This is a genomic window from Actinomadura coerulea (assembly GCF_014208105.1).
GTDB classification, from domain to species: Bacteria; Actinomycetota; Actinomycetes; order Streptosporangiales; family Streptosporangiaceae; genus Spirillospora; species Spirillospora coerulea.
The window spans coordinates 5044353-5157216 of sequence record NZ_JACHMQ010000001.1 but is presented as its reverse complement, the minus strand read 5'-3'; the positions used below and the strand labels follow the sequence as shown (position 1 = coordinate 5157216).

Sequence of the window (112864 nt, the reverse complement as noted above, 5' to 3'; positions counted from 1 at the left end):
GGGAGCGGGTCGCGCGCCGGGCCGAGACCGTCCTGGCGGAACTCGACCGGCTGGTCGAGGAGGTCCAGGCCGTTCGCGGGATGCTCGTGGGGCCGCTCAGGGTGGGCGTCATCCCGACCGTCGCGCCGTATCTGCTGCCGGTCGTCCTCCCGAGGCTCGCCAAGGAGTTCCCCGACCTGGAACTGTCCGTCCACGAGGAGCAGACCGGCCACATCGTCGCGGAGCTGCTCGCCGGACGCCTGGACGTGGTGCTGCTGGCGCTTCCCGTGCCGGCGTCGGGCGTGACGGAGCTGCCGCTGTACGACGAGGACTTCGTGCTCGTCGCGCCGGCCGGGTTCGACCTGGGGGCCACCGAGGTCGCGCGGGAGGCGCTCAACGACCTCGACGTCCTCCTGCTGAACGAGGGCCACTGCCTGCGCGACCAGGCGCTGGACGTCTGCCGGGAGGTGGGGGCGCGCGCCGCCGCCGCCACGTACGCCACGAGCCTGGCGACGCTGGTCCAGCTCGTGTCGGGCGGCCTCGGGGTGACGCTCGTCCCCGAGACGGCGCTGCCCGTGGAGACCCGCCGGGCGCCGAACCTCGGCCTGCACCGGTTCGCCGCCCCGGCGCCGTTCCGCCGCATCGGCCTCGCCTTCCGGTCGACGTCGCCGCGCGCGGACGAGTTCGAGGCGCTCGCGGCGAGCATCCGCGCCGCCTGGGCGGAGTCGGGCATGGCGGAGTCGGGCGCCGCAGCGTCGGGCGTCGCCGGGCCGGGCGCGGCGCCCGGCATCCGCCCCGCCTGATCGTCCGGGTTAACGCCGGGGTCAAGCCGCGGCCAGGTGAGGTCAAGTCTGCGTCAGGGGACGGCCTCGCAATCGCGATGCGCGTTCGTGGGGAGGCGTGACGTCACCATGCTCGGGGGCGAGGAGGAGGCCCCATGTCCCCGAAGCTCAGCGTGGTCGTCCCGTTCCACAACACCGAGGAGTACCTCCAGGAATGCCTGGAATCGCTGGCGGGCCAGACGCTGGGCGACCTTGAAGTGATCATGGTGGACGACGGGTCCACCGACAACGGCGCCGTGATCGCCAAGGACATGTGCGGCCGGGACCCGCGGTTCCGGCTGCTCACGCGGGAGAACGAGGGCCCGGGGCCCGCCCGCAACGCGGGCGTGCGGCAGGCGAGGGGCGAGTACCTGGCGTTCGCCGACGCCGACGACGTCGTGGAGCGCGAGGCGTACGCGCGGCTGGTCGCGTCCCTGGAGCGGACCGGGTCGGACCTGGCGTCCGGGAACGTCCAGCGGATGGACGACGACCGGATCTGGCAGTCCCACCTGCACGACGGCGTGTTCACACAGTCCCGTTCGAAGACGCATGTGTCGTCCATGCCGATGCTCATGCGCGACCGGACGCCGTGGAACAAGGTGTACCGGCGTGCGTTCTGGACTCGGACCGGTCTGGAGTTCCCCCCGGGCTACTACGAGGACCCGCCTGTCACGGCGCGCGCGCACGCCCTGGCCCGTTCCGTGGACGTCCTGAGCGAGACGGTCTACTTCTGGCGCAGGCGTCCGGGGTCCATCACAGAGGACCGCTACGACTGGGACAACTTCAGCCAGCGCATGCGCTCCGCGCGGGTCGTGCGGGACGGTCTGGCCGACTACGCGCCGCAGCTCCTGAACGCCTACGACGAGCACGTCCTGATCCCCATCGAGCTTCGCGTCCTGTTCGAGGCCCTCCCCAGGACGCAGGACGAGAACCGCGGGGAACTCGTCGCCATGGGGGCGGCCCTGGCCCGGCAGGTGAGCGCGCGTGTCCTGAAGCGGCAGCCCGCGCTGACCCGCCTGCAGCTGCACCTGCTGTGCCGGCGGATGCTGCCGGAACTTCTGGAGGTGCTGCGCTTCGTCCAGCTGCGCCAGGCGGCGGACGCGCCGCGCGTGCGGCGCGGCCTGCGGCACCGCTGGTACGCCGAGTACCCGTTCTTCGAGGACGAGGACAGGGGCGTCCCGGCGCACGTGTACGACGTCACCGACGAGCTCAAACCGGTCGCGGCGATCGACCGGGCCACCTGGGCGGACGGCCGGCTGCGTCTGGAGGGCCACGCCTACGTCCGGCATCTGGACGCCTCCAGCGAGGACGGGTCCCGGATCCGGGTCTGGCTGGTCGCGGCCAACAAGCGGGGCCTCATGCGCGTCCCCGTCCGGAGGGTCCGCAGGCCGGACGTGACCGCGGGGTCGCGGCAGTCGAACGTCTCCTACGACTGGTCCGGCTTCGTCGCGGAGATCGACCCGTCGGCGCTGCGGATGTTCGGGCGCTGGCGGGACGTCGACTGGGTGCCGTGCGTCGAGATCGTCAACCGGGGGCTGCGGCGCCGGTCGACCTTCGCCGGCCCGCGGCTCACCGGGCGGCAGTGGCCGCGGGACCGGGAGTGCGCGCCGGGCGTGCTCGTCCAGGGCGTCACGGGCAGGAACCGGTTCGTGATCCAGGTGCGCCGCACGCCGGCGGCCGTCGTCGGCTGCCACCTGGAGGGCGGCGAGCTGTGGCTGGACGGCTGGACCCGCGTCCCGCTCGGGGACGAGCCGCGCGTCACCGCCACCCCGAGGGCGGGCCGGGCCACGGTGCTCGGGCCGGTCGAGCCGGTCGGCGCCGACGGGTTCCGGGCGCGGCTGCCGGTCGCCGGGCTGGCCCGGCGGCAGGGCGACTGGGAGATCGCCCTCACGGAGGGAATCCGCCCGTACCTGGACGAGGACCCCGCGGGGGCCGCCTTCCCCGTCCCCGGCGGCGAACTGGAGATCGCCAGGACGCGGCGCGGCACCCTGCGCATCGTGTCCCGCGGCCGCGTCCTCGCCGTCGAGGAGGTGTCGTGGTCGCCCGAGGGCGCCCTGCGCCTGGCGGGCACGTGCTCGGACCGGATCGGGCAGCCCGACTCGCTGATCCTCCGGCGGCGGCGGTCGAGCGAGGAGCACGCCGTCAGGCTGCACTGGGAGGACGACCGGTTCACCGCGGTGTTCTCGCCCGCGCGCATGCCGGTGCTCGGGCTGTCGCGCCCGCTGGTCTCCGGACGCTGGGACGCCCTCGCCGCCGTCGGGGGGCAGGAGCGCCCGGTGGTCGTCCGCCGCCACAGCCTCCGCGACCTGCCCGAGCCGTTCGAGGCCGGCCTGCACCGGATCACTGTCCGGGCCCAGAAGACCGACCAGTTGCAGTTGCGCGTCGAGACGGCCTTGGACGACGACGAGCGCGGAGCCTACGCGCAGAGCCGCATACGGTCCGGGCACTACCGGCGCCATCTCAACCTGCCCGTCCGTGAACTCGCCGTGTTCGACGCCTACAAGGGACGCCAGTACTCGTGCAACCCGCGCGGCATCTACGACGAGCTGCGGCGGCGCGAAACGGACCTGGAATGCGTGTGGGTCACTGAGAACGGCCAGTTCGGCAAGCCTTCCGGTGCCCGCACAGTCCTGGCCGGGACGCGGGAGCACTACGAGGCGCTCGCCCGCGCGCGCTACATCTTCGGCAACTGGTCGCAGCAGGACTGGTTCATCAAGCGCGAGGACCAGACCTACGTGCAGTGCTGGCACGGGACGCCGCTCAAGAAGCTCGGGTACGACGTCAAGCAGATGCCCTTCAAGCGCACCGAAGGCGTCGACTGGATGGAGTACGACGTCCCTCAGTGGGACCTCCTGCTCGCCCAGAACGCGTTCTCCGTGCCGCTGTTCCGGCGCGCGTTCGGCTACACCGGGGACGTCCTCGAAAGCGGCTACCCCCGCAACGACGTGCTGAGCAGCCCGCACCGCGACGAGATCGCCGCGGCGGTGCGGCGGCGGCTCGGCATCCCGGAGGGCAAGCGGGTCGTCCTGTACGCCCCGACCTGGCGGGACGACTTCCACCACGCGATCGGCAAGCGCGCGTTCCGCCTCGAATTCGAGATCGACAGGTTCCGGGCCGCGCTGGGCCGCGACCACGTCCTGCTCCTGCGGACCCACTACCTCGTCACCGACCGCCCGAGGCTGCGGCCGGGCGACTGCGTCATGGACGTCTCGGTCTACCCCGACATCTCGGAGCTGTTCCTCATCAGCGACGTGCTCGTCACCGACTACTCGTCGTCCATGTTCGACTTCGCCGTCACCGGCCGCCCGATGGTGTTCTTCACCTACGACCTGGAGCGCTACCGCGACCACGTGCGCGGCTTCTACTTCGACTTCGACGCCGAGGCGCCGGGCCCGCTGCTCGCCACCACCCAGGACGTCGTCGAGGCGCTGCGCGACCCCGCCGCGCTGGAGGCCGGGTTCCGGGACGCGCGCGCCGCGTTCGCCGCCCGGTACTGCCCGCAGGACGACGGCCACGCCGGCGCCCGCGTGCTCGACCGGGTCCTCCGCTGAGCCCCGTCCGGACCGGCGGCCCTTCCCGAGCCCGATGAAGCCCCGCAAGCCCACGAATCCCCGAAAGCCAGTACGGAGCCGCTCGTGTCCCCGCAGATCAGCATCGTCGTCCCCATCCGCAACACCGGCGGCCGCCTGGCGGAGTGCCTGGAGTCGATCGCCGGGCAGACGCTGCGCGACATCCAGGTGCTCATGGTGGAGGACACCCCCGACACCGGCGGAGCAGCCAAGGACTCCGCCACCGGTAGGGACTCCGCTGACGACACGGCCGTCGCCAAGGAGTTCGCGAGCCGCGACGACCGTTTCGTTCTGCTGCAACCCGCCCCCGGCACGTCGGCGGCCGACGCGGGCGTCGCACAGGCGAAAGGCCGCTACCTCGCCTTCGCCGACGGTGAGGACGCGGTGCCGCCCTACGCCTACGAACTGCTGGTCGGGACGCTGGACAACACCGGTTCGGACCTCGCGGGCGGAAACGTCATGTGCTTGGACGAGGAACAGGCGTGGCAGTCGCCGCTCCACAGCGACCCCTACGCGGAAACCGTGTTGTCCACGCACGTGACCCGCCATCCCGCCCTCCTGCAAGACAGGACGGTGTGGAACAAGGTCTACCGACGCTCGTTCTGGGACGCGTACGGCTTCGTGTTCGGAACCAGTGGAGACCTCCTCATCGCCATGCAGAGCCACCTGCTGGCCTCCGCCGTGGACGTGTTGGACGCGACCGTCTACTTCTGGCGGGACCGACCTGGAACGGCCTTGCGTACGCGCCCCGACCCCGCGGACATCACCGAACGCATGGCGACCCTCGCGAGGACGCGGGAATTCGTCCGTACGCATGCGCCGGACCTTCTGGCCGTCCACGACATGTACGCACTCGACCTGGACGTGCGCGAACTGATACTCGCTCTGCCCACGGCCACCTGGGAGGAGCGCGAACACCTGGTCGAGCTTGGCGCGGAGGTCGTCGCGGGCGCCGGGCGTCGCGCCACCGCCGGGCTGGAGGCGATAAGGCGGCTGGAGACCTACCTGCTCGGCGAGTGCATGGTGCCCGAACTGCTGGAGGTGCTGCGCTTCGAGGAGGACGGCCTGCGTGACGTGCCGCTGGTGTCGCGCGGCCGTCTCCGGCAGCGCTGGTACGCCCGCTACCCCTTCTTCGACGACGCCGACCGGGGCGTCCCGGAGGACGTGTACGACGTCACCGACGAGCTGGCGCTGTGGGCGGACGTGGACCGCGTGGAGTGGGACGTCGACACCCTCATCGTGGAGGGGCACGCCTACTTCGACCGGTTCGCCGTGGCGTCGGTGTCCGACTCCCGGATCCGCGTGTGGATGCGCGACGTGCGGACCGGCAAGGAGATCCGGCTGCCGGTGGAGCGCCGCTACGTCCCGGAGGTCACGGCGCGGTCCGGGCAGGCGAACGTCTCCCTGGACTGGTCGGGCTTCACGGTGCGGGTGGAGCCCGAGTACCTGCTGGACAACGACGAGTGGCGGACGGCCACCTACGAGCTGTTCGCGGAGGTGACGACGGCCGGGCGCAGGGCGGTGCAGCGGCTGACCGCGATGGCGCCGGCCGTCAGGTGGACGTCGCCGCGACAGGTGGACGAGCACGTGGCCGTCCAGCCGGCGGCAGGCGACGACGACGTGTTCGTCGTTCACGTCAAGCGCGCCAAGGCCGTCCTCACCAGGCTCAGCCTCGACGGAGACGTGCTGGTGCTGTCCGGCTGGACGCGGCGCGCGCTCGGTGCCGGAGCCGCGATGGTCGCGGTCCGCCGGCACGGGGGAGACGAGGTCCGCGGAGAGGTGACGCTGCGGCAGGCGGCCGCCCTGCGGATGGCGGAGGGCACCGGATTCGACTTCACGGCGAGACTGCCCCTGAAGTTCCTCGCCTCCGTGCCGAACACCACGCCGAACAGCACGCGGGGCACTTCGCCGTACGGCACGCACCTGCGCGACGTCATCGACTGGGACATCCGGCTGACGGGTGAAGGCGGCCCTCTGCGGCTCACCGTCGCGAGCAACGTCAAGCCCGCGCGTTTCGCGCTGCCGGAGACCGTGGGGCGCGGCCGGGAGTTCGCCGTCAGCCGCACCGCCTTCGGGAACCTGCGCGGGGTCGAGCGGAGCTTCCGTCCGGTCGTCACGGGCGCCGAATGGGACGCCAACGGACTGCTCACGCTGCGAGGCGACTTCGCCGACCCGGAGCACCGACCCGACCACTTCGTCCTGCGGCGGCGCCGTTCCGGCGACGAGCACCGCGTCCCCGTCACCTGGGAAGGCAGTGCCGCGGGGGAAGGCAGCGCCACATCGGAGGCAAGGCGGTTCACCGCCTCGTTCACCCCCGCGACGGTGTCGGTGTTCGGAACGGACCTGCCGCTGAGCAGCGGCACCTGGGACCTGGTGGCGCCCACGCGTTCTCGTGAAGTGGCCGTCGTCGTCGAACGTGAGGCCATCCCCAACCTGCCCGACCGGCACCGTGCGGGCACGCACGAATTCGAGCTTGGAGTCCACCAGATCGACGCGCTGATGCTGCACAGCAATGTCTCCCTGGAGGACGACGAGCGCGGCGGACACGCGCAGACCCTTCTCCAGCAGAGGGACTACTCCGTCTACCTACGGAACCCTCTGGCCGACATGGTGGTGTTCAGCAGCTACAACGGCTCCCAGTACAGCTGCAGCCCGAGGGCCGTCTATGAGGAACTCGTCCGCCGCGACGCCGATCTGGAATGTGTGTGGGTCTCCCAGGACGGCCAGTTCGCGGTGGATGGAAAGGCAACGACCGTCCTGGCGGGCAGCCGCGAGCACTACAGCGTCCTCGCGCGCGCTCGGTACGTCGTCGCCAACCACGCTATGCCGCCCTGGTTCTTCAAGCGGACAGGGCAGGTCTACCTCCAGACGTGGCACGGCACCCCGTTGAAGCGCCTCGCCTACGACCTGCAAGACATGCCGTACCAGCGCACCGAGCGGCTGGACTGGATGGAGGAGGATGTGCCGCGATGGGATCTCCTGCTGTCCTCCAGCCCGTACGCCACCCAGGTCATGCGGCGGGCCTTCCGGTACGAGGGCGAGGTCCTGGAGACGGGGTTCCCGCGCAACGACATCCTCAGCACGCCCGAGTGGGAACGCATCGGAACCCGGGTCCGAAAGCGCCTCGGGATACCGCAGGGCAAGAAAGTCGTCCTCTACGCGCCGACATGGCGGGACGACAGGCATCACGCAGAAGGCAAGCATGGTTTCTCGCTGGAGCTGGACGTGGAGACCATGCGACAAGCCCTGGGGGACGACCACGTCCTGCTCCTGCGGACCCACCACCTCATCACCGACCGGGACCGGGTCGCTGCTGTTCAGCACGCAGGGGGCGACGCAGGCCCCTTCGTCATCGACGTGTCCCGGTACCCCGACATCGCTGAGCTGTACATGGCCGCCGACGTCCTCGTCACGGATTATTCGTCCGCCATGTTCGACTACGCGATTCTGGGGCGTCCCATCGTCCTCTACACCTACGACCTGGACTGGTACCGCGACCACGTGCGCGGCTTCTACTTCGACCTGGAGGCAGAAGCGCCCGGTCCGGTCGTGCGGACGTCGGCGGATGCCGCCGAGGCGGTCAGGGCGGCGTCCGGGAGCGAACAGCGCTACGCGGACGCCTACGACCACTTCTTCGTGAAGTACTGCCCGCACGACGACGGCCAGGCAGCGTCCAGGGTGGTCGACCGCCTCTTCGGCAAGTCCTGACGCAGGGGAGCCCGCCGTTCAGCCCGGACGGCGGGCCCTCGCGAACAGCCAGACGCCAGGCCACGAGGCGACCGGCAAGCACCGCTCCAGCGAGGCGGACAGGCGCAGCGCCTCGTTGGCGAGCGGATGCAGCGGAGCCAGATCCTCGCGCCGCACCGTCCGGTTCCTGAGCAGACGCAGGAGCGGACGGTGCAGGACGCCCCTGCTCCACACGCGCTCCAGCACCAGCCCCGCGCCCTCCAGAAGTTCGGCCAGCGTGCGGCGAGAGTAGCGGCGGACACGCCCGAGAGCCACGTCCTGCGCCGACCACAGAGCCATGTCGCAGGGCACGGACACCAGCGCCGTCCCACCCGGCCGCAGCACCCGCGCGACCTCCGCGGCCGCCAGCTCGTCGTCCTCCACATGCTCGAACACGTCGAGAGCCAGCGCCAGGTCGTACTCGCACGCCGGCAGCGGCAGGTAGCGCGCGTCGCCCTCGTAGGCCTCGACACCGTAGGCGCGGGCCAGCGCGACGGCGTCCGGACTCAGGTCGATCGCGGTGGCGCTCCACCCGTGGTCGGCCAGTACACGGCAGGACGCGCCGGACGCGGCGCCGATGTCGACGGCCGTCCCGGGCACGCTGAACCGCAGCAGTTCCGCGGAAAGGATCTCGCGGCGCTCGCGGTACCACCAGTTGTCGTTCTCGATCCGCGCGATCCGCTGGAGCTCGGTGGTGTCCACCGGACAAGCCGACCGCACCCGCGGCGGCGCGTTCCACCGACGCCGCCGCGCGGGCACGGATCGTTGACGCCGGCTTGACCCCGTCCCGGCGCTGCGCGCCGGTCAGCGCTTCTTGCGGCGGCGTACGAGGAAGCGGACGGCCAGCAGGACGGCGACCAGGCCGCCGACCGCGGGGACGGCCCGCTTGGCGATCGACGGGCCCGCGAACTCCAGCAGGTCGATCGCGTCGTCCTTCTCCGGCGTCGCGGCGGCCACGCCCGTCTCCGCCTCCAGCTCCGGCTCGGCGGCCTTCTCAGGGCTCTCCGGGGTGACGGCGGGCGCGTCCGTGGGCGCCACGGCAGCGGTCGCAGGTGTGTCGGCGGTGGCCTCGGCGGGCCTCTCGGCGGGCTTCGCGGCGGGTTCTGCGGCGGGTTCCGCGGCGGGTTCCGCGGGGGCCGCCGGGGCCTCGGCGGCGGTCTGCCCGGGGCCCTCCAGCTCGGCGGCCAGCTGCTTCGCGAACCGCGAAATGATCTTTGAGCCGACCTCGGACAGGATGTTGCGGCCGAACTGCGCCGGGCGGCCCGTCACGTTCAGCTTGGTGTGGACGGTCACGCGGGTGGTGCCGTCCTCCCCGTGCAGCCTCGCCTGGACGGTCGCCGCCGCCGTCCCGGACCCGCGGGCCTCCTTGGCGGACGCCTCCATCGTGACGACGCGGGACGACTCGTCCGCAGAGACGATCCGCGCGGTGCCGCGGTAGGTGATGGTCATCGCGCCGACCTTCACCTTCATCCGGCCCGAGTACTCCTCGCCGTCGACCGAGTCGAGCGTCGCGCCCGGCATGCAGGCCGCGACGCGCTCCACGTCGAGCAGCACCGACCAGGCCTGATCCACCGGCACGGGGACGGTGAAATCGTGGTCGAGCTCCATGATCAGTGTCCTTATCGTCCGGAGACCTCGCCCCGACCCTACGGCGGCCGCCCGTCGCGTCGCCAGTGGGGCCCCGGGCACCTCGGGTACGCCTCAGGCTCCCGGTACCCCGCCCCGCAGTGATCATGCGGCACCGCGGAGCACGCGGCGGCGGGGCGCACGCGGCCGGGTGCCGGGGCGACGGTGCCCGGCCGCGTGTTCCCCCCCCCGAGCGGGCCGTCAGCCCGCGGCGGCCGCCAGCGCGCGCGCCGTCAGCACCGTCGCCAGGTGGGCCCGGTACTCCGACGATCCGTGCAGGTCCGTGGGCGGCTCCGTGCCGGCCGCGGCCTGCGCGGCGGCCGTCCGGAAGGCGTCCTGCGACGCCGGCCCCCCTCTGACGGCGGTCTCCACCGCGCTCGCCCTGACAGGTGCCGGGCCCATGTTCGTCAGCGCGACCCGGGCCTCCTCGATGCCGTCACCGTTGCGGTGCACGGCGCACGCGACCGCGACGATCGCCCATGCCTGCGCGGTCCGGTGGAACTTCTCGTAGTGGACGCCCCAGCCCGCACCCAGCTTCGGCACGCGCACGCCCACGAGCAGTTCGTCCGGCTCCATCGCCGACGTCATCCAGTCGACGAAGAACTCCGACGCGGGGATCTCCCTCTCGCCGCGCGAGGACCGGACGAGGAGAACCGCGTCCAGCGCGAGCGCGACGGCGGGCAGGTCGCCCGCCGGGTCCGCGTGGGCGAGCGACCCGCCGAAGGTGCCGCGGTGCCGGACCGCCGGGTCGGCGACGGTCTCCGTCGCCTGCACGATCAGCGGGACGTGCTCGCGCACCAGCGGATCGCGGATCACCTGGTGGTGCGTCGCCATGGCGCCGATGAACAGCGAGTCGCCCTCGTCGCGGATCTCCCGGAGCGCGCCGAGCCGGTCCAGGTCGATCAGCGCGTCGGGGTAGGCGAGCCGCAGCCGCAGCAGCGGCATCAGGCTCTGCCCTCCCGCCAGCACCTTGGCGTCCTCGCCCCCGTCGGCCAGCGCCTGGACGGCGTCGTCCACCGAGGCGGGACGGACGTAGTCGAACGTCGCGGGGATCACTGGTCACCTCCGGCCGAGCCGAGTCCGCCGCCCGCGCCCGGTTCCGCGGCCGCCGGCTTCTCCTCCGCGCGCATCGCGCGCCACACGCGTTCGGGTGTGCACGGCATCCGCACGTCGTGCACCCCGTAGGGGCGCAGCGCGTCCACGATCGCGTTGACGACCGCCGGGGTCGAGGCGATCGTCCCCGCCTCGCCGACGCCCTTCACGCCCATCGGGTTGGACGTCGCGGGCGTCTCGGTGCGGTCGGTCGTGAACGTCGGCAGGTCCGCGGCCGACGGAACCAGGTAGTCGGCCATCGTGGTCGTCGTCAGGTTGCCGTCCGCGTCGTACACGGCCTCTTCGTAGAGGGCCTGGGCGATGCCCTGCGCCAGCCCGCCGTGGACCTGCCCCTCCACGATGAGCGGATTCACGACCTTTCCTACGTCGTCCACCGCCACGTACTTGCGGAGCTTCACCATCCCGGTCTCGGTGTCGACCTCGGCTGCGCACAGGTGCGTGCCGTGCGGGAAGGAGAAGTTCTCCGGGTCGAACGTGGCGTCGGAGTCCAGCGAGGGTTCGATGCCGTCCGGCAGGTCGTGCGCGGCGAACGCGGCCAGCGCGACCTCCTGGATCGTCTTGCCCTCCTCCTGGACGCCGCGGACGCTGAACCGCCCACCGGAGAACTCCAGGTCCTGCTCGGACGCCTCCAGCAGATGCGCGGCGACCTTGCGGGCCTTGTCCACCACCTTCTCGCAGGCGGAGAACAGCGCGACACCTCCCACGGTCAGGGAACGGGACCCGTAGGTGTCCATCCCCTTGGGCGAGATGGCGGTGTCGCCGTGCAGGACCTTCACGTCCTCGAAAGGCACGCCGAGCCGGTCGGCGGTGATCTGCGCCCACGCCGTCGCGTGGCCCTGCCCATGCGGGGACGAACCTGTGACCACCTCGACCTTGCCGGACGGCAGAACCCGCACCGACGCGTGCTCCCAGCCACCGGCGCCATACGACAGCGACCCGAGGACCCGGGACGGGGCGAGACCGCACATCTCCGTGAATGTGGACACCCCGATGCCCAGCTGCACAGGATCGCGCCGTTCCCGCCTGTCCGCCTGTTCCGCACGGAGCTTGTCGTACTCGAACAGCTCCAGCGCCTTGTCGGTCGCCGCCTCGTAGTTGCCGGTGTCGTACGTGAGGCCCGCGATCGTCTCGTACGGGAACTCCTCATGCGCGATCCAGTTGCGGCGCCGTACCTCGATGGGGTCGATGCCCAGTTCGTGGGCCAGTTCGTCCATCATCCGCTCGATGGCGAAGGTGGCCTCTGGGCGGCCCGCACCCCGGTAGGCGTCCGTGGGCGTCTTGGTGGTGAAGACCCCCGTGCAGGTGAACGACAGTGCGTCCATCTTGTAGATGCCGTTGAACATGAAGGCGCCCAGCAGCGGGATGCCGGGGGTGACCAGCATCAGGTACGCGCCCATGTCGGCCAGCAGCTCGACCTTCAGACCGCGGATCCGGCCGTCGCGCTCGGCGGCGAGCGTGAGCCGCTGGATCTGGTCGCGGCCGTGGTGGACGGTCATGTTGCCCTCGCTGCGGGTCTCCGTCCACTTGACCGGACGGCCCAGCCTGCGGGCGAGCAGCAGCGCGAGGACCTCCTCCCCGTACACCTGGAGCTTGGAGCCGAAGCCGCCGCCGACGTCCGGCGCGACGACCCGGATCCGGTGCTCGGGGATCTCTGTGACCGTGGCCAGCATCAACCGCAGGATGTGCGGGATCTGGGTGGCCGAGTACAGCGTGAACTCGTCGCCCTCGGGGACGCACAGCACCGACCGCGGCTCCATGGCCGTCGGGATGAGCCTCTGCTGGACGAAGCGGCGCTCCAGCACGACCGGCGCGTCCCGCATCGCGGCGTCGAGATCCCCGTTCTCGAACACCCACGTGTAGGACTTGTTCGTGCCGAGGTCCTCGTGCACCAGATCGGCGCCGTCGGCTATGGCCGCCTCCATGTCCACGACGGCGGACAGCGGCTCGTAGTCGACGTCTATCTCCTCCAGGGCGTCGATGGCCGCGGCCTTGTCACGGGCTACGACGCATGCGACGGGCTCACCGACGTAGCGGACCTCGTCCACCGCCATGGGCGGATGGGCCGGATGCTTCATGTCCTCGGTCACGACCCACGCGCAGGGCAGCGAACCCTGTTCCGCTGCGAAGTCCTGGCCGCTGAACACGGCGACGACTCCGGGACGTTCCTTCGCAGGCGCCGTGGCGACCCCGGTGATCCGGGCGTGGGCGAACGGGCTGCGCAGGAACGCCACGTGCAGCGTCCCCGCCGGGGTCATGTTGTCGGTCCACCGCGTCCGGCCCGTGATGAGCCGCGCGTCCTCCGACCGCTTGCGCGGGGTGCCGACCTCCTGCACGGTCACGGCGTCACCTCCTGCCGGCCGGGCTCGCGCATATCGCTCGCCGCCCGCCGCACGGCCTTGACGATGTTCTGGTAACCGGTGCACCTGCACAGGTTCCCTTCGAGCCCCTCCCGCACCTCGTCCTCGGACGGGTCGGGGTTGTCCCTCAGCAGGTCGAGCGACGCCATGATCATGCCGGGCGTGCAGTAACCGCACTGCAGCGCGTGCTCCTCGTGGAAGGCGCGCTGCATCGGGTGCGTCCCGCCGTCGACGCCGAGCCCCTCGACTGTCGTCACGTCATGGCCGTCCGCCTGGACGGCGAGCACGGAGCAGCTCTTCACGCTCATCCCGTCCATCAGGACGGTGCAGGCTCCGCAGTTGCTGGTGTCGCACCCGACCGGGGTCCCGACCTTTCCCAGCCGTTCGCGCAGATATTGGACGAGAAGGAGGCGCGGCTCGACGTCGTCTTCGTACGTCGCTCCGTCGACCTCCACACGGATACGTGGCATGCGGGTTCTCCCAGGGACGTCTCGGGGTGGACAGCAAGAGAGACGCCCCTGGGAGGAGCGCGCTGATCCGGCCACGTCATCGGGGCCACCTCCGTGGAAGGCGACCCTACGAACCTATGCCGGGGTTGAATGCCGTACTAGTCCCCGGCGTCGCTTATTTACCGACGTCTGGGGGACTGATGGCCGCTAGTGCACGCGGAGCAGAACCGGCCAGGTCTTCGGCCCGACGATCCCGTCGTCGTCGACGCCGCCCCACCGCTGCACGGCCTTCACGGCCTTCTCGGTCGCGTCGTCGAACTTGCCGGTCATGCCCACCTCGGGGTGACTGCGCGCCAGCAGCAGCCCCTGAAGGGTCTCCACGTGTTCCCCGGAGTCGCCCTTGTTCAGCTCCGGCAGCTTCTTCACCATGTCCTCCGTCCAGTTGCCCCCGCCGTAGGCGGGCCGTCCGTAACCAGCGATGACACTGGAGTCCCTTACGCGGCGCCTCACCGAGTCGCTCGTGTTGCCCTCGATCGTCTGCAACCGCCCGCCGCCGAGGACCTTCTCGACGACGCCGACATGGTCGATCGCGCCGACGCTATTGGTCGCGCCCCAGTCGAAGAACACGATGTCGCCGGGCTTGGCCTGGTTGACACTCGCGGCCGTCCCGCTGTGCCAGCGCCCGGCCTTCTGGAAGTCCTGCGCGTGCCACACGGTGTAGGCGCGGTCCCCGCCGGGCAGGACGGCGCTCGCGTTGTCGCTGTGGCGCGCCCAGTAGGTGACGGCCATGTCGCACCAGGACGCCTTGAGGAACTCGCTTCCGTGCCTGGAGGCGTACTCCCGGGTGATGGTGTTCGGGCGGCCCGCCATGCCGAGCGACCTGCGAGCCTCGGCGATCATTCCCGCGGCGCTCATGCCGGGCCCTCCGGTCCGGTCTCCGCCTGCTCGGCCCCGTCCTGAAGGGTTCGGTCCTGCCCGCGGAAGATCCCGTCGGCGTCGGGTTCGCCGTACAGCTCCCGGAGGATCTGCTCCTCGTCGGGTTCGGTGGCCCGGTGGACGTCCGGATTAACGTCCACCTCGTCCATGTGGGTCGCTTCGGCGGTGTCTGTTTCTTTCTGGGGGGTCACGTTGTTCTCCGCAGCGTCGGAGTGTCCGATCGGTCGGAGCCTCCTCCGTTCCGTGAGCGGCTCCGGGCCGACCGTAATGGGAACAACCCAACTTTCTCCGGATTTTGGGCGAAAACACGCGTTCGCTGGATTTCCGCCGTTCACCAGCGAAGACGGCCGATCAGCCGGAGCGCGCCTTCCGCGACCGGTCCCCTCCGGAAGAGCCGGCGACGACCGGGAGCGCTCCACCCCGGAAGGGCGAAGGCGCGGACCGGCGCAGGCGGTCGATCCGCAGCGCTGCCCTCGCGCCGCCGATCACGCCGAGCGGACGCGGCGCACGACGGGCGATGGCGTTCTGAGCAGGAGATATTCGCCGTTTCCGGGGTACGGGCCGCCTATGTTCTTCTTTTTCTCTTCCCGCCTGGGTTGTCTGGGGTCGTTCCTCGTGACCCTGGTGCTCACGTGGGTCGTCTACATCTTCCTCAGCCGCTGAGCCCGCACCGCGGGACGAGGCCCGCCGAGTCTGCCGAGAGGCGGGGTTCGCCGAGGGCCGCGGGGACCTCCGCCGAGCGGATTCCGGTCGACTCTGGGTGATCAGCTTGACAAGGTTCGGTTACCGAGTGTCTCCTTGTGTGCGTGACGAAGCGCGCGCAGACTGACAGCCCCGTGGCCCTGAGCCTCGTGGCCAGCGCGCTGTGTCCTTCGTGTTGTCGCTGATCTCCGTTCCGGGTGATCGTCGCTCCCGCTGACGGTCCCCTTTTCCAGCCGGCACATCTGCACGAAGGACTTCCCATGGACCTTTCCGTGGTTCCCGATCTCACCATGCGCGGCCAGGACGATCCGCACGGCCGCGACACCGCCGTCCGTCCCGCGACCGTCGGGCAGCTCGCCGCCCGCGTCCGCGACCTCGCCGGATGCCCCGGCGAGTGGTGGCGGCTCCTCGGGTTCGACCCCGCGGGGCCGGTGCACGTCCCGCTGGACGGCCAGACCTGGCTGACCACCTGGCCGCCCGGCCCCGGCGGGACGATCCACGCCCAGGTCAGCACCCTGATCGCGGGCGAGCTGGCGGAGGTGACGATCACCGCGCGCGGCGTCACCGAGCGTCCACTCCGGGCCAACCGGGTCCGCGTGCACGGCGGGGCGCACGCGCTGACTAATCCGGGCCCGGCGTTCGCGGTCAGCCTGCACGCCGGCGCAGGACGTCCTTGGGGCCTCCCGTCCACGTGACCACGAGCTTGCCGGAGCGCAGGGCGGCCCGTCCGTCGAGCCGGTCGCGGGAGCCGTTCGCACAGCTCAGCTTGATCCGCCCCTTCGCGTCCACGGTGCCGGTGCAGAAGCCCGGCGAGTTGAGCGCGGCGGCGCCCCGGTAGAGGAAGAGCGCCACGCGCCGCGAACCGGACCCCGCCGTCCAGGTGCCGTCCAGCTGCGACTTCTTCTCCGCACCGGGCCGTACCCCGTTCAGGACCGGCGGGGTCGGACGCGCCGTCGGCGCGGACGGCGAGGGCCGCGCGGACTCGGGCTCGCCCGAACCGCCGCAGCCGGCCAGCGAGGCGGCGAGCAGCGCGGTGAGGGGCATGCACAGCGTGGCCACGGCCGGCCGCATGGGTCCTCCAGGGAATGAGAGCGCGCGGCGGGCCCCGGGGGATTAGGCCCGCCGCGCGTGCACGGGTCCGCGCGGGGCGGCCCGGACCGCCCGGACGCCCCACGCAAGATCACACCAATAGAAACCCGTGCGTTTTTCACGTCAAGGGAGTCGGGGACCTCCGGCCGCATCCGGTCAGCGGGCGGGCCGGGAGGGGCATGGCCGGCTCCGGGGCGCCGGGCTCCCGTACCGTGCAGGTAATGCCAGGTCAGCCGGGGTCGTCGGCCAGGTAAGGGGAGGCGGCCTCGCGGCCGACGAGGGGGAGCAGCGCGAAATAGGTCAGGGAGGGCAGCAGCGACGGCAGCTCCTCCGCCTCGCCCGTCTCCATCTGGACGTGGATCGCGCTGTAGATGCCGCCCACGAGCGCGTCCACCACCGGGACCGGAACGGGCGCCAGGGACGGGTCGGTGAAGAAGGCGCGGAACCGGGCGAGGTTGTCGATGCGCGCCTGCCTGACCTGCGGGCCCGCCGCGTTCACCTCCACCAGCGACGCCCGCGCGAACCGCGGCTCCCGGGCGAGGGCGGCGAGGAGCGCGCGCAGCCCCGCGTGGATGCCGTCCGGCCAGGACGGCGCGGCCTCGTAGGCCTCCGTCATGCGGCGGAGCAGGATGTCCATGCCGCGCTGGTAGGCGGCGAGGAAGCAGTCGTCCAGGTCGGAGAAGTGCGCGTAGAACGTCTTCTTCGTGACGCCCGCGCCCTCGGTGACCCCGCTGATCGTCGTGTGCGCGAAGCCCCGCTCCGAGACGACGTGGACGAACGCGTCGATCAGCCGCTCCCGCTGGATCCCGGCGACGGTCTCGGGGGAGAGCCCGTGGCGGCCCGGCTTGATGGCGCGGCCCGGGTCCAGCGCGGACCGGGAGCCGGGCAGCGCGTCGGCGCACCCCGTCTCCGGTGTCCCGGCCTTCCCCGCCATCGGCCCTCGATCCGTCACCTGCCGTCGAGGTCACATTACTTGGCGTTCCCCGCGCGGGGGGAAGCCCCGGGCCGTGCGGCGCGGGTCACAGCCGTCCGGCGGCGTCCAGCGCGTCAGCGCAGGTGGCGGCGCCGCGAGCGGGTCAGCACCCGGACGGTCCCGACGAGCCCCAGCCCGATCAGCACGATCGGGACCATCGCCGCCACGGGCAGGACGTCCCCGTCCGTCAGGCCGTCCGCGAGGAACACCCCGGCCAGGGCGAGGAAGAACAGCCCCGTCACGGGCCCCGCCGGATCGAACCGGAACCGCTTCCCGCCCGCCGCCTTCTTACCGGCCATCTCCCTGCCCGCCCTCATTCGCTGTGGTCCGTCTCGCTGGAACCCGTTCCACGGGCCTGCCCGCGCTCAGACACGGTGCACGTCCACGTCTCCGAGCTTGCCGCGGATCCGCAGGACGATCACCGGCGGGTTCGCGGCGTGCCCGACCTCCGGTTCCAGGGTCCGCACGACCTTGGCGGCGGGCCCGCTCGTCGTCCGGTGGTCGATCCGCACGTCGCCGAGACCGATCCGCGCGTCGACCAGCACCCGGGCGGTGGGCGGCACCGCGACCTCCAGGCCCCCGAGCCCGACCTCCGCGTTGATCGTGACCCGCTGGCCGGCCGCGACCGGCAGCGCGGTGAGGTCGAGGTCGCCCTGCCCGACGCCGACCTTGTACACCCGGCCGATCTGCGAGGTGTCCGTGGGACGCCAGTCGATCTCCCCGTACTCGGCGTTGCGCGGGACGTCGCCCGCGACCGAGGTGGTGAGCATGGCGAGGGTCAGGACGGTCCCGGCCGTCGCGAGGCCGCCCGTCCGGAACCAGCCGCCGACGACGAGGCCGAGCCCGAGGACGGCGAGCGCGGGCGCCATGACGATCAGCCAGGAGTCCGGGGCGGGGTAGGCCCTGGACACCGGGATCAGCGCGGCGCCGGCGGCCATGGCCGCGAGCAGCGTGATCGCCGCCACCGGCGACGTCCTGCCGCCGCAGCCGTGCTCGGCCGGCGCCGCGGGCGCCGTGGTCGCGGTGGCGGAGGGTGCCGCGGCGCCGGGCGCGTCCGTCCACGCGGTCGAGTAGGCGGCGAGATCGATCATGCCGTCGGGAAGCCCGCCGCGCCGGGACGAGCCGGCCCCGTCGACAGGCCCGTGCCCGCTCGCGGAGACGTCCTTGCCGAGCGACACGCCGCCGGTGGACGCGGTCTCCGCCCGAGTCCACTCAGCGGAGGGCTCCGGCGCGTGCCCGGTGATCCGTTCGGGGACGGTCCGCGCCACGGACACGAGGTCCACGCCACGCGAGTGCGCGACCAGCAGCACCAGCCCGACCACCACCAGAGGCGCGATGGCGTCCGTGGGGACCCCGCCGAAGAGGCTGAACGCGACGCCCACGCACAGCAGCGCGCCGAGGATCGTCAGGACGGCCTGCCCGTCGAACCACCGCTTGAGCCACTGCTCGGCGAGCGACGACTCACCCGGGCTCGCCGGCATCAGCAACGCCGCCACGATGTAAAGGAAGATCCCCTGCCCGTGCGCGAGCGCGAGGATCGCGAACCCGACGCGGAACACGACCGGGTCGATGCCGGTATAGCGGGCGAGCCCCGTGCACACGCCGGCGAGCACCTTCCGCTCGGCGTCCCGCGAGAGCCGCCGGTAACCGCCCGCCGCCTCCGCCCCGGCGCCCCGCTCGCCCGTGCGGGGCCCGCCCTCGCCGTGGTCTCCGGTGGCGGGACCGTCTTCGGTGAGTCCGCGCAGGTCCTCGTTCTGGCCCTCTTTCTCGCCCATGCCAGTCATGGTCGCCTGCCGCGCGTGATGCGCGGTATCGGGGACGTCCCTGATTCCGACCCTGAGACAGGCCCGGGGTGGGGCCCTGATGCGGAAGGCGTCCGCGCGTGTGACGATCGGTGACGTGGGAGAACCTGGGGAAGGACGGCGGTGAGCCAGGAGACGGCGGAACGGCCGGCGGCGCCGGGACCGGCGGGCGCGACGCCCCTCGGGCCGGTCCGGCTGGAACGGGCGGGCGAAGGGCGCCTCGTCGCCGGGGTGTGCCGGGGCCTGGCCGTACACCTCGGCGTGGACGTGTTCCTCGTCCGAGGCGCGTTCGTCCTGCTCACGATGGCGAGCGGGCTCGGCGTGGCCGCCTACGCCGCGTTCTGGATCCTCCTCCCCGTCCAGGAGAGGACCTCGGCGGAGGCGGCGGGGCGGCGGCGCGGCCGGGACTGGGGCCAGCTGCTCGCCTACGCGGCCGTGGCCTTCGGGCTGGCGGCGCTGCCGTGGGGCGCGGCCGGGGTCGTCCGGTGGGCGCTGTGGCCGTTCATCGTCGGCGGCGTCGGCGCCGCGATCCTGTGGCAGCAGGCCGACCGCGACCAGCGGCAGCGCTGGACGCTGCCGCTGCGCCAGAGGTGGCTGCGCAGCCTGCTCGGCCTGCTCCTCGTCGTCGGCGGCATCGGCGGTTTCGTGGCGCAGAAGGTGGAGGCCGACCAGGCGCGGTCCGTCCTCATCGCCATGCTGATCATCCTCACCGGGGTCGCGGTGATCGTGACGCCGTGGGTCGTGCGGCTCTGGCAGGACCTCGACGCCGAACGGCACGAGCGCATCCGGTCCCAGGAGCGCGCGGAGCTGGCCGCGCACATCCACGACTCGGTGCTGCACACGCTGACCCTCATCCAGCGGAACGCGCACGACACCCGCGAGGTGCAGCGGCTCGCCCGCTCCCAGGAGCGGACGCTGCGGACCTGGCTCTACCAGCCGCGCGCCGACCCCGACCAGACGTTCGCCGCCGCGATCAGGGAGGCGGCCGGAGAGGTCGAGGACGACCACAACGTCCCCATCGAGGTCGTCTGCGTGGGCGACACGGCGCTGGACGAGCCGCTCGGCGCCGCGCTGCAGGCCGCGCGGGAGGCGATGGTGAACGCCGCCAAGTACGCCGAGGCGCCCTCGGTGTCGGTGTACGCGGAGGTGGAGGGCGACGAGATCGCCGTCTTCGTCCGCGACCGGGGCAAGGGATTCGTTCTGGACCAGGTCCCGGAGGACCGGATGGGCGTCCGAGGGTCCATCATCGGACGTATGGAGCGCAACGGCGGCAAGGCCACCGTCCGCACCGCGCCGGGCGAGGGCACCGAAGTGCGCCTGGAGATCAAGAAGTCGTGAGCGCGGCCGCCGGGAGCGTTCCCCGGGGAGCATGGCATGGTGAGGCGCCGTCAGGGACGGGGCGTGGACACGAGCGGGACGTGGGCATGAGCGAGTCGTTGAAGAGGGTCGTGCTGGTCGACGACCACCAGATGTTCCGGACCGGAGTGAAGGCGGAGCTGGGCGGCGGCGTCGAGATCGTCGGGGAGGCCGGCGACGTCGACGAGGCGGTCGCGGTGATCCGCGGGACGCGGCCGGACGTGGTGCTGCTGGACGTCCACCTGCCCGGCGGCGGGGGGATCGAGGTGCTGCGGCGGCTGCACGGCTCCGTCCCGTCCAAGTTCCTCGCGCTGTCGGTGTCGGACGCGGCGGAGGACGTCATCGGCGTCGTCCGCGGCGGGGCCCGGGGCTACGTCACCAAGACGATCTCCGGGCCCGAGCTGACGGACGCGATCGGCCGGGTCGCCGACGGGGACGCGGTGTTCTCGCCCCGGCTCGCCGGGTTCGTCCTGGACGCGTTCGCCGCCACGGACGCCCCGTCCGTCGACCCGGAGCTGGACCAGATCACCCAGCGGGAGCGCGACGTGCTGCGGCTGATCGCGCGCGGCTACGCCTACAAGGAGATCGCCAAGGAGCTGTTCATCTCGGTGAAGACGGTGGAGACGCACGTCAGCAGCGTTCTGCGGAAGCTCCAGCTGTCGAACCGGCACGAGCTGTCGCGCTGGGCCGCGGCCCGCCGCCTCGTGTAGCGGGGGAATGCTCTGCCCGGGCGCGCTCGGAAGTAAACGTTTTCACCGCAGTTGTGAGCAAATCGTAATCACGGGTAGCCGTCCATCATGATCACGGCCACCCTGCGGTGTGGAACAGTCGCTCCCCATGACCTATCCCCCACCCGGGCCCGCGCAGCCGGGCCCCCAGGCCCCCTATCCGCCCCCGCCGATGCCTTCGCCGCCGATGCCGGGCGAGCACGGACCCGGCTCCCCGCACGGGTCCAATGCCGACAAGACCAACGGGCTGGCGATCGCCGCGTTCGTGACCGGCCTCCTCGGATGCTTCGGCGTCGTCGGCCTCGTCCTCGGAGCCGTCTCGCTCAGCCAGATGGCGAAGAAGGGCGGCAAGGGCCGCGGCCTCGCGATCGCCGGGATCGTCCTGTCCTGCCTGTGGATCGTGGGCGGCATCGCCGTCTTCGCGCTGAGCGGGGACGGTTCGTCCGACGGCGCCGGGGCCGCGCCCAAGGTGACCCAGACCAAGCCCAAAGAGGTGGACGCCAAGAAGATGAAGGTCGGCGACTGCATCAACGACAACTCGGGCGCCACCAGCTCCGCGACCGAGGCGCCGGTCGAGGTGGAGAGCGTCAAGATCGTGCCCTGCGCGGGTCCGCACGACGGCGAGGTGATGGCCGTCTTCCGGCTGAAAGGGTTCGTCATTCCGCCCGAGGCGCGTCTCCAGCAGCTCGCCCTGAACGGGTGCAAGCTCCGCACGCAGGCGCGGATCAACCGCGACCCGGCCGCGCGGGGCATCGCGAACTCCTACTACTACCCGACGGCCGACTCGTGGAAGTCCGGCGACCGCACCGTGACCTGCGTCGCCGTGGCCGCCGCGGACGGCAAGAAGCTCACCCGGCCGCTGCACCGCTGACGTTCCCGGCTCACGCTGGGCGGCCGGCCCGCCGCCCGGTCCCGGAACCGAAGCTCCCCGGTTCTCCCGGTTCTCTGCGCCGCCTCCGTCCGTATCGGCTTCTCCGAGACCGAGGCCTTCCCGGCGCCTTCCCGCCACCCGGACCCGCTCACGCGCGCGACGCGCGCAGGCCGTCGACCACCATGCCGGCGACGTGTTCGACCGTGGACACTCCCGTCTCCATCGTCGGGCTGCCGCTGCTGCACACCGCGATGAGGAAGTCGTGGTCGTTCCCGCTGACGCGGCCGATGCTGTCGATCGTCCAGCCGTGGCCCTGGAAGCGGAGCGGCACCCAGCCGTTCTTCAGCGCCACCCTCTCTCCCGGGCGCGCCGTCGCGCTGATGCCCCACGCCTGCTCGTCCAGTACCGATCCCATCAGGCCGAGGACGTACCGGCGGCCGCGCGCCTTCAACGGGCTCTCGTCCGAAGCCAGGCTCGTCAACAGGCGCACCTGATCGGAAGGGCTCGTCCAGGACGAACCCCAGGAGGTGGGGAACGGCTTCGTGTGCTCCAGCCCGAAAGCCCTGTTCGTCCTCGCGACGCCCGCGCCGTAACCGGCCTCGGCGTACAGGGCGTCCGCCGCCGCGTTGTCGCTCTCCCTGATCATCGTCCCGGCCAGCGCACGCTCAGTGCCGTCCAGCCCACGGCCCTCGGCCTGCCGCCGCAGCAGGAGGCTCGCCAGGATGTCGACCTTCATGACGCTGGCGGCGACGAACCGCCCGTCCTGGTTCTCGCCGAACGACATCCCCGTCCTGAGGTCCGTCACCATCACCCCCGCGCGGCCTGGACGTTTCCGTATATAGGCGCGCACGTCGCGGCGCAGTGTCCCGGAGTCGAACGGGCGGAGCGCCAGCCGGACCGCGGACACGTCCCGCCCCGCCGCCTGTCCGGCGTTCGTGACGACACCGCCCCCGCGCGGCGCCCCGTCCGCCATGAACCAGTAGGCGGCCGAACCCGCCCCGCTGCCCGCCACGAGGGCGAGCACGATCAGCTGACGCCGCATCAATTCCCCCGAATGTCATGCGACCCGAACGAACGTCCAACCCGAACCGGCAAGCACCCGAGACGAGCGCACGCGCCCCGGGCGGCCGTGCGTAGGCGCCCGGCCGTGCGTAGACCCGCGGCCGTGCAGCCATTGATGGGCGTGCGTCACCCGCCAGGTGCGCCTGGCCCTGGTCGTGCCCGCTGGTTCCCGGTGCCCGGGCCACGCGCCCGGGTGGCGTGCGGGCCTGGGGCAGGTGCGCCTAGAGGGCGCCTGGCAGGCGGGCCGGGCAGCCTGGTTCGCAGCGCTCGGAATGCCGCGCCACCCGGTGCGCGTAGGCGTCTAGGCGGCGGCGGAGGACGGCGCTGGTGAGCGGTCCGGTGCCCGGGAAGCCGTCCACCTCGCCGCGCCAGCGGATCAGCGTGCCCGCGAAGTGCGGCTCCAGCGTGATGTCCGCGCGAAGGCGCCGCTCCGGATGGCCGGCCAGCGCGATGTAGCCGTAGTGCCGTGGTGGATCCCAGGCCACGACCTCCTCGCGCCACGACCGGACGTACCGGACGGCCCCGAGTCCGTTCGGGTGCTCCTGGCCGGCGGACTCCCGCCGCACCCGGGTCCAGAAACCGCCCCACTCGTCCCATGCCTCCGGCACGCACAGGTGCTTGAAGATCACCTCAGGCGCGGCGGCGGATGTGGCGGTGGCCTCGATCTCACGCGGCATGACGACCCCCCGAGTTCTGTCACATGGGGTACATGCCCGCTCGGAAGCCGATTACGGCTTGTAAGGGACTGTATTTGCTAAGTGACCGAGACTTGAGCGGCCTGACCGCTTCGGTGAGCCTTTGCGAGGGCGGCGCATTACCTGCGGGTCCGGTGTCGGGACGCTCAGGCGGTGTCGATGACCTGGAAGGACTCGGCGAGACGTCCCTCGGGCAGCCCCGCGGCGGCGGCGTTGGCCCCGAGCCAGCCGCGCAGCATCTCCGGCAGGCCGTCCCCCATGTGCGCGGTCTGGCTGGCGTGCGCCCGCAGCGCGTTCACCTTCCGGTCGAACTGGCCGGTGATGTCGACGTAGTGGTTGACGACCGGGCCGCCGGACAGCCACACCTCGCGCGCCGTCCACGCCTCCAGGCCCTCGTCGGCGAGCAGCTCCGGGTAGGCGTAGGGGTTGCGGGCGTCGGGGTAGACGGCGTCGAGCGCGGCCGCGCCGACCGCCCGGTGGTCGGGGTGGCTCGGGTAGATCCGCTCGTAGTTGCGCTCGGGGCTCGGCATCAGCACCCGGTCCGGGCGCACCTGCCGGATCACGCGGGCGATGTCGCGGCGCAGGCCGAAGCCCGTCTCGACCCGCCCGTCCGGGTAGCCGAGGAACCGGACGTCGCCGACCCCCACGCACTTGGCCGCGGCGCGCTGCTCCTCGCGGCGCAGAACGGCCATCTCCTCGCGGGTGACGCCGTCGTCGAAGCCTCCCGCGTCGCCGTCGGTGACCATGAGGTAGACGACCTCGATGCCGCGGTCCGTCCAGCCCGCGACCGTGCCGGCCGCGCCGAAGTCGACGTCGTCGGGGTGCGCCATCACGACGAGGATCCGCTGCAGCTCGCTGTCGTCCAGAACGTTGGTCACATCTTCAACCATAAGGTCGGCGAACCGTTCCGGCATCCCCGGAGATCGTTCTTTCGGCGAACGCCCCGGTGCGCCGGACGGCCGCGCGCCCGCGCCGGGGGGATCGGGCCCGCGCGGCGGGGCGGGAGGCGACCCCGGCTCAGAAGGTGAGGAGGGCCGACAGCAGGCGCTCCTGGAACCGCGCCACGTCGCTGCCCACGGCCACCTTCACGGGACGGCGGGTGTCCTCGGCGGGCAGCGAGCGGGCGTCCCACACGGTCGTCCCGCGCGTCAGCTCGCCCCGCAGCTCCACCCGGACCGGACGCTGGACGTACTCGCCGAGGTCCGGGTCGACGATCAGCATCGCGGCGAGGGCGTCGTGGATGACGGCGCCCCGGCGCTTGAGGGTGGGGGTGTAGGCGTCCGCGTAGAACTCCAGGATGTTCGCGGCGAACCGGGCGACGGGGGTGTCGTGCGCGGCCAGCCCGTCCAGCCAGTCGTCGTGGACGGCGGTCGGGTGCGTGGCGTCCAGCGGCACCAGGACGATCGGCCAGTCCGCCGCGAACACCAGGTCGGCGGCCTCGGGGTCGTGCCAGATGTTCGCCTCGGCGTGCGTGGTGATGTTGCCCGGGTGGTCGAACGCGCCGCCCATCACCACGACCTCGCGGATCAGCGACGGCAGCTCGCCGTCCAGCAGCAGGGCCGAGCCGAGGTTGGTCAGCGGGCCCGTCGCGAGCAGGGTCAGCTCGCCGGGCATCGCGCGGGCCAGCCGGACGATCTGCGCGGCGGCGGGCTCGGCGACCGGGCGCCCCGCGGGCTCGGGAAGGCGCGTGTCGCCGAGGCCGTCGGTGCCGTGCCAGTCCAGCGCGTAGTGGACGTCCTGCGCCATCGGCCGGGCGGCGCCGACCGCGACCGGCACCACCGGCCCGCCCGGCCCGGGCTCGCCCGCGGGAACGCCGGCGGCCTCCAGGACGCGCAGCGTGTTCAGCGCGCCGGTCATCGGGTCGATGTTCCCGTGCACCGTGCCGACCGCCGTCAGCTCCGCCTGCCCCGCCTGGACCAGCGAGGCCAGGTAGAGCAGCGTCATCGCGTCGTCGATGCCGGTGTCGCAGTCGTAAAGGATCTTCGGTGCCTTCGTCACGGGTGCAACCTATGCGGCGCGGACCGTCCGGTCACCCCCCGAATCGCATGATCGGCGATTGGGTCTGGGACGGGGCGCTTCGCCGGGGTAGAGCTGAGACATGCGCAAACTCATCAACGCCCCGGCGGACGTGGTGTCCGACGCCCTGCGCGGACTGGCCGCCGCGCACCCGTCGCTGAAGGTCGACCCCGGGACCGGGACCGTCATAAGAGGGGACGCCCCGCGCACCGGGAAGGTGGCCCTTGTCTCGGGCGGCGGATCCGGTCACGAACCGCTGCACGCCGGATTCGTCGGTCACGGAATGCTGGACGCGGCCTGCTGCGGCGAGGTCTTCACCTCTCCCGTCCCCGACCAGATCATCGCCGCGACGATGGCGGTGGACGGCGGCGCGGGCGTGCTGCACCTGGTGAAGAACTACACGGGCGACGTCATGAACTTCCAGATGGCCGCCGAACTCGCCGAGGACGAGGACATCGAGGTCGTGTCGGTCATCGTCGACGACGACGTCGCGGTGGAGGACAGCACGTTCACCGCGGGGCGGCGCGGCACCGGCGCCACGCTGTTCATCGAGAAGATCGCCGGGGCGCTCGCCGAGGAGGGCGCCCCGCTCGCCGAGGTGGCGGCCGTGGCGCGGGAGGTGAACGAGCGCAGCAGGTCGTTCGGCGTGGCGCTGTCGTCCTGCACGGTTCCGGCGGCCGGGACGCCGACGTTCGAGCTGGGCGAGGACGAGATGGAGCTCGGCATCGGCATCCACGGCGAGCCGGGCCGCGAACGCGTCAGGATCGGCACCGCCGCGCAGATCGTGGACGCCGCGCTCAGCGCGATCGACGCGGACATGCCGCTGTCGGGCTCCGAGGTGCTCGTGCTGGTCAACGGGATGGGCGGCACCCCGCTGATCGAGCAGTACGTCGCCTACGCGGCGGCGGCGCAATGGCTGGAGGGGCACGGCGCGACCGTCGTCCGCCGCCTGGTCGGGCCGTACGTGACCAGCCTGGAGATGGCGGGCTGCATGATCAGCGTGTGCCGGGTGACGCCCGAGCTGGTCCGCCTGTGGGACGCGCCCGTCGAGACGCCGGGGCTGCGGTGGGGCCGATGAGCACGGGCTCGATGGACGCGGGGGACTTCGCGGCGTGGATCGGGCGGACGGCCGAGCGGGTGTCCGCCGACGCCGAGCGGCTGACGCGGCTGGACGCGGCGATCGGCGACGGCGACCACGGCCTCAACCTCGACCGCGGCTTCCGCGCCGCGGTGGAGGCGCTGCCCGGGGACGTCCCGCCGGGCAAGGTGCTGATCGCGGCCGGCCGGGCCATCGTGTCGAAGACCGGCGGCGCGTCCGGGCCCCTCTACGGGACGGCGCTGCGCCGCGCGGGCAAGGTGTTCGGCGACGCCGCCGACGTGGACGCCGCCGCGCTCGGCGCCGCGCTCCGGGCCGCCCTTGAGGGCGTCCAGGATCTCGGCAAGGCCGCCGAGGGCGACAAGACGATGGTCGACGCGCTGGCTCCGGCCGTCGCGGCGTACGAGGCGGCCCTGGCGGACGGCTCCGACCTCGCCGGATGCGCGCGGGCCGCCGCCGACGCCGCCGCGAAGGGCGCGGACGACACCGTCCCGATGCGGGCGCGCAAGGGCCGGGCGAGCTACCTGGGCGAGCGCAGCGAGGGGCACATGGACCCCGGCGCCTCGTCCACCGCCCTGGTCCTCGAAGCCCTCGCCGACATCGCGGAATCGCCCGATGCCGGGGGATCAGACGCCGCGGGGGAGGGGTGAGATGGTCGGCATCGTCATCATCTCCCACAGCCGGACGCTCGCCGAAGGCGTCGCCGAGGTCGCCCGCGCCATGGGCGTCGGCAAGGCCGTCGTCGAACCCGCCGGCGGGGACGCCGAGGGGCGCCTCGGGACGAGCATCGACCTCGTCGAGCAGGCGGTCGCCGCGGCGGACGACGGCGACGGCGTCGTGCTGCTCGCCGACCTCGGCAGTTCCGTGCTGACCGCCAAGATGCTCATCGAGGACGCCGAAGGCGACGCCGTGCTGCTCGCCGACGCCCCGCTGGTCGAGGGCGCCGTCGCCGCCGCGTCCATGGCCGCGACCGGCGCGGACCTCACCACCGTCCACACCGCGGCCGAATCCGCCCGCGACCACCGCAAGACGAACTGACCCCGCGGCCGACCCGGCCCGCGGCGCCCCGGCCGCACAGCCGGCTCAGGACACGCTGTGCGGCCGGGGGCGGGTGCGGTGGGGTCAGGGAGTGGCGTCGGGGCCTTCGAGGAGCGTGCCCAGGACGGAGGCGGCCCCGGCCGTCGGGTCGCCCCGTACCTCGTAGACGCGCGGCTCCCCGTCCGCCCCGAGCTCCTCGGCGCCGTCCCCGGAGACCGTGATCCGGTAGGCGGGGAGGTCGGCGCCGATCTCGCCGGGCTCGCCCCGGGCGTGCGCGGCCGCCAGCGCGTCCACGGCCCGGCGGACGCGGCCGGCCTGTCCGGCGGGGAGGGTCGCGGTGTCGTACTGCGCGACGACGGTGCTGCGGCCGGTGAAACCGCCGGTGCTCTCGATCGTCACGCGCATGCCGCGCACCTCCCCGTCGACTCGTCCGCTCCCTGCTCGTTACCCGCTCGCGGCGGGTCGCTACCTCCCGAACGGTCTCATCAAACGATCGCCTCCTGGACGGTGCCGCTGCTAGCTGAACGTGCTGCGCAGCTCGTCCAGCTGGCTCCGGAGGATGTCGTCGTCCTCCAGCGAGCCGCCCCGGGCCAGCTTCTCCTCCGGGATGACCTGGTACTCGGGCATCTGCATCGTCCCGCAGCAGCGCGACCTGTCCTGGGAGGCCAGCAGGCTCGCGGAGTTCTCGTCGTGCGGCTCGACCTCGGTGACGTCCTGGCCGTCGCCGGTGTACGCGGCCTCGGTCATCGCCATCTGCCCGCTCATCAGGTCGCGCAGCGGCGTCGCCGCCGTCGTGATCTCCCGGACGGCGAACCGGTTGCGGATGAACGTCCGGTAGACGGCCGGGTCGCCGCGGTTCGCCGACGCCTGCAGCATCTTGTTCGCCACGTCCACGTACCGGGCGCCGGTCGCGGGGGACGCGACGATCGCGTCGAACACGAGCTTGCACAGGGCGGACGCCGTCTCGATCAGCACGACGGCCGCGTCCTTCGTGCGCTGCTGCCGGCTCAGCTCGAAGGTGTAGAGGTCGGCGAGGATGTCGTAGACCGCCCCCGTGAACACCTGCGAGATCGCGTGCACCTCGTTGCCGACCTCGCTGAGCTTGAGGTCGTTGTCGGCGTTGCGGAGCCCGGACGGCATGCCGAGCGCCTTGCCGAACTGCTCGGCCAGCTCCGCCAGGAACGACCTGTCGTGCAGGTTCGCCTTGGTGAGCGAGACGAGCGCGTCCGCCTGGTCCGGCTGCGCCAGCGCCAGGAAGATCGCCGTGATGTCGCCGAACGACTCGTGCAGGCCGCCGGTCTGCGGCGGCGCGTCCGCCGACAGCCAGCCGGGCTTGAGCCCGTCCAGGATCGCGTGGCCCGTCTCGTGCGCGACGATGTCGAGGGACTGGCACGTGAAGAGCACGTTCGACGGAGGCTGTCCCTTCGGGGTGAAGAAGAGGAACTTCAACGCCTTGGCCGTCCGCGTGTAGAACGCGTTCGCGCCCTCGGCGGCGTGCGGGAAGACGGTGATGCGCTCGGTGTTGCCGCCGACGTTCCACGCGAACGGGATCGGGACCCCGCCGTTGTGGCGCTCGTACATGGCGATCGTCTCCCGGACGACCGCGAACGTGTGCGCGCAGTCGAACTGCGGGGTTCCAGGAGTGAACACGAAGTCGCCGCTGATGTTGCGGGCGACAGGGGTGACGCCCTGCAGCTCGGTCTGGACGCGCACGTCCATGGGGCCGTTCAGCACCACGGTCGGGATGTAGGTCAGCCGCGCGCCGAGCTCGGTGACCGACGGGTCCTGCTTGTAGATCAGGAACCTGTGGCCGGGCTGTACCGGCACCGGAACCGGTACCGGCCGCGGAACGGAACGCGGAAGCGGGGGCGGCGCCGCCTGGGACGCGCGTCCCGGCCATTGCGCGGGTACCAGGATCTCGGCGTCGAGTTGGGTCTGGAGTTCCTGCTGGTGGGTCATAGAAGCCACCTCCCCTGTGACAGTGCGCGAGTCCTGCTGACTCTGCGCCGCTGTGCGCGGACATGCGGGGATGCAATAAGGGGCCTTGCACTCCGAATCCGGGCCGGGGGCCCGATCGGTGTCCGCTTCACCTCCAACGTGTGCCGGAACGTGAGATCGAGTCAACCCACCGTGTCCAAAAGGCACGCCATCTGTCCACATGCTGCCGCCGGGCCCCTGATCAAGGCCGGAAGGAGTACCGGCCGGACGCGGAGGCGGGGGGTGCGGGCCGCCCCGGCTCGGCGGACGCGCCGAAAACGTCCGCGCGGCGCCGTAGACTCGCACGTGATGTCGAAGACCGAAGCTCACCCCTTGCTTGACGGCCTCAACCCGCAGCAGCGCGCCGCCGTCGTGCACTCCGGCAGCCCCCTGCTGATCGTCGCCGGCGCCGGCTCGGGCAAGACCCGGGTGCTCACCCACCGCATCGCCCACCTGCTCGGCGAGCGGGAGGTGCATCCCGGCCAGATCCTCGCGATCACCTTCACCAACAAGGCCGCGGCCGAGATGAAGGAGCGGGTGGACGCCCTCGTCGGGCCGCGCTCGCGGGCCATGTGGGTGATGACGTTCCACTCCGCGTGCGTCCGGATCCTGCGCCGCGAGGCCAAGCGCCTCGGCTTCCCCACGAGCTTCTCGATCTACGACCAGGCCGACGCGAACCGGCTGATGGCGCTCGTCTGCCGCGAGCTCGACCTCGATCCCAAGCGCTACCCGCCGAAGTCGTTCAGCGCCCAGGTCTCCAACCTGAAGAACGAGCTGATCGACTACGAGACGTTCAAGGCGCGGGCGTCCACGCACATGGAGCAGACGCTCGCCGAGGCCTACGAGATGTACCAGGCGCGGCTGCAGCAGGCCGGCGCCATGGACTTCGACGACCTGATCATGATGACGGTCAACCTGCTCCAGGTGTTCCCGGAGGCCGCCGAGCACTACCGGCGCCGCTTCCGGCACGTCCTGGTCGACGAGTACCAGGACACCAACCACGCGCAGTACGAGCTCGTCCGCGAGCTGACCGCGCCCGTGGAGGGCGTCGGGCCCGCCGAGCTGTGCGTCGTCGGCGACGCCGACCAGTCGATCTACGCGTTCCGCGGGGCGACCATCCGCAACATCCTCGAGTTCGAGCGCGACTACACCGACGCGACCACGATCCTGCTGGAGCAGAACTACCGCTCCACGCAGACGATCCTGTCCGCCGCCAACGCCGTCATCGAGCGCAACGCCGACCGCAAGCCCAAGAAGCTCTGGTCCGACCAGGGCGAGGGCCACAAGATCATCGGCTATGTGGCCGACAACGAGCACGACGAGGCCGCGTTCGTCGCCCGCGAGGTCGACCGGCTCACCGACGACGGCGAGGCCCGCCCCGGCGACGTCGCGATCTTCTACCGCACCAACGCGCAGTCGCGCGTCTTCGAAGAGGTCTTCATCCGGGTCGGGCTGCCGTACAAGGTCGTCGGCGGCGTCCGGTTCTACGAGCGCAAGGAGATCCGCGACGCGCTCGCCTACCTGCGCTGCCTCGCCAACCCCGAGGACACCGTCTCCCTGCGCCGCATCCTGAACGTCCCCAAGCGGGGCATCGGCGACCGCGCCGAGGCCTGCGTCGAGGCGTACGCGTCCCGCGAGCGCATCTCGTTCTGGCAGGCCCTCCGGAGGCCCGAGGACGTCCCCGGCATGGCGACCCGCTCGCTCAACGCCGTCCGCGACTTCGTCACCCTGCTGGACGAGCTGCGCGCCGCCGCCGAGACGCTCGCCCCCGCCGATCTGATCGCCGAGGTGCTGAAGGCCAGCGGCTACCTGGCCGAGCTCCAGGCCTCCAAGGACCCGCAGGACGAGACCCGCATCGAGAACCTCCAGGAACTCGAAGCCGTCGCCCGCGAATTCGAGGAGCGCCTCGACGGGGAGCCGGCCGAGGGCCGCCTCCCCGAGTTCCTGGAGCAGGTCGCCCTCGTCGCCGACGCCGACTCCATCCCTGGGGGCGCGAAGGGCGGGCCCGTGCCGCCGGGAGAGCAGCCCGACGAAAGCGAGCACGGCGTCGTCACCCTGATGACGCTGCACACCGCGAAGGGCCTCGAATTCCCGGTCGTCTTCCTCACCGGCATGGAGGACGGCGTCTTCCCGCACCTGCGCGCCATGAGCAACCCCAAGGAACTCGAAGAGGAACGCCGCCTCGCCTACGTCGGCATCACGCGCGCCCGGCAACGCCTCTACGTCTCCCGGGCCACGATGCGCAGCTCGTGGGGGGCACCGCAGGTCAACCCGCCGTCCCGCTTCCTCGGCGAGGTCCCGAAATCCCTCGTCGAATGGGAACGCGAGGCGTCCTCCACGTCCGGCTCCGCCATGTCGCGGATGGCGGAGCGCCCGGGAACCCGCTCACCGGGAAACCGTCCGGTCCCGTCCCTGTCGCCAGGCGACAAGGTCACCCACGACGCCTTCGGCCTCGGCACCGTCGTCTCCGTCTACGACAAGGGCGAGAAGGCCAGCGTGGACTTCGGCGGCGACTACGGCGTCCGCACCCTGGTCCTTCGCTTCGCCACCATCGAAAAGCTCTGACTCCTCCACCGGCATCGGAACCGATGAGTTTCGGTCGTGGCGGTGGTCGAACCTGGGTGAGCACCGTGTTCGGCCGGCTGTTGAAGGAGTAGCAGGATGCGAAAGATCACCGCAGGGTTGTTCATCTCGCTCGACGGCGTCGTCGAAGACCCGCAGGACTGGCACTTCCCGTACTTCAACGAGGAGATGGGCCAGGCCGTCGACGCCCAGATGGGGTCGGCCGACACCCTCCTGCTCGGCCGCAGGACCTATGACAGCTTCGCGGGGGCGTGGCCCGAGCGTGAGGAGGCCGGCGGCGAGGACGCCGGCTTCGCCAAGAAGCTCGGAGACGCCCGCAAGATAGTGGTGTCCGGGCAGGACCTCGACTTCACGTGGCGCAATTCCGAGCGGCTCCAGGGCGACCTCGTCGAGGCCGTGACCGCGCTGAAGAAGGAACCGTCCACGTCCGACATCGCGATGAGCGGTTCGGTCTCGGTCGTCCGCCGGCTTCTGGAGGCAGGTCTTCTCGACGAGCTGCACCTGCTCGTCCACCCGATCGCCGTGCGCAAGGGGATGCGGCTCTTCGAGGAGGCTGACGCGCCACTGCCGTTGAAACTCGTCTCCTCCAAGACGTTCGCGACCGGTGTCGTCCACCTCGTCTACCGCCTGGATGACGAGGCTCCGGCCGGCGACTACGAGAAGGCCAAGGAGAGCCTTCCCCAAACCGGCGACTAGCGTTCTGCGGGGTCCATCTGGGGCTCCTGCGCCTACACACGTGGCTTTTCACTGGGGCTTTGCGCGGAAGGTGCGGCGATAGGCGCCAGGTGTAGTGCCCAGGGTGTTGAGGAATCGCCTGCGCAGATTGGTGGCCGAGGAGAGGCCGACGCGACGGGCGATGGCGTCCAAGGGCAGGTCGGTGGACTCCAGCAGGTCCTGGGCCGCGGTGATCCGTTGGGTGAGCAGCCACTGTCCCGGGCTGGTGCCGAGTTGCTCGGCGAACCGTCGGGCGAGGGTGCGCGTGGAGACGCCCGCCTGTGCGGCCATGGTCTCGATGGTCACGGGTTCCCTGAGCCGCTCGGCGATCCAGTCCGTCAACGGTGCCAGCGTGCCGTCGATCTGGGCGGGACGCGGCGGCGCCGAGTACTGGAGCTGGCCGCCCTCGCGGTGGGGCGGCATGACCATGGTCCTCGCGACGTGGGCGGCGTACCGGGCGCCCTGGTCGGCGCGGATCAGGTGCATGCACAGGTCGATGCCGGCCCCGGCTCCGGCGCTGGTGGCCACGTCACCGTGGTCCACGTACAGCACGTCCGGGTCGACCTGGACGTGCGGGAAGCGGGTGGCGAACTCGTCGGCCAGGGCCCAGTGGGTGGTCGCCCTCCGCCCGTCCAGGAGACCGGCGTGCGCCAAGGCGAAGGCGCCTGAGCAGATGCTGACCACTCGGGCGCCGCGGGAGTGAGCGCGGCGCAGGGCCTGGACGACCGCGGGGGACGGTGGTGTGCCGGCGGGCAGCCAACCCGGGACGACCACGGTGTCGGCCCCGTCGAGTGCGTCCAGCCCGTCGGTCACGAGCATGTCGAACCCGGCCAGCGTCGCGACGGGGCCGGGGCGCTCCGCGCACACGCCGAAGGCGTACCGGACCGGGAGCCCGGCCCGCTCGATCCCGAACACCTGGGCCGCGCAGCCGAGCTCGAAGGTCGACTGCGGTGGACGCACGAGTGCCGCGACGCGATGCATGGCGTAAAAGTACCGCGACATGTCTTTTCTGACACTCGGCGGGATGGGGCGCCGGTCGCCAGGCTGGTCCCATGACGACAGAACAGGGCACGCCCGGCTACGCGTGGTCCAGCGTTCAGGACGCTCCGGTCCGCGAGATCTTCCCTGGCATCCGCCTGCGGCCGCTGTGGGCGGGGGACGACGGCGCGAAGGCCTTCGTCCTCCAGATGGACCCGAACACGTGCTGGGAGGGGGTCGACGTCCACGAACCGGGGCCTGAGGAGGTGTTCGTGGTCTCCGGGACCTTCAACGACGGCGACCGGGATTACCCGGCCGGCTCGTTCATCCACGCTCCCGCAGGCTCTTCCCACGTCCCGCAGACGTCGACCGGGTGCACCCTGTTCCTCTTCTATCCGGAAGGCTGATTCCGTGTTGGGCGCCTTCCGCGCGTCTTCCGACGGGGCTACGACCCGGGGGTCAAGGACGGATGGCGCTCACCAGCCACACGCTGCCGCGGATGTGGACGCCGTCCGAGGTCTCATAGGCCGCGATGGTGGCTTGGAGTTCCCGGCGGACGCGGGTGACGGTGGCGTGGTCCACGTCCTGGAGGTTGTAGCGGACCGGGCCCTGGCTGAGGACGAAGTCCGCGGCCTCGGTGGCATCGCGGCCGTAGTCCATCGGTGCCTGGACCGGATCCGTGTTCACCTCCGTCAGGCCTGCTTGGCTTAGGACCTGGCGAATACGGTCGGGGTCGGACAGCGATCCCATGCCGCGGGCCGCGGGTGAGGGGCGGCGCATCAGTGGCGCGAGAGCGGCGGTCGCCTTGGCGTAGTCGCTCTCGGGGGAACCCGCCTGCGGGACGATGAACACCAGCCGGCCGCCGGGCCGGAGCGCGCGGGCGATGTTGGCGAACGCGGCCGCGGGATCGGAGAAGAACATGACGCCGCCGCGACTGACGACGACGTCGAATCCGTTCTCCTCGAAGGGGTGGACCTCCGCGTCGGCCTGCTCGAACCGCGCGTTGGCGATGCCCTGCTCGGCCGCGTCGGCGCGTGCGCGGGCGAGCATGGGTTCGCTGATGTCGACGCCGACCGCGTGCGCCCGTGCTGCTCGCCGTGCGGCCAGCAGGGTGAGTTGTCCGGTGCCGCATCCGATGTCGAGAACGGTCCCGGTCTCGCTGATCGCGGCACCGTCCAGGAGCGGCTGGTTGAAACCGCCCATCATCGCGTCGTAACGCGGGGCGTTGTCGGCCCAGGCCGATCCCTCCCAACCGTTCCACGCTTCGGCCTGCTGGATGTTGACGACGGTGTGCATCTCATCTCCTTGTCTGGGGTGTGGTGCGCTGTACGAGCGCCGGCAGATTTTTAGATGCGAACTCTAGTGATGGACTCTAGAGATATACTCCCGCCATGGACACCGTCAAGCGACCGGACAAGCGGGCCGAGCGTTCGCGCCGCACCCGTGCGAAGGTCATCGAGGCGGCGCGGGAGCTGTTCGTCGCGCGGGGCTACGGGGCGACGAGCCTTCAGGAGGTCGCCGACCGGGCGGGGGTGGCCGTCCAGACCGTGTACTTCGTCTTCGGCAACAAGCGCACGCTGTTCAAGGACGTGGTGGACGCGTCCATCGCCGGTGACGACGAGCCGGTCGCCACCATGGACCGGGAGTGGTTCCGCGCCGCGTGCGCCGCGCCCACGGCGGCCGAGCAGTTGCGCGCGTACGTGCGCGGCACCGGCGAGGTCCTCGGGCGGGTCGCCCCGATCATGCCGATGATCTCGGCGGCCGGTGCCGCCGATCCGCAGATCGCCGCGCAGTGGCCTGACGGCCCCGATCCCCGCTACACCGTGCACCGCGCCGCGGCCGAAGCGCTGGCCGGCAAGCCGGACGCGCGCCCCGGCGTCTCCGCCGCGACGGCCGCGGACCTGCTGTTCGCTCTGCTCAGCCCGCAGCTGTACCTGCTCTTCGTGCAGGACCGCGGCTGGGCGCCGGACGCATGGGAGGAGTGGGTCTGCACCACCCTGGCCGCCCAGCTCTGCGTCTGAACGACCGACCGAAGCGAGGCAAAGACACTTCGACTGGTCATTGGGCGTTTCGGGCGGTAGCGGGGGTATCGGTGCGGCTGGTTGCTGGACGGCCGTTCTGTCGCCGGAGACGCGGTCGTCCGGGGCCGTCGTGTCCACACGTGCGCTACGGGGGTTCGAGCATGGGATTCGTCACCACTCGCGACGGCAACGAGATCTTCTACAAGGACTGGGGCAGCGGGCAGCCCGTGCTGTTCATCCACGGCTGGCCGCTCAACGCCGACGCGTGGGAGGACCAGATGAAGATGGTGGCCGACCACGGCTACCGCGGCATCGCCCACGACCGCCGGGGGCACGGGCGCTCCAGCCAGCCGTTCGACGGCTACGACTTCGACACCTTCGCCGACGACCTCAACGACCTGATCAACCACCTCGACCTGCGGGACGTCACGCTGGTCGCGCACTCGATGGGCGGCGGCGAACTGGCCCGCTACATCGGGCGCCACGGCACCGGGCGGGTCGGCAAGGCCGTCCTGCTGTCGGCGATCACACCGGCCATGCTGCAGACCGGCGACAACCCCGAGGGCGTGCCCGAGCAGGCCTTCGAAGAGATCAAGAACGGCATCCTGCGCGAACGCTCGCAGTACTGGAAGGACGCCTCCGAGGCGTTCTTCTCCGCCAACCGGCCGGGCAACAAGGTCACGCAGGGCAACCGGGACGCGTTCTGGTACATGGGCATGCGCGAGAGCATCCAGGCCGGCGTGAAGTGCGTGGACGCCTTCGCCTTCACCGAGTTCCACGAGGATCTGCGCAAGTTCGACGTCCCGACGCTGATCGTGCACGGCGACGACGACCAGATCGTCCCGATCGACGCGACCGCCCGCAAGGCCGCCGAGATCATTCCGAACGCCGTCCTGAAGGTGTACGAGGGGTCCTCGCACGGGATCGCGCTGGTGCCCGGCGACAAGGAGAGGTTCAACACCGACCTGCTGGACTTCCTGAAGAGCTGACCCCCGAAGGGCGGCCCTTCTCGCTCAGGCGGGGTGGTGGGCGCCCGGTGTGTGGCCGAAGGCCCGGCGGAAGACGTCGATGAAGCTGCTGGCGGACGACCAGCCGCACTGGTGGGCCACGGTCGTCACCGGCGTGTCCTCGGCCAGGAGTATCAGGGCGTGGTAGAGGCGCAGTTGGGTGCGCCACTGCGGGAACGTCATCCCGAGGTCGCTCCTGAAGAGCCGGGAAAGGGTGCGGTCGCTCGCGCCGACCTCCCTGCCCAGTTCGGCGAGCGTGCGGTCGTCGGCGGGGTCGGCGTGCAGGATGCCGCACAGCGCCCTGAGGTGCGGGACGGTCGGGGCGGGCAGATGCAGCGGCTGCTGGGACGAGACGCGCAACTGGTCCAGCAGGACGGCGCGGAGCCGGGCCCGGGCGGGGGTGTCATCGGCCGGGTCGCGGGTGTAGGCGAGGATCAGTTCGCGCAGCAGGGGACTGACGCCGAGCACCGCCGGCTCGTCCAGCCCTAGCGGGTTTTCGGCCGCGGGCAGGCCGACCAGGTGCAGTTCGAGTTCGCCGTGGGCCTGGTGGGCGTGGACTGCGCCGGCCGGGATCCAGATGGCGCGGTCGGCGGGCGCCACCCAGGAGCCCGCGCCGGTGGTGACGGCGACCACGCCCCGCCCGGCATAGGCGATCTGGTGGTCGTCGTGGCGGTGGGCGTCGATGGCGGCGCCCGGCGCCAGCGAGCGCGCTCGGGTCGGTGCGATCGGTTGATGGCGGGTTTCCTGCATTGGTTGGCAGATTATCGGAAGTCCGACACTGTTCTCCGGCGCGAGCATGAGGGACGTGTCGACGAGTTCACGAGAAGCGTCCCGTCCCCTGGAAGCGGCCCGTCCACGAGAGGGACGGTCGGTCTTCCTGCTGTCCGCCGGGCATGCGTGCGTGGACGTCTACCAGGGGTCCGTGACGGCGCTCGTCCCGTTCTTCGTGGCCGAGCGCGCCTACACCTATGCCGCCGCCTCGGGCATCGTGCTCGCGGCGTCGCTGCTGTCCTCGGTGGCGCAGCCTCTGTTCGGGGCGCTCACCGACCGGTGGGCGATGCCCTGGCTGCTTCCGCTGAGCACGCTCCTTGGGGGAGTGGGGATCGCCCTGAGCGGCCTCAGCGGCGACTACGCCCTCACCCTGGCCTTCGTGGCGATCTCCGGGATCGGGGTCGCGGCCTACCACCCCGAGTCCGCCCGGGTCGCGCGGCTGGCGAGCAAGGGGAGCCACACGGCGATGAGCTGGTTCTCCGTCGGCGGCAACATCGGATTCGCGTTCGCGCCGCTCCTGGTCGCGGCGGTCGTCGCGACCGGCGGCCTGCGCTGCACCCCGTTCCTCGTGGTGCCGGCGCTCGCGGGCAGCGTCGTGTGCCTGCCCGTGCTGCGCGCCCTTCAGGGGACCTCCTCCGGCGGGCGGGCGCGCACGAGGGCCGGGGTGGACGACGTGCGCTCGTTCGTCACGCTGTCGCTCGCCGTGGTCTGCCGGTCGATCGTGTTCGTGGGGCTGAGCACGTTCATCTCCTTCTACGCGCGGCAGCGCACGGGAGGTGGAGTGGCGGCGGGCACGGCGGCGCTGTTCGTCCTGTACCTCGGGGGCGCGGTCGGGACCGTGGCGGGCGGCTCCCTGGCCGCCCGCTGGGACCGGGTCACCGTCGTGCGCCGGTCGTACCTGCTGACGGTGGTCGCCGTCGCGGGCGTCGTGCTGGTGCCCGGCCCGGCGCTCTACCTGTTCGTCGCGCTGACCTCCGCCGGCCTCTACGTCCCGTTCTCGCTGCAGGTCACCCTCGGGCAGGACTACCTGCCCACGCGCGTCGGCACCGCCGGCGGCGTCACCCTCGGCCTGGCGGTCAGCGTCGGCGGGCTCGCGAGCCCCGCCCTCGGCGCCGTCGCCGACGCCGCGTCGCTGCGCGTCGCCCTCGCCCCGCTGATCGCGCTGCCCGCGGTGGCCTGGCTGCTGTTCCGGACGCTGCCCGAGCCCGCCGTCCCGGCGCCCGCCGCCGCGCCGCCGCCGGAGCCCGCGCCGTGATCAGGCCGCGCCGTGATCAGGCCGTGCGGCGGCGCAGGAGGTTCACCGGCAGGGTGTGCAGGACGACCTCGTCGTCCTGGTTGAGAAGCTCGGCGCGGGTACCGACGATGCCGCGGTCCGGCTTGGAACGCGACGGCCGGACCTCCAGGACGGCGACGCGCAGGCGCAGGGTGTCGCCGGGACGGACGGGTGCGGGCCAGCGCAGCTCGTCGACGCCGGGGGAGGCGAGGCTGGCGACCCGCGACAGGAAGTGGTCGGCGAACAGCCGCATCATGATCGAGCCGGTGTGCCAGCCGCTGGCGATGATGCCCTTGAACGGGCCGGCGGCGGCGAACTCCGGGTCCACGTGGATGGGCTGCGGGTCGAAGCGGCGGGCGAACTCGATGATCTCGGCCTCGTCCACGCTGACGTGGCCGTACTCGCAGGTCGTGCCGGCGGTGTAGTCCTCTAGGTAGCGGTCGTCGATGGGGGCGGCGAAGTCGTCACCGAGGGCGCGCGTCCTGGTCGTCATGGGACCAGGATGGCTCAGCGGCGTCCGGGCCGTCGCCGCGGCTCCGCGCGTGCGGCGGGACGTGGCGCCGCCATTCCTCGCAGAGTTCGGCGTGCAGGCGGTAGAGGCCGTAGGGGGTGTCGCCGGACGGTTCCCGGAAGCGGGTGCCCTGGTCCACCGGCATCGACGCGAGCCTGACGGGGAAGAAGGCGGCCAGGCGCTCGCGTTCCCCGGACCGCACCTGGAGCAGCCAGAAGCCGTGGTGGGCGTCCGCGGTGATCTCGATGATCTCGGTCCACGCGAACCGGCGGCGGCCGTATCCGGAGACGAGCGTGAGGGCCCCGGCGTCCAGGATCATGCGGGTCCGCAGCAGCGGGACGGCTCCGAGCGCGAGGGCGAAGCACGCGACGCCGGCCGCCCACGCCGGGGCGCCCGCCCCGTCGAGGGCCTTCTGGACCGCCACGACGCCGAAGAGGGCGGCGATGGCGACTCCGGCGAGGAACATGCCGAGGTGGCGGGGGCAGCGCAGCGTGCGCGGCTTGGTCATCGGGACATTATCCGTGCGCGCCGGGCGCCGCGGGGAGGCCGGACCCGCGGGCGGACCCGTGGGCGGGGCGCCGGCCGGGGCGGCGGCCGGCCGGGCGGGGCGGCCCGCTAGGGTAATCGGTGATCTGAGTTTTACTCCTTACCCCCGGGAGCCCCCGTGCACGCCGAGCAGGTCGTCTTGCTGCTGGCCGCCGCCGTCGCGGCGGGCTGGGTCGACGCCGTGGTGGGGGGCGGCGGGCTGATCCAGCTGCCCGCGCTGCTCCTGCTCAACCCCGGGCAGCCGGTCGCGACCGCGCTCGCCACCAACAAGCTGGGCTCGATCGCGGGCACCACGTCGGCCGCCGTCGCCTACGCGCGCAAGGCCAAACCGGACGTCCGGGTGGCCGTCCCGGCGGGCCTGCTCGCGGTGTGCTGCGCCGCCGGGGGCGCCCTCTGCGCGGCGGCGATCTCCTCGGACGTGCTGAAACCCCTCATCATGGTCGTCCTGCTGGCGGTGGCCGCGATCGTGGTGCTCAGGCCGAGCCTCGGCCGGCTCCCGCGACCGGTGCTGCGGACGCGCCGCCGGGTCGCCGCCGCCGTCCTCGTCCCCGGCGTCGCGATCGCCTTCTACGACGGGCTCCTCGGGCCGGGCACCGGGACGTTCCTGGTGATCGCCTTCACCGCGCTGCTCGGCATGGACTTCGTCGACGCCTCCGCCACCTCGAAGATCATCAACGCCGGTACCAACCTGGGCGCCCTCGCGGTGTTCGCGGCGCAGGGGCACGTGCTGTGGGCCGTCGGGCTGGCGATGGGGGCCTGCAACATCGTCGGCGCGCAGGTCGGCGCCCACATGGCGATCAACCGCGGCGCCGGATTCGTCCGGGCGGTCCTGCTCTGTGTCGTCTCCGCGCTCGTGCTGAAGCTCGGGTACGAGCAGTTCGGCTAGGGCTCTCCGTCACGGGACGGGCAGCGGCCGGTCCAGCGCGGAGAGGCTCAGCAGGACCAGCGACGCCGTCCAGCCCAGGGGCGCCGGGCCCGCCGGCCTGCCCGTGACGCCGACCTTCTCCGGCAGGACGCCCAGGGACGTGCGGTGCGCGGAGAGCCAGTCGAGCCGCTCCAGCGCCTCGTCCCTGCGGCCCGACGCGGCCGCGTTCAGCCCGAACAGCGCGGTCTCCGGCGTCCAGGCGACGTCGGGGTCGCCCGACCAGCGCTCGCCCGGCAGGACGCCCCCGTTCGGCAGCGCCTGCTTGCGCGCGGCGTCCGCGATCGCGGTGGTCACGCCCTGGTCGGCCGGTGCGAACGGCGGTGCGAGGAACGTCACCGAGGTGTCCATCAGCCCGCCGGGAATGGGGGAGCGCGGGTAACCGTAGGGGGCGAACTGCCTCGCCACCGCGTCCGAGAGCCGCTGCGCCGCGTGCCGCCACTGCGTCGCCTTCGCGCCCTCGCCGCGCATCCGCGCGAGGTCGGCCGCCGCGCGCAGCCCCGCCAGCGCCGGGCCGACCACGCCGAGCGTGGGGCGGCGCGGGTCCTGCTCGCGCCGGTGGTCGCGTTCCCAGTAGTCGGACGAGGCGGGCGGCAGCCCCTCGGCGTCCAGGGAGCGCGCGAGATGGTCGGCGGCGCGCTGCACCATCGGCCACAAGCTGGGAAGTTCGTCGTGGTCGGCGGCCCGGACGCGGTAGAACCACGTCGACCAGAGCACCCAGCCGAGCGAGTCGAGCTGCGGGGCGCGGCCGTCGGCGACGGCCGTCCCGTCGGCGTTGTACCGCGCGGCCCACATGCCGTCGTCGTGCTGCGCCCGGGCGAGGAAGTACAGGATGCGGCGCGCCTCGGCCGGATGCCCGGTCGCGGTGAACGCGGCCACGGCGAACGCCGAGTCGCGGGGCCAGCAGTAGCGCCACTTGGAGTACCAGGACGCGAGGGACGCGCCGTTCGGGCGGGTGAGCAGCCGCAGGTCGAGCAGGGCGCGCGTCGCCATGTCGCGGTAGGCGTCGTTCGTCGCGCCTCCCGGGACGGTGCCCTGCGCCAGCCACGCGCTGTCGGACCGGACCGCCCGGTCCACCCGCGGGTCTGAGGCGTCCACGGTGATCGGCGCCTCGCCGCCGGACGGGACGAGCCGGACCCGCCCGTCCGCGAGCCTGACGACCGAGCTCCCGGGCAGGTAGGAGGCCCCCTCGCCCTGGTCGGGGGCCAGCGGGACGCCCGCGAAGGGCCATCCGCCGCCGCCGACGAGCCCGGGGCTCGCCCATCCGGGGGCGGGCGGCTCGGGGACGGTGGCGCCGCCGGTCGCGACGAGCGCCGCCACGATGAGCAGGCCCGCGGTGCGCCGCACCTTGCGGGCGCCCGAGCGGCCGCGCGGCGCGGGGCGCCTGCGCGGGGTGGTGGGCCCGCCCGCGGGCGGCGGTACGGATATGACGGGCGCGACGGAGACGGGTGCCGCGACGGATCTGTCCCGTCTCTCCGCCATCGCCATGCGTTCGCCCCCTGTCCGCCTGGCCGTCTCGCCGAATTAGTACATCAAACTACGTCAATCGGTTCATCCTCCTCACGAGCCACTCGTGCCCTCCCCTGAGGATGAGCACACCTACCGCCCAGGGCGCTCCCGTACAAGAGAAGTCCCCGTTACTTGTGGACCCGGCGGCGTCACCACCGAGGCGGGTTGACTAGGCTGCATCGACGGAGCGGACCGCCGAGTGCCGGCCGCACGGACACCCGTGTAACCCCCACTCGTGTGGTCACATTTGGCTGTCGATCCGTAAAAGGACGCCCTCGTGGACCTGTTCGAACATCAGGCGAAGGAACTCTTCGCCGAGTACGGGGTACCGGTGCCCACCGGCAAGGTCGCCCGTACACCCCAGGAAGCCCGGGACATCGCGGCGGAGCTGTTCGCCGCGGGGAGCTCGAAGGTCGTCGTGAAGGCCCAGGTGAAGACCGGGGGCCGCGGCAAGGCCGGCGGCGTGAAGCTGGCCGACTCCGCCGACGAGGCCGAGCAGCTCGCCACCCAGATCCTCGGCATGGACATCAAGGGCCACACGGTCCACAAGGTCCTGGTCGAGGAGGGAAGCGCGATCGCGCAGGAGTACTACTTCTCGTTCCTGCTCGACCGCGCCAACCGCACCTTCCTGTCCATCTGCTCGGTCGAGGGCGGCGTGGAGATCGAGGAGGTGCCGCACGACCGGCTGGCGATGGTGCCGGTCTCGCCGCTGGAGGGCGTCGACCGCGCCCGGGCGCGCGAGATCGCCGAGAAGGGCCGCCTCCCGCAGGAGGCCCTCGACGGCGCCGCCGAGCTGATCGAGCGGCTGTGGGCCGTGTTCACCGACGAGGACGCCACCCTCGTCGAGGTGAACCCGATGATCCTCACCGCCGACGGCCAGGTGAAGGCCCTCGACGGCAAGGTCTCCCTGGACGACAACGCCTCGTTCCGCCAGGACGACCACGCCGCGCTCGAGGACAAGGCCGCGGCCGACCCCCTGGAGGCGGCGGCGAAGGCCAAGGACCTCAACTACGTCAAGCTGGACGGCAGCGTCGGCATCATCGGCAACGGCGCCGGGCTCGTCATGTCCACGCTCGACGTGGTCGCCTACGCGGGCGAGCAGTTCAACGGGCAGAAGCCCGCGAACTTCCTCGACATCGGCGGCGGCGCGTCCGCCGAGGTGATGGCGAACGGGCTGGAGATCGTCCTGTCCGACGCCGACGTGAAGTCCGTCTTCGTCAACGTCTTCGGCGGCATCACCGCCTGCGACGCCGTCGCCAACGGCATCGTGTCGGCCTACAAGCTGCTGGCCGACCGCGGCGAGACCGTCAACCGCCCGCTCGTCGTCCGGCTGGACGGCAACAACGCCGAGCTCGGGCGCAGGATCCTCAACGACGCGGCGCTCCCCGGCGTCCAGCAGGTCGACACCATGGACGACGCGGCCAGGCGCGCCGCCGAACTCGCAGCGGCAGGTGCATGACAATGGCCATCTGGCTCACCGAGAACAGCAAGATCATCGTTCAGGGCATCACGGGCTCCGAGGGCACCAAGCACGGCCGCCGGATGCTCGCCTCCGGCGCCGAGGTCGTCGGCGGCGTGAACGCCCGCAAGGCCGGGCAGTCGGTCGACTTCGACGGCACGACCCTCCCGGTGTTCGGCACCGTCGAGGAGGCCATGCGGGAGACCGGCGCGGACGTCTCCGTCGTGTTCGTCCCGCCGAAGTTCACCAAGGACGCCGTGGTCGAGGCGATCGACGCCGAGATCCCGCTCTGCGTCGTCATCACCGAGGGCATCCCGGTGCACGACACCGCCTACTTCTGGGCGTACGCGGAGTCCAAGGGGAACAAGACACGCATCATCGGGCCGAACTGCCCCGGCATCGCGTCCCCCGGCAAGTCGAACGCCGGCATCATCCCCGCCGACATCACGACGCCCGGCCGGATCGGCCTGGTGTCCAAGTCGGGCACGCTGACGTACCAGATGATGTACGAACTGCGCGACATCGGCTTCTCCACCTGCGTCGGCATCGGCGGCGACCCCGTCATCGGGACGACCCACATCGACGCGCTCCAGGCGTTCCAGGACGACCCGGAGACCGACGCCATCGTGATGATCGGTGAGATCGGGGGCGACGCCGAGGAGCGCGCCGCCGCCTACATCGAGCAGCACGTGACCAAGCCGGTCGTCGGCTACGTCGCCGGGTTCACCGCCCCCGAGGGCAAGACCATGGGCCACGCCGGCGCCATCGTGTCCGGCTCCGCCGGCACCGCGCAGGCGAAGAAGGAGGCCCTGGAGAAGGTCGGCGTCCGGGTCGGCAAGACCCCGAGCGAGACCGCCGTCCTCATGCGGGAGATCATGCAGAAGCGCTGATCGCCCCGGAACACCCGAAAGACGCCCGTGCTGCTTCGCGGCCCGGGCGTCTTTCGCGTCCCGGCCGCCGCCGCGCCCGGGGCGGGGCGCGGCGGTGAAGTCCGGACGGGCGTGATCACAAAGGCGACACGCCGGGCGGGCGGGCCTTGCCGGGGCGGGCGCGGTGCCAGCATGGACCGGTGAGCGACAAGACCCCCGGGCAGCGCGCGAAGCGGGAGCCGTCGAAGGCGGCACCGTCGAAGGCGGCACCCCCGAAGAGCGCACCCTCCAGGAGCGCACCGCCGAAGGGTGCAGGCGCGAGGGCGGCGGGGGCGAAGGGCCTGCCGAAGGCGGCGCCGGCAGGCGAAGCGGGACGGGCCGACGGGCCGCCGGGCGCGGACTCCGGGCGCGGCCGCCCGCCGGGCGTCCCCGCGAGGCCGCTGTACGTCACGGGGCTCGTGGCGGCGCTGTGGTGCATCGGCATCGGTCTCGCGGTCCTCACCACGATCACGCTGATCGGCTGGATCGCCGCGCCGAAGACCGCGCTCGGCCACGGCATGGCCGGGGTGTTCCGCACGGCCGTGAACTTCTGGCTGGTCTCGCACCACGCGGGCTTCTCCTACGGGCACGGGCGGTTCGGGCTCCTCCCGCTCGGCGTGCTCGTCCTGCCCGGGGTCCTGCTCTACCGGGGCGGCGGGTGGATGATCCGGGTGGCCGGGCTGCCGCACCGGCAGCGCACGGCGGTCCTGCACGTGAGCGTCGCGCTGGCCGTCCCGTACGCGGCGCTGGCGGGGCTGCTCGCCCTCGCGGCGTCGTCCGAGGAGGTGCGGCCGTCGGCGTGGCAGGCGCTCGTCGGGTGCTTCCTCGTCGCCGCCGTCGCGGGCGGGCTGGGGGCGGCGCGGGCGGTCGTGGCGGCGGAGGCCCGCGGACGGCGGGTCCGGTCCGGGCTGGGCGCGCTGCTGAGGCTGCTGCCCGAACGGCCGCGCTCCCTGGTGATCGGCGTCGCGGGGTCGCTGAGCGTGCTGCTCGCGTCCGGCGCGCTGCTCGTCGGCGGGTCCCTCGCGACGCACCTGTCGGACGCCGATGACCTCTACGACATGCTCGCCCCCGGCGCCGTCGGCGGCGTCCTGCTGCTGCTGGTCGAGCTGGCGTTCCTGCCGAACGCGGCGATCTGGGGCATGGCGTACGCGGTCGGGCCGGGCTTCTCCGTCGGCGCCGGGACGAGCGTCTCCCCGACCGGGGTGTTCCTGGACGCCGTGCCCGCGTTCCCGCCGCTCGCGGCCCTCCCCCAGCCGGGCCCGGCGCCCGCGATCTCACTGCTGGCGCTGACCGCCCCGTTCGTCGCCGGCGCGGTCGGCGGCGTCCTGACGATACGGTCGCTGCCGAGCCCGGTGTCCGAGGGCGCGCCGCTGTGGGGCTTCGTGTCCGGTGCCCTCACCGGGGCCGTCGCGGCGCTGCTGAGCGCGCTGGCGGGAGGGCCGCTGGGCGGCGGACGGATGGCGACCGTGGGCCCGTCCGCGTGGCAGGTGGGGCTGCTGGCCGCCCTGGAGGTGGGGATCTCGGCGGCGATCGCGGCGTGGGTGGCGAACTGGATGGTGCTGCGGCGTCCGGCGCGCGCCCCGTCGAAGAAGCGGGCGGCCAAGAAGGCGGCCAAGGCCTCCGCCGCGAAGGCGCCCGCCAAGAAGGGGGCGGCGAAGAAGCCCGCCAAGCCGAAGAAGCGGGTACGGGCCGTTCCGGAGCCCGCCGTACCGTTGTCCGCGCCCGTTCCCGGGGACTACGACCTGCGCCTTGAGGGCCCGCCCAAGCCGGCGCCGAAAGCCCCGCACGCCCCGGACCCGCTGGAGTTCGAGGAGGCGGAGCCCGTCCTCGCGCCCCGGCGGCCCCGCCGCCGGACGGACCCGGTGCCCGATCTCGCCGAGGACGAGCCGCCGCCGCCGAGCGACGGCACGATCGTCGTCGAGGGGCACCTGGATCCCGAGGAGCCCGGCGGGCACCACGATCCCGGCGAGCAGGAGCCCCCGGAGGAGCGACGCCCCGTCCCTCCGCCCCGCGAGGACTCGGGACGCACCGAGAACCGGGGCGGCGCCATCTACGTTCTCCGAGACGACCCCGACCAGGACGTCTAGCCGCCTCCGCGCCGGATCCGCGGCGTCAGAGCAGGTCGCCGTACTTGTCCATGCTGCCGGCGGGCAGGTCGAGCTTCTTCTCGATCTTCGGGTAGTACTCGGCGCGGCACGCCTGCTTGTCGGTGGTGGTGTTGGAGGCGCTGACGCAGCTCTGGTAGCCGCTCAGCTCCGCCCACAGGAACGCCGTCAGGGAGACCGACAGCAGCGAGAAGACCAGGCCGATCGACCCGAGCACGATGCCGGGGACGGCGCCGGGGGCGGCGTCACGCGTGCGGCGGGCGCTCCGGCGGGCCCTGACGCCGACGACGAGCGCGGCGATGCCGAGCACCAGGCCGAGCGGGTAGAAGAAGAACGCGGTCAGCAGGGCGATGCCGCCGAGCCACAGGGCCCGCCAGCCGGTCCCTCGCCCGCCCTTGCGCGGTCCCGCGGGCGGCTCTCCCTCCGGCCGCCCGTCGGGGCGGTCCTCGGGCTGGGCCGGACGGTCCGGCTGGTCGCTCACGTTCTTCTCCTCCTGGGGCGTGCGCATCTCTGTTCCATGCGGGGTGTTCGTACGGGCGGTGTTCGTGCGGGCTCTGGTTCGTGCGGCTCCGGTTCCGGCGGTCTGGGGTGAGGCGGCGCCGATGCCGCCCGATAGGCTTCGTGTCGTCCCAGCAACGTCCACCGGGGAGAAATGGTGTCCGCCCGGCTCGTCGTCCTCGTCTCCGGCGCGGGGACCAACCTACAAGCGCTGCTCGACGCGTGCGCGGATCCAGCCTACGGGGCGAAAGTGGTGGCCGTGGGGGCGGACCGCCCCGATATCGGCGGAACCGAGCGCGCCGAACGGGCGGGATTGCCCACTTTCACCCTCTGCATACCGGATTTCCCGTCCCGGGACGACTGGGACGCGGCGCTCGCCGAGGCCGTCGCCGCGTACGAGCCCGACCTCGTGGTGTCCGCCGGCTTCATGAAGATCCTCGGCCCGCGGTTCCTGGCGCGCTTCGGCGGCCGGACGGTCAACACCCACCCCGCGCTGCTGCCGTCCTTCCCCGGCGCGCACGCCGTACGGGACGCCCTGGCGTACGGGGTGAAGGTCACGGGCTGTACGGTTCACTTCGTCGACGAAGGCGTGGACACCGGACCCGTCATCGCCCAGGAGACCGTCCCCGTGGGCTGGCATGACGACGAAGACTCCCTGCACGAGCGGATCAAGCAGGTGGAGCGCCGGCTCCTCGTCGACGTCGTCGGACGGCTGGCCCGCGACGGGTGGACCGTACGCGGCCGGCGGGTCTCCATGAAGTGCCGGACCTGCGCGGACCCGCCCGGCGGCGAGGCCTCCGCCACTGGTCCGTCCGGCAGCGGTTCGTCTGGCAGCGGTTCGTCTGACATGGGTTCGTCCGATCAAGAGGGGAGCTCGGCCGGTGAGTCGGGTGGCGATTAAGCGCGCGCTGATCAGTGTGTACGACAAGTCCGGGCTGGAGGAGCTGGCCCGCGGCCTGCACGAGGCGGGAGTGGAGATCGTCTCGACCGGGTCGACGGCGGGCCGGATCTCCGCCGCCGGCGTCCCGGTGATGAAGGTGGAGAAGCTCACCGGGTTCCCCGAGTGCCTGGACGGACGGGTCAAGACCCTGCACCCGAAGGTGCACGCGGGCCTGCTCGCCGACCGGCGCAAGGAGGACCATCTCCAGCAGCTCGACGACCTGGCCGTCGAGCCGTTCGACCTGGTGGTCGCGAACCTGTACCCGTTCGCCGACACGGTCGACTCGGGCGCGACGCCGGACGAGTGCGTCGAGCAGATCGACATCGGCGGGCCCACGATGGTCCGCGCGGCCGCGAAGAACCACGCGAGCGTCTCCGTCGTGGTGGACCCGTCCGCCTACGGGACCGTCCTGGACGCCGTGAAGGCCGGCGGGTTCACCCTGGAGGAGCGCCGCCGCCTGGCCGCGCGGGCGTTCGCGCACACCGCGTCCTACGACGTGGCCGTGGCGTCCTGGTTCGCCGGCGACTACGCGCCCGACGAGACCGCCGCCGAGACGCGGTGGCCCGACTTCCTCGGCGCCACCTGGGAGCGCTCGAACACCCTGCGGTACGGCGAGAACCCGCACCAGCGGGCCGCCCTGTACCGCTCGCCGGGCGAGACCGGCCTGGCCGGGGCCGAGCAGCTCTACGGCAAGGAGATGTCCTACAACAACTACGTCGACACCGACGCCGCGCGCCGCGCCGCCTACGACTTCACCGAGCCGTGCGTCGCGATCATCAAGCACGCCAACCCGTGCGGCATCGCGGTCGGCGCGGACATCGCCGAGGCGCACCGCAGGGCGCACGCCTGCGACCCGGTGTCGGCGTACGGCGGCGTGATCGCGGCGAACCGCCCGGTCACCGCGGACATGGCCCGCCAGGTCACCGAGAGCTTCGCCGAGGTGGTGGTGGCCCCGTCCTTCGAGGACGAGGCCGTGGCCGTCCTGAAGGACCGCTTCAAGAACGTCCGCCTGCTGGTCTGCCCGGACGCCCCGGCGGGCGGCGTCGAGTACCGGCGCGTCGACGGCGGCGTGCTGCTGCAGGACGTGGACGGCGTGGACGCCGGCGGCGACGACCCGTCCGCCTGGGAGCTCAAGACGGGCGCCGCCGCGGACGAGGCGACCCTGCGCGACCTGGCGTTCGCGTGGCGGGCGATCCGCTCGGTGAAGTCCAACGCGATCCTGCTGGCCGCGGACGGCGCCACCGTCGGCGTCGGCATGGGCCAGGTCAACCGGGTCGACTCCGCCAAGCTCGCCGTCGCGCGGGCCGGGCGGGAGCGGGCCGCGGCGTCGGTGGGCGCGTCCGACGCGTTCTTCCCGTTCCCGGACGGCCTGGAGGTCCTGGCCGAGGCGGGCGTCCGCGCGATCGTGGAGCCCGGCGGGTCCGTCAACGACGACAAGGTGATCGCCGCGGCGGAGAAGGCCGGCATCACTCTCTACTTCACCGGCGTCCGGCACTTCTTCCACTGAGGTCCGCGAGCCGAGGTTCGCTGGGCACGCCGTCCTGCCAGGCGCGCCGGCGGGACGTTCCCCGCCGGCGCGCCTCGGTGCTTCCCGGGCCGTGCGACCGCGGGCGCCGCGTCCGTGCTCCTCAGGGGCGGATCAGCCGCGTCCCTGGTGCGGGCCATCGGACGCGCGCCGGGCAGAGGAAATGATCAGCTCCCGGTCAAGAACGCGTCGACCGGCGGACCGGGTCTCGATCGCTCCTCTACCGTGAGTCCTGACCAGGGCGTTTCCCGCCCAGCGGGAGTCAATGCGGGGAGGGGCCATGACTCTTCAGGTGCTCCCGCTCGCGATCACGATGATGGCGGGGCCCCAGATCATGTCCGCGATCATCCTGGTGACGACCGCGAGGCCCGTGCAGGCCTCCCTGGCGTTCCTGGGCGGCGTGGCCCTGTCGGCGAGCGCGGGGGTGGCCGCCGCGCGGGGCATCTTCGCGCTGGTGGGCAGCAACGTGGACATCGGCAAGGCGTCCGACGACAGCTCGGTGGGAAAGATCGTCCAGTACGTGCTGATCGCGCTGCTGCTGGTCGCCATCCTGCGCAACTACGTGAAGCGGGCCACGATCGAACCGCCCAAATGGCTCGGGTCGCTGATGAACGCCGGGCCCGGCCGGGCGTTCAAGACCGGGCTGCTGCTGATCATTCTGATGCCCTCCGACATCATCGTGATGCTGACGGTGGGGGCCAACCTGGAGCAGCACCACGAGGGCGTGGCCGCGGCCGCCGTCTTCGTCGGGGCCACCCTCCTGGTCGCGGCGGTGCCGCTCCTCGCCCTGCTGATCTTCCACCGGCGCGCCGAGCGCGCCATGCCCCGCGCGCGGGAGTGGATGACGCACAACAGCTGGATGGTCAACATCATCTGCTGCCTGATCTTCATCGCGATCATCCACTGACGGCGGCCCGCCCCGCCCGCCCTTTCGCGACCTGTTTCCCGCCGCGGGACCGCGCACGGCCGCCGGGAGGGTAGCCTCAGGCTGCCGCGCCCCCCTGACCCTCCCTTGACCCCGGCGCGGGCGTTCCGTGGTGGAGGCGGGATGAATCTGCTGATGTCCCTCATGCTCGGCGTCGTCTACCAGGCCGACTTGCTGCTGATGGAGTCCCGGCAGGTGATCGGGCTGATCGCCGCGTTCCTGGCCGCGGTGCTCGCCGCCCAGCTCGGCTGGCACGGCACCGACCGCCTCATCGGCTGGCGCCAGCGCCCCGAGGACTGAGCGCTCCGCGGACCGGCCGTCCGGTCCCGGCCGGCCACTGCGCCCCCTCAGCGCAGTCGCCCGCGCAGGGCGCGTTCGGCGGCGGGCCATTCGTCGTCCGTCATCGCGTAGGCGGCGGTGTCGCGGATCGAGCCGTCCGCGCGGATCCGGTGCTTGCGGTGGACGCCCTCGAACGCCGCCCCGAGCCGCTCGATCGCCGCGCGCGACCGCTCGTTGCGGACGTGCGTGTGCCAGCCGACCCGGATCGCCCCGAGGTCGCCGAACGCGCGGCCCATGAGGAGCAGCTTCGCCTCGGTGTTGAGCCCCGTCCGGTGCCACCGCGACCCCAGCCAGGTGTGGCCGATGCACAGGCCGCGGTCGGACGGGGAGATCTCGTAGTAGGACGTCGTCCCGGCGACCTCTCCGGTCACGGCGTCGATCTGGACCCAGGGCAGGCGCAGCCCGCGCTCGCAGGCCGCGAGTGCCCGGTCGACCTGCGCCCGCATCTCGCCGGCGCTCTCCGGCTGCCGCTGGCTCATCCACGTCCACAGGTCCGGGTCCTTGGAGGCCTCGAACAGGCCCGCGGCGTGCCCGGCGGTCAGCGGCTCCAGCCGCACGTACCGCCCGGTCAGGACGGGCCGCTCGAACCATTCGTCGTTCATGCCGAGCACGCTAGGAGCCCGGGGGCGGCATCCGGCAGAGCCACTTGACGCCCTTTTCCGCAAGCCACTCGCGCGGCCGCCCCGGCGGAGCCGCGGGGCCGCCGTCTCCGGGCGGCCCGTTAGCATGGGGACCTACGCGACTGGCGCGGTCAAGGTGGATCACCACCGGGGAGCGAACGACAGTCCGGACACCGCGCGCCTGGGTGGACGGGACCCCTTCCGGCCGGGCTGTGCCCGGGGCCCGGTCCCGCCGAGATCCACGCGGAGGAACGCATGACGGCACAGATTCTGGACGGCAAGGCCACGGCCGCCGAGATCCGCTCGAACCTCAAGGTCCGCGTCGAGGCGCTGCGCGACCGCGGCGTCTCCGTCGGGCTCGGCACCGTCCTGGTCGGCGACGACCCGGGCAGCCACTCGTACGTGAACATGAAGCACCGCGACTGCGCCGAGGTCGGCATCGAGAGCATCCGCCGCGACCTGCCCGCCACCGCCTCGCAGGACGAGGTGGAGCACGCCGTCGCCGAGCTGAACGCCGACCCCGCCTGCACCGGCTACATCGTCCAGCTGCCGCTCCCGAAGGGCCTGGACGAGCAGCGCGTGCTGGAGCGCATCGACCCGTCCAAGGACGCCGACGGCCTGCACCCGGTCAACCTCGGACGGCTCGTCCTGATGCAGCCGGGTCCGCTGCCGTGCACGCCGAAGGGCATCGTCGAGCTGCTGCGCCGCTTCGACGTCCCGCTGAAGGGGGCCGAGGTCACCGTCGTCGGCCGCGGCATCACCGTCGGCCGCTCCCTCGGCCTGCTGCTGACCCGCCGCACCGAGAACGCGACCGTCACCCTCTGCCACACCGCCACCCGCGACCTCGCCGAGCACACCCGCAAGGCCGACATCGTCGTGGCGGCGGCCGGGGTGCCCGGCCTCATCACCGCCGACATGGTCAAGCCCGGCGCCGCCGTCCTCGACGTGGGCGTGTCCCGCGTGGACGGCAAGCTCGCCGGGGACGTCGCCGCCGACGTCCGCGACGTCGCCGGCTGGGTCGCGCCCAACCCCGGCGGCGTCGGCCCGATGACCCGCGCCATGCTCCTCGCGAACGTCGTCGAGGCCGCCGAGCAGGCCGCCGACCGGGCCGTCTGACCGGACGGGCCGATCGGACGGCGCCCGGCCCGACCGGGCGCCGTCCGCGGACGGGCGTGCTGCGGGGGCCGCCACCAGCACCAGGTGGCGGCCCCCGTCCGCGTGTCCCTGGGCCGCGCCGTCACTTACGCGGCCGCATCGGGGGCTGAGCGATCGCCCTCCGGTCGCGCTGCCGGAGGAGGGCGACCGCGGGTCTCACATCAGCTGGCCCTCCGTCCCGCGGCCGTGCTGTGCGCCGGACGGCCCGGGCCGTGGGCGTGACCGGTGGCGCCCGGCCGGCGCGTCTCGGTGGTGCCGCGCACCCCGGGGGCGCGCCCGTCCATCGGCGGACGGCCCTGCTGGGGCACGTGCACCGGCGGCAGCGGGCGGACGAGGCCCATCGCGATGACCTCGTTGGCGAGCCGAGTGCGCCGGTTGGCGCCCTCGGGGATCCGGAACTTCTGGTAGAGGCGGAGCAGATGCTGCTTGACCGCGGCCTCCGTGACGACCAGCTCGCCGGCGATGTCGCGCGCCGTGGCCGGGGCCACGAACGCCTCGTCGGACAGGGCGGGCCGGCACAGCGAGGTCAGCACGTCGACCTCCCGGCGGGTGAGCTCGGGCGCGACGGCGCGCCGCAGTTCGACGTCCGGGTCGACCTCCTCACGGGGGATGCCCCCCAAGCGGCAGCGCGCCGTGCCGAAGCTCACGACGTCACCGTCCTCCAGCACACGGCGGGCGATCGGCCGGCCGTTGACGCGCGTCCCGTTGCGGGACAGGCCCATGTCCACCACGTAGACGTACGGGCCACGTCGGACGATCTCTGCGTGCAAACGGGACACAGACGGGTCGTCGAGGCGGATGTCCACTCCTCTCCCTCTCCCGACCGTCGTAACGTCGGGGCGCAGCGGCACCACCAGCCCGCTGTCCTCGATCCGCATGAACGGCCCCTCCACGGCAGTCCTCCCAGCTAGTTAGCGACCCCTGTCTGCCGGGTTACCCGGGTGCCATGCCGTCACACCCTCCTACTGGCGAGTAGGACCGATGGCGCAGGGGATTCCGCGCTCTCGGCCATCACCTTGAGCACATAGGTCCCGTCCGCTTTTCGGCCCCGGGGGACAAGGCGGACTCTTCCCCCAGCGTCTCGCTTGAGTCTCCGTCCCGACTGATTCACGTCCCCTCGCGGCCCGCTCCCGCCGGAGGGACGCGCGATGTCGTGCCGGGCCCCGATTGCCTATACCGTGAAGGCCATGAGCACCCAGGTGCACCGGCGCAGGCGCAAGGCGCCGCGTCGGAGGAGCGCCGCCCCGCACTGGCTCGCGCGGCTGCCGTACCTCCTCGTGCTCAGCGGCGTCGGCGCGGGGCTCACGCTGTGCGCCTTCAACTACTTCCGCAAGGGCTCGGGCCTGATGGCCGCCGCGCTGCTCATCGGCGCGCTGGCCCGGCTGCTGCTGCCCGAGTCGCAGCTCGGCCCGCTCGCCGTCCGGAGCCGGTCGGTCGACTGCTGGACGCTCGTGATCCTCGGCGAGATGGTCGCGTTCGTGTCGCTGAGCGTCCCGCCGATGAACAAGACCGGGCTCGTCCTCGCCGGCGCCTTCGGCGTGCTGATCGCGTTCACGATGCTGGTGCGCGGCGTGCGGCTGCTCATCGCCGGACGCTCCTCCCGGGCGGCGCAGGAGCCGCCCGGCTAGCGCGTCGGCGCAGGTCAGGCAGGATGCGGCGGGTCCCAGGGCAAGGCCAGGTCTAGACCTCATGACCGCCTCGGCTAGCCTTGCCAGTTGAGCCTTACAAGGACTGCTGGCCAGGTGTAGGAAAGGGACAGCAACAGCATGCCCAAGATCAAAGTAGCGGGCCCGGTCGTCGAACTCGACGGCGACGAAATGACGCGGATCATCTGGAAATTCATCAAGGACCAGTTGATCCTGCCCTACCTCGATGTGGACCTGAAGTACTACGACCTGGGGATCGAGCACCGTGACGCCACGGACGACCAGGTCACCGTCGACGCCGCCAAGGCCATCCTCGAGCACGGCGTCGGTGTGAAGTGCGCGACCATCACCCCCGACGAGGCGCGCGTCGAGGAGTTCGGCCTGAAGAAGATGTGGCGGTCCCCGAACGGGACGATCCGCAACATCCTGGGCGGCGTGATCTTCCGTGAGCCGATCGTCGTCTCCAATATCCCGCGCCTGGTCCCCGGTTGGACGAAGCCGATCATCATCGGCCGCCACGCCCACGGCGACCAGTACAAGGCCACCGACTTCGTCGTGCCGGGCCCGGGCAAGGTGACGATCACCTACACCCCCGAGGACGAGGGCGAGCCGATGGAGTTCGAGATCGCCTCGTTCCCCGGCGGCGGCGTGGCGATGGGCATGTACAACTACGACGACTCGATCCGCGACTTCGCCCGGACGAGCATGCGGTACGCGCTGAGCCGCGAGATGCCGCTGTACATGTCGACGAAGAACACGATCCTCAAGGCCTACGACGGCCGGTTCAAGGATCTCTTCCAGGAGATCTACGAGTCCGAGTTCAAGGCCGAGTTCGAGGCCAAGGGCCTCACCTACGAGCACCGCCTGATCGACGACATGGTCGCGGCGGCGCTGAAGTGGGAGGGCGGGTTCGTCTGGGCCGCCAAGAACTACGACGGCGACGTCCAGTCCGACACCCTCGCGCAGGGCTTCGGCTCGCTCGGCCTCATGACCTCCGTCCTCATGACCCCCGACGGCAGGACCGTCGAGGCCGAGGCGGCGCACGGCACGGTGACCCGGCACTACCGGCAGCACCAGCAGGGCAAGCCGACGTCGACCAACCCGATCGCGTCGATCTTCGCCTGGACGCGCGGACTCGAGCACCGCGGCAAGCTCGACGGCCAGCCCGAGGTCATCGACTTCGCGCGCAAGCTGGAGCAGGTCTGCATCGAGACCGTCGAGAGCGGCCAGATGACCAAGGACTTGGCCCTGCTCGTCGGCGGGGAGACCCCCTGGCTGACCACGCAGGGCTTCCTGGAGGCGCTCGACACCAACCTCCAGAAGAAGATCGGCGGGTAGTACCGCGCCGGTCGCTCCCCGCGCAGGCGGGGATGGCCCGTTCACCGGCGGAGGCGCCGCGATGGACATGCAGTGGTCCCCGCGCACGCGGGGGTGAAGGCCGTCCCGGACACGTTCCGGGGCGGCCTTCCGCCTGTTCGGGACGGGGCGCATGCCGGGAGGCGCACCTGCGCGGTGGCGGGCGCGGCGTGCGCGATAGCCTGGCACCGCAACTATCTCGACGGCGAGAGAACCCGCGCGGCGGAGTGCAGGCGGGCGGCCTCTCGGGCGGTCGGGTTCCCAAGGATGGCCGCCTGAGCCCCGTCAGGTCACAGCAGGAGAAGGACGCATGACTCGCACCCCAGTCACCGTTACCGTTACCGGCGCCGCGGGCCAGATCGGCTACGCGCTGCTGTTCCGCATCGCGTCAGGGCACCTCCTCGGCGCGGACGTGCCCGTACGCCTGCGCCTGCTGGAGATCCCGCAGGCGGTGAAGGCCGCGGAGGGCACCGCGATGGAACTGGACGACTGCGCGTTCCCGCTGCTGTCCGGAATCGACATCTTCGACGACGCCGTACGGGCGTTCGAGGGGACGAACGTGGCGCTGCTGGTCGGCGCCCGCCCGCGCACGAAGGGCATGGAGCGCGGCGACCTGCTGGAGGCCAACGGCGGCATCTTCAAGCCGCAGGGCGAGGCGATCAACGCCGGCGCGGCCGACGACGTCAAGGTCCTGGTGGTCGGCAACCCGGCGAACACCAACGCGCTGATCGCCCAGCAGCACGCGCCGGACGTCCCGGCCGAGCGGTTCACCGCCATGACGCGCCTGGACCACAACCGCGCCCTCGCGCAGCTGTCGAAGAAGGCGGGCGCCTCGGTCGCCGACATCCGCAGGATGACGATCTGGGGCAACCACTCCGCCACGCAGTACCCGGACCTGTTCCACGCCGAGATCGCCGGCAGGAACGCCGCCGAGACGGTGAACGACCAGGGCTGGCTGGAGAACGAGTTCATCCCGACCGTGGCCAAGCGCGGCGCCGCGATCATCGAGGCGCGGGGCGCGTCGTCGGCGGCGTCGGCCGCCTCCGCCGCCATCGACCACGTGCACACCTGGGTGAACGGCACCGCCGACGGCGACTGGACGTCCATGGCGGTCGTGTCGGACGGCTCCTACGGCGTCCCCGAGGGCCTGATCTCCTCCTTCCCGGTCACCACCGCGGACGGCGAGTGGGAGATCGTCCAGGGCCTGGAGATCGACGACTTCTCCCGCGCCCGCATCGACGCGTCCGTCGCGGAGCTGTCGGAGGAGCGCGAGGCGGTCCGCAAGCTCGGCCTCATCTGACCCGCGCGCGCACGAGCCCCGGACCACGCGGTCCGGGGCTCGTCCGCGTCCGGGCCGTCCCTGGGCGGGCCGGCGGGCGGCGATCTCGCCGCGGCGGGCGCAAATGATCTGAAGGCGTCGGTATCGGTCGCTAGGGTGTGATCGCTCGCAAAGTGATCGGGGGAGGCGTGCCGGTGGCCGAACAGGCGTTCCAGGTGGACCTGCGGGGTGTGGTGGATCTGCTGAGCCGCCATCTCTACGCCAGTCCGCGCGTCTACCTGCGGGAACTGCTGCAGAACGCGGTGGACGCGATCACGGCGCGCGGCGCCGGCGGCCGCGTCGAGATCGAGACGGGCGGCGGCGTGCTGCGCGTCCACGACGACGGCGTCGGCCTCACCGAGGACGAGGTGCACACGCTGCTGGCGACGATCGGGCGGTCGTCCAAGCGGGACGAGCTGGGCTTCGCGCGCCACGACTTCCTCGGCCAGTTCGGGATCGGGCTGCTGTCGGCGTTCCTCGTCGCCGACGAGATCGAGGTCGTGACGCGGTCCGCGCGCGGCGGCGGCGCCGTCCGGTGGACGGGACGGTCCGAGGGCAGCTACCGGGTCGAGCCCGGCGAGCGGGACGAGCCGGGCACGACGGTGACGCTGCGGGCGCGGCCGGGCTCGTCGGAGCTGCTGAGCCCGCCGGTCGTCGCCGAGCTGGCCGCCACGTACGGGTCCCTCCTCCCCGTCGAGCTGGTCGTGGACGGTACGGCCGTCACCGGCGACGGGCCGCCGTGGCGGGCTTCCTACCGCGATCCCGCCGACCGCAGGCGGGCGCTGGAGCGCTACTGCGAGGAGGTCTGCGGGTTCACCCCGTTCGACGTCGTGGACCTCGACGTGCCGGAGGCCGGGCTGACGGGCGTCGCGTTCGTCCTGCCCGAGCCGGTGTCGCCGTCGGCGCGCGCCGCGCACCGCGTCTACCTGAAGCGGATGCTGCTGGCCGAGAGCGTCGAGGGCCTCCTGCCCGACTGGGCGTTCTTCGCGCGCTGCGTCGTGGACGCAGGGGAGCTGCGGCCGACCGCGAGCCGCGAGGCCCTCTACGAGGACGAGCTGCTCGAGTCGACGCGGCACGGCCTCGGCGAGGTGCTGCGGCAGTGGCTGGTGAAGCTCGCCGAGACCGACCCGGCTCGGCTGCGGGCGTTCCTGCGGCTGCACCAGCTCGGCGTGAAGGCGATGGCCCTGCACGACGACGACATGCTGCGGATCGTCGACCGGTGGCTGGAGTACGAGACGTCCTCCGGGCCGATGACCCTGCACGAGTTCCGCCGCCGCCACCCGGCCGGCCGGTTCACCGCGGACGTGGACGAGTTCCGGCGGCTCGCGGCGGTCGCGGGCGCCCAGGGCGTCGGCCTGGTCAACGGCGGCTACGTCCACGACACCGAGATCATCGAGCGGCTGCCGGACCTCGACCCCGACATCCGGCTCGCGCGGCTGGACGCGGCCGAGCTGACCACCGCGTTCGGCGTCCTCGACCCGGCGGCGGAGCTGGCGCTGCGGCCGTTCCTCGCGGCGGCGCAGCGGGCGGTGGAGCGGCTCGGCTGCGAGGTCGTCGTCCGCGACTTCGATCCCGCGTCGCTGCCCGCGCTGTACCTGACGAGCCGGGAGGCGCAGTTCCGCGAGGAGCTGTCCCGCGCGCGGGAGGCGGCGGGCGAGCTGTGGGCCGACGTGCTCGGCGCGGTCGGCGCGACCACGAGCTCCGACCGTCCCCAGCTCGTGCTGAACTACCGCAATCCGCTGGCGCGGCGCGTCACCTCGCTCGGTGACGGCGGGCCGGTCGAGGCGGCCGTCCAGGCCCTGTACGGGCAGGCGCTGCTGCTCGGCCACCACCCGCTGCGGCCCGTCGACACGGCGGTCCTGAACCGTTCCTTCATCGGCCTGCTGGAGTGGGCCGTCCACTCCCCGGAGGGCCCTGATGAGCATGGATGACGTCTACGAGCTGATGGCGCGGTCGCAGGAGCTGCCCTACGGGGAGGCCCGCACCGTCCTGGTCGAGGACGCGCTGCGCCGAGCCGAGGCGGCCGGTGATGACGTGCTGGCGTTCCACGTGCGGGTCAGGCTGACCGACGCCTACCGGTACGGCGGCGAGCCCGTGAAGGCGTTCGCGACGTTCAGCCGCACGCTGGCCGACCACGACCGCGACCCCGCCCGCTTCGACGAGACGCACAGCCTTCTGTGGCAGATGAAGGCGGTGGTCAGCTCCCTGACCTCGTTCCCGGAGATTCCGCTGGACCGGGCCTACGCCGTTCTGGACGACATGGAGCGGCGCTACAAGGCGGCCGGGCACAGCCTTCAGGCGGTGTACCACTACCGCAACGTGGTGGCGCGGCACATCGGCGACGACTCGGCGCACGAGTGGTTCGTCAAGTGGCGTGCCGCCGAGCGGGACGAGCTGTCCGACTGCGAGGGCTGCGACCCGACCGGCATGGCCCGCCACCTGGTCGAGGCCGGACGGCACGAGGAGGCGTTCGAGATCGCCGCGCCGGTGCTGAGCGCGCGGCTGTCCTGCAACGAGCAGCCCCAGTCGATCCAGACGGCGCTGCTGCCGGTGTACCTGCGCATGGGCCGCCTGGAGGAGGCCGCCGCCGCGCACCGCCGCGCCTACCGGGTGCACCGGGCGCGGCTCGCCGACCTCGGCGACATCGCCGAGCACCTGGAGTTCTGCGCGGTCACGGGCAACGGGGCGCGCGGTCTGGAGATCCTTCAGCGGCACCTCGGCTGGCTCGACCGGGCCCCGAGCGCGCACGCCGACATGGAGTTCTCCGCCGCGGCGGCCCTCCTGCTGGGGGCGGTCGAGGCGGCCGGCCACGGCGCGGCGACCGTCCGCCGCCCGGCGGCCGGCGACCGCCCGGCGGGCGACGTGCCCCTCGCCGAGCTGCGTGCCGAGCTGGCCGATCGCGCGACGGGGCTGGCGGCCCGGTTCGACGCCCGCAACGGCACGTCCCACCAGGGCGACAAGGTGCGCGCCACGCTGGGGGCCGAGCCGGTCGTCGACTTCCTGCCGCTGGCCCCCCACCACCGCCGCCCCGCGCCCGCCCCGCGGGTCCCGTCCGCGGACGACTCCGCCCCCGCCGACGACCTCGCGTTCGTGGACGATCTCGGCGAGCTGCTCGACGTGGTGGAGCGGCGCCGCGCCGGCGGCGACCTGCCCGGGATGCTGGCGGCCTTCCGGCGGTTCGACGCCGTCGCGGAGACCACCGAGCCGACGCCCTTCCAGAAGGCCCGCCGCCTGGACGGACGGGGCGTCGAACTCGCCGTCGAGGGCGACGGCCAGGGCGCCGCGCGGTGCTGGGAGGAGGCCTCCCGGCTGTACGCGGAGCTGGGCGAGGAGACGCGCCGGCACCGCGCGCTCGGCCGCCTCGGCGCGATGCGCGTCGACCTCGGAGACGAGGGCGGCCTGGAGCAGGTGATCGCGTCCGCCGAGCACCTCACCGCGCATCCGGGGGAGGACGGCGACGCCACGGCCGCGCTGCTCCGCCTCGCCACCGCGCAGCTCGGGCTGGACCGGCCGGCCGAGGCCCTCGCCGCGCTGGACCGGGTCGACACCGGCGACGCGCCCGACCGCGCCGGTGAGCTGTGGTTCCTGCGGGGGCAGGCGCTCCTGCGGACCGGCGACGCCGACGGGGCGGTGGCGGCGCTGCGCCGCTCCGCCGACGCGGCGCGCGCCTCCGGCGAGCCGGAGACGGTCGCCTCGCCCGGCCTGCTGCTCGCCCGCACCCTGGCCCGCCGGGAGGCCGGTCCGGACGAGGAGGTGTTCGCCCTGCTCGACGAGGTGCTGGCCGTGCTGCCCCCGTCGCCGATGCGGGCGGTGGCGCACTGCGACCGCGGCCTGGCGCTCCTCGCCACCGACCGGCCGGCGGACGCCGTCGCCGACCTCGCCGAGGCCATCGCGGCATGGACGGCCGAGGGCATGCACGAGCAGGCCGTCCACCTCCGCGTGGACCTCGCCGCCGCGTACCTCGCCGCCGGCCGCCACCTGGAGGCCGCCGAGACCGCCGAGGAGGCGGTTCCCGGCCTGGACGGCGACCCCGCCCGGCGCTGCCGCCTGATCCTCGCGCACGCGCAGAAGGAGATGGGCGAGGAGGACGCCGCCGCGACGTTCGCCGACCTCGCCGAGGACGCCGCGCGGGACGGCCGGCACGACGCCGTCGCGCACTTCCTGGAGGAGGCCGGGGGCGTGCTGACCGCCCTCGACCGGGACGCCCAGGCAGCCGCCCGGTTCGCCGAGGCCGCCGAGGCCAGCGAGAAGGCGGGCGACCCTTACGGCGTGGTCCGCACCCGCCGCCGCGCCGCGATGTGCCTGCTGTGGAGCGGCGACGCCGACGAGGCCGTCGCCGTCATGGACGCGGCCCGCGCGGCCCTGGCCGGGCTGCCCCCGGACAACGAGCCCGCCCGCGTCTGGGAGACCGCCCTCGTCTCCTACGACCAGGCCCGCGTCCTCGCCCAGCTCGGCCGCCTCCCGGAGGCCGCCGCGCACGCAGCCGCCGCCGCCGACGGCTTCACCACCCTCGACGAGACCGACGCCGCGGACGAGGCCACCCGCCTCCACGACGACCTGAAGGCGTCCCTCGGGTGACGGCCGCCCCCGCTGACGCGGGGTCAGGCCACGCGGTGGGCGCCCTGGGAGGGGGGCGCCTCCAGGAACTCGGGGGGCGTCCAGCCGCGCCTGGCGTAGGCGGCCGTGATCGAGTCCCGCACCTGCCGGGCTCGCGCGGCCGGGGCGAGGACGATGGCGGAGCCGCCGAAACCGCCGCCCACCATGCGGCCGCCCCGGGCGCCCGCGCGCACCGCGGCGTCGACGGTGGCGTCGGCCTCGGGCCAGGACACCTCGAACTGGTCGCGCAGGGACAGGTGCGAGGCGTTCAGCATGGCCCCGAGCTCGGGCAGGGCGCCGGCGCGCAGCAGCCCGACGGCGGCCTCGACGCGGTGGTTCTCGGTGACGACGTGCTGGACGCGGCGGCGCAGGACGGGGTCGCGCAGCGCCGCGAGGGCGGCGCCGAGGTCCTTGACGTCGCGCAGGGCGTCGACGCCGAGCAGGGACGCGGCCTCCTCGCACTCCGCGCGGCGGCGGCCGTAGTCGCCGCCCGTCAGGGCGTGCGAGGCCCGCGTGTCGACCACCAGCAGGACCATGCCCGAGGCGGCCGGGTCGAACGGGACCTGCGTCGACAGGCCGCTGCGGCAGTCGAGCATCAGCGCGCGGCCGGGCGTGCACAGCAGGGACGCCGACTGGTCCATGAGGCCGCACGGCATGCCGACCTGCTCGTTCTCGGCGCGCTGCGCCAGCCGGGCCAGCGCCGGACGGCCGATCTCCACACCGTGCAGGTCGCACAGCGCCAGCGCCGTCGCGCACTCCAGGGCGGCGGAGGAGGACAGGCCCGCGCCCTGCGGGAGGTCCGAGTCGATCAGCAGGGACGCGCCGCCCGTCCCGTGCTCGCGCAGCACGCGCGCGACGCCGACGGGGTACGCGGCCCACTCCCGGTCGGCGGGCCAGTTCTCGGAGGCGACCGTCCCGCCGTCCACGGACGCGGTGACGGCGGTGCCGGCCTGGAGCGAGCGGACCTCCACCACGCCGTCGTCGCGGCGGGCGGCGGCGACCGAGACGCCGCGCGGAAGCGCGAACGGCAGCACGAGGCCGTCGTTGTAGTCGGTGTGCTCGCCGATCAGGTTGACCCGGCCCGGCGCGTGCCACACGCCCTCGGGGGCCCGCCCGAACGCCTCGGCGAAGCTCTCGCTGAGCGCGCCGCTCATCGGGAGCGCAGGAAGGTCCACGCGTCGCCGACCATGGTGCGCAGATCGCGTTCGGGCTTCCAGCCGAGCCGCGCCTGGATCCTCTCCGAGGAGGCGACCAGCACGGCCGGGTCGCCGGGGCGGCGCGGCGCCGTCTCGGCGGGGATGTCGCGGCCGGTGACCTCGCGGCAGACCTCGACGACCTCGCGGACGGAGGCGCCGGTGCCGCTGCCCAGGTTGAAGATCTCGTGGCGGCCGGGCTCGCAGGCGTCCAGCGCGAGCAGGTGGGCGCGGCCGAGGTCGGTCACGTGGATGTAGTCGCGGACGCAGGTGCCGTCCGGCGTCGGGTAGTCGTCGCCGAACATCTTCACGGCGCCGCCGCCGCCCTGCGCGATCTTCAGCACGTTCGGGATCAGGTGGGTCTCGACCGTGTGCCGCTCGCCGAGCCGCCCGTAGGCGCCGGCCACGTTGAAGTACCGCAGCGACACCCCGCCGAGGCCGTGCAGCCGCGCGTACTCGGCGAGGGCCGTGTCGATCGCCAGCTTGGACGCCCCGTAGGGGTTGGTCGGACGGGTCGGGTCGGTCTCCAGGATCGGCGTCGACTCCGGCTCGCCGTAGGTCGCGGCGGTCGAGGAGAACACGATCCGGTGGACGCCCGCGCCGCGCATCGCCTCCAGCAGGGCGAGGGACTCGCCGAGGTTCTTGTCCCAGTACAGGCCGGGCTTCTCGACGGACTCCCCGACGAGCGAGCGGGCCGCGAAGTGCAGCACGGCGTCGAACCCGGCGCCGCCGAGCACCTCCGCCGCCGTGTCGCGCAGCGTGCCGCGCACCAGCCGGGCGCCCTCGGGCACCGCGTCCGCGTGCCCGGTGGACAGGTCGTCGAGCACGACGACCTCGTGCCCCGCCTCCAGCAGCAGAGCGGAGACGACGCTGCCGACATAGCCGGCGCCTCCGGTGACGAGCAGCTTCACTGACGGACCTCCACGACGAGACTCTCGGCCGGTTCACGATGACCGGGACGGCGGGGGGCGTCCAGGCCAGGGGGTCCGCCCAGGCTATCCGGAACGCCGAACGGGGAAGGCTGAACCCATGGACCGGACGCCGTCCCGGCCGCCCATGGGCCCCGCGGGAGCGCTCGCCCGCCCTCTGGCGCGGCTGCTGTCGAGCTCGACCCACCTCGTCGTGCGGCTGGCGGGCGGCGACCCCGGCGCGCTCCGCGGCGAGATCACCGCGGAGCGGATGCGGGCGCTGGTCGCCCAGAACACGCAGCTCACCGCGGACGAGCGGGCGCTGATCGGGGAGGTGTTCGCGGCGGGGGAGCGGCCGCTGCGCGAGGTCCTCGTCCCGCGCACCGAGGTGGAGTTCCTGGACGCCGCGCTCCCGCTGGCGGCCGCCGCCCGGATCGCCGCCGGGAGCCCGCACTCGCGGTTCCCCGTGTGCCGCGACTCCCACGACGAGGTGATCGGGTTCGTGCACATCCGGGACCTGCTGGCGCCCGTCCCGCCGGACGGGCCCGCCCGCGACCCCCGGGGCGACGGCCCGGTGGGGGCCCTGGTGCGTCCGGTGAAGTTCCTGCCGTCCTCCAAGCGGGTGCTGCCGGCGCTGTCGGAGATGCGCCGCGAGGGCTGCCACCTGGCGATCGTCATGGACGAGTACGGCGGCGTCGCCGGCATCGTCACGCTGGAGGACCTCCTGGAGGAGCTCATCGGCGACATCCGCGACGAATATGATGTCCAGGACGCGCAGGCACGGCGCCTGCACGGCGGGGTGGTCGAGGTCGACGGCCTGCTCAACCTGGACGACTTCGCCGCCGAGACCGGCATCCGGCTGCCGGCCGGGCCGTACGAGACGGTCGCGGGGCACATCATGGCGGTGCTGCGCCGCGTGCCCGCCGAGGGCGACTCGGTGGACGCCGGCGAGCGCCGGCTCGCGGTGGCCCGGATGGAGGGCCGGCGGGTGGCCCGCGTGCGCGTCATGCCGCGGGCGTCGCCGCAGGCCGCACCGGTGCCGCCCGGCACGCCGTCCGCGACCCCGCGGGCGGTGGTCGGCGACGCCGCCGCCGGCTCCGGCACCCGGCAGGCCACCGGCGGCGAAGCCTCGAGCGACACCTGAGAGAATCGTGCACATGCCCGAAGCGCCCAGCCCCGAAGCGTCCGCCGGAACGGCCGCGGCCCCGCCGCGCGTGCTGTCCGGCATCCAGCCCACCGCCGACTCGTTCCACCTCGGCAACTACCTGGGGGCGCTCCGGCAGTGGGTCTCGATGCAGGACACCCACGACGCCTTCTACTGCGTGGTGGACCTGCACGCGATCACCGTCGAGCACGACCCGGCGCTGCTGCGCCGCCGGACCAAGGTCGCCGTCGCCCAGCTCCTCGCGATGGGCCTCGACCCCGACCGCGCCACGGTGTTCGTGCAGAGCCACGTCCCCGAGCACGCCGAGCTGGCCTGGGTGCTCGGCTGCCTCACCGGCTTCGGTGAGGCCCAGCGGATGACGCAGTTCAAGGACAAGTCCTCCAAGCAGGGCACCGGCGGGACGACCGTCGGGCTGTTCACCTACCCGGTCCTCCAGGCCGCCGACATCCTGCTCTACTCGCCCGACCCCATCGCCGAGGGCGGCCGGGCGCTGCGCGTCCCCGTCGGCGAGGACCAGCGGCAGCACCTGGAGCTCACCCGCACCCTCGCGCAGCGGTTCAACCACCGGTTCGGCGACACGTTCGTGCCGCCGGACGCGCACATCCCCGAGGGCGCCGCGAAGATCACCGACCTCCAGGAGCCGGACGCCAAGATGAGCAAGTCGGCGTCCTCGCCGCAGGGGATCATCGACGTGCTGGAGGAGCCCGGCCCGATGCGCAAGAAGATCATGCGCGCGGTCACCGACACCGGGACCGAGGTCGTCTACGACGAGGAGAAGAAGGCCGGCGTCACCAACCTCCTGCGGATCTTCTCCGCGCTGGAGGGCAGCTCCGTCCCCGACCTCGAGAGCCGCTACGCGGGCTCGGGGTACGGGCAGTTCAAGAAGGACCTCGCGCAGGTCGTCCTCGACACCTTCACGCCGATCAGGGAGCGCACCCTCAAGCTGCTGGACGACGAGGAGCGGCTCGACCGGGTGCTCGCGCTCGGCGCCGAGCGCGCCTCCGGCGTCGCCACCGCGACGATGGAGACCGTGCGCGAACGGGTGGGATTCGTGGGACGTGGTCGCTGACGGCCCCGCTCGCGACGCCGCGGAGGGCCCCGGGGAGGCGCCCTCCGCCGCCGGGGGCGTGGCCCCCGGCGGGGACGGCGGCGTGCGCACGATCGGCGTCGCCATCCCCATCCCCGACCCGTACGGCGCGTTCCTGCAGGCGCGGCGGGCCTCGTTCGGGGATCCGCTCGCCCACGCGATTCCGACGCACATCACGCTGCTGCCGCCGACCGAGATCCCCGACTCCGAGGTCGACGCCGTCCAGGAGCATCTGCGGGCCGTCGCGGGTACCGAGACCCCGTTCCCGATCAGGCTGCGAGGCAGCGGAACGTTCCGGCCGGTGTCACCGGTCGTGTTCGTGGCACTTGCCGAAGGAATCGGTGGTTGTGAGCGGGTTCAGGCGAAGGTTCTGTCGGGTCCGCTCGCGCGTCCGCTGCCGTTTCCGTACCACCCGCACGTGACCATCGCCCACCACCTCCCCGAGAGCGTCATGGACCAGGCGTTCAAGGAGCTCGCCGGCTACACCGCCGACTTCGAGACGTGGGGATTCTCCCTGTACGAGCACGGGCGGGACGGCGTGTGGCGCCCGCAGTGCGACTTCATCTTCGGCGACGGGGCCGTCCCGTCCCCGGGCGGTAACAGAGGCGGGCCCGCCTCTCAGTGAGGCGGCAGGGTGACCGGTCGCACAAGACGCTGCGTTGACCGTTCGATTACCGTCTGCGGCATCGAGTGGCCCGGGTTGGGTACGTTGCGTGCATGCGGCAGGTGATCGGCGGGGTGCGGCGGCGGAGCGAGTCCCTGCTCGGTGACGGGAAGGCGCTGCTGCGGCGCTCCCGGGAGCGGTCGCGGTGGTTCGACCACCAGGTGCGCGCGTTGGAGCGGTACCAGGAGCGCCGCGGCGACCGGCTCGCCGCCGCCCTCACCAGCTACGCGTTCCTGTCGTTCTTCCCGCTGATGGCGCTGGCGTACGCGCTGCTCGGCTACCTCGTCGGGGTCAGCGACGAGGCCCGCGCCTACTTCGTCCGGGCGATCAGCTCGCAGCTGCCGGGGCTCGCGGGTCAGCTGGACGTCGAGCAGATCGCCCAGTCCAAGACCGCCGTCGGGGTCCTCGGCCTCGTCGCGCTGCTGGTCACCGGGATCGGCTGGGTGCAGGTGCTGCGCGAGTCCCTGCGCGACATCTGGGGCAACGAGCCGGGCGGCGGCGGCAACTTCTTCCTGAAGCGCCTCTGGGACGGCGGCGTGCTCGCGTTCCTCGGCCTCATCCTGGTCTGCGGCATGGCGGTCACGACGGTCACGACGTCCGCCACCCACACCGTCCTCGGCTGGCTCGGCATGGACCACGTCCCCGGCGCCGGAACCGGGCTGCGGCTGCTGTCGCTCGCCTGCGCGATCTTCTTCGACACCGTGGTCTTCCTGGCGCTGTTCACCCGGCTGTCGGGTACCCGGGCGCCCTGGCGCCGGATCATCCGGGGGGCGCTTTTCGGCGCGGTCGGCTTCGAGATCCTCAAGCAGATCGCGGCGTTCCTGATCGGGCGGACGACGCAGAACCCCGTCTACGGCACGTTCGCGGTGCTGGTCGGGCTGATGGTCTGGATCAACATCGCGACCCGGTTCGCCCTGTTCGTCGCCGCCTGGACGGCGACGCGCCGCGTCGTCCTCACCGCGGACGCCGCCAACCCGGAGAACAGCGCCGACAGCGCGGAGGTCGAGGCGCTCCAGGAACGCGCCGGCGAGAGGCCCGGCAGGCACGAGAAGCCGGCCGAGAACGATGACCGGGCCCGGGACGAGGCCCCGGGCCGCCGTCGAACGCCAGGCCGCCACGAGAAACCGGTGGCGGCCGGGAACGGGGCGGAAGACGAGAACCCCGTAGAGCCCGGGAAGCCGATGGAAGGCGAGAAGCCACTCGAAACCGGAAGACCGGCCTGACCGGCAAGCCGAGCGAAGTCGGCGAGCCGGCCGTGGAGCCGGAGGCCGGTGGAGCCCGGGAAGCCGGTCCGGTCGGGAGGCGGGGGCGGGACCGGGTCAGGCCCAGAAGGCGTCGCTGGCGTACTGGTCCTCGGCCAGGGTGCGGATCTCGGTGATCTTTCCGTCGCGGAAGCGGAACAGGTCGACGGCGCGGCCGTCGAGGATCCGGCCGGGGCGCTCGGCGCAGGTCTGGACGAGGGCGGCGCCGTACTCGTCGTTGGCCATGACCGAGTAGGGCTCGGTGTGGAACGTCCCGCCGGACAGCTCGAACAGCCGGACGTAGAAGCCGAGGACCTCCTCGGGCGTCCGGTACTCGCCGCAGACGGGCCCGCGTCCGGGGACGCTGTGCACGACGTCGTCGGCGAGCAGCGCGCGGATGAGGTCCATGTCGCCCTTGGCGAAGGCCGTGTAGCCGTCCTTCAGCAGCGTCACGTTCGGATGCTCGTACGTCGGCGGCGGCTCCGCCGTGAGGGCGGGCGCGCCGGGCATGGGGACATACAAGTCGGACATGGCGCAGTTCCTCCCCGCGGCGCCGTTCCGCCGTCCCCCGGCGGTGACGTGATCACCGGCGTCACCGCGAGCGTAAGCCCGCCGGACGCGGGGGTGCCAGGCCCGTGGGAAGGGGTGGGGGAAGCTTTACCGGCCGGCGCGGGACCGGGCCGCCTCCAGCCGCCGCCTGCGGCGCAGCACCACGAACAGCACCGCGATCGCGAGCAGGGCGCCCACGGCGCCGCCGCCGACGAGCAGCCACATGCGGGACGAGTCGTCGGAGGCGAGCGGCGCGTCGGGCAGCACGCCCGAGCGGCCGTCCTTGCGGGTCTGCTCGATGTCGCCGGGCGGGACGAGCGTGCCCACCGGCTGCACCTTCCCGCGGGCGGCGAAGCCCCAGTTCAGCAGCTTGGCCGCGTACGCCGACGGCGGCATGTCCGCCCGCATCAGCGAGATCACGATCGTGTGCCCGCCGCGGCGCGCCTGGGCGACGAAGGTCTGCTGGGCGGCGATCGTGTAGCCGTTCTTGCCGCCGAGCATCCCGGGGTAGGCCAGCCGCTCGCCCGGGAGCATGTGGTTGTGGGTGTGGATCGGGTACCCGCCGACCTTCTTGCCCTTCTTGCGCTCCTTCTTGGTCGGGGGCGCCGGGAACTGGAAGTCGATCGCCTGCATGTAGGCGCGGTACTCGGGGTTCTTCATCCCCTCGCGCAGGATGAGCGCGAGGTCGTAGGCCGAGGTGTGCTGCGTCCGGACGTTCAGCCCGAGGTCCTTGTCCAGCCCGTTCGGGGACCCGGCGAGGGTGTCGCGCGCGTTGATCCGCCTGGCCTCGGCGTTCATGTCGGCGAGGGTCCTGCGCATCCCGCCGTCGGCCTCCGCCAGCGTCACCGCCGCGTCGTTGGCCGACATCATCAGCAGCGCGTGGAACAGGTCGGAGACCTTGTACTGCATCTTCGGGGTCAGCCCGACCTTGGTGCCCTCGGTGTCGCACGCCTTCTGGGACGGCCGGACGAGCCGGTTCGGGTCCAGCTTGGGGACGAGCGTCAGCGCGGTGAGGGTCTTGAGGGTGCTGGCGGGCAGGTAGTGCCCGTGCGGGTCCTTGGCGGCCAGGACCTGCCCGGTGTCGGCGTCCGCGATCAGGTACGAGGCCGCCTTGATCTTCGGCGGGGCCGGGACGCCCGGCGCCGTGCCCGCGACGACGCCGCGGCTCGCGAGCCCCGGCCCGCCCACGGTCTGCGCCTGCGGCGACGCGGCGGGCGACGCCGCGGCGCCCGCGCCCCCGCCCGGTGCGGCTCCGGCGCGTGCCGCGCCGGCCGGTGCGGCGGCGAGCGCGGGGGCGGCCGCGAGCGAGGCGGCCGTGACCGGCACGGTGATCAACGTCAGGGCGCGGCGGACGCCGGCCGGCCCTCGTCGCTGTCCTGGCAAGCTCCCGACGCTCCTCAATCCCGTGGGAGCGCGATCGCTCCCGGCGCGCAGGCGCCCAACGCCCATGACTCCCCCCGAAGACTAGGCGACCTATCCGGCGAAGAGGTACCCGATCGCGAATCCGGCAAGCGCGGGACGGAGGCGACGGACGTGACGGGAGGGAGCATCGGTCATGTCACGGTACGTATGGGGCGAGGTCGATCGGTTACGATCCGTCATGGACGGGATTTTGAGACGGGTTGACGGTATTTTGGACGGACTGACTAGTTCGATCTAGCGGTGCGGACGCCAAGATCGTGACCGAAAAGTAGGGCGTCCGCCCCCCTTCCGACGGCTCGCATGAGTCAATTGATCCGCAAAGGGCATGGACGCCCGGCAGGGGGCGGGCACGGACGCCATCATGGAACGAACACGTGACCTGGACCGGCGTTTGTCCAGGCTTAGGGACCCGCTGGCTGAATTGCGCCACGTGCCACGCAACGACCTGCAAGGATTGTGGACGGAGGTTGGCCGTGGCCATTGACTTCAACGCATCGCACGGGGCGACGCTCGGCGTCGAGTGGGAGATCCAGCTCGTCGATGCGGAGACCAGGCACCTGCGGCAGGACGCACGCGAGGTTCTCGCCGCCCTGCCTTCCCTCAGCGACGACGGCGACAACCCGCGCGTCCGGCACGAGCTGATGGAGTCCACCATCGAGGTGGTGACCGGGATCAGCGACACCGTGGGTGAGGCCAAGGCCGACCTGGCCGGCACCCTCACCGACCTGCGCGCCGCCGCCGCGGACCTCGGCCTCGCGCTGGCCTGCACGGGCACCCATCCGATCAGCGACTGGCGGGAGGCGGTGATGGCGCCGATGGGGCGCTACGCCAAGCTGGTCGAGGAGATGCAGTGGCTGGCCCGTCGCATCCAGACGTTCGGCGTTCACGTCCACGTCGGCATCTCCGACGGCGCCAAGGCGATCCCGATCGTCAACGCGCTCTCGTCCTACCTTCCGCACTTCCTCGCGCTCACCGCGTCCAGCCCGTTCTGGAGCGGCGGCGACACCGGCCTCGCGTCCTGCCGGGCGGTCGTGTTCGGCCAGCTGCCCACGGCCGGGCCGCCCCACCTGCTAGACGACTGGGCGGCCTTCGAGGATTACATGGACACGCTGATGCGTTCGGGAACGATAAGGAGCATCAAGGAGGTCTGGTGGGACATCCGGCCGCATCCTGACTTCGGCACCGTCGAGATCAGGATGTTCGACGGGATTCCCACCCTGCGTGAGGTGGGGATGGCCGCCGCTCTGTGCCAGAGCCTCGTCACGCTGTTCGAGCAGCAGCTGGACCGCGGGTACACGCTGCCGCGGCCGGCCGCCTGGGTGGTGCGCGACAACAAGTGGCGCGCCACCAGGTACGGGCTCGACGCCATCGTCATCACCGACGACACGGGGAGCACCGCCCCGCTCCGGGACGACCTGTACGAGCTGATCCGGGAGCTGGAGCCGGTCGCCGACCGGCTCGGCTGCGCCGAGGAGCTCAAGGTCGCCGGCGAGGTCCTGGAGCACGGCGCCCCGTACGAGCGCCAGCGCGCGATCCGCGCCGGCGGCGGGACGCTGGAGAACATCGTCGACGCGGCGATCGCCGAGCTCGCGGAGGACAGGTTCGTCACACTGGGGGAGGTCGCACATGCCGGAGCCTGAGCAGCCGGACGGCACCGGGAACCCCGCGGACACCGAGCCCGCGAGCACCGATCCCGCGAGCAGACCCGAGAATCGCACCGTTTCCACCAACGAGAACATCACCCGGCGGGCGCCGCTAGGCTCCGCCATCGCGCAGGGGGCGCACATGACACATCCGGGACCCGGGGTGATGCCCGGCCTTGAACCACCCGCCGCCCCGGGACACGAGAGTCCCGAGGGCCGGGAGGACCGGGGCGCCGTCTCCGGCACCGCCGGAGTGAACGGGCCGGTGCCCGGCGGGCCCGCCCCGCACGACGCCGAGGGCGCCGCGCGGCGGCGGGACGCGTCCGCCGCGGCGACCGGCGCCTCCGCGGCGACCGGGGTCCCGGTGGTGTCCGGGGTCCCGGGGGTGCTCGGCGGCGCGGCGCTGCAGCCGCAGCTCGACGCGTTCCTCGCCGGGCACGAGGCGGAGCTGATCGCCTTCCGCCGCGACCTGCACATGCACCCCGAGCTCGGCTACGCCGAGCACCGCACGACCCGCAGGCTCGCCGAGCGGCTCCGCGCGGCCGGGCTGGAGCCGGTGATCCTGCCGAAGGGCACCGGGCTGTTCTGCGACATCGGCCCCGCCGACGGCACGACCGTGGCGCTGCGGGCCGACATCGACGCGCTCCCGCTCCAGGACGAGAAGGAGGGCGTCTCCTACCGGTCGACCGTCCCCGGCGTCGCGCACGCGTGCGGCCACGACGTGCACACCACGATGGTGCTGGGCGCGGGCCTGTTCCTGGCCCAGCAGGCGGAGGCGGGGCTGCTGCCCGGCCGCGTCCGGCTGCTGTTCCAGCCCGCCGAGGAGACGCCCGGCGGGGCGCTGGACGTGATGGCCGCCGGTGGCATCGCGGGCGTCGACCGCGCGTTCGCGCTGCACTGCGACCCCCGCATCGAGGTCGGCCAGCTCGGGCTGCGCACCGGCCCGATCACCGCGGCCTGCGACAAGGTCTACGTGAAGGTCACCGGGCCCGGCGGCCACACCGCCCGGCCGCACCTGACCGCCGACCTGGTCTACGCGCTCGCCAAGATCGTCACCGAGCTGCCGTCCGCGCTGTCGCGGCGCGTCGACCCGCGCTCCAGCCTGTCGCTGGTGTGGGGGCGCGTCTCGGCCGGGTCCGTCGCCAACGCCATCCCCGACGACGGGATCGCCGAGGGCACCGTCCGCTGCCTGGACGACGAGGCGTGGCACCGGGCGCCGGAGATGATGAAGGCGCTGCTGCAGTCGGTCGCCGCCGCCTACGACGTGGAGGCGTCGCTGGAGTACGTGCGGGGCGTCCCGCCGACCGTGAACGAGGCGGCCAGCGTGCAGATGTTCCGGGACGCCGCCGCCCAGGTGATGGACGAGGACGGCGTCGTGCCGACTCCGCAGAGCCTCGGCGGCGAGGACTTCGGCTGGTACCTGGAGTCGATCCCCGGCGCGCTCGCCCGGCTCGGGGTCCGCACTCCCGGCGCGCCCGGCGAGTACGACCTGCACCGCGGCGACTTCGACGTCGACGAGCGGTGCATCGCCGTCGGCACGAAGGTGCTGAGCGCCACCGCGCTGACCGCGCTGTGGGACGGCGGCCGTCCCGGCGCCGCCGAGTCGATCGAGGGCGCCGCGCTGGCCTAGACTCCTCCCGCCGGCCGGGCTTGATCACCAGGGGTAATCGCCGGGCCCGGCGGCCTCCGTCCTCCCGGGCGCCCGCGCGCGAGGGTCTCGCATGCCGGTCAGCGCCGTCCATGGCGGCGCTGACCTGTGGCGATATGCCTACGCATTGGTAACGGACCTGTTGCGAAACCGTGCAAGCGAGAGGTTTGCCCTCATTCGCGAGGTAGCGTCCCAACGATTTCGGTGACCGGATCTGTCACCGGACCGTGGGTGGGACGGAAGGAGCGCTACCTTGCGCCGTGGACTGAAGATTACGCTCGTCACCGTGACGGGTGCGGCGCTGACGCTCAGCGCTTCCGCGTGCGGTGGCAAGAAGGCCGACAGCGGTGACGACGGCGGCGACGGCAAGAAGACCCTCAAGATCGGTCTGGCCTTCGACATCGGCGGCCGCGGCGACCAGTCCTTCAACGACTCGGCCGCAGCGGGCCTCGACAAGGCCAAGAAGGACCTGGACGTCAAGACCGAGGAGATCTCCGCCAAGCCGGACGAGCCGGACTCCGACAAGGAGTCGCGCCTGCGGCTGCTGGCCAACAAGGGCTACAACCCGGTGATCGGCGTCGGCTTCGCCTACACGGCCTCGATCAACAAGGTCGCCAAGGACTTCCCGAACACCAAGTTCCTCGTCGTCGACGCCGACCAGTGCAAGGTCGAGGGCGCCAACGTCAGCGGCGCCTGCTTCTCCGAGGAGCAGGGCTCCTACCTGGTCGGCGCCGCGGCCGCGATGAAGTCCAAGACCGGCACGATCGGGTTCATCGGCGGCGTCAACGTGCCGCTGATCAACAAGTTCTTCGCCGGTTACCAGGCGGGCGCGAAGAAGGCCAAGCCGGGCATCAAGGTGCTTCCCGCCAAGTACCTCACGCTGCCCCCGAACTTCAACGGCTTCAAGGACGCCGGCCTCGGCAACGAGGCGGCCAAGGGCCAGCTCGACGAGAACGCCGACGTGATCTACCACGCGGCGGGCGGCGCGGGCATCGGCGTCATCAAGACCGTCGGCGCGGCCAAGAAGTGGGCGATCGGGGTCGACTCCGACCAGTACAACCAGCCCGCGGTCGCCGGGGTGAAGGCCCAGATCCTGACGTCCATGGAGAAGCACGTGGACGTCGCGGTGTACGACTTCGTCGAGAGCGTCGCCAAGGGCACCTTCAAGGCCGGCACCACGCAGTACAACCTGAGCAACGACGGCATCGGGTACGCCACCTCCGGCGGCAACGTCGACGACATCAAGGCCAAGCTCGACGAGCTCAAGGCGGAGATCGTCAGCGGCAAGATCACCGTTCCGACGAAGGCCTGACGCCGCGGCCGGGGCACGGGAGCCCGCTCCCGCGCCCCGGCCGCGTCCTCTCTCACGTTCTAGGCAGGAGGAGGGGCACTCGTGCCTGACCAGGTGCCGGCCGTGCGGCTGACATCGATCACCAAGCGGTTCCCCGGAGTGGTGGCCAACCGCGACATCAACCTCACCATCGAGCGCGGCGAGGTGCACGCGCTCTGCGGTGAGAACGGCGCCGGCAAGTCCACGCTGATGAAGATCCTCTACGGGATGCAGCGGCCGGACGAGGGCACCGTCGAGGTCGACGGCGAGCAGGCGGCCTTCCGGACGCCGGCCGACGCGATCGCCCGCGGCATCGGCATGGTGCACCAGCACTTCAAGCTGGCCGACAACCTCACCGTCCTGGAGAACGTGATCCTCGGCGCCGAGCCCCGCGTCCGGGGCCGGCGGCGCGGCCGGATCGACTTCGCCGCCGCGCGCGCCAAGATCAAGGAGATGTCCCAGGCGTACGGGCTGCGCGTCGACCCCGACGTGCTGGTCGAGACGCTCGGCGTCGGCGAGCGGCAGCGCGTGGAGATCCTCAAGGTGCTCTACCGCGGCGCCCGGGTGCTCATCCTGGACGAGCCGACCGCGGTGCTCGTCCCGCAGGAGGTCGAGGAGCTGTTCGGCAACCTGCGCGAGCTGCGCGCCGAGGGCCTGACCGTCCTGTTCATCTCCCACAAGCTGGACGAGGTGCTGACCGTCGCCGACACGATCTCGGTGATCCGGCGCGGCACGACGGTCGCGACCCGGCTCGACCCGCGTGAGGTGACGTCCCGGCGCCTGGCCGAGCTGATGGTCGGGTCCAAGCTGCCCACCCCGGAGCTGCGCGAGTCCACCGTCACCGAGGACGTCCAGCTGGACGTGGCCGGGCTCACCGTGCTGACCCCCGAGGGCCGTCCCGTGGTGGACGGCGTGTCGCTGCGCATCCGCCGCGGCGAGATCGTCGGGCTGGCCGGCGTCGAGGGCAACGGGCAGACCGAGCTCATCGAAGCGATCATGGGGATCCGCGGGGCCGACGCCGGGACCATCGGCTACGGCGGCGAGGACGTCACCTCGTGGACGACGCGGCGGCGCCGCGAGGCCGGCATCGCCTACATCCCCGAGGACCGGCACCGCCACGGGCTCGTCCTGGAGGGGACGCTCTGGGAGAACCGCATGCTGGGCCACCAGACCCAGCGCCCGAACGTGCGCGGCCCGTGGATCGACCGGCGCGGCGCCCGCCGCGACACCACCCGGATCGTCCAGGCCTACGACGTGCGGACGCCGGGGATCGACGTGCCCGCCGCCGCGCTGTCGGGCGGCAACCAGCAGAAGCTCATCGTCGGGCGGGAGATGTCCGGCGACCCGCGGCTGCTGATCGCGGCGCATCCGACGCGCGGCATCGACGTCGGCGCCCAGGCCGCCATCTGGGAGTACCTGCGGCAGGCCCGCGCGGACGGGCTGGCCGTCCTGCTGATCAGCGCCGATCTTGAGGAACTCATCGGTATGTCCGACACCCTGCACGTGATCCTGCGGGGACGGCTGGTCGCGGAGGTCGATCCGCGGACCGTCACCCCCGAGGAGCTCGGCTCCGCCATGACCGGCGCCGGAGCGCCCGCATGAGCGACGAGCGCAAGGACCTGGACCCGGCGGGCGAGGAGCCCGCGGGCGGCGGTGGACCGGCGGGCGGCGAGCCCGCGGGCGCGAAGCCCCCTGCCGGCGTCCCCGCGCCCCGTCCGGGCGAGGGCCCCGATCCCGGGAAGCGGCCTGCGAAGGCGTCCGGACCGGTGGAGCCGGAGACGGTGCCGTCTTGGAAGGCGATGCTGCGGGGCCTCGGCCCGCGGGGCCTCGGACTGAAGATCGGCGCGCCGGTGCTGGCGCTGCTGATCTCCCTCGGCATCACGATGATCCTGCTGCGGGTCACCGGCGCCGACCCGGTCAGCTCGATCCAGAGCATGATCGACTACGGCACCACCGACAACTCGATCGTCGACATCGTCAACCGCGCCACCCGCTACTACCTGTCGGCCGTGGCCGTGGCGATCGGGTTCCGGATGGCGCTGCTGAACATCGGCGTGGACGGCCAGTACCGGATGGCCGCGTTCCTCGCCGCCGCGCTCGGCGGCGCGCTGACGCTGCCCGCGCCGCTCGGCCAGATGCTGACGATCGCCGCGGCGATGGTGGTCGGCGGGCTGTGGGCGGCGATCGCGGGCCTGCTGAAGGTGACCCGCGGGGTCAGCGAGGTGCTGTCCACGATCATGCTGAACGCGATCGCGACCGGCCTGATCGCCTACCTGCTGAACGACAAGCGGCTCGCCGAGGTGCGGCCGGGCAGCAACAACGTCGCCACGCCGCAGATCCCCGAGTCGGGACGGGTCGGCGGCCTGAACGGCCTGCTGTCCTCGATCGGCATCGACCTGCCGGGCGACGTGTACGGGCTGCTGCCGCTGGCGATCCTGGTCGGCGTCGTGTTCTGGGTCGTCATCAACCACACCAGGTTCGGGTTCGACCTGAAGGTGTCGGGGCTTTCGCCGTCGGCCGCGCAGGCCAGCGGCGTCAACGCCCGCCGCATGATCGTCTACACGATGGTCGCGTCGGGCGTGGTGGCGGGCCTGATCGGCATGCCGGAGCTGCTCGGCGCGTCCTACGAGTACTCGCTGAACTTCCCGGCCGGGCTCGGCTTCACCGGCATCACGGTCGCGCTGCTCGGCCGCAACCATCCGGTCGGCATCGCGCTCGCCGCGCTGCTGTTCGCGTTCCTCGACCAGACCTCCGACGTCCTCCAGGAGGTCGACGTCCCGAAGGAGATCGTCGGGGTCATGCAGGGCGTGGTCGTGCTGACCGTCGTCATCGTGTACGAGCTCGTCCGGCGCTGGGAGATCCGGCTCCAGCAGCGGGCCGTCGCCGCCGAGCTGGCCACCGGCCACGACCTGGCCCGCGAGGCCGCTGGGAGTGCCTCATGAGCTCCGCCACCGAGACGGCCCCCGCCCGGAAGGCCGCGGGCGGCGGCCGCCGGCTGCGCTGGCCGCACTACCTGCTCATCGCGTCCGGCCTGCTGGTGCTGCTGTCGCTGGTCCGGGTCATCGACGACGCCGACCCGGTGACCTCCAGCGGGACGGTCAGCGCCGCGCTGCGCCTCGCCGTGCCGATCTTCCTCGCCGGGCTCGGCGGGCTGTGGTCGGAACGCTCCGGTGTGATCAACATCGGCCTCGAGGGCATGATGATCCTCGGCACCTGGACGGGGGCCTGGGCCGGCTTCCAGTGGGGCCCGTGGATCGGCGTCCTCGCCGGGATCATCGGCGGGGCGCTCGGCGGGCTGCTGCACGCGATCGCGACCGTCTCGTTCGGCGTCGACCACATCGTGTCCGGCGTCGCGATCAACATCCTCGGGCTGGGGCTCACCCAGTTCCTCGCCGGGCTGATCTTCGACAAGGGGGAGGCGAAGGCGCTCGGCGGCGGCCCCCGGCAGTCGCCGCCCGTCGATCCGATCCCGACGCTGACGCTGCCGGTGCTGTCCGGAGGCAAGATCGGCGGCTGGCAGAGCCCCGACTGGCTCGGCTCGCTGGAGCGGCACCACTGGTTCCTGGTGTCGGACCTCGCGGGGATCGTCCGCGGCCTCACCAGCGACATGTCGCTGCTGACGCTCGTGGCGCTGCTGCTCCTCCCGGCCAGCTTCTTCGTGCTGTGGCGGACGGCGTTCGGGCTGCGGATCCGCTCGTGCGGCGAGGACGCGTACGCGGCCGAGTCGCTCGGCGTGCAGGTCTACCGGATGAAGTACGCGGCCGTGATGATCTCGGGCGGTTTCGCGGGCCTGGCGGGCGCGTTCCTCGTCACCGTCGCCGCGCCGATCTACCAGGACGGCCAGACCAACGGCCGCGGGTTCATCGGCCTCGCCGCCATGATCTTCGGCAACTGGCGTCCGGGCGGCCTCGCCGCGGGCTCGCTGCTGTTCGGCTACACCGACGCGATGAACGTGCGCGGCGGCGGCCAGTCGGCGCACGCGCTGCTGCTGTTCGTGGCGATCCTGCTGATCGGCGTCGCGGTCTGGCAGGGCGTGCGCGCGAACCGCCTGCTCCCGCAGGCGGCGCTGGACGCGGCGCACCGCCGCGACATGCGCGGCGCCGTCGTCGGCTCCGCGCTGTCCCTGGTCACGGCCGCCGCGCTGCTCACGTGGTTCCTGCTGAGCGACATCGTCCCCGGCGAGCTGGTCTCCTTCACGCCGCACCTGACGACGCTGCTCGTCCTGGCCCTGGCCAGCCAGCGCCTCCGCATGCCCGCCGCCAACGGGATCCGCTACCGGCGCGGTGAGGCACGATAACTCCCATGGATATCGACTGGGCGGGTCTGCGCGCTGCGGCGCGGGAGGCCATGGAACGTGCCTACTGCCCGTACTCCGGGTTTCCGGTCGGGGCCGCCGCGTTGGTGGACGACGGCCGGGTGATCACCGGGTGCAATGTGGAGAACGCCTCGTACGGCGTCGGGCTGTGCGCGGAGTGCGCGGTCGTTTCGGCGCTGCACGGGCCCGGCAAGTCCGAGCGGCCCCGGCTGGTCGCCATGGCGGTGGTCGACCGGCACGGGAATCCGCTGATGCCGTGCGGGCGCTGCCGGCAGTTGCTGTGGGAGCACGGTGGCGCCCCGATGCTTCTGGAGACGACGCGCGGCATCCTGCCCATGTCGGACGTCCTGCCGGACGCGTTCGGTCCCGACGATCTCGTGGACCGGGTCTGACCCACAAACGCCGGCCGGCGGACCCCGGCCGGCTCTGCTTCACCTTCTGAGAGGATTCCGTGGACGCCACCGATGTCATCCGCGCCAAGCGGGACGGCGGGACGCTGACCCCCGAGCAGATCGACTGGGCGGTCGACGCCTACACGCGGGGCGTGATCGCCGAAGAGCAGATGTCGGCGCTGGCGATGGCGATCCTGCTGAACGGCATGTCGCGGGCGGAGGTGGCCCGGTGGACCGAGGCCATGATCCGGTCCGGTGAGCGGATGGAGTGGTCGGCGCTGGACCGCCCGACCACCGACAAGCACTCCACCGGCGGGGTCGGTGACAAGATCACCCTGCCGCTGGCGCCGCTGGTGGCGGCGTGCGGCGCGGCCGTCCCGCAGCTGTCGGGGCGCGGCCTCGGGCACACCGGCGGGACGCTGGACAAGCTGGAGTCGATCCCGGGCTGGCGGGCGTCGCTGTCGAACGCCGAGATGCTGGACGTGCTGCGGGACGCGGGCGCGGTCGTCTGCGCGGCGGGTGGCGGCCTCGCGCCCGCCGACCGCAAGCTCTACGCGCTGCGGGACGTGACCGGCACGGTGGAGTCGATCCCGCTGATCGCCTCCTCGATCATGTCGAAGAAGATCGCCGAGGGCACGGGCGCGCTGGTGCTGGACGTCAAGGTCGGCTCGGGCGCGTTCATGAAGACGGCGGACCGGGCCCGTGAGCTGGCCGAGACGATGGTCGCGATCGGTGCCGACCACGGGCTGCGCACGGTCGCCCTGCTGACCGCGATGGACCGCCCGCTCGGCAACGCGGTCGGCAACGCCGTCGAGGTGGCCGAGTCGGTGGAGGTGCTCGCCGGGGGAGGCCCGTCCGACGTGGTCGAGCTGACCCTGACGCTGGCGCGGGAGATGCTCGCCGCCGCGGGGGTCTCCGGGCGGGACCCGGCCGACGCGCTGAAGGACGGCTCCGCCATGGACGCCTGGCGCCGCATGATCACCGCGCAGGGCGGCGACCCGGACGCGCCGCTGCCGGCCGCCCGCGAGACCCACGTGGTCACCGCACCGTCCTCGGGCGTGCTGACCCGGCTGGACGCCTACGGGGTGGGCGTCGCGGCGTGGCGTCTCGGCGCCGGGCGGGCCCGCAAGGAGGACCCGGTCTCGTTCGGCGCGGGCGTGATCTGCCATGCCAAGCCGGGCGAGCCGGTCGAGGCGGGCCGCCCGCTGCTGACGCTGCACGCCGACGACGAGGCCAGGTTCGGCCGCGCGCTGGAGGCCCTGGACGGCGCCTTCGACATCGAGGCAGGCGGCACCGCGCCCGCGCTGCCCCTGGTCATCGACCGGATCGCGTGAACCGGCCGGTTTGTTAATAATCACCGTTGACGGGCGTTGTGTCCGCTCTGGAAGCTGATCAGGTTTCTCTCAGCAGCCAAGGAGCGGATGGTGCGACTCTCACTCCTTTCCGCCGCGGCGCTCGCGGGCACGGTCGGCCTCGTGGCCGGCACGGTGCCCGCGTACGCCGACGCGGGACGTCCCCACATCGTGGTGAAGGACGGCAAGACGCAGCCCACGTTCTCGTTCAAGGACGCCATCCGCGAGAAGGTGTTCGTCGAGACGACCGTGGACAGCGACAATGACGGCGAACGCGACCGCGTCTCCGTCTACATCACCCGCCCCAAGGAGACGGGCGGCGGCCTCAAGGTCGCGTCGATCCTCGAGGGCAGCCCCTACTACGCGGGCCTCCAGGACCCGCCGTACCACCCGGCCGACGTCACGGACTACCCGCGCCTCGCGCCGTGGACGCCGCCGCCCGGCCCGCCGGGCCCGACGAGCTACTCGCGGGTCTACTACGACAACTACTTCGTCTCCCGCGGCTATGCCGTCCTCGCGGCCGACACGCTCGGCACGGGCGACTCCGACGGCTGCCCGACCGCCGTCGGACCGAACGAGGCGCAGGGCATGAAGTCGGTCATCGAATGGCTCACCGGCAAGGCGACCGCGTACGACGCCCAGGGCAACAAGATCCGTGCGGGCTGGTCGACCGGGAACGTCGCCATGGCCGGCAAGTCCTACGACGGCACGCTGCCCCTGGCGGCCGCCGCGACCCGCGTGTCCGGCCTCAAGACGGTCGTGTCCATCTCCGGCGTCTCCAACTGGTACGACGAGTACCGCGCCAACGGCGGCGTCGTCGCACCGGACGGCTGGGAGGGCGAGGACCTCGACCTGCACGCCAAGGCCGTGCTGTCCCGCCGCGACCTCGCGGTCTGCGCGCCCGTCATGCACGACCTCGAGAAGAAGATGGACCGGGTCACCGGCGACTACAACCGGACCTGGGACGAGCGGAACTTCGCCAAGTCCGCGCCCCACTTCAAGGCCAGCGTGTTCATGACCAGCGGCCTCGCCGACTGGAACGTCAAGCCGATCCAGATGTCCCTGCTGTGGGACGGGCTGAAGAAGGCGGGCGTCGACCGCAAGCTCTGGATCCACCAGGCCGCGCACGACGAGCCTCTGGACGTCCGCCAGAGCGTGTGGCTCGAATCGCTGAACCTGTGGTTCGCGCATGAGCTCTACAACGTCCGCAACGACATCATGCGCCAGCCCAAGGTCGACCTGGAGCGCACCCCGGGCCAGTGGGAGACGCACAAGGACTGGCCGGAGGCCTCGGCCCGTCCCGTGCCGCTCGGCCTGTCGGCCAAGGGCCTCGGCGAGCGCGGCAACGGTACCCAGCAGCTTGTGGACGACCCGTCCCGCAAGGCCGAGGAGCTGGCCGCGAACCCGGACGCGGCGGACCCGAACCGCCTGGTCTACCTCACGCCGAAGCTGACCAGGGCCATGCGGCTCAGCGGCACGGCGCGGATCAAGCTGCGCGCCTCCGTCGACGGACGCTCGCCGTACCTGTCGGCCCTCCTGGTCGACTACGGCTCCGACGAGCGCGTCTCCGGCTTCGGCCCGACGTCCGACCGGTGGTGCTACGGCGACTCGATCCCCGGCGACGAGGGCTGCCGGACCGTCCGCAGGTACACCACCGCCGTCACCCCGTTCAAGATCGTGACGCGCGGCTGGACGGATGTGCGCAACCGCGAGTCGATCTGGCGCAGCACCCCGGTGAAGCCCGGCAAGGACTACACGTTCAGCTGGCCCATGCAGCCGTACGACTACGTCTTCAAGCCCGGCCACCGGATCGGCCTCATGGTGCTGGCCACCGACCACGCCTACACGCTCCGCTACCCGGCGGGCACCAAGGTCAAGGTCGACCTGCGCGGCAGCACCCTGACCCTGCCCCTCACCAACGGCTGACCCGGCAGGGCGCCGGCCCGCCCCTGCGGGCCGTCCTGCGGGGTGACCGTTGAAGAGCAGCGCCCGGACCGCCGACCCGGCGTTCCGGGCGCGCGCTTTGTTCGCCGTGGCGTTGCGAAGGCTCCGGGAACGCGGTCGGCCAGGTCTTCACCATCGCCGCCCGGTAGCGCCGGGCACCGGCGTGGAGAGCTACTTGACGCAGATGCGCAAGTACTTGCTATCGTTCGTCAAGTGACGACCACGGAAGACCACGTCGAATTCGTGGCCGAGCTGGTCCGGATGCTGGAGACGCGGATCCTCGACCCCCTGGAGATCCTCCTGGCCTCCGACGAGCCGCTCGGCCCGATCAGGGACCGGCTGCGCGTCGAGGCCGAGGTCTGGGCGGCACAGCTGCTCGGCCCCGACCGGGAGCGGGCCACGCTGACCGCCGCCCGGCTCATCGGGGTGCTGTTCCCCGGCGACGGCCCCTTCGACCCGCCCGCCTCGTGGTGGCGTACCGCGCTGGGGCGGGCGGTGGCCCGCACGGCCGCCCATCCCGCCGCGGCCGTCTCGTTCTCCACGGCGGGGGCGATGCTCGGCATCACCCGGCAAGGCGTCCACGACCTGGTGAGACGCGGCAAGCTCGACCGGGATCCGGACGGCGGCGTCACCACCTCCTCCATCCGCGAACGGCTCGACCGACCCCAGGAGAGCATCCGTGCCACCGCGAGAAGTGATCATCGATGACCGTCCCGTCCGCCTGGCGGTCCGCGACCACGGCGGGGGCGGCTCTCCCGTGCTGCTGCTCCACGGCCTGGGCGGCACCCTCCTGCACTGGGACGCGGTCGCGCCCCTGCTGACCGGTGCGCACCGGGTCGTCGCGATGGACCTGCGCGGCCACGGGCTGTCCGGCGACGGGCCGTGGGAGTGGGAGGCCGTCCTGGACGACGTGCAGGCGGTCGTCGACCACTTCGGCCTGACCGCTCCGCTCGTGGTCGGCCATTCCCTCGGCGGCATGGTCGCGGTGCGGTGGGCCCTGCGCCACCCGGACGGTCCCGGGATCGTCAACATCGACGGCCTGCGCTCGGCCGAGACCGCCCCGCGGCACTACGCGGGCATCGGCCATGACGAACTGGCCCCGCTGCTGGCGGAGCTCAAGGCGCTCTTCGACGCCCAGGCCGAGGCGATGGCCCGGCCGCTGCCCGAGGCCCACGCCGCGATGCTTCCCCAGCGGGCGCTGCGCACCACCGATGAGGGCGTCTACGCGCGGCCGGACGCGGAGCTGGCCAGGCAGATCAGGTACGACCCGTACTTCCAGGACAGCGTCGCGGCGGTGGCCGGCATCCGCTGCCCCGCCCTGTTCGTCCTGGCGACCGAGAACCTGCCCGGCCTGCCGGGCCGCGTCGGCGACCTCATGCCGGCGCAGCGCGCGGGGATCCGACGCGACCTGCTGGCCCTCACCGCCGATCGGCCGCACCTGCGCGTGCTCGAAGTGGCGGGCAGCCACGCCGTGGTCGCCGAACAGCCCGAGCGGATCGCCCAGGCCGTGCTGGGATGCGGCGGCCACCACGCGAACCTTTCCTAGATTGCCGGGCGGGCGCATCGCCGGCCATTGAGGAAAAGGGCCCGCCCGCGTGGGCCGCGACCACGCGGGCGGTCGACCGGCACGGGCCGGTGCTGGGCCGCTCCCTGCCCGTCGGGGTGTCCATCCCGTCCATCGGGGTGCGGGCGCCGCTGGTCCGCCTCGGCCTCCGGGCCGGGGGCGAGGTGCAGGTCCCCCCGGCCGGCCGGCCGGGGGAGGCCGGCTGGTACCAGGGCGGGCCCGCCCCCGGCGAGCGCGGCGCGGCGGTCGTCCTCGGCCATGTCGACTCCGCGAAGGGCGCGGCGGTCTTCTACGACCTGGGCCGCCTGAGGCCCGGGAACCGCGTCGAGGTGAGCCGCGCGGACGGCAGGGTCGCCGTGTTCACCGTCGAGTCCGTCGAGCGCGTCCCGAAGGGCCGCTTCCCCACCGCGCGCGTCTACGGCCCGCTCGACCATCCCGCGCTCCGCCTGGTCACCTGCGGCGGCGCCTTCGACCGGGCCGAGCGGGGCTACCGCGACAACGTCATCGTCTACGCCGCCGAGACGGCGGTCCGGTAGCCCACCGGATCACCGTCCTCGTCGGCTGCGGCGCCCGGTGACACCTGGCCGGGCTGGACGCCGTCATCGCCGTTCAGGGGGAGGACAGGCGCCGGCGACCCCGGGCACCGGCCCCTCCTGCGAGGCGGGCCCCCGGGGTGCGAGCTCACGCCTGGATCAGGGTGCCGGAGGTCTGGAACGCGGTGGTCAGGATCCGGCCGACCTCGTCGAGTTTCCTCCGCAGCTTGACGGCGCCGGTGGCACCACCGGACAGACCGGTCGTCGCGAGCCCGAGCTCGACGACCACGCTTCCGTCAGGCTGCGGCCTGAGCAGCAGGTGGTACTTGTAGTGCGTGGCGAAGGCACCGAGGAGCATCGCCTTGGCGCGGGTCCCCTTCTCGACGATGCCTTGACCGGCGTTCTCCCACGTGAAACGAAAGCCCTCGGGCGAAAGAGCGGCCTCCACGATGGCGCGGACCTGGTCGGGGGCACCGGACACCCTAAGGCTGACGGAATTGGCCATGGTTCTCCTTGGTCGAGTGGGGATCTGGGGGGACCGACGCTGCCGATCCCCCCGACAAGAGACGTCCGTCCATTTCTCAAGTACGCAAGCCGCTGAGCTGCCCGATCAGTGAATTCCCCGTACTGAGCGCCCTCTGACCGGCCAGCGGCCGATCCGGCGCGCTCCCGGCCCGGCGTGTGGATCATCGAGGCCGGGGCGGCCTGCGTCACCCGGTGTGCTCGTCGATGAGGCGGGCGAAGCCGTCGTGGAGGCGGGTCAGGCCGAAGTCGAAGAGCTGCTCGAACGAGAAGTCGAAGGCGTCGTCGGAGAGGGCGGCCATGGTGGGGTAGCCGCCGCCGGTGAGCGCCGCCACCAGGGTCGGCGCCTGGGCCTCCCAGAACTCCTGGTTGCTGACGCCGGTCCGCGCCTCCGCGCGGCGTTCGTTGATGTAGCGGCGTGCTATGCCCTCCACGTAGTCGACCTGAGTGCTGATCATCATGAGCAGGTTCCGGTCGCTCAGGCCCAGCGGGCGCAGCAGGCCGAGGAGCCGGTCGAGGCCGCGCAGGCCGTTCGGGCCGAGGAGGGGCCGGCTCTGGTCCACGAACGGGTACCAGGGATGGTCCAGGCACATCCGCCAGTGGTGGCGGGCTTCGGCCGTCAGGATCTCGCGCCAGCTCCGCCCGTCTTCCCGCCCGCCCTCCTCGGGGACGTCGATGACGTGGTCGAGCATCAGGTCCAGCAGTTCGCTCTTGCCGGGGACGTAGCGGTAGAGCGACATCGTCCCGACCCCGAGGCGGGTGGCGATGGAGCGCATCGACAGCGCGTCGAGCCCCTGGGACCGGGAGAGCTCGTCGGCGACCTCGACGGCCGCGGCGACGACCCGGTCAAGGCTGAGCGCGGCCGGGCGGCCCCGGGACGGGCGGGTCTGGTCGCCCCACAGCAGCTCCAGGCTCCGCCCGAGGTCGCGCCCGTCGCCGTGCTCCGTCGTCATGGATCTTCCGCTCTCCTTCGGCTGCACCCTGACGCTACAACCCCGCCGCGGGCTCGGGGACCGCGACTTTGCGTATGTTGTACTCTAATTCGCGTATGGCATACGCAAAATGGGAGGCGGCATGTCGGAGGAGGCGATCCTCGCCGAGGGGATCCACAAGGTGTACGGGGAGAGACGGGCGCTCGACGGCTTCGACCTCGCGGTGCCGACGGGCATGGTCTACGGCCTGCTCGGCCCGAACGGCGCTGGGAAGTCCACCGCCGTCCGCATCCTGGCCACACTCGTCCGGATGGACGGCGGCCGGGCGCGGGTGGTCGGCCTGGACGTCGCCGCGCAGGCCAAGCAGGTGCGCCGGCGTATCGGGCTGGCCGGGCAGCACGCCGCGCTGGACGAGGTCCTCACGGGCCGGCAGAACCTGCGCATGTTCGGCCGGCTGTTCCATCTCGGCGCCCGACGCGCGGCCGAGCGCGCGGAGGAGTTGCTGGAGCGGTTCGACCTGGTGGACGCCGCGGACAAGGGCGTGAAGGGGTACAGCGGCGGGATGCGCCGCCGTCTCGACCTGGCGGCCAGCATGATCCTGGCGCCGGACGTCCTGTTCCTGGACGAGCCCACCACGGGCCTCGACCCCCGCGGCCGGAACGAGGTGTGGGGCTCGGTCCGGGCGCTGGTCGAGCAGGGCACGACCGTCCTGCTGACGACGCAGTACCTGGAGGAGGCCGACCGGCTCGCCGGGCGCATCGCCGTTCTCGACCGGGGCCGGGTCATCGCGGACGGCCCGCCCGGCTCGCTGAAGCGGTTGATCGGCGGCGACCGGATCGAGGTCGTGGTGCGCGATCCCGCCACCCTTGCCGCGGCCGCGGCCGTCGTCGCCCGCGTCGCGTCCGCGGAACCGCGGGTCGAAGCGGACGCGGCGCGGGTGCACGCGCCCGTCGCCGACCGGGTGGCCGCGCTGACCGAGGTCGCCCGCTCGCTACAGGACGACGGCATCGCCGTGGAGGACATCGGCCTTCGGCGCCCGACCCTGGACGAGGTGTTCCTGCGCCTCACCGGGCAGCCAGCCGAGGACGCGAAGGCCGAGGACGCGAAGGCGGAGGTGGAGGCATGAGCGCCGCCGGCGGAACCGCTGCCGAGGAGGGCCCCGGCGCGCGGCTCCACTGGGCCGTCGCGGACTGCTGGACGATCGTCCTGCGGGGCCTGACCCACTACGTCCGGCAGCCGAGCAGCATCGCATGGCAGCTGGGGTTCCCGATCGTCTCGGTGCTGCTGTTCGGCTACGTCTTCGGCAGCGCGATGTCGGTGCCCGGGGGAGGCGACTACCGCGAGTTCCTGATGCCGGGCATGTTCGGGATGACGATGGCGATGGGGTTCATGAACACCGCGTACGTCGTCGTCCACGACAGCGCGCGCGGCGTCACCGACAGGTTCCGGTCCATGCCGATGGCGCCGTCGGCGGTCGTCACGGGACGCGGCGTCGGCGATCTGATCGCCGCGACGCTCGACCTCCTCGTGCTGGCGCTGACCGCGCTGGCGATCGGCTGGCGCTCCAGCGGCGGCCTGCTCGGCACTCTCGCCGCGTTCGGCCTGTTCTTGCTGCTGCGCTTCGCTCTGATCTGGATCGGTGTGCTGCTGGGGCTGCTGGTACCCAACGAGGAGGCGGCCGGAAGCCTCTTCGCGGTGGCGTTCCCGTTCGCGATGATCTCCAGCGCGTTCGTTGCGCCGTCCCTCATGCCGGACTGGCTGGGCGCGGTCGCGCGGTGGAACCCGGTGTCGGCGACGGTGACCGCGTCCCGCGAGCTGTTCGGCAACCCGGCCGCCGTCGGGGCCACCTGGGTCGAGCAGCACGCCCTGCTGATGGCGATCATCTGGCCGATCGTGCTCACGGTGGTGTTCCTGCCGCTCTCGGTCCGCCGCTACCAGCGCCTCAGCCGCTGAGGCGGTCCGCCCAGAGCCCGGCGTCCGGGGGAGGTGCGGCGGGGGCGTGGCGGGGGTGTGGGCAACGGTGAGGCGCTTGCGGAGCCGCGCGAGAGGCGGGGTGCCGGGCGCCCTGGCCGCGTTGGGCTCCCCGCCACGCCGGCGGTGACAACCTTCGGTTGTGAGGCCGCCCGCCGGTTGTTTGATCGGTTGCCCTGCCTCCCGCTTAGATCCCCTTGGCCGACGAGGGCATGGTGAGGGGTGCGGGGGCATGGGGGCAAGCCGGTCACTGGGACGGCCGTTCGGGTGGCTCTGGACGGCCTACGCGGTCAGCGCGTTCGGGACGTGGCTCGCCTTCGACGCGTTCCCCCTGATCGCGATCACCGTGCTGCACGCCGGACCGGCCCGGGTGTCGGCGCTGGCCGCCGCGGGCCTGCTGGTCGGGGCGGCGGTGGCGGTGCCGCTCGGCCCGTGGGTGGAGTTCCGCCGCAAGCGGCCCGTGATGATCGCGATGGACCTGGTCCGGTGCGCGGCGCTGCTGAGCCTGCCCGCCGCGTTCCTGCTAGGCGGGCTCGGTTTCGCCCAGTTGCTGGTCGTGTCGGTCGTCGTCGCCGCGGCCGACATCGCCTTCACCGCGGCGAGCGGGGCCTGCCTGAAGACGCTCGTCCGGCCGGACGACCTGCTCGCCGCGAACGGGCGGCTGGAGTCCACGAGCTGGACCGCCACCATGCTCGGGCCGCCGCTCGGCGGGGCCGCGATCGGGCTGTTCGGCCCGCTGGTCACCGTGGCGGCCAACGCGGTCAGCTTCCTGCTGTCGGCGGCGGGGATCCGCGCGATCGGCGGGACGGAGCCGCGCCCGGTCCGGAGCGGGGGCGCCGGTCTCCGGACCGGGGACCTGCTCGAAGGGTGGCGGCACATCCTCACCAGCCCGGCGCTGCGCCCGCTGTTCCTCAACCAGATCCTGGTCGGCGGGCTGATCATGGCGACCGCGCCGGTGCTGGCCGTCCTGATGCTCGGCGACCTCGGCTTCGCGCCGTGGCAGTACGCGCTGGCGTTCGCCGCCCCGTGCGTGGGCGGGCTCCTGGGTTCGCGGCTGGCGCGGCCGCTGGCCGCGCGGTTCGGACGGCCCCGGATCATGCTCGTCTCCGGGACGCTGCGCGCGTGCTGGCTGCTCGGGCTGGCCTTCGTCCGCCCGGGCGTCGCCGGGCTGGTGCTCGTCATCGGGGTCGAACTCGGACTGATCACCTGCATGGGGGTGTTCAACCCGCTGTACGCCACCTGCCGGCTGGAGTGGACGCCGCCCGACCGCGTCGCCCGCGTGCTGTCGGCGTGGTCGGTGACGAGCAAGCTGACGATCGCGGCCATGACGGGCCTGTGGGGCGTGCTGGCCGGGCTCACCGGCCCCCGCACCGCCGTCGCGGTCGCGGGCGTGCTGTCCCTGGCGACCCCGGCGCTGCTGGTCCGCGGTCGCCGCGCAATGCCCGGTTCGGATGTCTTGACGCAGGTCAGTGCCGGTGCGAGCGTGAAAGTGAGGGAGTAAGGGGGAACCATCATGACGGAGATCAAGAGCATCGAGAAGCCGGACGATCGGCGGGACTTCCCCAGGGGGCACCTTGAGATCGTCAACCTCAGCGGCCTCGTCTTCGCGAAGGCGACGTTCGAGCCCGGATGGCGCTGGACGGAGTCGGTGAAGGACCTCGCGGGCACCGACCTGTGCGAGGTTTACCACAACGGCTACGTCGCCGAGGGGCGGATGCGCATCCTCACGCGGGACGGCGCCGAGCAGGAGGTCGGCCCCGGTGACGTCTTCGTCCTTCCGCCCGGCCACGACGCATGGATCGTCGGGGACGAGCCCTGCGTCGTGTTCGACTTCGCGGGCGGCATGGGCGAGTACGCGAAGGCCGGTCACTGAGCGTCCGGTGAGGCGGGGGCGCTCGTGCGCCTCCGCCTCGGCATGTCAGGAGGACGCGCGGCCGGTGTCCGCGGGCCTGTGCCGCCGGTAGTGGCGCGCCACGCGGACGCGGTTGCCGCAGCGGGCGGCCGAGCACCACCGGCGGCGTGGGTGGGCGGGCAGGAAGAGCATCACGCAGTCGTCGGCCTCGCATTCACGGACCGTGGTGACCGCCGGGTCGGCGAGCAGGTCGGCGGCGGCCTCGGCCAGCCACGCCGCCGGCCGCAGGCCGGGCGGGCCGGCGCGGCGGCGGGCCGCGAGCAGGCTCCGGCCGTTCCAGGTCAGCTCGGTGACGGCGGGGGCGGCGAGCTGGGCCCGGCCGAGGGCCTCCAGGTCGTCCGCCGAGGGCGGCCCGCCGCGGCGGACGCGGTCGAGCGCCCGAGCCGTGTGCTCGCGGACGTGCCGGACGGCATCCAGCGACCCGGGCGCCGCGTCCGCGGCGGCGAACGCCCGCGCCTCGTCGAACCGGTCGGCCTGGAGGCGCAGCCAGGCGCGCAGATCGTCCGGCGTGGACAGCAGGTCGGCGCCCGCGGGGCGCGTGTTGACCAGGTCCAGGGCCGGCGGCTCACCGATCAGCGGGCTCGGATCGTCCATGCCCTAACGGTACATCGAAGGGTTGACCCGTTAGGCGGGCATCGCTATACCTAATGCATCATCCGCATTGAAAGGCATTAGTGATGCTCTCGACCGCCGCTACCGTCCACCGCTACGCCGACGTGCAGGGAGTCCGCGTCTTCTACCGCGAGTCCCTCCCCGAGCGGGAGGACGCGCCCGTCCTGCTGCTGCTGCACGGCTTCCCGTCCGCGTCGCACCAGTTCCGCCGGCTCATCGACCTCCTCGGCGCCCGCTACCGGCTGATCGCCCCGGACTACCCCGGCTTCGGCCACACGCGTGCGCCGGACGACTTCGTCTACGGCTTCGACGGGCTCGCCGACGTCGTGGAGGGCTTCGTGGAGCGGCTCGGGCTCACCCGTTTCGCCATGTACGTGTTCGACTTCGGGGCCCCGGTCGGCTTCCGGCTGGCCGAGCGGCACCCCGAACGGATCGCGGGCCTGGTCGTCCAGAACGGCAACGCCTACGACGAGGGCCTCTCGGACGGCGCCCGCGAGTTCATCGCCCTGCGTCCCGGCGCGCCGGGGGCGGAGGAGACCGTCCGCGGCCTGCTGACCCTGGACGGCACCCGCGGCCAGTACGAGGCGGGGGTCGCCCGCCCCGAATCGATCGCCCCGGACGGGTGGACCCTCGACCAGCACTTCCTCGACCTGCCGGGACGCAAGGAGGCGCAGGTCGCGCTGGCCTTCGACTACAGGTCCAACGTCGAGCGCTACGGCCGCTGGCAGGCCTGGCTGCGCGAGCACCTCCCGCCGACCCTCATCGTCTGGGGCGGCGGCGATCCGTTCTTCCCCGCGCCCGGTGCCCGCGCGTACCTGCGGGACGTCCCGGACGCCGAACTCCACCTGTTCGACACGGGCCACTTCGCCCTGGAAACGCACCTCCACGAGATCGCCCCGCTCGTCGCCGCGTTCCTCGACCGCCGGGTAGGTTCGGGGAATGAACGATCGGCCTACTCTTGAGGACATCCGCCGCGCGCCGAAGGTGCTGCTGCACGACCACCTGGACGGCGGCCTGCGGCCCGCCACCATCGTGGACCTGGCGCGGGAGACCGGGTACGGGGACCTGCCCACGACCGACGCGGACGCCCTGCGGACATGGTTCGAGGAGGCGTCCAACTCCGGATCGCTCGAACGGTACCTGGAGACGTTCTCCCACACCGTCGGGGTGATGCAGACCGTCGAGGCGCTCACCCGGGTGGCGTACGAGTGCGCCGAGGACCTCGCGAACGACGGGATCGTCTACGCGGAGGTCCGGTACGCGCCCGAGCAGCACCTGCGCGAGGGGCTGTCGCTGGAGCAGGTCGTCGAGGCCGTCCTGGACGGCTTCGCGCGCGGCCGCGAGGACTTCGGCATCCGCGTCGGGACGCTCGTCACCGCGATGCGCCACCAGGCGCGCAGCATGGAGATCGCGGAGCTGGCCGTGCGGTACCGGGACGCGGGCGTCGTCGGGTTCGACATCGCGGGCGCCGAGGCCGGGTACCCGCCGACCCGGCACCTGGACGCGTTCGAGTACCTGCAGCGCGAGAACGCGCACTTCACGATCCACGCGGGCGAGGGGTTCGGGCTGCCGTCGATCTGGCAGGCGATCCAGTGGTGCGGCGCCGACCGGCTCGGGCACGGCGTGCGGATCATCGACGACATCGAGGTGGAGGGCGGCGAGGCGCGGCTCGGCCGGCTCGCGGACTACGTGCGCGACAAGCGGATCCCGCTGGAGATGTGCCCGACCTCCAACATCCAGACGGGCGCGGCGAAGTCGATCGCCGAGCACCCGATCGGGCTGCTGCGGCGGCTGAGCTTCCGGGTCACGGTCAACACCGACAACCGGCTGATGAGCGGCACGACGCTGTCGGAGGAGTTCGCCAAGCTCGCCGACGCGTTCGGCTACGGATGGGACGATCTTCAGTGGTTCACGGTGAACGCGATGAAGTCGGCGTTCGCGCCGTTCAACGAGCGGCTCGAACTGATCAACGGGGTCATCAAGCCCGGTTTCGCGCAGCTCAAGTGGAGCGGCGCCCGGCCCCTGGCATGATCGAGCCATGACCATTCGCTCCACCGGCGGGCGCGTCGCCGCGTACGCGTGGCTGGTGTTCGCCGCCCTCAACCTCGTCGACCTGTTCGTCGGCATCACCGGCGATCCCGACTACTCGCTGACGACGGTGACGATCGCGTTCCTGCTGCTGCTCGGCTGCGGGATCGCCTACTCGGTCGGGCTGCGGCCGCTGATCGCCGGCGGCGAGGACGGAATCACGATCCGCAACCCGCTGCGGGACGTCCGGGCGCCGTGGGGCGCGGTCCGCCGGATCGAGGGCAAGAACGCGCTGACGGTGGTGTTCGCCGGCCCTGACGGGACGGACCTGGAGACCCGGGCGTGGGTGCTGCAGACCTCGCCCCGGGCGCAGGCCAAGGCGGAGGCCCGCGCGGAGAAGGAGGCCCGCAAGGGCAAGGGCAAGGGCCAGGCCCAGGGCCTCGACCTGCGGGGACGGACGCCGACCGCGTACGCGGCCCAGCAGCTGAACGAGATGAAGGAGCGGCAGCGCCCCAAGGCCCGGTCGGGCGCGCCGGACAAGGCGGCCAAGGCCAAGGCGGAGGAGGGGGACGGGGCCGCCAGGGGGACGGTGAGGTGGTCCGTTCCCGCGGTGGCCTCGCTGGCCGTCCCGCTGGCGGTGGTCGTCGCCCTCCTGATCGTGGGCGCGGTGACCTGAGCGGCGTCCCGGTCGCCGGCCGAGGGGCCGGTCAGCCGAGGGCCGCGGACACGTCCGCGCGCAAAGCCTCCAGGTCGGCGGCGGCGCGCGCGCGGACCTCGGCGACGTCCCCGTCCACCGGGAGGACGACCTCCAGGTAGCACTTCAGCTTCGGCTCCGTCCCCGACGGGCGCACGACCACCCGCGAGCCCCCGGCCAGGCGGAACCGCAGCCCGTCGGTGGGCGGCAGGTCCCCGGTGGGCAGGGCGAGGTCGTCGAAGGACTCCACGCGCCGCCCGCCGAGCTCGCGCGGGGGATCGGAGCGCAGCCGGGCCATCGCCGCGGTGATCAGCGAAAGGTCCTCCACCCTGACCGACAGCTGGGACGTCGCGTGCAGCCCGTACCGGCGGGCCTGCGCGTCCAGCAGGTCGAGGAGCGTGCGGCCGTCGCGCCTGGCGTCGGCCGCGAGCGCGGCTAGGGCGAGCGCGGCGCCGATGCCGTCCTTGTCGTTGACGAGCACGCCCCGGTCGTCGCCGACGCTGTACCCGAGGGCCTCCTCGTAGCCGAACACCAGCCGGTCGGGTCCCCCGTGGGGGGACGGCCCCCCGGGGGCCCCGCCCGCCTTCATGATCCACTTGAATCCGGTGAGCGTCTCGGCGAACCGGACGCGGTGCGCGGCGGCGATCGAGCGCAGCAGCGAGGACGACACGATCGTCGTCGCGACCAGGCGGTCGTCGCCGGTGGTGTGCCGCAGCACGTGCTCGGCCAGCAGCCCGCCGACCTCGTCCCCGGTGAGGGCCCGCCAGCCGGACGGGCCCGGGACGGCGACGGCGCAGCGGTCGGCGTCCGGATCGTTCGCGATCACCAGGTCGGCGCCGCGGGCCTCGGCGAGGCCGAGCGCCAGGTCGAGCGCGCCCGGCTCCTCCGGGTTGGGAAAGTCGACGGTCGGGAAGTCCGGGTCGGGCTCGGCCTGCTCCGGGACGACGGCCGGCGCGGGGAACCCGGCGCGCTCGAACGCGGTGAGCAGGACGTCGCGTCCCACGCCGTGCAGGGGCGTGTAGACGATCGACACGTCCCGGTCGCCGCCGAGGCGCAGGGACGACACCGCGTCCAGGTACAGGCCGGCGCCCTCGTGGACGGGCCACCCCTCGCCGAGGGGGAGCTCGTCGACGCGGCCGACGGCGTCGATCGCGGCGGAGATCTCCGCGTCCGTCGGCGGGACGATCTGCGCCCCGTCCGCCCAGTACACCTTGTAGCCGTTGTCGCGCGGCGGGTTGTGGCTGGCCGTGACCATGACGCCCGCCACGACGTCGTCGAACGCCCGGGTGAAGTGCGCGAGGACCGGCGTCGGGACGGGGTCCGCGAACACCTCGGGACGCAGCCCCGCCCCGCTCAGCACGGCCGCGGTGTCGGCGGCGAACCGCCGGGAGCCGTGCCGCGCGTCGAACCCGATGATCACCCGGCCGCCGGCGGGCAGCCGGGCGGCCAGTCCGGCGGCGGCGCGCATGACCGTCACCCGGTTCATCCGGTTCGGCCCGGCGCCGAGCTCGCCGCGCAGCCCGGCCGTCCCGAACTCCAGCCGGGTCCCGAACCGGGCGGCGAGGGCCGCCTCGTCGCCCGCGTCGAGGATCGCCCGCAGTTCGGCGCGCGTCCGCGGGTCCGGGTCCTGCTCGAGCCACTCCTCGGCCCGCGCGCGCAGGTCGCTCACAGCTTCGCCAGGACGGTGGCGAGCAGGGTGCCCATGCGGCCGGCCGACGCGCGTCCCGCCGCGAGGACCTCCTCGTGGTCGAGCGGCTCGTCCGACAGCCCCGCCGCGATGTTGGTGACGAGGGAGATGCCGAGCACCTCCGCGCCGCCCTGGCGGGCCGCGATCGTCTCCAGCACGGTCGACATGCCGATCATGTCGGCGCCCAGCGTGCGCAGCATGCGGATCTCGGCGGGCGTCTCGTAGGTCGGCCCGCGGAACGCCGCGTAGACGCCCTCCGGCAGGGTCGGGTCGGCCTCCTTGGCCAGGGCCCGCAGGCGCCCCGAGTAGGCCTCGGTCAGGTCCAGGAACGTCGCGCCGGTCAGCGGGTTCGCGCCGGACAGGTTCAGGTGGTCGGAGATCAGCACCGGGTCGCCCACCCGCTGGTGCTCGGGCCGCAGCCCGCCCGCCGCGTTCGTGAGCACCATCGTCTTGACGCCCGCGGCGAGCGCCGTCCGGACGCCGTGCACGACCGAGTCGACGCCGCGCCCCTCGTACAGGTGCGTGCGGCCGAGGAACACCAGCGCGTTGCGCCCGCCGATCTCCACGGCCCGGATCCGCCCGGCGTGGCCCTCCACGGCCGGCGGCGCGAACCCGGGCAGCTCGGCCACCGTCAGCTCGGCGGCGGGCTCGCCCAGCCTGTCGGCCGCCGGGACCCACCCGGACCCCATGACGAGGGCGACGTCGAAGGAGTCGATGGACGTGCGGGAACGCAGCTCGTCCGCGGCGTCCCGTGCGAGTGCAAAAGCGTCGTTGCTCACGTTGCCGACACTACCGCCGCGCCGCCCGGCCGCCGCCCGGCCGCCGCCCGGCCGCCGCGCGGCCGCCGCCGCCGGTCAGTCGCCCAGCGACTTGCAGGGGCGTGTGCGCAGGTCCTTGACGTAGTCGTCGGGCGCGCCGGCCTTCTCGGCCGCGTCGGCGAGGATGCCGAGGTAGCGCGCGGACGGCAGCCCGCCCTCGTAGTCGTCCAGGACGTACATCCAGCACAGCGCGTCGCCGTCGAGCGTCTGCACCCGCACCCTGATCTTGCGGTAGACGTTGAGCGCGGCGCCCTCCCAGGCGTCGAGCTCCTTCTCGTCCCAGTCGGGCACGTCGTAGATGACGACGAAGACCTGCTCGGAGTCGTCCTCGACGACCGTCGCGAGGGCCCCGTCCCAGCCTTTGTCCTGCCCGCCGAAGGTCAGGCGCCAGCCGGCGAGCCAGCCGGTGCCGCGCATGGGCGAGTGGGGAGCCCGGCCGGCCATCTGCTCGGGGTCCATGTTGGAGGCGTACGCCGCGTACTGAGCCACGGGGGGAAGGCTACGCCACGCCGGGGGCGGGGGTGTGGCTGTTGGGGTGTGCGATGGAACGCGCCACACCGGTTGATGGGCCACTCCGGGGTTGTTGCAGGAAGAAAGGGTCCGGAGCGGGACTTTTCACTGCCGTGAGTAGGAAACAATGGAAGATGTGACCCGCATCGTGATCATCGGAGGAGGCCCGGGCGGTTACGAGGCCGCGCTCGTCGCGGCGCAGCTCGGCGCCGACGTGACCGTCGTCGAACGGGACGGTCCGGGCGGCGCGTGCGTGCTCACCGACTGCGTGCCCTCCAAGACGCTCATCGCCACCTCGACCCGCATCGCGGTCATGTCGGAGTCGGCCGGTCTCGGGCTGCGCTTCAACGGGGGCCCGGACGGGATCGTCGGCGCCCTCGAGGCCGACATGGCCACCGTCAACAAGCGCGTGAAGGACCTCGCCCGGGCCCAGTCCTTCGACGTCGCCGAACGGCTCGCCTACGAGGACGTGAAGATCGTCCGCGGTGAGGCGCGGCTGGTGGAGCCGCACGTCGTGGCGGTCGGCGACCGCCGCATCGACGCCGACATCGTGCTCATCGCGACCGGCGCGACGCCGCGCGTGCTGCCCGGCGCCGAGCCCGACGGCGAGCGCGTCCTGAACTGGCGCCAGCTCTACGACCTGCCGGAGCTGCCCGAGGAGCTGATCGTGGTCGGCTCCGGCGTGACGGGCGCCGAGCTCGCGGGCGCGTACCTGTCGCTCGGCTCGAAGGTGACGCTGGTCTCCTCGCGCGACCGGATCCTCCCGACGGAGGACGCCGACGCCGCGGCCGTCCTGCAGGACGTGTTCCTGCGGCGCGGCATGAACGTCATGTCGCGGTCGCGGGCGGCGGCCGTGGAGCGGTCGGGCGACGGCGTGATCGTCACCCTGGAGGACGGGACGAAGGTCGAGGGCACGCACTGCCTGATGACCGTGGGCATGGTCCCGAACACCCGGGGCATCGGCCTGGAGGAGGTCGGCGTGCGGTGCGACGCGCGCGGCTTCGTCGAGGTCGACAAGGTGTCGCGGACGTCCGTCCCGCACATCTACGCCTCCGGCGACTGCACGGGCGTGCTCATGCTGGCGTCCGTCGCCGGCATGCAGGGGCGCATCGCGATGTGGCACGCGCTGGGCGAGGCCGTGCAGCCGCTGAAGCTCGGCTGGGTCTCCTCCAACATCTTCACCGACCCCGAGGTCGCGTCGGTCGGGGTGACGCAGCACATGGTCGACTCCGGGGACGTCAACGCCCGGACGGTCATGCTGCCGCTGTTCACGAACGCGCGCGCCAAGATGCAGGGCTTCGAGGACGGCTTCGTGAAGCTGTTCTGCCGCCCGTCCACGGGAATCGTGCTCGGCGGCGTCATCGTGGCGCCGCGGGCCAGCGAGCTGATCCTGGGCGTGTCGATCGCCGTCCAGCAGCACCTCACCGTCGACCAGGTGGCGCACACGTTCGCGGTCTACCCGTCGCTGTCGGGCAGCATCACCGAGGCGTCCCGCCGGCTGATGGCCGAGCACGCCTACTAGCGGCGTGCCCGGCCGGGCCGTCCGGAGATCCGGCTAGAAGCAGCGCGGGGCGACGGGGACAGGAGCGCCCCTCAGAAGCCGCCGAAGTCGCCGCCTCCGCCGAAGTCGCCGCCACCGCCCCCGAAGTCGCCTCCGCCGAAGTCCCAGCCTCCGCCGACGTCGCCGTCGCCTCCGCCGAAGCCTCCGCCGAAGCCGCCGCCCCACATCGAGCCGAGCGCGGTGCCGATCAGCATGCCGCTGAGCAGGTCGACCCCGCCGTAGCCGTAGTAGTAGCCGCCCGCGTAGGGCGCGTACGCGGGACCGGCGTTCCAGTAGGGCTGCCGCCCCCCGCCGACCGGGACCATGCGGACGTCCGGGTCGCCCCCGCGCAGGACGGCCTCCGCGTCGGCCGCGCACGCCGGGACGGAGCGGGCGACGCCGCCGGGCGGCGCCCACGTCACGTCCTGGACGGACGGCCCGTGCTGCGGGTTGAAGAAGCAGGGCGCGCGCCGCTCGGGCACCGGGTCGCCGTCGAGCCGGGCGCGCGTCGCGGTCATGTAGTAGCGGCCGTCCTCCAGCGCGGTCGCGACCTCCTGCATGTCCTGCGGCCGGGCGGCGCGCTCGGTCGCGGACTTGGCGCGGTCGTAGGAGTTCATCGCGCGCTCGTAGTCGGCGCGGGTGTCGGGATCGAGGGCGCTGTCCATGACGTTCAGGTCGAGGCGGGCGATGTCCTCGCCGAGGAGCGTCACGTCCTCCTGCACGCCGGCCTTGAGGTCGGCCATCTCGCGGGCCGCCCGCTCCCGCCGCCTCCTCCGGGCGTTGAGCATGACGCCCGTGATCGCGGCCACCACGAGCACGAGCACGCCGAGCAGCACGTACCCGATCGTCGCGCTGGACCTGGAGTCGCTGTCCACCTTCTTCTCGGCGAGGCCGCCGAACTGGATCAGCCGCTGCTTCAGCGGCGCGCCCTCGGTGCGGGTGACCAGCTGGTTGATCTCCGCGCGGTCCAGCTTCTTGGAGATCGCGCCCATCCGGGCGCCGTCGGCGGTGACCGCGACGTAGGTCTGGCTCTTGCCGACGCGCTCGGCCACGGCCGGGAGCAGCTGCCGGACCTCGGCCCCCGTGACGTCGTTGCGGACGACGACGGCGCGGATGTCGGCGTCGCTGTCGCCGCCGAGGGACGTCTCGATCTCGTTCCGGTCGGCGGGGGTCAGCGGGTTCCCGGCGCCGCTCGTCACGTACAGCCGCGAGTCGATCAGGCCCTTGGCGATCTGGCCGACGGTGTCGTCCGCCGCCGCCCGCGGAGCCGCGGCCCGCACGGACGCGGCCTGCGCGGCGGTTCCCGAAGTCGTGGCGGTTACCGATGTCGTGGCGGTCGCGCGCGCGGCGGCCTCCGACGAGGCGGCGCCCGCCGGGGCGGCCAGGGCGAACGCCGGGGCGGCGACGACGGCGATGATCGCCGCGGCGGCGCCCCCGCGAGCCGCCCGGACGGCCCGGTTCTCGGTGCTCATGCTTCCAGTCTGCCCACGTGGACGCGCCGTTACGTCCTTCGCGGGACGGATTTGCGCATTCCCGGCATGGGCACCGCACCCATGCCCTCCAGGGACCCGGTGCGCCGGGTCCCTGGAGGGGGCGCGGCCCGGCGGCCGCGGTCAGGAGTCCTTGATCTCGCAGATCACCGCGCCCGCGGAGACGGTCTGGCCCACCTCGGCGGACAGCCCGGTGAGCGTCCCCGCCTTGTGCGCGGTGAGCGGCTGCTCCATCTTCATGGCCTCCAGGACCACGATGGTGTCGCCGGCCGCCACGGTCGCGCCCTCCTCGACGAGGAGTTTGACGATGGTGCCCTGCATCGGGCTGACCAGGGAGTCACCGGACGCCTGCGCGGCGCCGCCCTTCTTGGCTCCGCGCCGCCTGGCGGGCGCCGCCCTGTCCGCGGCGGGGGCGGCGGAGGCGCCGAGCCCGGCGGGCAGGACGACCTCGATGCGGCGGCCGCCGACCTCCACGGTGACGCGCTCGCGCTCGCCCTCGTCCTCCTCGCCCGCGTGGGGACCCTCATACGGCGCGATCCGGTTGTCGAACTCCGTCTCGATCCACCGGGTGTGGACGCTGAACGGGGTCTCGTCGTCGGCCGGGACGAACGCCGGGTCGTCCAGCACCGCCCGGTGGAACGGCAGGACGGTCGGCATGCCGTCGATGGCGAACTCGGAGAGCGCGCGGCGGGACCGCTCGACGGCCTGCCGCCGCGTCGCGCCCGTCACGATCAGCTTGGCGATGAGGGAGTCGAACTCCTGCGGGACGGTCTGCCCGGCCTCGTAGCCGGCGTCCAGCCGGACGCCGGGGCCCGTCGGGGGGTGCCAGGCCGTCAGGGTGCCGACGGCGGGAAGGAACCCGCGGCCGGCGTCCTCGGCGTTCAGCCGGAACTCGATCGAGTGGCCGCGCAGCTCGGGGTCGCCGTAGCCGATCTCCTCGCCGTCGGCGACGCGGAACATCTCGCGGACGAGGTCGACGCCGGCGACCTCCTCGGTGACGGGGTGCTCGACCTGGAGGCGCGTGTTGACCTCCAGGAACGAGATGGTCTCGTCCTGGCCGACGAGGAACTCGCACGTGCCGGCGCCGACGTACCCGGCCTCTTTCAGGATCGCCTTGGAGGAGGAGTACAGCAGCTCCAGCTGCTCTTCCGACAGGTACGGCGCGGGCGCCTCCTCGACGAGCTTCTGGTGGCGCCGCTGGAGCGAGCAGTCGCGGGTGGATACCACGACCACGTTGCCGTGCTTGTCGGCCAGGCACTGCGTCTCGACGTGCCGGGGCTTGTCGAGGTAGCGCTCGACGAAGCACTCGCCGCGCCCGAAGGCGCCCACGGCCTCGCGGACGGCCGACTCGTAGAGCTCGGGCACCTCCTCCAGCGTCCGGGCGACCTTCAGGCCGCGCCCGCCGCCGCCGAACGCGGCCTTGATCGCGATGGGCAGGCCGTGCTCGCGCGCGAACGCGACGACCTCGTCCGCGCCCGAGACCGGGTCGGCGGTGCCGGCGACCAGCGGCGCGCCGACCCGCTGGGCGATGTGCCGGGCCTGCACCTTGTCGCCGAGCGCGGTGATCGCGGCGGGCGGCGGACCGATCCAGGTCAGCCCCGCGTTCTGCACCGCCGCGGCGAAGTCGGCGTTCTCCGCCAGGAATCCGTAGCCGGGGTGGACGGCGTCGGCGCCCGACTCCGAGGCGATCTTCAGCAGCTTGTCGATGTCCAGGTAGCTCTCGGCCGCCGTCCGCCCGCCCAGGGCGAACGCCTCGTCGGCGACCCGAACGTGCAGCGCCTCCAGATCGGGCTCGGCGTACACCGCCACACTGGCCAGCCCCGCGTCGCGGCAGGCACGGGCGATACGGACCGCGATCTCGCCGCGGTTGGCGATCAGGACTTTGCGCACGTGGGTCTCCTCCTTCAACCTCGCAGGCAGTCTAGATAACCCCGATCCCAGGTTTTCGTAAGCCCCTCCTTATTGGGGGCGAGGTCCCGGATAGCGGGAGGAGTCACGAGAAACCGCTACCCCCGCGGGGATCCCGGCGGGGCTCCGCTCCGTCTCATCGAGGAACCCCGTGGCACGACCCCCGTGCGGGTTCGAGAGGAGCCATCGTGGCCGAGAAGAAGACGTCCGCCGCCAGGGAGACCGGTGCGTCCCGGCGCTCCGGGGTGAGGGCGCCCAGCCGGCGCACCGCCATCGTCGCCGCCGTGCTGCTGGTCATCGTGGGATGGCCGGTGCTGAGCGCGCTGTTCGGCGGCTTCGAGCGCACCGGCGGCGGCGAGATCGCCGTCGTCCGCAACGGCGGGTTCTTCGACAACAACAGGATCCGGCAGGTCATCGACCCCGGATCCGGCCGCGTCTGGGTCGGGCTCTATTCGCAGGTCCACAAGTACCCCGCCCAGCAGCGCTTCTACACGATCACCTCGGACGCCGGGAAGGGCGACGAGTCCGGCGTGGACGTCGTCACCGTGCCGAGCTCGGACGGCGTCAACATGGGCATCGAGGGGACGCTGTACTTCACGCTCAACCAGGACCACAAGGCCCTCAGGCAGTTCGACGACAAGTACGGAACCCGCAAGTTCCGCAGCGCGGGCGGCGACACCTACAACGTCTACGACGGCGACAAGGGATGGTCGGCGTTCCTCGACCAGATCGTCCGGCCGGTGATAGACAACGACCTTCGCAGCCAGATCAACAGCTTCCGCTGCGCCGAGCTCGTCTCCTCCTGCGCCCTCGTGCAGAACTCCTCCGCGCCGAGGAACGTCCAGACCGCGGGGCAGCAGGCGCAGAGCAACAACGGGAACATCGCCAAGGTGCAGACCGCGATCAACACGAGCCTGGCCGCGGACCTGGAGCAGACGCTCGGCGGCAAGTTCGTCACCAACATCCACTTCAACCTGGTGCGGATCACGCTGCCGTCCAAGGTGCAGGACGCGGTGGACCGCGCGCAGGCCGCGTTCGCGCAGATCAGCGAGGCCCAGGCGAAGGTCGCCTCGGCCAAGGCGGAGGCCGCGGCCAACAAGGCCCGCCAGGACGGCTACAACAAATGCCCGACGTGCGCGAGGATCGAGGAGCTGAAGGCCCTCCCGCAGGGCATCACGGTCTACGCGCCCGGCAACCCGAACGGCTCGCTCCTGCGGGGCAGGTAGGCGCCGGGCGGCGCCGGACACGGACGGCGAGGGAGGCGGTCGTGCGGTTCCTGATCGTTCTGGTGGCGCTGGCGGTGGCGGCCGCGGTGGTCGTCCTGCTGCTCTACGGGCTCCTCGACCGGTCGTCGCGGGGCCGGGCGCGGCTGGAGGGCGGCGCCCGGTGGGAGACGCACACCGAGTCGACCGGCGGCGTCACCGCGGTCGTCGTCCGGCGGGTCTCCCGCGGCGGCGCCGGGGACGTGCTCGCGGAGATCGGCCGCCAGACGGTCGCCACCATCCCGGACGGCGATCCGCTATGGGAGGAGCGCTACCACGAGGCGATGGCGCGGGCCCGCTCGCGCGTCGCCGCGCTGGAGAGCGAAGCGGACTGAACCGGCGCTCCTCCCGGGTCCCGGCCGTGTAATGTCGGCCCGGACCCACCAGCCTTTGATCAGCGGGAGAGGCCGATGGTTCGCCCGTTGCCCCGGGCCGGACTGGCGGTCGTGCTGGCCGCCTGCCTGCTGGCGCCCTCGTCCGGCGTGCGAGGGCAGACCCCTGCGGTGGAGGACTACCTCACCCGCCAGCTCACCGTCGCCGCGAACTCCTACCTGGAGCGCCGCTCCCAGGCCCTCGTCCAGAAGGACGGCCGCGACCGCGCCGCCCCCACGGAGGTGCTCGGCGTGCGGATCTCCCCGTCGCTCGTGCGGTCGCAGGAGAGGGCCGTCCGGGAGCTGGAGACCCGCAACCGCGCCCCCGTCGAGGGCGGTCCCGCCTACACCGGCGCCCGCACCCGCCTGGACGGGGGCCGTGCCGTCCGCACGGGGGACCGCATCACGCTGGAGGCGGTGGAGCACACCGAGATGCGCTACGGCACCGGGGGCCGCGGGAAGGTCACCCAGTCGGTGCGGCGCCGGTTCGAGTTCCGCGCGTCCGGCGAGCAGATCACCATGGTCGGCGAGCGCGTCCTGGACCCCGGGGCGCACCCGGTGAACGACCCGCTCGGGGAGAGCCGCTGACGCGCCGATTTCCCTTTCCCGCGGCGATCTTCCATTCACGCGCGGAAACAGCTCTGAAACTCTCTTGACAGGCAGTAATTATGCTCGTCACAAGCCATCCGGACCCGGCGTCGCTGGCCACATCCGGACAGGCCGGGATGGTGGGAATGTGGCCGTTTCGACGGGAGATCCGCAGGGGCCCGCTGGCTGGATGTGATCGGTGGGGCGTAGGCTGGCGCCATTCCTGCGGTAGCGGCTGGAAACGTTCCAACGATCAGCGAGGAAAGGGCCGGGGCGATGGGTGACAAGCGCGGCGCCAACCTGGGCGAGCTAGAGGAACTGTCCCGCATCTTCAGCAAGCACTCCCGCAACCTCGACGCCCTCATCAAGGACCTCAACGGCCGCACCGTGAGCAGCAGCGCGGCGTGGTGGGGCCCCGGCGCCGACCGCTTCCGCGCCTCCTGGGCCGAGGCCAAGACCGCCTTCGACAAGATGGCCGTCGCCCTCGAACAGGGCAGCCAGGACATCCGCAGGTCCCAGCAGAACATCGAGGCCGCCACGCGCTGAGCCTCCGCGAGCCGCGGGTCCCGGCCCATCCCCCCGAGGCCGGGACCCGCCTTTTTCTTCGCCCGGTGCTCTCTGGCCGGATCTCTTCGGCCGGTGCGGTCGGCCCAGGCTCCTCGCCGGGCCTCTCCCCGGCGGAGGCCGGTCGCGATCAGTCGGCGCTGACCGGAGGGGGAAGCGCCACCTGGATCCGGGTGGTGGAGCCCGCGGCCACGAACAGGCCGCGCCCCGTGGGCCCGCCCAGCGGCGCGTTGCGGGGCAGGCGCAGGCCGAACAGGTCGCCGTCGTCCGGCGAGTCCACCGACAGCAGGACGCCCGACCGGGAGCGCCTCGTGTCGGACAGGAAGCCCCGGTAGCCGCGGCCCAGGTCGTCGGTGGTGCCGCCGATGACGACGGCGTGCTCCCCGTCGCGGGCGGTGCGCAGGACGCCGCTCAGGGCCTCGTCCAGCTCGGTCTCGTCCAGGAGTTCGGCGTCGTCCACGACCACGGCGAAGCGGTGCTCGTCGCCGATCGCGCGTTCCAGGTCGCCGGCGTCGGCGTCGGAGGTGAGCACGCCGAGCACGCCGGGCCTCCCCGCCAGCAGGCGGAGCGGGGACCGGCGCGGGGTGACCAGGACGACCGGGACGAGCCCGCCGCCGACCGCGGGGTCGAGCAGCGACTGGACGATCGTCCGCAGCGTCGTCGAGCGGCCCGAGCGGGGCGGCCCGGCGACGGCGAACCCCGGGCCCTCGTGGAGAAGGTCGATCCCGACCGGCGCGAGCGTGTCGCCGCCGACGCCGACCAGCGCCCACAGCGCCGACGGGGCCAGGAACTCCGGGTCGAGCGACATCGCCTCCCGGTAGGTGACGCGGACGGGCAGCTCGTCCACGTGCAGGGGGCCCCGGCGGCGCGGCAGCCGGCCGTAGCGGGACACGCAGCTCCGGGCGATCTCCTGGAGGGCCGCGACCTGGGCCGCGCCGGACGCGTCGTCCCCGAGGAGCGCGATCTGCGACTCGCGGGGCGGTGCGCCGGGCCCGGCGGGCTCCAGGGCGCGTCCGGGCGGCATCTCGGCGGGGATCTGCCGGTCCTGGAGGCCGCCGTACCCGTAGTCGTTCGGGTCGGCCATGCGCAGGATGAGGCGGCGGTCGAAGACGGTGGAGACCTGGCCGCCGAGACCGGAGCGGTCGCCGGTGAACACCGCGCGCAGGCCGGCCGCGGCGCCCTCGCGCAGCAGCCGGACGACCTGGTCCACCAGGCGCCCGTAGTCGTAGTGCTCGAACGCGCCGAGGAAGCCCTCCCAGCGGTCCAGGAGCAGGACCATCCACGGGAGGCGGTCGGTGGCGGCGACGGCGGCGCGCTGCTCGGCGAGCGAGGAGAACCCCGCCTCGGCGAGCACCTGCTGGCGGCGGGCGACCTCGGCGGTGAGCGCGGTGAGGAGGCGCTCGCAGCGGTCGAGCTGGTCGCGGGTCACGACGGCGCCGCAGTGCGGCAGGGAGACCAGCGGGAGCAGAGCGTTCGCGCCGCAGTCGATGGCGTACAGGTGCGCGTCGTAGGGGGAGCAGGCGCCCGCGAGGGACCCGGCGATCGTGCGCAGCGCCGTGGAGCGGCCCGACTGCGCGGACCCGGCGATGTAGAGGTGGCCGCCGGCCGCGAGGTCGAGCGTCAGCTCCTCGCGGGACTGGACGGCGGGCAGGTCGGTGACGCCGAACGGGACCGGCGGGACGTCCACGACCGAGCCGCCCGCGGCGGTGCGGGGCGCCAGCGAGACCCGCTCGGGCAGCGGGCTCAGCCACGGCGACGGCTGCCGGGCGATCCCGGCGCGGCGGGCGGCCTCGTCGACCGCCTGGACGAGCACGCCGAGGTCGGTGGCGAGCACGGCGTCGTCGCCCGCCTCGCGCGGCGCGGGCAGCGGATGGCCGAGGCCCTGCCACGGCAGCGGGTGGACGGTCGGGCCGCCGGACCTGGTTCCGGCCCCGGGGCGGCGGCCCCCGATCCGCGCCGACTGGACGGCCTGCGGCGACGACACCCCGGAGCGGACGTAGCAGCGCCCGGGCGTGGACTTGGAGATCTGCGCCGCGTCCGGGGAGTCCAGGACGTCTGCGGACTCGTCGGGGTCGGTGACGCGCAGGGCGACGCGCAGGTTGGTGTTGGCGCGGATGTCGGCGGTGACGACCCCGGCGGGGCGCTGCGTGGCGAGGATCAGGTGGACGCCGAGGGAGCGGCCCCGGCGGCCGATGTCGACCAGCCCGGCGACGAAGTCGGGCAGCTCGGTGACCATGGCGGCGAACTCGTCGATGACCAGGACGAGCCGCGGCATGGCCGGCAGCGCCGGATCGGCGGGGCGCAGGTCGTCGTAGTCGTCGACGTCCTTGGCGCCCGCGCCGAGCAGGATCTCCTCGCGGCGGCGGAGCTCGGCGGCCAGCGACTCCAGGGCGCGCTCGGTGGCGTGGCCGTCCAGGTCGGTGACCATGCCGACGGTGTGGGGGAGGTTCGCGCAGTCCTTGAACGCCGCGCCGCCCTTGTAGTCGATGAGGACGAACGTCATCTCGTCGGGGCGGTTCGCCACGGCGAGCGAGGCGATGAGGGTCTGGAGCAGCTCCGACTTGCCCGCGCCCGTGGTCCCGGCGATGAGGCCGTGGGGGCCGTCCGCGCGCAGGTCGATCTCGTAGCGGCCGCCCGAGGCGACGCCGATGGGGACGCGGGTCGTCCGGCCGCCCGTCCTGTTCCACGACTGGAGGACGTGCTCGGCGGTGGGCTCGGGCATGCCGAGGACGTCCAGAAGGCGCACGTCGCCCGGGAGCGAGTCCTCGGCGTCCTCGCGTGACACGTCCCGGACGGGGGCGAGCGCGCGCGCCACCCGGTCGGTCCAGGTCGCGGAGACCTGGTCGGCGAGGACGGGGCCCACGGCGTCCAGGCCCTGCCCCTGGAGCAGCATCGTCGAGTGACGCTGCGTGTCCCAGGCGGCGACGGCGCTGCACTCCTCGGGGAGCATCCGCTCCTCGTCGTCCACGCAGATGGCGTAGATCCCGTACTCGGCGCCGCGCGACAGCAGCATCGGCATCCCCGGGATGCGGCGCAGCGCGCGGGCACCGTCCAGGACGATCAGGATGTTGTACGGCGCGGCGCCGGGGGGCCGGGCGCCCTGCCCGAAGAACGAATTCTCGGCCTGCGCGGCCCGCCGCCGCTCGGTCACCCGGATCGCCAGTTCGGTGACGCGGTGCGCCGCCGACTCGGGGTCGGTGCCGACGAGGGCCACGCAGTCCTCGCCCTCGCGCGGCGCGCAGTGCGGCAGCCAGCGCACCCAGTTCCACTCGTGCCCGGCGTTCTGGTCGGCGGACAGCACGACGATGGCCAGGTCGCGGGGGCTGTGCAGCGCGGCGGCCTGCGCGACCATCCAGCGGGCCAGGGCGCGCGACGCGTGCCGGGGTCCGGTCAGCCCGATGACGCCGAGGTCGGTGAGGGGCAGCACGACCGGGACCTGCCGGGCCTTCGGGACCCGGAGCGCGGCCCCGCCGGAGGACGGCCCCTCCCGCCCCGCCTGCTCGCCGCCGGGATCTCCCGCCGGGACGGCGTCCCCGGTCAGCTCGATGCGGGCGGGCAGGTCGGCGAGGCCCACCCGCAGGTGGAGGACGTCGGGGTCGTCGCGGCGGCGTTCCCACAGGCGGCGCCGCGGGCCCGTGGCGGTGAGCAGGACCTCGGCGGGGTCGGGGTGCAGCGCGCGGCGCTCGGCCTCGTCCTCGCGGCGCAGCCGCTCCAGTTCGCCGTCGAACTCGCCCGCCCTGTGGTGGTACTCCTTCAGCGACCTCTTGTAGGACTTGCGGCCGTGCATCCGGTCGCCGAGCCACTCGCCGAGCGTCATCACGGGCCAGGCCAGCGCGAACAGCGCCCACCACCACTGGCCGAGCCCGAACGCCATGGCGAGCCCGAACGCCGAGAACAGCAGCGCGCCGAAGAGCCGGAGCCGCTCGCGCGGGTTGCGCTCGGGACGCTTCGGGACCTCCAGGGTCCGCGCCCGCCGCGGCCGGTTCAGCCGCGGCGGCCGGTTGAACGCGAGGCCGCCTTCCGGCAGCGGCTCCAGGTGGGTGTCGGGGGCGGCGCACGGCGCGAGGGCGAGCACGCTGGCCCCCACCGTCAGCAGCGCGCCCATCGGCCAGGCCGTCTTCGCGCCGAGGGGCGTCCCGTCCAGCACGACCGCCCCCTGCATCGTCAGGGCGGACGCCTCGACCTGGACGGAGGTGCGCTCGACCGTCAGCCGCAGGGACCGGGCGGGGACGGACGGGTCGTCCAGCACCACGTCGACGTCCTGCCCGGACCCGATCGTGCAGACGCCGAGCCCCAGCCGGTGCACGGACCCGGCGGCCGGGCCGCCGACGACGCGCACCTCGACCAGCCCGGTCGGCTCGGTGAGCACGGTCGCGGCCGCGCCGCGCCGCTCGACCGCGACGACGGCGCCGTCCCGCAGCTCCTTCACGGCGAGCGCCTGCGGGTCGAGCATCCGGCCGTCCATCCAGAGGGCCTTGCGCGCGCCCCTGGACAGCAGCGCGTCCTTGGAGAAGCGAGGCGCGGGGACGGCGGGGCGGCCGTCCAGCGTGGCGGCGAGCGTCTGGGCGACGCCGTCCACGGTGGCCTCCGCGTCGAGGTTGAGCACCACGTCGCGGGGGCCTCCGCCGGTCAGCGCCGTGAACGAGATCCGCATCCGAGCCCTCCGACGTCGGGACAACCGGGCCTAGCTTAATTACCCGCCCCCTCCGCCATCCGGGAAGCCGACACGACCGCCTTGAGGGCGTCGTCCAGCGGCGTCGGGGCCATCCCGAAAGTCGACTCGAAGGCCGAAGAGTCGAGGATGTAGGGCTTGTCGAACTGGTACCGGGTCTCCCGCAGCTCCCTGAGCATCGGGGAGAGGAGCCCGGCCGCGGTGAAGACCGCGCGGGGGACCTCGCTGATGCGCGGCGCCGGCGCCCCGGCGATCTCGCACAGCCGCTCCCCGACCTCGACCGTGGACACCGCCGGGCCGGTGGGGACGTGCCAGGGCCGTCCCCAGGCGCGCTCGTCCGTCCCGGCGATGGCGAGGGCCTGCGCGACGTCCGGCAGGTACGTCCACGCGTGCGGGACGGACGGGTCGCTGAAGTACAGGACGCGCTTGCCCGCCAGCAGCGGCCTCACGAACCGCGTCTCGCCGATGTACGCCTGGTCGGTGCTGCGCGGCCCGTAGTAGTCGGACCCGCGCAGCTCGGTGACCCTGGCGCGGCCCGCCTCGTGCGAGGCCAGGGCGTCCTTCCACATCTTCGCCCGCACCCGCCCCTTGGTGCCGGTCGCGGCGAGGGGCAGGTCCTCGGTGATCGGCCCGTCCACCGGCCCGTACCCGTAGAGGCAGCTCAGCGTCACGAGGACGGCCCCGGTGTCCTCGGCGGTCCCGAGGAGGGACGCGGCCATCGGCGGCCAGTCCCGCGCCCACCGGTGGTACTGCGGGTTGACGCAGTTGTAGAGCGCGTCGGCCCCCTTGGCGACGCGGGTGAGGCGGTCCCGGTCGGCGACGTCCGCCGCGATCCGCTCGACCCCGGCCGGGCCCGACCCGGACCGGGTCACGACGGCGACGTCGTGACCCCGCCCGGTCAGCAGTTCGGCGAGGTGCGTCCCGACCTGCCCGGCTCCGACGATCACGTGCTTGCCCATGGTTCTCTCCTGACGCTGGTGTGCGGCCCTGCGGATTCGTGCTCGGTGGTCTCGTGCTCGGTGGTCGCGCGGTCCGCCTCAGGCGGAGCCCTCGACGTGGTCCTTGAGGGCGGCGAGGCGGGCCTCGTGGCCCGCGCGGAGCTTGCGCTCCCCGTAGAACAGCCGGATCAGCGGGCCGTCGTGCAGGGTCGTGAGTCTTCGCATGGCCGGCTCCCTGGTCGGTGCTCCGTTATGAGAGCAATGCTCTCCGAAGAGAGCAGTGTTGTCAAGAGCGGTGCTCTCGCGATGGTGCGTCGCTCTTGGATGAGTACGGCGCTCTGCTAATCTGCGGGAAACCGGCGGAGCGAAGGGGCGCGGGAGACCGTCCCCGAGGAGGTGGGCATGAGCGCGGGGCAGACGGCGCGCGAGCGGGTCCGGGCGGAGCTGGTCCGGGAGATCACCGAGATCGCGAGGCGGCAGCTCGCCACCGACGGCGCCGCGGGGCTGTCGCTGCGCGCGGTCGCCCGCGAGATGGGCATGGTGTCGTCGGCGATCTACCGGTACTTCCCGAGCCGCGACGACCTGCTGACCGCGCTGATCATCGACGGCTACAACGCGGTCGGCGAGGCCGTCGAGCGCGCCGACGCCAGGGCCAGGGCCGGGGCCGGCGGCGCGGGGCACCACGGCGGACGCTGGCTCGCCGTGTGCCGGGCCGTCCGGGACTGGGCCCTCGCGCACCCGCACGAGTACGCGCTGCTCTACGGGTCGCCGGTGCCCGGCTACAAGGCTCCGGACGACACCGTCGCCGCCGCCCTGCGGGACACCCTCGTCATGGCGCGGATCGTCTCCGAGGCGCACGCGGCCGGCGCGCTCGACCCCGCGGGGCCGTGCCCGCCTCCGCCGCCCGCCATCGCCGACGACATGGCCCGCGCGCGCGCGATGCTCCCCATGGACGTCCCCGACGACGTCATGGCGCGGGCGTTCACCGCATGGGCTGCTTTGTACGGAACCGTCAGCTTCGAATTGTTCGGCCAGTACAACAACGTGATCGAGGAACGAACCGCCTATTTCGACTACACGATGACCCTGATGGCGCGCCTCGTCGGCCTGCGGCCGTGACCCGGCGGGCCCCGCGGGCCGTCCGGCCCGGGGGTCAGTGACGGATGTGACTGGTGGTAAGTAGCCATGTGATCCGTGAATTCGCAGGTCATCGCCTTCTGCTCGGATATGGGGCCGCCCGGCTCCCGCGAATCCATTGACGTGACCTCTCCGCCCCCGCGAGCATGGATCGCTCGACGACGCGGACTCCGGTGGGACGGGGCCGCGTCAGGGCGGAAAGGAGCGCGTGGGCAGCGCGATGAAGGCCAACCAGTCGACCATCTCCGGCGGCGGCGCGGCGGGCTCGTCCGGCGGGACGGGACTCGGCCGGTCGGGGCTCGGCACCTCGGGAGGGCAGCGGCTCCCCGCGTCCTCGCGCGAGCGCAGACCGGCGCTCGCCGCGCTGGCGGTGCTGCTGATCCTCGGCGGCGCCCTCGCCAGCGCCTACCTCGTGATGGCCAGCGGCGAGCGGGTGTCGGCGATCCGCATCGCCCAGCCCGTCGCGGCCGGGCAGCGGATCCCGGCGGGCGCCCTCGAAGAGGTGCAGATCGGCGACACCGGCATCCAGTACCTCAAGTGGTCCGAGCGGGCGAAGGTGAGCCGGTACTTCGCGGCCGTCCCGCTGGTGAAGGACGCGCTGCTGACCAACTCCATGATCAGCCCGGCCGACGCGCCCGCCAGCGGCCGGCTCGTCGTCGGGCTCGCGCTCAAGCCGGGCCAGATGCCGTCCGGCGACGTCTCCCGCGGCGCGCACGTCACCCTGTTCGCGGTCGGTGGCGGCACGGGCGGCGGGCCGCGCGCCGGGACCGTCCTCGCGCGGGACGCGGTCGTGCTGAACGTCGGGTCCGGGGACGGCGGCGGCCCGACGCGCCTGCGGTCCGAGCAGACGAGCGTCGACGTCGCCGTGCTCCCGGCCGACGCGGCGCGGGTGACGCAGGCGGCCTCCGCCGGGACGGTCGCGCTCGCGCTGATCCCGCCCGGCACGAACGTCTCGGTGCCGCCCGCGGCGCCCGAGGGGCCGGACGGCGGCAACGCCGTCCAGCCCGTCCCCGGGAACGGCACTCCCGGAGCCGGCACCCCCGGAGCCGGCACCCCCGGAGCCGGCACCCCGGGCCCAGGCACGGGCGGTAACTGACGGTGGCACTCATCGCGCTGGCGGCCGACAAGGGGGCGCCGGGCGTCACGACCGCGGCGGTCGCGCTCGGCGCCGTGTGGCCGCGCCCCGTGCTCGTCGCCGAATGCGACCAGGCGGGCGGCGACCTGGTCTACCGGCTGCCCTCCGCCCAGTCGGACGGCGACGCCGACGGCGGCATGCTCAACCCCTCGCGCGGGCTGCTCAGCCTCGCCGCCACGGCCCGCCGCGGCCTGCGCCCCGACCAGGTCGCCGAGCACTGCCAGCGGCTCGACGGCGGCCTCGACGTGCTCGTCGGCGTCACCAACGCCGAGCAGGCGCACGCGATGACGTGGCTGTGGGGCCCGCTCGGCCGGGCGTTCGCCGGCCTCGCCCCCGTCGACGTGATCGCCGACTGCGGGCGGCTCGGCGCGGCCAGCCCGCTGCTCGACCTGATGCACGAGGCCGACCTCGTCGTCC

Annotated in this window: 102 protein-coding genes and 1 riboswitch (2 of these 103 only partly in view); of the genes, 61 read left to right on the top strand and 41 right to left on the bottom strand. The window is 72.8% G+C overall.

The features are described from left to right. The 3 genes from BKA00_RS23585 to BKA00_RS40550 all read left to right on the top strand — a co-directional run. Positions 1 to 782: the 3' portion of a LysR substrate-binding domain-containing protein gene (locus BKA00_RS23585; protein WP_185028360.1), read on the top strand. It extends 196 nt beyond the left edge of the window; only the last 782 of its 978 coding nucleotides appear in the window; the start codon falls outside the window, past its left edge; it ends in the stop codon at positions 780 to 782. 134 nt (positions 783 to 916) lie between these two features. Then, positions 917 to 4351, top strand: coding sequence for a bifunctional glycosyltransferase/CDP-glycerol:glycerophosphate glycerophosphotransferase (locus BKA00_RS23580; protein WP_185028358.1), 3435 nt, complete (start codon positions 917 to 919; stop codon positions 4349 to 4351). Between the two features lie 84 nt (positions 4352 to 4435). Continuing rightward, positions 4436 to 8077 (top strand): bifunctional glycosyltransferase/CDP-glycerol:glycerophosphate glycerophosphotransferase, encoded by a 3642-nt coding sequence (locus tag BKA00_RS40550; RefSeq protein WP_185028355.1) that lies wholly within the window; start codon positions 4436 to 4438, stop codon positions 8075 to 8077. 18 nt (positions 8078 to 8095) lie between these two features. Here BKA00_RS40550 and BKA00_RS23570 read toward each other — a convergent pair whose 3' ends face one another. The 7 genes from BKA00_RS23570 to BKA00_RS23540 form a co-directional block, all read right to left on the bottom strand. Further along, a complete protein-coding gene (locus BKA00_RS23570) occupies positions 8096 to 8797 on the bottom strand; it encodes a methyltransferase domain-containing protein (protein WP_185028353.1) in 702 nt (233 codons plus the stop codon). Between the two features lie 102 nt (positions 8798 to 8899). Next, a complete protein-coding gene (locus BKA00_RS23565; protein WP_230298916.1) occupies positions 8900 to 9703 on the bottom strand; it encodes an SRPBCC family protein in 804 nt (267 codons plus the stop codon). 219 nt (positions 9704 to 9922) lie between these two features. Then, complete coding sequence (locus BKA00_RS23560) at positions 9923 to 10777, bottom strand: FAD binding domain-containing protein (protein WP_185028351.1); 855 nt, start codon at positions 10775 to 10777, stop codon at positions 9923 to 9925. After that, complete coding sequence (locus BKA00_RS23555; RefSeq protein ID WP_185028349.1) at positions 10774 to 13173, bottom strand: xanthine dehydrogenase family protein molybdopterin-binding subunit; 2400 nt, start codon at positions 13171 to 13173, stop codon at positions 10774 to 10776. Before BKA00_RS23555 ends, BKA00_RS23560 begins: the two co-directional genes overlap by 4 nt. Further along, positions 13170 to 13661 carry a (2Fe-2S)-binding protein gene (locus BKA00_RS23550; protein WP_185028347.1) on the bottom strand — a complete coding sequence of 164 codons (492 nt, stop codon included), beginning with the start codon at positions 13659 to 13661 and terminating at the stop codon, positions 13170 to 13172. Before BKA00_RS23550 ends, BKA00_RS23555 begins: the two co-directional genes overlap by 4 nt. A gap of 186 nt (positions 13662 to 13847) precedes the next feature. Then, positions 13848 to 14555 (bottom strand): peptidoglycan-binding protein, encoded by a 708-nt coding sequence (locus BKA00_RS23545; RefSeq protein WP_185028345.1) that lies wholly within the window; start codon positions 14553 to 14555, stop codon positions 13848 to 13850. After that, a complete protein-coding gene (locus BKA00_RS23540) occupies positions 14552 to 14767 on the bottom strand; it encodes a hypothetical protein (protein WP_185028343.1) in 216 nt (71 codons plus the stop codon). The genes BKA00_RS23545 and BKA00_RS23540 overlap by 4 nt, the downstream gene beginning before the upstream one ends. 771 nt (positions 14768 to 15538) lie before the next feature. Here BKA00_RS23540 and BKA00_RS23535 point away from each other — a divergent pair. Further along, positions 15539 to 15973 (top strand): cysteine dioxygenase, encoded by a 435-nt coding sequence (locus BKA00_RS23535; protein WP_185028342.1) that lies wholly within the window; start codon positions 15539 to 15541, stop codon positions 15971 to 15973. Here the strand turns inward: BKA00_RS23535 and BKA00_RS23530 are convergent. The 4 genes from BKA00_RS23530 to BKA00_RS23515 form a co-directional block, all read right to left on the bottom strand. After that, the gene (locus BKA00_RS23530) at positions 15924 to 16349 is read right to left on the bottom strand and encodes a hypothetical protein (RefSeq protein WP_185028340.1); all 426 of its coding nucleotides are present in this window, start codon (positions 16347 to 16349) and stop codon (positions 15924 to 15926) included. The two genes, BKA00_RS23535 and BKA00_RS23530, sit on opposite strands and share 50 nt — an antisense overlap. A 247-nt stretch (positions 16350 to 16596) precedes the next feature. Then, on the bottom strand, positions 16597 to 17301 hold the full coding sequence (locus BKA00_RS23525; protein WP_185028338.1) for a TetR/AcrR family transcriptional regulator: 705 nt from the start codon (positions 17299 to 17301) through the stop codon (positions 16597 to 16599). 113 nt (positions 17302 to 17414) lie between these two features. Further along, on the bottom strand, positions 17415 to 17639 hold the full coding sequence (locus tag BKA00_RS23520; RefSeq protein WP_185028336.1) for a hypothetical protein: 225 nt from the start codon (positions 17637 to 17639) through the stop codon (positions 17415 to 17417). A 66-nt stretch (positions 17640 to 17705) separates the two neighbouring features. Beyond that, positions 17706 to 19115, bottom strand: coding sequence for a PspC domain-containing protein (locus BKA00_RS23515; RefSeq protein WP_185028334.1), 1410 nt, complete (start codon positions 19113 to 19115; stop codon positions 17706 to 17708). Positions 19116 to 19265: 150 nt separating this feature from the next. Here BKA00_RS23515 and BKA00_RS23510 point away from each other — a divergent pair, with 150 nt between their 5' ends. The 3 genes from BKA00_RS23510 (at position 19266) to BKA00_RS23500 (ending at position 22097) form a co-directional block, all read left to right on the top strand. Next, positions 19266 to 20480 (top strand): ATP-binding protein, encoded by a 1215-nt coding sequence (locus BKA00_RS23510; RefSeq protein WP_420829692.1) that lies wholly within the window; start codon positions 19266 to 19268, stop codon positions 20478 to 20480. A gap of 86 nt (positions 20481 to 20566) precedes the next feature. Beyond that, the gene (locus BKA00_RS23505) at positions 20567 to 21208 is read left to right on the top strand and encodes a LuxR C-terminal-related transcriptional regulator (RefSeq protein WP_185028332.1); all 642 of its coding nucleotides are present in this window, start codon (positions 20567 to 20569) and stop codon (positions 21206 to 21208) included. A gap of 127 nt (positions 21209 to 21335) precedes the next feature. Further along, on the top strand, positions 21336 to 22097 hold the full coding sequence (locus BKA00_RS23500; RefSeq protein WP_185028330.1) for a DUF4190 domain-containing protein: 762 nt from the start codon (positions 21336 to 21338) through the stop codon (positions 22095 to 22097). Positions 22098 to 22245: 148 nt separating this feature from the next. Here the strand turns inward: BKA00_RS23500 and BKA00_RS23495 are convergent, their stop codons facing one another. The 4 genes from BKA00_RS23495 to BKA00_RS23480 all read right to left on the bottom strand — a co-directional run bounded on the left by BKA00_RS23495 (position 22246) and on the right by BKA00_RS23480 (position 25852). Beyond that, positions 22246 to 23139 (bottom strand): serine hydrolase, encoded by an 894-nt coding sequence (locus BKA00_RS23495; RefSeq protein WP_185028328.1) that lies wholly within the window; start codon positions 23137 to 23139, stop codon positions 22246 to 22248. A gap of 241 nt (positions 23140 to 23380) precedes the next feature. Beyond that, entirely contained in the window at positions 23381 to 23836 is a 456-nt protein-coding gene (locus tag BKA00_RS23490) for an SRPBCC family protein (protein ID WP_179846024.1), read from the bottom strand. Positions 23837 to 24000: 164 nt separating this feature from the next. Then, a complete protein-coding gene (locus BKA00_RS23485; RefSeq protein WP_185028326.1) occupies positions 24001 to 24744 on the bottom strand; it encodes a PIG-L deacetylase family protein in 744 nt (247 codons plus the stop codon). A gap of 127 nt (positions 24745 to 24871) precedes the next feature. Beyond that, positions 24872 to 25852 (bottom strand): nucleoside hydrolase, encoded by a 981-nt coding sequence (locus tag BKA00_RS23480; RefSeq protein ID WP_230298915.1) that lies wholly within the window; start codon positions 25850 to 25852, stop codon positions 24872 to 24874. 100 nt (positions 25853 to 25952) lie between these two features. Here BKA00_RS23480 and dhaK point away from each other — a divergent pair, with 100 nt between their 5' ends. The 3 genes from dhaK to dhaM are packed head-to-tail and all read left to right on the top strand — an operon-like array spanning position 25953 to position 28004. Further along, entirely contained in the window at positions 25953 to 26948 is a 996-nt protein-coding gene (gene dhaK, locus BKA00_RS23475; protein ID WP_185028324.1) for a dihydroxyacetone kinase subunit DhaK, read from the top strand. Beyond that, positions 26945 to 27616, top strand: a complete 672-nt coding sequence (dhaL, locus tag BKA00_RS23470) for a dihydroxyacetone kinase subunit DhaL (protein WP_185028321.1) — start codon at positions 26945 to 26947, stop codon at positions 27614 to 27616. Before dhaK ends, dhaL begins: the two co-directional genes overlap by 4 nt. A gap of 1 nt (position 27617) precedes the next feature. Beyond that, complete coding sequence (dhaM, locus tag BKA00_RS23465) at positions 27618 to 28004, top strand: dihydroxyacetone kinase phosphoryl donor subunit DhaM (RefSeq protein ID WP_185028319.1); 387 nt, start codon at positions 27618 to 27620, stop codon at positions 28002 to 28004. Between the two features lie 84 nt (positions 28005 to 28088). On the opposite strand, the gene BKA00_RS23460 is transcribed toward dhaM, so the two are convergent. Beyond that, a complete protein-coding gene (locus BKA00_RS23460) occupies positions 28089 to 28409 on the bottom strand; it encodes a protealysin inhibitor emfourin (protein WP_185028317.1) in 321 nt (106 codons plus the stop codon). A gap of 111 nt (positions 28410 to 28520) precedes the next feature. Beyond that, positions 28521 to 29963, bottom strand: a complete 1443-nt coding sequence (locus BKA00_RS23455; protein ID WP_185028316.1) for a gluzincin family metallopeptidase — start codon at positions 29961 to 29963, stop codon at positions 28521 to 28523. A 327-nt stretch (positions 29964 to 30290) separates the two neighbouring features. Between BKA00_RS23455 and pcrA the strand changes: the two genes are divergently transcribed. Continuing rightward, positions 30291 to 32546, top strand: coding sequence for a DNA helicase PcrA (gene pcrA / locus BKA00_RS23450; protein WP_221493269.1), 2256 nt, complete (start codon positions 30291 to 30293; stop codon positions 32544 to 32546). A gap of 96 nt (positions 32547 to 32642) precedes the next feature. Beyond that, on the top strand, positions 32643 to 33260 hold the full coding sequence (locus BKA00_RS23445) for a dihydrofolate reductase family protein (RefSeq protein ID WP_185028314.1): 618 nt from the start codon (positions 32643 to 32645) through the stop codon (positions 33258 to 33260). A 48-nt stretch (positions 33261 to 33308) separates the two neighbouring features. Here the strand turns inward: BKA00_RS23445 and BKA00_RS23440 are convergent, their stop codons facing one another. After that, positions 33309 to 34259: a GlxA family transcriptional regulator gene (locus BKA00_RS23440; protein WP_185028312.1), complete on the bottom strand. Its 951-nt coding sequence runs from the start codon at positions 34257 to 34259 to the stop codon at positions 33309 to 33311. Between the two features lie 71 nt (positions 34260 to 34330). On the opposite strand from BKA00_RS23440, the gene BKA00_RS23435 reads away from it, so the two are divergent. Beyond that, positions 34331 to 34663 (top strand): cupin domain-containing protein, encoded by a 333-nt coding sequence (locus BKA00_RS23435; RefSeq protein ID WP_185028310.1) that lies wholly within the window; start codon positions 34331 to 34333, stop codon positions 34661 to 34663. 52 nt (positions 34664 to 34715) lie between these two features. Here the strand turns inward: BKA00_RS23435 and BKA00_RS23430 are convergent, their stop codons facing one another. After that, complete coding sequence (locus BKA00_RS23430; protein WP_185028308.1) at positions 34716 to 35552, bottom strand: class I SAM-dependent methyltransferase; 837 nt, start codon at positions 35550 to 35552, stop codon at positions 34716 to 34718. A 95-nt stretch (positions 35553 to 35647) separates the two neighbouring features. On the opposite strand from BKA00_RS23430, the gene BKA00_RS23425 reads away from it, so the two are divergent. Continuing rightward, entirely contained in the window at positions 35648 to 36277 is a 630-nt protein-coding gene (locus BKA00_RS23425; RefSeq protein WP_185028306.1) for a TetR/AcrR family transcriptional regulator, read from the top strand. Positions 36278 to 36438: 161 nt separating this feature from the next. Continuing rightward, positions 36439 to 37266: an alpha/beta fold hydrolase gene (locus tag BKA00_RS23420; protein ID WP_185028304.1), complete on the top strand. Its 828-nt coding sequence runs from the start codon at positions 36439 to 36441 to the stop codon at positions 37264 to 37266. Positions 37267 to 37290: 24 nt separating this feature from the next. Here the strand turns inward: BKA00_RS23420 and BKA00_RS23415 are convergent, their stop codons facing one another. Then, the gene (locus tag BKA00_RS23415; RefSeq protein ID WP_185028302.1) at positions 37291 to 38034 is read right to left on the bottom strand and encodes an AraC family transcriptional regulator; all 744 of its coding nucleotides are present in this window, start codon (positions 38032 to 38034) and stop codon (positions 37291 to 37293) included. Between the two features lie 55 nt (positions 38035 to 38089). On the opposite strand from BKA00_RS23415, the gene BKA00_RS23410 reads away from it, so the two are divergent. Continuing rightward, complete coding sequence (locus BKA00_RS23410; protein WP_230298914.1) at positions 38090 to 39310, top strand: MFS transporter; 1221 nt, start codon at positions 38090 to 38092, stop codon at positions 39308 to 39310. 16 nt (positions 39311 to 39326) lie between these two features. Here BKA00_RS23410 and BKA00_RS23405 read toward each other — a convergent pair whose 3' ends face one another. Together BKA00_RS23405 and BKA00_RS23400 are read right to left on the bottom strand one after the other, a co-directional pair. Continuing rightward, complete coding sequence (locus tag BKA00_RS23405) at positions 39327 to 39821, bottom strand: MaoC family dehydratase (protein WP_185028298.1); 495 nt, start codon at positions 39819 to 39821, stop codon at positions 39327 to 39329. After that, positions 39793 to 40347: a hypothetical protein gene (locus tag BKA00_RS23400; RefSeq protein WP_185028296.1), complete on the bottom strand. Its 555-nt coding sequence runs from the start codon at positions 40345 to 40347 to the stop codon at positions 39793 to 39795. Before BKA00_RS23400 ends, BKA00_RS23405 begins: the two co-directional genes overlap by 29 nt. Positions 40348 to 40503: 156 nt before the next feature. On the opposite strand from BKA00_RS23400, the gene BKA00_RS23395 reads away from it, so the two are divergent. Further along, positions 40504 to 41271 carry a TSUP family transporter gene (locus BKA00_RS23395; protein WP_185028294.1) on the top strand — a complete coding sequence of 256 codons (768 nt, stop codon included), beginning with the start codon at positions 40504 to 40506 and terminating at the stop codon, positions 41269 to 41271. Between the two features lie 9 nt (positions 41272 to 41280). Here BKA00_RS23395 and BKA00_RS23390 read toward each other — a convergent pair whose 3' ends face one another. Then, positions 41281 to 42789, bottom strand: coding sequence for a glycoside hydrolase family 15 protein (locus BKA00_RS23390; protein ID WP_244993800.1), 1509 nt, complete (start codon positions 42787 to 42789; stop codon positions 41281 to 41283). Between the two features lie 304 nt (positions 42790 to 43093). On the opposite strand from BKA00_RS23390, the gene sucC reads away from it, so the two are divergent. From sucC to BKA00_RS23375, 3 genes are all read left to right on the top strand, one after another. Then, on the top strand, positions 43094 to 44275 hold the full coding sequence (gene sucC / locus BKA00_RS23385) for an ADP-forming succinate--CoA ligase subunit beta (RefSeq protein WP_185028292.1): 1182 nt from the start codon (positions 43094 to 43096) through the stop codon (positions 44273 to 44275). 2 nt (positions 44276 to 44277) lie between these two features. Then, positions 44278 to 45165 carry a succinate--CoA ligase subunit alpha gene (sucD, locus tag BKA00_RS23380; protein ID WP_185028290.1) on the top strand — a complete coding sequence of 296 codons (888 nt, stop codon included), beginning with the start codon at positions 44278 to 44280 and terminating at the stop codon, positions 45163 to 45165. 179 nt (positions 45166 to 45344) lie between these two features. Then, a complete protein-coding gene (locus BKA00_RS23375) occupies positions 45345 to 47270 on the top strand; it encodes a cell division protein PerM (protein WP_230298912.1) in 1926 nt (641 codons plus the stop codon). A gap of 25 nt (positions 47271 to 47295) precedes the next feature. On the opposite strand, the gene BKA00_RS23370 is transcribed toward BKA00_RS23375, so the two are convergent. Continuing rightward, the gene (locus tag BKA00_RS23370) at positions 47296 to 47796 is read right to left on the bottom strand and encodes a hypothetical protein (RefSeq protein WP_185028288.1); all 501 of its coding nucleotides are present in this window, start codon (positions 47794 to 47796) and stop codon (positions 47296 to 47298) included. A 144-nt stretch (positions 47797 to 47940) separates the two neighbouring features. Here BKA00_RS23370 and purN point away from each other — a divergent pair, with 144 nt between their 5' ends. From purN to BKA00_RS23350, 4 genes are all read left to right on the top strand, one after another. Then, positions 47941 to 48687: a phosphoribosylglycinamide formyltransferase gene (gene purN, locus BKA00_RS23365; protein WP_230298911.1), complete on the top strand. Its 747-nt coding sequence runs from the start codon at positions 47941 to 47943 to the stop codon at positions 48685 to 48687. Further along, positions 48668 to 50233 (top strand): bifunctional phosphoribosylaminoimidazolecarboxamide formyltransferase/IMP cyclohydrolase, encoded by a 1566-nt coding sequence (purH, locus tag BKA00_RS23360; protein WP_185028286.1) that lies wholly within the window; start codon positions 48668 to 48670, stop codon positions 50231 to 50233. The genes purN and purH overlap by 20 nt, the downstream gene beginning before the upstream one ends. Positions 50234 to 50531: 298 nt before the next feature. Then, positions 50532 to 51158, top strand: coding sequence for a GAP family protein (locus BKA00_RS23355; RefSeq protein ID WP_185028284.1), 627 nt, complete (start codon positions 50532 to 50534; stop codon positions 51156 to 51158). Positions 51159 to 51299: 141 nt separating this feature from the next. Beyond that, positions 51300 to 51476, top strand: a complete 177-nt coding sequence (locus BKA00_RS23350; protein ID WP_185028283.1) for a hypothetical protein — start codon at positions 51300 to 51302, stop codon at positions 51474 to 51476. Between the two features lie 47 nt (positions 51477 to 51523). Here BKA00_RS23350 and BKA00_RS23345 read toward each other — a convergent pair whose 3' ends face one another. Further along, positions 51524 to 52117: a GNAT family N-acetyltransferase gene (locus BKA00_RS23345; RefSeq protein ID WP_185028281.1), complete on the bottom strand. Its 594-nt coding sequence runs from the start codon at positions 52115 to 52117 to the stop codon at positions 51524 to 51526. A gap of 126 nt (positions 52118 to 52243) precedes the next feature. Next, a riboswitch (ZMP/ZTP riboswitch) is annotated at positions 52244 to 52329 on the top strand. A 61-nt stretch (positions 52330 to 52390) separates the two neighbouring features. On the opposite strand from BKA00_RS23345, the gene BKA00_RS23340 reads away from it, so the two are divergent. Next, entirely contained in the window at positions 52391 to 53251 is an 861-nt protein-coding gene (locus BKA00_RS23340) for a bifunctional methylenetetrahydrofolate dehydrogenase/methenyltetrahydrofolate cyclohydrolase (RefSeq protein ID WP_185028279.1), read from the top strand. A gap of 200 nt (positions 53252 to 53451) precedes the next feature. On the opposite strand, the gene BKA00_RS23335 is transcribed toward BKA00_RS23340, so the two are convergent. Continuing rightward, positions 53452 to 54183 (bottom strand): FHA domain-containing protein, encoded by a 732-nt coding sequence (locus BKA00_RS23335; protein ID WP_185028277.1) that lies wholly within the window; start codon positions 54181 to 54183, stop codon positions 53452 to 53454. A gap of 294 nt (positions 54184 to 54477) precedes the next feature. Between BKA00_RS23335 and BKA00_RS23330 the strand changes: the two genes are divergently transcribed. From BKA00_RS23330 to BKA00_RS23310, 5 genes are all read left to right on the top strand, one after another. Next, positions 54478 to 54918: a DUF3017 domain-containing protein gene (locus tag BKA00_RS23330; RefSeq protein ID WP_185028274.1), complete on the top strand. Its 441-nt coding sequence runs from the start codon at positions 54478 to 54480 to the stop codon at positions 54916 to 54918. Between the two features lie 138 nt (positions 54919 to 55056). Beyond that, positions 55057 to 56274, top strand: coding sequence for an NADP-dependent isocitrate dehydrogenase (locus BKA00_RS23325; RefSeq protein WP_185028273.1), 1218 nt, complete (start codon positions 55057 to 55059; stop codon positions 56272 to 56274). 328 nt (positions 56275 to 56602) lie between these two features. Further along, the gene (locus BKA00_RS23320) at positions 56603 to 57592 is read left to right on the top strand and encodes a malate dehydrogenase (RefSeq protein ID WP_185028271.1); all 990 of its coding nucleotides are present in this window, start codon (positions 56603 to 56605) and stop codon (positions 57590 to 57592) included. 173 nt (positions 57593 to 57765) lie between these two features. Then, positions 57766 to 59541, top strand: a complete 1776-nt coding sequence (locus tag BKA00_RS23315; protein WP_185028269.1) for an HSP90 family protein — start codon at positions 57766 to 57768, stop codon at positions 59539 to 59541. Further along, positions 59528 to 62188, top strand: a complete 2661-nt coding sequence (locus BKA00_RS23310) for a hypothetical protein (protein WP_185028267.1) — start codon at positions 59528 to 59530, stop codon at positions 62186 to 62188. Before BKA00_RS23315 ends, BKA00_RS23310 begins: the two co-directional genes overlap by 14 nt. Before the next feature lie 23 nt (positions 62189 to 62211). Here BKA00_RS23310 and galK read toward each other — a convergent pair whose 3' ends face one another. Together galK and galE are read right to left on the bottom strand one after the other, a co-directional pair. After that, on the bottom strand, positions 62212 to 63360 hold the full coding sequence (gene galK, locus BKA00_RS23305) for a galactokinase (protein WP_185034674.1): 1149 nt from the start codon (positions 63358 to 63360) through the stop codon (positions 62212 to 62214). Then, entirely contained in the window at positions 63357 to 64310 is a 954-nt protein-coding gene (galE, locus tag BKA00_RS23300; protein WP_185028265.1) for a UDP-glucose 4-epimerase GalE, read from the bottom strand. The genes galK and galE overlap by 4 nt, the downstream gene beginning before the upstream one ends. A gap of 118 nt (positions 64311 to 64428) precedes the next feature. Between galE and BKA00_RS23295 the strand changes: the two genes are divergently transcribed. The 4 genes from BKA00_RS23295 (at position 64429) to BKA00_RS23280 (ending at position 68446) form a co-directional block, all read left to right on the top strand. After that, positions 64429 to 65451: a hemolysin family protein gene (locus tag BKA00_RS23295; protein ID WP_185028263.1), complete on the top strand. Its 1023-nt coding sequence runs from the start codon at positions 64429 to 64431 to the stop codon at positions 65449 to 65451. Positions 65452 to 65464: 13 nt separating this feature from the next. Next, the gene (gene trpS, locus BKA00_RS23290; protein WP_185028261.1) at positions 65465 to 66541 is read left to right on the top strand and encodes a tryptophan--tRNA ligase; all 1077 of its coding nucleotides are present in this window, start codon (positions 65465 to 65467) and stop codon (positions 66539 to 66541) included. After that, positions 66531 to 67184 carry a 2'-5' RNA ligase family protein gene (locus BKA00_RS23285; protein WP_230298910.1) on the top strand — a complete coding sequence of 218 codons (654 nt, stop codon included), beginning with the start codon at positions 66531 to 66533 and terminating at the stop codon, positions 67182 to 67184. The genes trpS and BKA00_RS23285 overlap by 11 nt, the downstream gene beginning before the upstream one ends. Positions 67185 to 67276: 92 nt before the next feature. Further along, complete coding sequence (locus tag BKA00_RS23280; protein ID WP_185028259.1) at positions 67277 to 68446, top strand: YihY/virulence factor BrkB family protein; 1170 nt, start codon at positions 67277 to 67279, stop codon at positions 68444 to 68446. Between the two features lie 96 nt (positions 68447 to 68542). Here BKA00_RS23280 and BKA00_RS23275 read toward each other — a convergent pair whose 3' ends face one another. Continuing rightward, on the bottom strand, positions 68543 to 68995 hold the full coding sequence (locus tag BKA00_RS23275; protein ID WP_185028257.1) for a nuclear transport factor 2 family protein: 453 nt from the start codon (positions 68993 to 68995) through the stop codon (positions 68543 to 68545). A 126-nt stretch (positions 68996 to 69121) separates the two neighbouring features. Further along, complete coding sequence (locus tag BKA00_RS23270) at positions 69122 to 70396, bottom strand: D-alanyl-D-alanine carboxypeptidase family protein (RefSeq protein WP_230298909.1); 1275 nt, start codon at positions 70394 to 70396, stop codon at positions 69122 to 69124. 512 nt (positions 70397 to 70908) lie between these two features. Between BKA00_RS23270 and BKA00_RS23265 the strand changes: the two genes are divergently transcribed. From BKA00_RS23265 to BKA00_RS23210, 12 genes are all read left to right on the top strand, one after another. Beyond that, a complete protein-coding gene (locus BKA00_RS23265; protein ID WP_185028255.1) occupies positions 70909 to 72075 on the top strand; it encodes a glutamate--cysteine ligase in 1167 nt (388 codons plus the stop codon). A 388-nt stretch (positions 72076 to 72463) separates the two neighbouring features. Next, entirely contained in the window at positions 72464 to 73708 is a 1245-nt protein-coding gene (locus BKA00_RS23260; protein WP_185034668.1) for an amidohydrolase, read from the top strand. Positions 73709 to 73979: 271 nt separating this feature from the next. Continuing rightward, positions 73980 to 75038 (top strand): BMP family lipoprotein, encoded by a 1059-nt coding sequence (locus BKA00_RS23255; RefSeq protein ID WP_185028253.1) that lies wholly within the window; start codon positions 73980 to 73982, stop codon positions 75036 to 75038. Between the two features lie 81 nt (positions 75039 to 75119). Next, positions 75120 to 76658, top strand: a complete 1539-nt coding sequence (locus BKA00_RS23250; protein WP_185028251.1) for an ABC transporter ATP-binding protein — start codon at positions 75120 to 75122, stop codon at positions 76656 to 76658. Next, positions 76655 to 77998: an ABC transporter permease gene (locus BKA00_RS23245; RefSeq protein WP_230298907.1), complete on the top strand. Its 1344-nt coding sequence runs from the start codon at positions 76655 to 76657 to the stop codon at positions 77996 to 77998. Before BKA00_RS23250 ends, BKA00_RS23245 begins: the two co-directional genes overlap by 4 nt. After that, positions 77995 to 79353: an ABC transporter permease gene (locus tag BKA00_RS23240; protein WP_185028249.1), complete on the top strand. Its 1359-nt coding sequence runs from the start codon at positions 77995 to 77997 to the stop codon at positions 79351 to 79353. Before BKA00_RS23245 ends, BKA00_RS23240 begins: the two co-directional genes overlap by 4 nt. A gap of 5 nt (positions 79354 to 79358) precedes the next feature. Then, positions 79359 to 79763: a cytidine deaminase gene (locus BKA00_RS23235; protein WP_185028247.1), complete on the top strand. Its 405-nt coding sequence runs from the start codon at positions 79359 to 79361 to the stop codon at positions 79761 to 79763. 59 nt (positions 79764 to 79822) lie between these two features. Next, positions 79823 to 81097, top strand: coding sequence for a thymidine phosphorylase (locus BKA00_RS23230; RefSeq protein ID WP_185028245.1), 1275 nt, complete (start codon positions 79823 to 79825; stop codon positions 81095 to 81097). An 87-nt stretch (positions 81098 to 81184) separates the two neighbouring features. Beyond that, complete coding sequence (locus tag BKA00_RS23225; RefSeq protein ID WP_185028243.1) at positions 81185 to 83041, top strand: Xaa-Pro dipeptidyl-peptidase; 1857 nt, start codon at positions 81185 to 81187, stop codon at positions 83039 to 83041. Positions 83042 to 83272: 231 nt separating this feature from the next. Continuing rightward, a complete protein-coding gene (locus BKA00_RS23220; protein ID WP_230298906.1) occupies positions 83273 to 83767 on the top strand; it encodes a hypothetical protein in 495 nt (164 codons plus the stop codon). Then, the gene (locus BKA00_RS23215) at positions 83739 to 84605 is read left to right on the top strand and encodes an alpha/beta fold hydrolase (protein WP_185028241.1); all 867 of its coding nucleotides are present in this window, start codon (positions 83739 to 83741) and stop codon (positions 84603 to 84605) included. Before BKA00_RS23220 ends, BKA00_RS23215 begins: the two co-directional genes overlap by 29 nt. Positions 84606 to 84694: 89 nt before the next feature. Next, positions 84695 to 85159, top strand: coding sequence for a class F sortase (locus BKA00_RS23210; RefSeq protein ID WP_230298905.1), 465 nt, complete (start codon positions 84695 to 84697; stop codon positions 85157 to 85159). A gap of 145 nt (positions 85160 to 85304) precedes the next feature. Here BKA00_RS23210 and BKA00_RS23205 read toward each other — a convergent pair whose 3' ends face one another. Then, positions 85305 to 85661: a hypothetical protein gene (locus BKA00_RS23205; protein WP_185028237.1), complete on the bottom strand. Its 357-nt coding sequence runs from the start codon at positions 85659 to 85661 to the stop codon at positions 85305 to 85307. A 205-nt stretch (positions 85662 to 85866) separates the two neighbouring features. Further along, on the bottom strand, positions 85867 to 86631 hold the full coding sequence (locus BKA00_RS23200; RefSeq protein ID WP_185028235.1) for a TetR/AcrR family transcriptional regulator: 765 nt from the start codon (positions 86629 to 86631) through the stop codon (positions 85867 to 85869). 121 nt (positions 86632 to 86752) lie between these two features. On the opposite strand from BKA00_RS23200, the gene BKA00_RS23195 reads away from it, so the two are divergent. From BKA00_RS23195 to BKA00_RS23180, 4 genes are all read left to right on the top strand, one after another. Next, positions 86753 to 87736 (top strand): ATP-binding cassette domain-containing protein, encoded by a 984-nt coding sequence (locus BKA00_RS23195; RefSeq protein ID WP_185028232.1) that lies wholly within the window; start codon positions 86753 to 86755, stop codon positions 87734 to 87736. Continuing rightward, positions 87733 to 88563 (top strand): ABC transporter permease, encoded by an 831-nt coding sequence (locus tag BKA00_RS23190; protein ID WP_185028230.1) that lies wholly within the window; start codon positions 87733 to 87735, stop codon positions 88561 to 88563. Before BKA00_RS23195 ends, BKA00_RS23190 begins: the two co-directional genes overlap by 4 nt. Positions 88564 to 88813: 250 nt before the next feature. Next, on the top strand, positions 88814 to 90082 hold the full coding sequence (locus tag BKA00_RS23185) for an MFS transporter (RefSeq protein ID WP_185028228.1): 1269 nt from the start codon (positions 88814 to 88816) through the stop codon (positions 90080 to 90082). 12 nt (positions 90083 to 90094) lie between these two features. Next, entirely contained in the window at positions 90095 to 90454 is a 360-nt protein-coding gene (locus BKA00_RS23180; RefSeq protein WP_185028226.1) for a cupin domain-containing protein, read from the top strand. A 45-nt stretch (positions 90455 to 90499) separates the two neighbouring features. On the opposite strand, the gene BKA00_RS23175 is transcribed toward BKA00_RS23180, so the two are convergent. Further along, complete coding sequence (locus BKA00_RS23175) at positions 90500 to 91087, bottom strand: CGNR zinc finger domain-containing protein (RefSeq protein WP_185028224.1); 588 nt, start codon at positions 91085 to 91087, stop codon at positions 90500 to 90502. A gap of 83 nt (positions 91088 to 91170) precedes the next feature. Here BKA00_RS23175 and BKA00_RS23170 point away from each other — a divergent pair, with 83 nt between their 5' ends. Genes BKA00_RS23170 through BKA00_RS23160 form a run of 3 tightly spaced genes read left to right on the top strand, consistent with a single transcriptional unit; the run spans position 91171 to position 93809 of the window. Beyond that, positions 91171 to 92067, top strand: a complete 897-nt coding sequence (locus BKA00_RS23170; protein ID WP_185028222.1) for an alpha/beta fold hydrolase — start codon at positions 91171 to 91173, stop codon at positions 92065 to 92067. After that, a complete protein-coding gene (locus tag BKA00_RS23165; RefSeq protein WP_185028220.1) occupies positions 92045 to 93136 on the top strand; it encodes an adenosine deaminase in 1092 nt (363 codons plus the stop codon). The genes BKA00_RS23170 and BKA00_RS23165 overlap by 23 nt, the downstream gene beginning before the upstream one ends. A 7-nt stretch (positions 93137 to 93143) precedes the next feature. Next, positions 93144 to 93809 carry a PH domain-containing protein gene (locus BKA00_RS23160; protein ID WP_185028218.1) on the top strand — a complete coding sequence of 222 codons (666 nt, stop codon included), beginning with the start codon at positions 93144 to 93146 and terminating at the stop codon, positions 93807 to 93809. 31 nt (positions 93810 to 93840) lie between these two features. Here BKA00_RS23160 and BKA00_RS23155 read toward each other — a convergent pair whose 3' ends face one another. From BKA00_RS23155 to BKA00_RS23145, 3 genes are all read right to left on the bottom strand, one after another. After that, positions 93841 to 95496: a phospho-sugar mutase gene (locus tag BKA00_RS23155; protein WP_185028215.1), complete on the bottom strand. Its 1656-nt coding sequence runs from the start codon at positions 95494 to 95496 to the stop codon at positions 93841 to 93843. After that, entirely contained in the window at positions 95493 to 96293 is an 801-nt protein-coding gene (locus BKA00_RS23150) for a purine-nucleoside phosphorylase (protein ID WP_185028213.1), read from the bottom strand. Before BKA00_RS23150 ends, BKA00_RS23155 begins: the two co-directional genes overlap by 4 nt. Before the next feature lie 75 nt (positions 96294 to 96368). Next, positions 96369 to 96821 carry a gamma-glutamylcyclotransferase family protein gene (locus BKA00_RS23145; protein ID WP_185028212.1) on the bottom strand — a complete coding sequence of 151 codons (453 nt, stop codon included), beginning with the start codon at positions 96819 to 96821 and terminating at the stop codon, positions 96369 to 96371. 157 nt (positions 96822 to 96978) lie between these two features. Between BKA00_RS23145 and BKA00_RS23140 the strand changes: the two genes are divergently transcribed. Beyond that, complete coding sequence (locus tag BKA00_RS23140) at positions 96979 to 98364, top strand: NAD(P)H-quinone dehydrogenase (protein ID WP_185028210.1); 1386 nt, start codon at positions 96979 to 96981, stop codon at positions 98362 to 98364. 71 nt (positions 98365 to 98435) lie between these two features. Here the strand turns inward: BKA00_RS23140 and BKA00_RS23135 are convergent, their stop codons facing one another. Both BKA00_RS23135 and BKA00_RS23130 read right to left on the bottom strand, forming a co-directional pair. Further along, the gene (locus tag BKA00_RS23135; protein ID WP_185028208.1) at positions 98436 to 99854 is read right to left on the bottom strand and encodes a hypothetical protein; all 1419 of its coding nucleotides are present in this window, start codon (positions 99852 to 99854) and stop codon (positions 98436 to 98438) included. A 141-nt stretch (positions 99855 to 99995) separates the two neighbouring features. Then, entirely contained in the window at positions 99996 to 101762 is a 1767-nt protein-coding gene (locus BKA00_RS23130) for an acetyl/propionyl/methylcrotonyl-CoA carboxylase subunit alpha (RefSeq protein ID WP_185028206.1), read from the bottom strand. 206 nt (positions 101763 to 101968) lie between these two features. Between BKA00_RS23130 and BKA00_RS23125 the strand changes: the two genes are divergently transcribed. From BKA00_RS23125 to BKA00_RS23110, 4 genes are all read left to right on the top strand, one after another. Beyond that, positions 101969 to 103006 carry an SPFH domain-containing protein gene (locus tag BKA00_RS23125; protein ID WP_230298904.1) on the top strand — a complete coding sequence of 346 codons (1038 nt, stop codon included), beginning with the start codon at positions 101969 to 101971 and terminating at the stop codon, positions 103004 to 103006. Between the two features lie 41 nt (positions 103007 to 103047). After that, positions 103048 to 103377, top strand: a complete 330-nt coding sequence (locus BKA00_RS23120) for a hypothetical protein (protein WP_185028204.1) — start codon at positions 103048 to 103050, stop codon at positions 103375 to 103377. Between the two features lie 75 nt (positions 103378 to 103452). Further along, a complete protein-coding gene (locus BKA00_RS23115; RefSeq protein WP_185028202.1) occupies positions 103453 to 104001 on the top strand; it encodes a hypothetical protein in 549 nt (182 codons plus the stop codon). A gap of 276 nt (positions 104002 to 104277) precedes the next feature. Beyond that, positions 104278 to 104547: a WXG100 family type VII secretion target gene (locus BKA00_RS23110; RefSeq protein ID WP_089314806.1), complete on the top strand. Its 270-nt coding sequence runs from the start codon at positions 104278 to 104280 to the stop codon at positions 104545 to 104547. A gap of 148 nt (positions 104548 to 104695) precedes the next feature. Here BKA00_RS23110 and BKA00_RS23105 read toward each other — a convergent pair whose 3' ends face one another. The 3 genes from BKA00_RS23105 to BKA00_RS39990 form a co-directional block, all read right to left on the bottom strand. Next, positions 104696 to 109219 carry an FtsK/SpoIIIE domain-containing protein gene (locus tag BKA00_RS23105; RefSeq protein WP_185028200.1) on the bottom strand — a complete coding sequence of 1508 codons (4524 nt, stop codon included), beginning with the start codon at positions 109217 to 109219 and terminating at the stop codon, positions 104696 to 104698. A gap of 35 nt (positions 109220 to 109254) precedes the next feature. Further along, positions 109255 to 110196: an NAD-dependent epimerase/dehydratase family protein gene (locus BKA00_RS23100; RefSeq protein ID WP_185028198.1), complete on the bottom strand. Its 942-nt coding sequence runs from the start codon at positions 110194 to 110196 to the stop codon at positions 109255 to 109257. A gap of 78 nt (positions 110197 to 110274) precedes the next feature. After that, the gene (locus BKA00_RS39990) at positions 110275 to 110400 is read right to left on the bottom strand and encodes a hypothetical protein (protein ID WP_268248225.1); all 126 of its coding nucleotides are present in this window, start codon (positions 110398 to 110400) and stop codon (positions 110275 to 110277) included. A gap of 177 nt (positions 110401 to 110577) precedes the next feature. Here BKA00_RS39990 and BKA00_RS23095 point away from each other — a divergent pair, with 177 nt between their 5' ends. From BKA00_RS23095 to BKA00_RS23085, 3 genes are all read left to right on the top strand, one after another. Beyond that, entirely contained in the window at positions 110578 to 111294 is a 717-nt protein-coding gene (locus BKA00_RS23095; protein ID WP_185028196.1) for a TetR/AcrR family transcriptional regulator, read from the top strand. Positions 111295 to 111520: 226 nt separating this feature from the next. After that, the gene (locus tag BKA00_RS23090; protein WP_185028194.1) at positions 111521 to 112408 is read left to right on the top strand and encodes a CpaB family protein; all 888 of its coding nucleotides are present in this window, start codon (positions 111521 to 111523) and stop codon (positions 112406 to 112408) included. Positions 112409 to 112410: 2 nt separating this feature from the next. Further along, on the top strand, positions 112411 to 112864 hold the start of the coding sequence (locus BKA00_RS23085) for a hypothetical protein (protein ID WP_230298903.1). It continues 512 nt past the right edge of the window; 454 of the gene's 966 nt are visible here — the first part of the coding sequence; the start codon lies at positions 112411 to 112413; its stop codon lies beyond the right edge, outside the window.

Excerpts from the sequence above, each read along its gene's own strand:
- BKA00_RS23205 (WP_185028237.1), bottom strand. The coding sequence starts at position 85,661 with ATGGCCAATTCCGTCAGCCTTAGGGTGTCCGGTGCCCCCGACCAGGTC.
- BKA00_RS23340 (WP_185028279.1), top strand. The coding sequence starts at position 52,391 with ATGACGGCACAGATTCTGGACGGCAAGGCCACGGCCGCCGAGATCCGC.
- BKA00_RS23235 (WP_185028247.1), top strand. The coding sequence starts at position 79,359 with ATGGATATCGACTGGGCGGGTCTGCGCGCTGCGGCGCGGGAGGCCATG.
- BKA00_RS23310 (WP_185028267.1), top strand. The coding sequence starts at position 59,528 with ATGAGCATGGATGACGTCTACGAGCTGATGGCGCGGTCGCAGGAGCTG.
- dhaL (WP_185028321.1), top strand. The coding sequence starts at position 26,945 with ATGAGCACGGGCTCGATGGACGCGGGGGACTTCGCGGCGTGGATCGGG.
- BKA00_RS23180 (WP_185028226.1), top strand. The coding sequence starts at position 90,095 with ATGACGGAGATCAAGAGCATCGAGAAGCCGGACGATCGGCGGGACTTC.
- trpS (WP_185028261.1), top strand. The coding sequence starts at position 65,465 with ATGCCCGAAGCGCCCAGCCCCGAAGCGTCCGCCGGAACGGCCGCGGCC.
- BKA00_RS23095 (WP_185028196.1), top strand. The coding sequence starts at position 110,578 with ATGAGCGCGGGGCAGACGGCGCGCGAGCGGGTCCGGGCGGAGCTGGTC.
- BKA00_RS23455 (WP_185028316.1), bottom strand. The coding sequence starts at position 29,963 with ATGACCCACCAGCAGGAACTCCAGACCCAACTCGACGCCGAGATCCTG.
- BKA00_RS23105 (WP_185028200.1), bottom strand. The coding sequence starts at position 109,219 with ATGCGGATCTCGTTCACGGCGCTGACCGGCGGAGGCCCCCGCGACGTG.
- BKA00_RS23420 (WP_185028304.1), top strand. The coding sequence starts at position 36,439 with ATGGGATTCGTCACCACTCGCGACGGCAACGAGATCTTCTACAAGGAC.
- BKA00_RS23355 (WP_185028284.1), top strand. The coding sequence starts at position 50,532 with ATGACTCTTCAGGTGCTCCCGCTCGCGATCACGATGATGGCGGGGCCC.
- BKA00_RS23580 (WP_185028358.1), top strand. The coding sequence starts at position 917 with ATGTCCCCGAAGCTCAGCGTGGTCGTCCCGTTCCACAACACCGAGGAG.
- BKA00_RS23135 (WP_185028208.1), bottom strand. The coding sequence starts at position 99,854 with ATGAGCACCGAGAACCGGGCCGTCCGGGCGGCTCGCGGGGGCGCCGCC.
- BKA00_RS23165 (WP_185028220.1), top strand. The coding sequence starts at position 92,045 with ATGAACGATCGGCCTACTCTTGAGGACATCCGCCGCGCGCCGAAGGTG.
- BKA00_RS23525 (WP_185028338.1), bottom strand. The coding sequence starts at position 17,301 with ATGGCGGGGAAGGCCGGGACACCGGAGACGGGGTGCGCCGACGCGCTG.
- BKA00_RS23195 (WP_185028232.1), top strand. The coding sequence starts at position 86,753 with ATGTCGGAGGAGGCGATCCTCGCCGAGGGGATCCACAAGGTGTACGGG.
- dhaK (WP_185028324.1), top strand. The coding sequence starts at position 25,953 with ATGCGCAAACTCATCAACGCCCCGGCGGACGTGGTGTCCGACGCCCTG.
- BKA00_RS23430 (WP_185028308.1), bottom strand. The coding sequence starts at position 35,552 with ATGCACACCGTCGTCAACATCCAGCAGGCCGAAGCGTGGAACGGTTGG.
- BKA00_RS23160 (WP_185028218.1), top strand. The coding sequence starts at position 93,144 with ATGACCATTCGCTCCACCGGCGGGCGCGTCGCCGCGTACGCGTGGCTG.
- BKA00_RS23295 (WP_185028263.1), top strand. The coding sequence starts at position 64,429 with ATGGACCGGACGCCGTCCCGGCCGCCCATGGGCCCCGCGGGAGCGCTC.
- BKA00_RS23280 (WP_185028259.1), top strand. The coding sequence starts at position 67,277 with ATGCGGCAGGTGATCGGCGGGGTGCGGCGGCGGAGCGAGTCCCTGCTC.
- galK (WP_185034674.1), bottom strand. The coding sequence starts at position 63,360 with ATGAGCGGCGCGCTCAGCGAGAGCTTCGCCGAGGCGTTCGGGCGGGCC.
- BKA00_RS23390 (WP_244993800.1), bottom strand. The coding sequence starts at position 42,789 with ATGGCGGAGAGACGGGACAGATCCGTCGCGGCACCCGTCTCCGTCGCG.
- BKA00_RS23320 (WP_185028271.1), top strand. The coding sequence starts at position 56,603 with ATGACTCGCACCCCAGTCACCGTTACCGTTACCGGCGCCGCGGGCCAG.
- BKA00_RS23405 (WP_185028298.1), bottom strand. The coding sequence starts at position 39,821 with ATGACGACCAGGACGCGCGCCCTCGGTGACGACTTCGCCGCCCCCATC.
- BKA00_RS23530 (WP_185028340.1), bottom strand. The coding sequence starts at position 16,349 with ATGCGGCCGGCCGTGGCCACGCTGTGCATGCCCCTCACCGCGCTGCTC.
- BKA00_RS23415 (WP_185028302.1), bottom strand. The coding sequence starts at position 38,034 with ATGCAGGAAACCCGCCATCAACCGATCGCACCGACCCGAGCGCGCTCG.
- BKA00_RS23545 (WP_185028345.1), bottom strand. The coding sequence starts at position 14,555 with ATGAGCGCCGCGGGAATGATCGCCGAGGCTCGCAGGTCGCTCGGCATG.
- BKA00_RS23345 (WP_185028281.1), bottom strand. The coding sequence starts at position 52,117 with ATGAACGACGAATGGTTCGAGCGGCCCGTCCTGACCGGGCGGTACGTG.
- BKA00_RS23185 (WP_185028228.1), top strand. The coding sequence starts at position 88,814 with ATGGGGGCAAGCCGGTCACTGGGACGGCCGTTCGGGTGGCTCTGGACG.
- BKA00_RS23350 (WP_185028283.1), top strand. The coding sequence starts at position 51,300 with ATGAATCTGCTGATGTCCCTCATGCTCGGCGTCGTCTACCAGGCCGAC.
- BKA00_RS23490 (WP_179846024.1), bottom strand. The coding sequence starts at position 23,836 with ATGCCGCGTGAGATCGAGGCCACCGCCACATCCGCCGCCGCGCCTGAG.
- BKA00_RS39990 (WP_268248225.1), bottom strand. The coding sequence starts at position 110,400 with ATGCGAAGACTCACGACCCTGCACGACGGCCCGCTGATCCGGCTGTTC.
- dhaM (WP_185028319.1), top strand. The coding sequence starts at position 27,618 with ATGGTCGGCATCGTCATCATCTCCCACAGCCGGACGCTCGCCGAAGGC.
- purN (WP_230298911.1), top strand. The coding sequence starts at position 47,941 with ATGGTGTCCGCCCGGCTCGTCGTCCTCGTCTCCGGCGCGGGGACCAAC.
- pcrA (WP_221493269.1), top strand. The coding sequence starts at position 30,291 with ATGTCGAAGACCGAAGCTCACCCCTTGCTTGACGGCCTCAACCCGCAG.
- BKA00_RS23370 (WP_185028288.1), bottom strand. The coding sequence starts at position 47,796 with ATGCGCACGCCCCAGGAGGAGAAGAACGTGAGCGACCAGCCGGACCGT.
- BKA00_RS23190 (WP_185028230.1), top strand. The coding sequence starts at position 87,733 with ATGAGCGCCGCCGGCGGAACCGCTGCCGAGGAGGGCCCCGGCGCGCGG.
- BKA00_RS23330 (WP_185028274.1), top strand. The coding sequence starts at position 54,478 with ATGAGCACCCAGGTGCACCGGCGCAGGCGCAAGGCGCCGCGTCGGAGG.
- BKA00_RS23550 (WP_185028347.1), bottom strand. The coding sequence starts at position 13,661 with ATGCCACGTATCCGTGTGGAGGTCGACGGAGCGACGTACGAAGACGAC.
- BKA00_RS23460 (WP_185028317.1), bottom strand. The coding sequence starts at position 28,409 with ATGCGCGTGACGATCGAGAGCACCGGCGGTTTCACCGGCCGCAGCACC.
- BKA00_RS23505 (WP_185028332.1), top strand. The coding sequence starts at position 20,567 with ATGAGCGAGTCGTTGAAGAGGGTCGTGCTGGTCGACGACCACCAGATG.
- BKA00_RS23325 (WP_185028273.1), top strand. The coding sequence starts at position 55,057 with ATGCCCAAGATCAAAGTAGCGGGCCCGGTCGTCGAACTCGACGGCGAC.
- BKA00_RS23175 (WP_185028224.1), bottom strand. The coding sequence starts at position 91,087 with ATGGACGATCCGAGCCCGCTGATCGGTGAGCCGCCGGCCCTGGACCTG.
- BKA00_RS23565 (WP_230298916.1), bottom strand. The coding sequence starts at position 9,703 with ATGGAGCTCGACCACGATTTCACCGTCCCCGTGCCGGTGGATCAGGCC.
- BKA00_RS23225 (WP_185028243.1), top strand. The coding sequence starts at position 81,185 with ATGGTGCGACTCTCACTCCTTTCCGCCGCGGCGCTCGCGGGCACGGTC.
- BKA00_RS23170 (WP_185028222.1), top strand. The coding sequence starts at position 91,171 with ATGCTCTCGACCGCCGCTACCGTCCACCGCTACGCCGACGTGCAGGGA.
- sucD (WP_185028290.1), top strand. The coding sequence starts at position 44,278 with ATGGCCATCTGGCTCACCGAGAACAGCAAGATCATCGTTCAGGGCATC.
- BKA00_RS23535 (WP_185028342.1), top strand. The coding sequence starts at position 15,539 with ATGGACCTTTCCGTGGTTCCCGATCTCACCATGCGCGGCCAGGACGAT.
- BKA00_RS23435 (WP_185028310.1), top strand. The coding sequence starts at position 34,331 with ATGACGACAGAACAGGGCACGCCCGGCTACGCGTGGTCCAGCGTTCAG.
- BKA00_RS23240 (WP_185028249.1), top strand. The coding sequence starts at position 77,995 with ATGAGCTCCGCCACCGAGACGGCCCCCGCCCGGAAGGCCGCGGGCGGC.
- BKA00_RS23100 (WP_185028198.1), bottom strand. The coding sequence starts at position 110,196 with ATGGGCAAGCACGTGATCGTCGGAGCCGGGCAGGTCGGGACGCACCTC.
- BKA00_RS23500 (WP_185028330.1), top strand. The coding sequence starts at position 21,336 with ATGACCTATCCCCCACCCGGGCCCGCGCAGCCGGGCCCCCAGGCCCCC.
- BKA00_RS23110 (WP_089314806.1), top strand. The coding sequence starts at position 104,278 with ATGGGTGACAAGCGCGGCGCCAACCTGGGCGAGCTAGAGGAACTGTCC.
- BKA00_RS23400 (WP_185028296.1), bottom strand. The coding sequence starts at position 40,347 with ATGACCAAGCCGCGCACGCTGCGCTGCCCCCGCCACCTCGGCATGTTC.
- BKA00_RS23495 (WP_185028328.1), bottom strand. The coding sequence starts at position 23,139 with ATGCGGCGTCAGCTGATCGTGCTCGCCCTCGTGGCGGGCAGCGGGGCG.
- BKA00_RS23485 (WP_185028326.1), bottom strand. The coding sequence starts at position 24,744 with ATGGTTGAAGATGTGACCAACGTTCTGGACGACAGCGAGCTGCAGCGG.
- BKA00_RS23440 (WP_185028312.1), bottom strand. The coding sequence starts at position 34,259 with ATGCATCGCGTCGCGGCACTCGTGCGTCCACCGCAGTCGACCTTCGAG.
- BKA00_RS23115 (WP_185028202.1), top strand. The coding sequence starts at position 103,453 with ATGGTTCGCCCGTTGCCCCGGGCCGGACTGGCGGTCGTGCTGGCCGCC.
- BKA00_RS23275 (WP_185028257.1), bottom strand. The coding sequence starts at position 68,995 with ATGTCCGACTTGTATGTCCCCATGCCCGGCGCGCCCGCCCTCACGGCG.
- BKA00_RS23425 (WP_185028306.1), top strand. The coding sequence starts at position 35,648 with ATGGACACCGTCAAGCGACCGGACAAGCGGGCCGAGCGTTCGCGCCGC.
- BKA00_RS23200 (WP_185028235.1), bottom strand. The coding sequence starts at position 86,631 with ATGACGACGGAGCACGGCGACGGGCGCGACCTCGGGCGGAGCCTGGAG.
- BKA00_RS23245 (WP_230298907.1), top strand. The coding sequence starts at position 76,655 with ATGAGCGACGAGCGCAAGGACCTGGACCCGGCGGGCGAGGAGCCCGCG.
- BKA00_RS23520 (WP_185028336.1), bottom strand. The coding sequence starts at position 17,639 with ATGGCCGGTAAGAAGGCGGCGGGCGGGAAGCGGTTCCGGTTCGATCCG.
- BKA00_RS23445 (WP_185028314.1), top strand. The coding sequence starts at position 32,643 with ATGCGAAAGATCACCGCAGGGTTGTTCATCTCGCTCGACGGCGTCGTC.
- BKA00_RS23515 (WP_185028334.1), bottom strand. The coding sequence starts at position 19,115 with ATGGGCGAGAAAGAGGGCCAGAACGAGGACCTGCGCGGACTCACCGAA.